Origin of the sequence: Acinetobacter sp. YH12052, from assembly GCF_013419835.1 — a bacterium.
Lineage (GTDB): Bacteria > Pseudomonadota > Gammaproteobacteria > Pseudomonadales > Moraxellaceae > Acinetobacter > Acinetobacter amyesii.
In genome coordinates this window covers 115343-230685 of record NZ_VOZI01000001.1, presented here as the reverse complement: position 1 = coordinate 230685, position 115343 = coordinate 115343, and the positions used below count along the sequence as shown (strand labels likewise).

The 115343-nt window shown below is 41.5% G+C and carries 111 protein-coding genes and 2 pseudogenes (2 of these 113 running past the window's edge); 54 read left to right on the top strand and 59 right to left on the bottom strand.

The window, feature by feature from the left end:
• Nucleotides 1–1198: the 3' portion of an OprD family outer membrane porin gene (locus FTU06_RS01055; protein ID WP_180078117.1), read on the top strand. 71 nt of this gene lie to the left of the window's left edge; 1198 of the gene's 1269 nt are visible here — the last part of the coding sequence; the start codon falls outside the window, past its left edge; the stop codon is at nucleotides 1196–1198.
• Nucleotides 1199–1492: 294 nt separating this feature from the next.
• Nucleotides 1493–2350 (top strand): alpha/beta fold hydrolase, encoded by an 858-nt coding sequence (locus FTU06_RS01050; protein ID WP_078192776.1) that lies wholly within the window; start codon nucleotides 1493–1495, stop codon nucleotides 2348–2350.
• Nucleotides 2351–2756: 406 nt separating this feature from the next.
• Here FTU06_RS01050 and hcaR read toward each other — a convergent pair whose 3' ends face one another.
• Nucleotides 2757–3662, bottom strand: a complete 906-nt coding sequence (gene hcaR, locus FTU06_RS01045) for a DNA-binding transcriptional regulator HcaR (RefSeq protein ID WP_078189744.1) — start codon at nucleotides 3660–3662, stop codon at nucleotides 2757–2759.
• 278 nt (nucleotides 3663–3940) lie between these two features.
• On the opposite strand from hcaR, the gene hcaE reads away from it, so the two are divergent.
• The 9 genes from hcaE (at nucleotide 3941) to FTU06_RS01000 (ending at nucleotide 12861) form a co-directional block, all read left to right on the top strand.
• Nucleotides 3941–5308 (top strand): 3-phenylpropionate/cinnamic acid dioxygenase subunit alpha, encoded by a 1368-nt coding sequence (hcaE, locus tag FTU06_RS01040; protein ID WP_067763943.1) that lies wholly within the window; start codon nucleotides 3941–3943, stop codon nucleotides 5306–5308.
• Nucleotides 5305–5823, top strand: a complete 519-nt coding sequence (gene hcaF / locus FTU06_RS01035) for a 3-phenylpropionate/cinnamic acid dioxygenase subunit beta (protein WP_067763936.1) — start codon at nucleotides 5305–5307, stop codon at nucleotides 5821–5823. Before hcaE ends, hcaF begins: the two co-directional genes overlap by 4 nt.
• Nucleotides 5823–6149, top strand: a complete 327-nt coding sequence (gene hcaC, locus FTU06_RS01030) for a 3-phenylpropionate/cinnamic acid dioxygenase ferredoxin subunit (protein ID WP_067763933.1) — start codon at nucleotides 5823–5825, stop codon at nucleotides 6147–6149. Before hcaF ends, hcaC begins: the two co-directional genes overlap by 1 nt.
• Nucleotides 6150–6151: 2 nt before the next feature.
• On the top strand, nucleotides 6152–6970 hold the full coding sequence (hcaB, locus tag FTU06_RS01025) for a 3-phenylpropionate-dihydrodiol/cinnamic acid-dihydrodiol dehydrogenase (protein WP_180144394.1): 819 nt from the start codon (nucleotides 6152–6154) through the stop codon (nucleotides 6968–6970).
• Nucleotides 6971–7036: 66 nt separating this feature from the next.
• Nucleotides 7037–8002 (top strand): 3-carboxyethylcatechol 2,3-dioxygenase, encoded by a 966-nt coding sequence (locus FTU06_RS01020; RefSeq protein ID WP_180144391.1) that lies wholly within the window; start codon nucleotides 7037–7039, stop codon nucleotides 8000–8002.
• Nucleotides 8003–8006: 4 nt separating this feature from the next.
• Nucleotides 8007–9236: a 3-phenylpropionate/cinnamic acid dioxygenase ferredoxin--NAD(+) reductase subunit gene (hcaD, locus tag FTU06_RS01015; RefSeq protein ID WP_180144388.1), complete on the top strand. Its 1230-nt coding sequence runs from the start codon at nucleotides 8007–8009 to the stop codon at nucleotides 9234–9236.
• A gap of 434 nt (nucleotides 9237–9670) precedes the next feature.
• Complete coding sequence (locus FTU06_RS01010) at nucleotides 9671–10573, top strand: DMT family transporter (protein ID WP_180062905.1); 903 nt, start codon at nucleotides 9671–9673, stop codon at nucleotides 10571–10573.
• A 230-nt stretch (nucleotides 10574–10803) separates the two neighbouring features.
• Nucleotides 10804–11745 (top strand): cation diffusion facilitator family transporter, encoded by a 942-nt coding sequence (locus FTU06_RS01005; RefSeq protein ID WP_180062906.1) that lies wholly within the window; start codon nucleotides 10804–10806, stop codon nucleotides 11743–11745.
• Between the two features lie 60 nt (nucleotides 11746–11805).
• Nucleotides 11806–12861: an MBL fold metallo-hydrolase gene (locus FTU06_RS01000; protein WP_180144385.1), complete on the top strand. Its 1056-nt coding sequence runs from the start codon at nucleotides 11806–11808 to the stop codon at nucleotides 12859–12861.
• Nucleotides 12862–12943: 82 nt separating this feature from the next.
• Here FTU06_RS01000 and FTU06_RS00995 read toward each other — a convergent pair whose 3' ends face one another.
• On the bottom strand, nucleotides 12944–14464 hold the full coding sequence (locus FTU06_RS00995) for a catalase (protein WP_111884100.1): 1521 nt from the start codon (nucleotides 14462–14464) through the stop codon (nucleotides 12944–12946).
• Between the two features lie 1042 nt (nucleotides 14465–15506).
• Between FTU06_RS00995 and FTU06_RS00990 the strand changes: the two genes are divergently transcribed.
• A complete protein-coding gene (locus tag FTU06_RS00990; protein ID WP_180062908.1) occupies nucleotides 15507–15755 on the top strand; it encodes a hypothetical protein in 249 nt (82 codons plus the stop codon).
• Nucleotides 15756–16379: 624 nt separating this feature from the next.
• Here FTU06_RS00990 and FTU06_RS00985 read toward each other — a convergent pair.
• Nucleotides 16380–16988, bottom strand: coding sequence for a TetR/AcrR family transcriptional regulator (locus FTU06_RS00985; RefSeq protein ID WP_180144383.1), 609 nt, complete (start codon nucleotides 16986–16988; stop codon nucleotides 16380–16382).
• A gap of 91 nt (nucleotides 16989–17079) precedes the next feature.
• Between FTU06_RS00985 and FTU06_RS00980 the strand changes: the two genes are divergently transcribed.
• Nucleotides 17080–18741, top strand: coding sequence for an acyl-CoA dehydrogenase family protein (locus FTU06_RS00980; protein WP_180007141.1), 1662 nt, complete (start codon nucleotides 17080–17082; stop codon nucleotides 18739–18741).
• Nucleotides 18742–18936: 195 nt separating this feature from the next.
• Nucleotides 18937–19137 carry a hypothetical protein gene (locus FTU06_RS00975; RefSeq protein WP_067764150.1) on the top strand — a complete coding sequence of 67 codons (201 nt, stop codon included), beginning with the start codon at nucleotides 18937–18939 and terminating at the stop codon, nucleotides 19135–19137.
• Between the two features lie 22 nt (nucleotides 19138–19159).
• Here the strand turns inward: FTU06_RS00975 and FTU06_RS00970 are convergent, their stop codons facing one another.
• From FTU06_RS00970 to FTU06_RS00955, 4 genes are all read right to left on the bottom strand, one after another.
• The gene (locus FTU06_RS00970) at nucleotides 19160–19321 is read right to left on the bottom strand and encodes a hypothetical protein (protein WP_180010167.1); all 162 of its coding nucleotides are present in this window, start codon (nucleotides 19319–19321) and stop codon (nucleotides 19160–19162) included.
• A 67-nt stretch (nucleotides 19322–19388) separates the two neighbouring features.
• Nucleotides 19389–19862, bottom strand: coding sequence for a hypothetical protein (locus tag FTU06_RS00965; RefSeq protein ID WP_180144380.1), 474 nt, complete (start codon nucleotides 19860–19862; stop codon nucleotides 19389–19391).
• A gap of 34 nt (nucleotides 19863–19896) precedes the next feature.
• Entirely contained in the window at nucleotides 19897–22194 is a 2298-nt protein-coding gene (gene ptsP / locus FTU06_RS00960) for a phosphoenolpyruvate--protein phosphotransferase (RefSeq protein WP_180005299.1), read from the bottom strand.
• A gap of 77 nt (nucleotides 22195–22271) precedes the next feature.
• Nucleotides 22272–22751: an RNA pyrophosphohydrolase gene (locus FTU06_RS00955; protein ID WP_180065340.1), complete on the bottom strand. Its 480-nt coding sequence runs from the start codon at nucleotides 22749–22751 to the stop codon at nucleotides 22272–22274.
• A gap of 181 nt (nucleotides 22752–22932) precedes the next feature.
• Between FTU06_RS00955 and FTU06_RS00950 the strand changes: the two genes are divergently transcribed.
• From FTU06_RS00950 to FTU06_RS00940, 3 genes are all read left to right on the top strand, one after another.
• Nucleotides 22933–23589: an HAD family phosphatase gene (locus FTU06_RS00950; RefSeq protein WP_078189728.1), complete on the top strand. Its 657-nt coding sequence runs from the start codon at nucleotides 22933–22935 to the stop codon at nucleotides 23587–23589.
• A 93-nt stretch (nucleotides 23590–23682) separates the two neighbouring features.
• The gene (locus FTU06_RS00945) at nucleotides 23683–24156 is read left to right on the top strand and encodes a DUF2628 domain-containing protein (RefSeq protein WP_180124272.1); all 474 of its coding nucleotides are present in this window, start codon (nucleotides 23683–23685) and stop codon (nucleotides 24154–24156) included.
• Nucleotides 24157–24252: 96 nt separating this feature from the next.
• On the top strand, nucleotides 24253–24495 hold the full coding sequence (locus tag FTU06_RS00940) for a DUF2789 family protein (RefSeq protein WP_078189726.1): 243 nt from the start codon (nucleotides 24253–24255) through the stop codon (nucleotides 24493–24495).
• Between the two features lie 197 nt (nucleotides 24496–24692).
• Here FTU06_RS00940 and FTU06_RS00935 read toward each other — a convergent pair whose 3' ends face one another.
• Entirely contained in the window at nucleotides 24693–25556 is an 864-nt protein-coding gene (locus FTU06_RS00935) for a LysR family transcriptional regulator (RefSeq protein ID WP_078189725.1), read from the bottom strand.
• Between the two features lie 469 nt (nucleotides 25557–26025).
• On the opposite strand from FTU06_RS00935, the gene FTU06_RS00930 reads away from it, so the two are divergent.
• Nucleotides 26026–26235 carry a hypothetical protein gene (locus tag FTU06_RS00930; protein ID WP_180005297.1) on the top strand — a complete coding sequence of 70 codons (210 nt, stop codon included), beginning with the start codon at nucleotides 26026–26028 and terminating at the stop codon, nucleotides 26233–26235.
• A gap of 129 nt (nucleotides 26236–26364) precedes the next feature.
• Here the strand turns inward: FTU06_RS00930 and FTU06_RS00925 are convergent, their stop codons facing one another.
• The gene (locus tag FTU06_RS00925; RefSeq protein WP_078192757.1) at nucleotides 26365–26601 is read right to left on the bottom strand and encodes a DUF2061 domain-containing protein; all 237 of its coding nucleotides are present in this window, start codon (nucleotides 26599–26601) and stop codon (nucleotides 26365–26367) included.
• Nucleotides 26602–26957: 356 nt separating this feature from the next.
• Here FTU06_RS00925 and leuC point away from each other — a divergent pair, with 356 nt between their 5' ends.
• The 4 genes from leuC to leuB all read left to right on the top strand — a co-directional run bounded on the left by leuC (nucleotide 26958) and on the right by leuB (nucleotide 30965).
• On the top strand, nucleotides 26958–28406 hold the full coding sequence (gene leuC, locus FTU06_RS00920) for a 3-isopropylmalate dehydratase large subunit (RefSeq protein ID WP_078189722.1): 1449 nt from the start codon (nucleotides 26958–26960) through the stop codon (nucleotides 28404–28406).
• Between the two features lie 114 nt (nucleotides 28407–28520).
• Nucleotides 28521–29171: a 3-isopropylmalate dehydratase small subunit gene (gene leuD / locus FTU06_RS00915; RefSeq protein ID WP_078189721.1), complete on the top strand. Its 651-nt coding sequence runs from the start codon at nucleotides 28521–28523 to the stop codon at nucleotides 29169–29171.
• A 109-nt stretch (nucleotides 29172–29280) separates the two neighbouring features.
• A complete protein-coding gene (locus tag FTU06_RS00910; RefSeq protein ID WP_078189720.1) occupies nucleotides 29281–29844 on the top strand; it encodes a hypothetical protein in 564 nt (187 codons plus the stop codon).
• A gap of 41 nt (nucleotides 29845–29885) precedes the next feature.
• Nucleotides 29886–30965 (top strand): 3-isopropylmalate dehydrogenase, encoded by a 1080-nt coding sequence (leuB, locus tag FTU06_RS00905; protein WP_078189719.1) that lies wholly within the window; start codon nucleotides 29886–29888, stop codon nucleotides 30963–30965.
• 74 nt (nucleotides 30966–31039) lie between these two features.
• Here leuB and FTU06_RS00900 read toward each other — a convergent pair whose 3' ends face one another.
• The 3 genes from FTU06_RS00900 to infA all read right to left on the bottom strand — a co-directional run bounded on the left by FTU06_RS00900 (nucleotide 31040) and on the right by infA (nucleotide 32350).
• On the bottom strand, nucleotides 31040–31486 hold the full coding sequence (locus FTU06_RS00900) for a hypothetical protein (protein WP_373684677.1): 447 nt from the start codon (nucleotides 31484–31486) through the stop codon (nucleotides 31040–31042).
• A 114-nt stretch (nucleotides 31487–31600) separates the two neighbouring features.
• Nucleotides 31601–31975 carry a hypothetical protein gene (locus FTU06_RS00895; RefSeq protein ID WP_180144377.1) on the bottom strand — a complete coding sequence of 125 codons (375 nt, stop codon included), beginning with the start codon at nucleotides 31973–31975 and terminating at the stop codon, nucleotides 31601–31603.
• 153 nt (nucleotides 31976–32128) lie between these two features.
• Entirely contained in the window at nucleotides 32129–32350 is a 222-nt protein-coding gene (infA, locus tag FTU06_RS00890; protein WP_001284370.1) for a translation initiation factor IF-1, read from the bottom strand.
• Nucleotides 32351–32581: 231 nt separating this feature from the next.
• Here infA and FTU06_RS00885 point away from each other — a divergent pair, with 231 nt between their 5' ends.
• Complete coding sequence (locus FTU06_RS00885; RefSeq protein WP_078189717.1) at nucleotides 32582–33589, top strand: AraC family transcriptional regulator; 1008 nt, start codon at nucleotides 32582–32584, stop codon at nucleotides 33587–33589.
• 131 nt (nucleotides 33590–33720) lie between these two features.
• On the opposite strand, the gene truA is transcribed toward FTU06_RS00885, so the two are convergent.
• The 5 genes from truA to asd form a co-directional block, all read right to left on the bottom strand.
• On the bottom strand, nucleotides 33721–34518 hold the full coding sequence (truA, locus tag FTU06_RS00880; RefSeq protein WP_180084722.1) for a tRNA pseudouridine(38-40) synthase TruA: 798 nt from the start codon (nucleotides 34516–34518) through the stop codon (nucleotides 33721–33723).
• Nucleotides 34519–34534: 16 nt separating this feature from the next.
• Complete coding sequence (locus tag FTU06_RS00875; protein WP_180144447.1) at nucleotides 34535–35497, bottom strand: asparaginase domain-containing protein; 963 nt, start codon at nucleotides 35495–35497, stop codon at nucleotides 34535–34537.
• Between the two features lie 49 nt (nucleotides 35498–35546).
• Entirely contained in the window at nucleotides 35547–36857 is a 1311-nt protein-coding gene (locus FTU06_RS00870; RefSeq protein WP_180144374.1) for a fimbrial protein FimV, read from the bottom strand.
• Nucleotides 36858–36932: 75 nt separating this feature from the next.
• Complete coding sequence (locus FTU06_RS00865) at nucleotides 36933–38366, bottom strand: hypothetical protein (RefSeq protein WP_180007153.1); 1434 nt, start codon at nucleotides 38364–38366, stop codon at nucleotides 36933–36935.
• 143 nt (nucleotides 38367–38509) lie between these two features.
• Nucleotides 38510–39628: an aspartate-semialdehyde dehydrogenase gene (gene asd, locus FTU06_RS00860; protein ID WP_111884081.1), complete on the bottom strand. Its 1119-nt coding sequence runs from the start codon at nucleotides 39626–39628 to the stop codon at nucleotides 38510–38512.
• A gap of 185 nt (nucleotides 39629–39813) precedes the next feature.
• On the opposite strand from asd, the gene FTU06_RS00855 reads away from it, so the two are divergent.
• Together FTU06_RS00855 and FTU06_RS00850 are read left to right on the top strand one after the other, a co-directional pair.
• Nucleotides 39814–40941: an endonuclease/exonuclease/phosphatase family protein gene (locus tag FTU06_RS00855; RefSeq protein WP_180144371.1), complete on the top strand. Its 1128-nt coding sequence runs from the start codon at nucleotides 39814–39816 to the stop codon at nucleotides 40939–40941.
• Nucleotides 40942–41312: 371 nt separating this feature from the next.
• Complete coding sequence (locus FTU06_RS00850) at nucleotides 41313–41618, top strand: hypothetical protein (protein WP_257234201.1); 306 nt, start codon at nucleotides 41313–41315, stop codon at nucleotides 41616–41618.
• 179 nt (nucleotides 41619–41797) lie between these two features.
• Here the strand turns inward: FTU06_RS00850 and FTU06_RS00845 are convergent, their stop codons facing one another.
• The 4 genes from FTU06_RS00845 to FTU06_RS00830 form a co-directional block, all read right to left on the bottom strand.
• Nucleotides 41798–42910 (bottom strand): glycosyltransferase family 4 protein, encoded by a 1113-nt coding sequence (locus FTU06_RS00845; protein WP_180144365.1) that lies wholly within the window; start codon nucleotides 42908–42910, stop codon nucleotides 41798–41800.
• Nucleotides 42911–42942: 32 nt separating this feature from the next.
• A complete protein-coding gene (lpxL, locus tag FTU06_RS00840; RefSeq protein ID WP_111884078.1) occupies nucleotides 42943–43878 on the bottom strand; it encodes an LpxL/LpxP family Kdo(2)-lipid IV(A) lauroyl/palmitoleoyl acyltransferase in 936 nt (311 codons plus the stop codon).
• A gap of 87 nt (nucleotides 43879–43965) precedes the next feature.
• Complete coding sequence (locus FTU06_RS00835) at nucleotides 43966–44727, bottom strand: 3-oxoacyl-ACP reductase (protein ID WP_180144362.1); 762 nt, start codon at nucleotides 44725–44727, stop codon at nucleotides 43966–43968.
• Between the two features lie 186 nt (nucleotides 44728–44913).
• Entirely contained in the window at nucleotides 44914–46818 is a 1905-nt protein-coding gene (locus FTU06_RS00830) for an ATP-binding cassette domain-containing protein (RefSeq protein ID WP_168377902.1), read from the bottom strand.
• A 34-nt stretch (nucleotides 46819–46852) separates the two neighbouring features.
• Between FTU06_RS00830 and FTU06_RS00825 the strand changes: the two genes are divergently transcribed.
• The 7 genes from FTU06_RS00825 to FTU06_RS00795 all read left to right on the top strand — a co-directional run bounded on the left by FTU06_RS00825 (nucleotide 46853) and on the right by FTU06_RS00795 (nucleotide 53787).
• Entirely contained in the window at nucleotides 46853–47098 is a 246-nt protein-coding gene (locus FTU06_RS00825) for a SlyX family protein (protein ID WP_078189840.1), read from the top strand.
• 132 nt (nucleotides 47099–47230) lie between these two features.
• A complete protein-coding gene (locus FTU06_RS00820) occupies nucleotides 47231–48232 on the top strand; it encodes a hypothetical protein (protein WP_180124282.1) in 1002 nt (333 codons plus the stop codon).
• Between the two features lie 70 nt (nucleotides 48233–48302).
• Nucleotides 48303–48752 (top strand): ammonium transporter, encoded by a 450-nt coding sequence (locus FTU06_RS00815; RefSeq protein ID WP_168377899.1) that lies wholly within the window; start codon nucleotides 48303–48305, stop codon nucleotides 48750–48752.
• 38 nt (nucleotides 48753–48790) lie between these two features.
• On the top strand, nucleotides 48791–51433 hold the full coding sequence (gene topA / locus FTU06_RS00810; protein ID WP_180007162.1) for a type I DNA topoisomerase: 2643 nt from the start codon (nucleotides 48791–48793) through the stop codon (nucleotides 51431–51433).
• A 91-nt stretch (nucleotides 51434–51524) separates the two neighbouring features.
• Nucleotides 51525–52328 carry an NYN domain-containing protein gene (locus FTU06_RS00805; RefSeq protein ID WP_180144359.1) on the top strand — a complete coding sequence of 268 codons (804 nt, stop codon included), beginning with the start codon at nucleotides 51525–51527 and terminating at the stop codon, nucleotides 52326–52328.
• Between the two features lies 1 nt (nucleotide 52329).
• Nucleotides 52330–53088 (top strand): hypothetical protein, encoded by a 759-nt coding sequence (locus tag FTU06_RS00800; protein WP_180144356.1) that lies wholly within the window; start codon nucleotides 52330–52332, stop codon nucleotides 53086–53088.
• A gap of 126 nt (nucleotides 53089–53214) precedes the next feature.
• Nucleotides 53215–53787, top strand: a complete 573-nt coding sequence (locus FTU06_RS00795; RefSeq protein ID WP_180007164.1) for an HdeD family acid-resistance protein — start codon at nucleotides 53215–53217, stop codon at nucleotides 53785–53787.
• Nucleotides 53788–53863: 76 nt separating this feature from the next.
• Here the strand turns inward: FTU06_RS00795 and FTU06_RS00790 are convergent, their stop codons facing one another.
• Nucleotides 53864–54313 (bottom strand): carboxymuconolactone decarboxylase family protein, encoded by a 450-nt coding sequence (locus FTU06_RS00790; protein WP_180144354.1) that lies wholly within the window; start codon nucleotides 54311–54313, stop codon nucleotides 53864–53866.
• Between the two features lie 83 nt (nucleotides 54314–54396).
• Here FTU06_RS00790 and FTU06_RS00785 point away from each other — a divergent pair, with 83 nt between their 5' ends.
• On the top strand, nucleotides 54397–55527 hold the full coding sequence (locus tag FTU06_RS00785; RefSeq protein WP_180144352.1) for a glycerate kinase: 1131 nt from the start codon (nucleotides 54397–54399) through the stop codon (nucleotides 55525–55527).
• 65 nt (nucleotides 55528–55592) lie between these two features.
• On the opposite strand, the gene FTU06_RS00780 is transcribed toward FTU06_RS00785, so the two are convergent.
• Nucleotides 55593–55976, bottom strand: coding sequence for a hypothetical protein (locus tag FTU06_RS00780; RefSeq protein WP_180144350.1), 384 nt, complete (start codon nucleotides 55974–55976; stop codon nucleotides 55593–55595).
• A 97-nt stretch (nucleotides 55977–56073) separates the two neighbouring features.
• Here FTU06_RS00780 and FTU06_RS00775 point away from each other — a divergent pair, with 97 nt between their 5' ends.
• The 5 genes from FTU06_RS00775 (at nucleotide 56074) to FTU06_RS00755 (ending at nucleotide 59767) form a co-directional block, all read left to right on the top strand.
• Nucleotides 56074–58062, top strand: coding sequence for an ATP-dependent helicase (locus tag FTU06_RS00775; protein ID WP_168377891.1), 1989 nt, complete (start codon nucleotides 56074–56076; stop codon nucleotides 58060–58062).
• A gap of 86 nt (nucleotides 58063–58148) precedes the next feature.
• Nucleotides 58149–58400: an RNA-binding protein gene (locus FTU06_RS00770; protein ID WP_078189697.1), complete on the top strand. Its 252-nt coding sequence runs from the start codon at nucleotides 58149–58151 to the stop codon at nucleotides 58398–58400.
• Nucleotides 58401–58441: 41 nt separating this feature from the next.
• Complete coding sequence (locus tag FTU06_RS00765) at nucleotides 58442–58804, top strand: ASCH domain-containing protein (protein ID WP_180144347.1); 363 nt, start codon at nucleotides 58442–58444, stop codon at nucleotides 58802–58804.
• A 75-nt stretch (nucleotides 58805–58879) separates the two neighbouring features.
• On the top strand, nucleotides 58880–59383 hold the full coding sequence (locus tag FTU06_RS00760) for a DUF6586 family protein (protein WP_078189695.1): 504 nt from the start codon (nucleotides 58880–58882) through the stop codon (nucleotides 59381–59383).
• A gap of 105 nt (nucleotides 59384–59488) precedes the next feature.
• A complete protein-coding gene (locus FTU06_RS00755) occupies nucleotides 59489–59767 on the top strand; it encodes a hypothetical protein (RefSeq protein ID WP_078192732.1) in 279 nt (92 codons plus the stop codon).
• A gap of 78 nt (nucleotides 59768–59845) precedes the next feature.
• Here the strand turns inward: FTU06_RS00755 and FTU06_RS00750 are convergent, their stop codons facing one another.
• From FTU06_RS00750 to FTU06_RS00730, 5 genes are all read right to left on the bottom strand, one after another.
• Nucleotides 59846–60088, bottom strand: coding sequence for a hypothetical protein (locus tag FTU06_RS00750; RefSeq protein ID WP_078192731.1), 243 nt, complete (start codon nucleotides 60086–60088; stop codon nucleotides 59846–59848).
• Between the two features lie 187 nt (nucleotides 60089–60275).
• Entirely contained in the window at nucleotides 60276–61994 is a 1719-nt protein-coding gene (locus tag FTU06_RS00745) for a cation:proton antiporter (protein ID WP_180073299.1), read from the bottom strand.
• A 143-nt stretch (nucleotides 61995–62137) separates the two neighbouring features.
• On the bottom strand, nucleotides 62138–62293 hold the full coding sequence (rpmG, locus tag FTU06_RS00740; RefSeq protein ID WP_001205031.1) for a 50S ribosomal protein L33: 156 nt from the start codon (nucleotides 62291–62293) through the stop codon (nucleotides 62138–62140).
• Nucleotides 62294–62305: 12 nt separating this feature from the next.
• Nucleotides 62306–62542 carry a 50S ribosomal protein L28 gene (rpmB, locus tag FTU06_RS00735; protein ID WP_000048256.1) on the bottom strand — a complete coding sequence of 79 codons (237 nt, stop codon included), beginning with the start codon at nucleotides 62540–62542 and terminating at the stop codon, nucleotides 62306–62308.
• Between the two features lie 162 nt (nucleotides 62543–62704).
• Nucleotides 62705–64153, bottom strand: a complete 1449-nt coding sequence (locus FTU06_RS00730; protein WP_180144344.1) for a coniferyl aldehyde dehydrogenase — start codon at nucleotides 64151–64153, stop codon at nucleotides 62705–62707.
• A gap of 116 nt (nucleotides 64154–64269) precedes the next feature.
• Between FTU06_RS00730 and FTU06_RS00725 the strand changes: the two genes are divergently transcribed.
• The 5 genes from FTU06_RS00725 to FTU06_RS00705 all read left to right on the top strand — a co-directional run bounded on the left by FTU06_RS00725 (nucleotide 64270) and on the right by FTU06_RS00705 (nucleotide 67950).
• Entirely contained in the window at nucleotides 64270–64971 is a 702-nt protein-coding gene (locus FTU06_RS00725) for a TetR/AcrR family transcriptional regulator (protein ID WP_180055631.1), read from the top strand.
• 79 nt (nucleotides 64972–65050) lie between these two features.
• Nucleotides 65051–65917: a formyltetrahydrofolate deformylase gene (gene purU / locus FTU06_RS00720; protein ID WP_078192727.1), complete on the top strand. Its 867-nt coding sequence runs from the start codon at nucleotides 65051–65053 to the stop codon at nucleotides 65915–65917.
• A 210-nt stretch (nucleotides 65918–66127) separates the two neighbouring features.
• Entirely contained in the window at nucleotides 66128–66892 is a 765-nt protein-coding gene (locus FTU06_RS00715; RefSeq protein ID WP_111884065.1) for a TonB family protein, read from the top strand.
• A 30-nt stretch (nucleotides 66893–66922) separates the two neighbouring features.
• Entirely contained in the window at nucleotides 66923–67546 is a 624-nt protein-coding gene (locus tag FTU06_RS00710; RefSeq protein WP_078192725.1) for a MotA/TolQ/ExbB proton channel family protein, read from the top strand.
• Entirely contained in the window at nucleotides 67546–67950 is a 405-nt protein-coding gene (locus tag FTU06_RS00705) for a biopolymer transporter ExbD (RefSeq protein WP_078189686.1), read from the top strand. The genes FTU06_RS00710 and FTU06_RS00705 overlap by 1 nt, the downstream gene beginning before the upstream one ends.
• An 84-nt stretch (nucleotides 67951–68034) precedes the next feature.
• Here FTU06_RS00705 and msrA read toward each other — a convergent pair whose 3' ends face one another.
• The 5 genes from msrA to thyA form a co-directional block, all read right to left on the bottom strand.
• Nucleotides 68035–68559 carry a peptide-methionine (S)-S-oxide reductase MsrA gene (gene msrA / locus FTU06_RS00700; protein WP_180010195.1) on the bottom strand — a complete coding sequence of 175 codons (525 nt, stop codon included), beginning with the start codon at nucleotides 68557–68559 and terminating at the stop codon, nucleotides 68035–68037.
• A 159-nt stretch (nucleotides 68560–68718) separates the two neighbouring features.
• Nucleotides 68719–69177, bottom strand: coding sequence for an META domain-containing protein (locus tag FTU06_RS00695; RefSeq protein ID WP_168377884.1), 459 nt, complete (start codon nucleotides 69175–69177; stop codon nucleotides 68719–68721).
• A gap of 84 nt (nucleotides 69178–69261) precedes the next feature.
• Nucleotides 69262–70332: a DUF4105 domain-containing protein gene (locus FTU06_RS00690; RefSeq protein WP_180144341.1), complete on the bottom strand. Its 1071-nt coding sequence runs from the start codon at nucleotides 70330–70332 to the stop codon at nucleotides 69262–69264.
• A gap of 27 nt (nucleotides 70333–70359) precedes the next feature.
• Nucleotides 70360–70872 carry a dihydrofolate reductase gene (locus tag FTU06_RS00685; protein WP_168377882.1) on the bottom strand — a complete coding sequence of 171 codons (513 nt, stop codon included), beginning with the start codon at nucleotides 70870–70872 and terminating at the stop codon, nucleotides 70360–70362.
• Between the two features lie 99 nt (nucleotides 70873–70971).
• Entirely contained in the window at nucleotides 70972–71814 is an 843-nt protein-coding gene (gene thyA / locus FTU06_RS00680) for a thymidylate synthase (protein ID WP_078189681.1), read from the bottom strand.
• Nucleotides 71815–72375: 561 nt separating this feature from the next.
• Between thyA and FTU06_RS00675 the strand changes: the two genes are divergently transcribed.
• Complete coding sequence (locus tag FTU06_RS00675) at nucleotides 72376–72888, top strand: peptidoglycan amidohydrolase family protein (RefSeq protein ID WP_168377881.1); 513 nt, start codon at nucleotides 72376–72378, stop codon at nucleotides 72886–72888.
• 21 nt (nucleotides 72889–72909) lie between these two features.
• Here FTU06_RS00675 and FTU06_RS00670 read toward each other — a convergent pair whose 3' ends face one another.
• The 3 genes from FTU06_RS00670 to lgt form a co-directional block, all read right to left on the bottom strand.
• Nucleotides 72910–73278: a hypothetical protein gene (locus FTU06_RS00670; RefSeq protein ID WP_180144338.1), complete on the bottom strand. Its 369-nt coding sequence runs from the start codon at nucleotides 73276–73278 to the stop codon at nucleotides 72910–72912.
• The gene (locus FTU06_RS00665; RefSeq protein WP_111884057.1) at nucleotides 73279–73671 is read right to left on the bottom strand and encodes a hypothetical protein; all 393 of its coding nucleotides are present in this window, start codon (nucleotides 73669–73671) and stop codon (nucleotides 73279–73281) included.
• A gap of 156 nt (nucleotides 73672–73827) precedes the next feature.
• The gene (lgt, locus tag FTU06_RS00660) at nucleotides 73828–74640 is read right to left on the bottom strand and encodes a prolipoprotein diacylglyceryl transferase (RefSeq protein ID WP_078189677.1); all 813 of its coding nucleotides are present in this window, start codon (nucleotides 74638–74640) and stop codon (nucleotides 73828–73830) included.
• Between the two features lie 93 nt (nucleotides 74641–74733).
• Here lgt and FTU06_RS00655 point away from each other — a divergent pair, with 93 nt between their 5' ends.
• Entirely contained in the window at nucleotides 74734–75513 is a 780-nt protein-coding gene (locus tag FTU06_RS00655; RefSeq protein WP_218946139.1) for an NRDE family protein, read from the top strand.
• Nucleotides 75514–75553: 40 nt separating this feature from the next.
• On the opposite strand, the gene FTU06_RS00650 is transcribed toward FTU06_RS00655, so the two are convergent.
• The 4 genes from FTU06_RS00650 to tatA form a co-directional block, all read right to left on the bottom strand.
• Nucleotides 75554–77770, bottom strand: coding sequence for a PhoX family phosphatase (locus FTU06_RS00650; protein ID WP_180144335.1), 2217 nt, complete (start codon nucleotides 77768–77770; stop codon nucleotides 75554–75556).
• 220 nt (nucleotides 77771–77990) lie between these two features.
• The gene (gene tatC / locus FTU06_RS00645; protein WP_180113544.1) at nucleotides 77991–78761 is read right to left on the bottom strand and encodes a twin-arginine translocase subunit TatC; all 771 of its coding nucleotides are present in this window, start codon (nucleotides 78759–78761) and stop codon (nucleotides 77991–77993) included.
• Nucleotides 78758–79234 carry a Sec-independent protein translocase protein TatB gene (gene tatB, locus FTU06_RS00640; protein WP_078189674.1) on the bottom strand — a complete coding sequence of 159 codons (477 nt, stop codon included), beginning with the start codon at nucleotides 79232–79234 and terminating at the stop codon, nucleotides 78758–78760. The genes tatC and tatB overlap by 4 nt, the downstream gene beginning before the upstream one ends.
• Nucleotides 79235–79246: 12 nt before the next feature.
• On the bottom strand, nucleotides 79247–79468 hold the full coding sequence (tatA, locus tag FTU06_RS00635; RefSeq protein WP_078189673.1) for a Sec-independent protein translocase subunit TatA: 222 nt from the start codon (nucleotides 79466–79468) through the stop codon (nucleotides 79247–79249).
• Nucleotides 79469–79609: 141 nt separating this feature from the next.
• On the opposite strand from tatA, the gene FTU06_RS00630 reads away from it, so the two are divergent.
• The gene (locus FTU06_RS00630) at nucleotides 79610–80491 is read left to right on the top strand and encodes a permease (protein WP_180109056.1); all 882 of its coding nucleotides are present in this window, start codon (nucleotides 79610–79612) and stop codon (nucleotides 80489–80491) included.
• Nucleotides 80492–80886: 395 nt separating this feature from the next.
• On the opposite strand, the gene rdgB is transcribed toward FTU06_RS00630, so the two are convergent.
• The 10 genes from rdgB to FTU06_RS00580 form a co-directional block, all read right to left on the bottom strand.
• Nucleotides 80887–81510, bottom strand: coding sequence for an RdgB/HAM1 family non-canonical purine NTP pyrophosphatase (gene rdgB / locus FTU06_RS00625; protein ID WP_180065187.1), 624 nt, complete (start codon nucleotides 81508–81510; stop codon nucleotides 80887–80889).
• Between the two features lie 76 nt (nucleotides 81511–81586).
• Nucleotides 81587–82027 carry a hypothetical protein gene (locus FTU06_RS00620; protein ID WP_180144333.1) on the bottom strand — a complete coding sequence of 147 codons (441 nt, stop codon included), beginning with the start codon at nucleotides 82025–82027 and terminating at the stop codon, nucleotides 81587–81589.
• Between the two features lie 92 nt (nucleotides 82028–82119).
• Nucleotides 82120–82710, bottom strand: coding sequence for a tetratricopeptide repeat protein (locus FTU06_RS00615; protein ID WP_111884052.1), 591 nt, complete (start codon nucleotides 82708–82710; stop codon nucleotides 82120–82122).
• Nucleotides 82707–83300, bottom strand: a complete 594-nt coding sequence (gene metW, locus FTU06_RS00610) for a methionine biosynthesis protein MetW (protein WP_067763682.1) — start codon at nucleotides 83298–83300, stop codon at nucleotides 82707–82709. The genes FTU06_RS00615 and metW overlap by 4 nt, the downstream gene beginning before the upstream one ends.
• On the bottom strand, nucleotides 83300–84460 hold the full coding sequence (locus FTU06_RS00605) for a homoserine O-acetyltransferase (RefSeq protein WP_168377871.1): 1161 nt from the start codon (nucleotides 84458–84460) through the stop codon (nucleotides 83300–83302). Before FTU06_RS00605 ends, metW begins: the two co-directional genes overlap by 1 nt.
• 104 nt (nucleotides 84461–84564) lie before the next feature.
• The gene (leuA, locus tag FTU06_RS00600) at nucleotides 84565–86262 is read right to left on the bottom strand and encodes a 2-isopropylmalate synthase (protein WP_111884051.1); all 1698 of its coding nucleotides are present in this window, start codon (nucleotides 86260–86262) and stop codon (nucleotides 84565–84567) included.
• A 263-nt stretch (nucleotides 86263–86525) separates the two neighbouring features.
• On the bottom strand, nucleotides 86526–87632 hold the full coding sequence (locus tag FTU06_RS00595) for an alpha-hydroxy acid oxidase (RefSeq protein ID WP_180065192.1): 1107 nt from the start codon (nucleotides 87630–87632) through the stop codon (nucleotides 86526–86528).
• Between the two features lie 33 nt (nucleotides 87633–87665).
• The gene (locus tag FTU06_RS00590; protein WP_078192711.1) at nucleotides 87666–88349 is read right to left on the bottom strand and encodes a Fe2+-dependent dioxygenase; all 684 of its coding nucleotides are present in this window, start codon (nucleotides 88347–88349) and stop codon (nucleotides 87666–87668) included.
• Nucleotides 88350–88459: 110 nt separating this feature from the next.
• Complete coding sequence (locus FTU06_RS00585; RefSeq protein ID WP_180062936.1) at nucleotides 88460–90712, bottom strand: TonB-dependent siderophore receptor; 2253 nt, start codon at nucleotides 90710–90712, stop codon at nucleotides 88460–88462.
• Nucleotides 90713–91025: 313 nt separating this feature from the next.
• On the bottom strand, nucleotides 91026–93200 hold the full coding sequence (locus FTU06_RS00580; RefSeq protein ID WP_180144330.1) for a TonB-dependent receptor domain-containing protein: 2175 nt from the start codon (nucleotides 93198–93200) through the stop codon (nucleotides 91026–91028).
• A gap of 272 nt (nucleotides 93201–93472) precedes the next feature.
• Between FTU06_RS00580 and tig the strand changes: the two genes are divergently transcribed.
• The 4 genes from tig (at nucleotide 93473) to FTU06_RS00560 (ending at nucleotide 97820) form a co-directional block, all read left to right on the top strand.
• Nucleotides 93473–94804: a trigger factor gene (tig, locus tag FTU06_RS00575; protein WP_078192708.1), complete on the top strand. Its 1332-nt coding sequence runs from the start codon at nucleotides 93473–93475 to the stop codon at nucleotides 94802–94804.
• A 194-nt stretch (nucleotides 94805–94998) separates the two neighbouring features.
• On the top strand, nucleotides 94999–95604 hold the full coding sequence (clpP, locus tag FTU06_RS00570) for an ATP-dependent Clp endopeptidase proteolytic subunit ClpP (protein ID WP_078192707.1): 606 nt from the start codon (nucleotides 94999–95001) through the stop codon (nucleotides 95602–95604).
• A 29-nt stretch (nucleotides 95605–95633) separates the two neighbouring features.
• Nucleotides 95634–96944: an ATP-dependent protease ATP-binding subunit ClpX gene (gene clpX, locus FTU06_RS00565; RefSeq protein WP_078189661.1), complete on the top strand. Its 1311-nt coding sequence runs from the start codon at nucleotides 95634–95636 to the stop codon at nucleotides 96942–96944.
• A gap of 162 nt (nucleotides 96945–97106) precedes the next feature.
• Nucleotides 97107–97820, top strand: a complete 714-nt coding sequence (locus tag FTU06_RS00560) for a DUF2846 domain-containing protein (RefSeq protein WP_180111322.1) — start codon at nucleotides 97107–97109, stop codon at nucleotides 97818–97820.
• A gap of 127 nt (nucleotides 97821–97947) precedes the next feature.
• Here FTU06_RS00560 and FTU06_RS00555 read toward each other — a convergent pair whose 3' ends face one another.
• The 4 genes and pseudogenes from FTU06_RS00555 to FTU06_RS16960 form a co-directional block, all read right to left on the bottom strand.
• Nucleotides 97948–99474, bottom strand: coding sequence for a fumarate hydratase (locus FTU06_RS00555; protein WP_078189659.1), 1527 nt, complete (start codon nucleotides 99472–99474; stop codon nucleotides 97948–97950).
• A gap of 659 nt (nucleotides 99475–100133) precedes the next feature.
• A complete protein-coding gene (locus FTU06_RS00550) occupies nucleotides 100134–101036 on the bottom strand; it encodes a hypothetical protein (protein ID WP_180144327.1) in 903 nt (300 codons plus the stop codon).
• A pseudogene (locus tag FTU06_RS00545) lies at nucleotides 101020–101741 on the bottom strand (DUF2515 family protein). Before FTU06_RS00545 ends, FTU06_RS00550 begins: the two are co-directional and overlap by 17 nt.
• Nucleotides 101742–101926: 185 nt before the next feature.
• A pseudogene (locus tag FTU06_RS16960) lies at nucleotides 101927–102282 on the bottom strand (hypothetical protein).
• Nucleotides 102283–102370: 88 nt separating this feature from the next.
• Between FTU06_RS16960 and FTU06_RS00535 the strand changes: the two are divergent.
• On the top strand, nucleotides 102371–103054 hold the full coding sequence (locus tag FTU06_RS00535) for a hypothetical protein (RefSeq protein ID WP_180007187.1): 684 nt from the start codon (nucleotides 102371–102373) through the stop codon (nucleotides 103052–103054).
• A gap of 88 nt (nucleotides 103055–103142) precedes the next feature.
• On the opposite strand, the gene pta is transcribed toward FTU06_RS00535, so the two are convergent.
• The 3 genes from pta to FTU06_RS00520 form a co-directional block, all read right to left on the bottom strand.
• Entirely contained in the window at nucleotides 103143–105284 is a 2142-nt protein-coding gene (pta, locus tag FTU06_RS00530) for a phosphate acetyltransferase (protein ID WP_180004548.1), read from the bottom strand.
• A gap of 59 nt (nucleotides 105285–105343) precedes the next feature.
• Nucleotides 105344–106561 carry an acetate/propionate family kinase gene (locus FTU06_RS00525; RefSeq protein ID WP_078189653.1) on the bottom strand — a complete coding sequence of 406 codons (1218 nt, stop codon included), beginning with the start codon at nucleotides 106559–106561 and terminating at the stop codon, nucleotides 105344–105346.
• Between the two features lie 493 nt (nucleotides 106562–107054).
• Nucleotides 107055–108320 carry a glutamate-5-semialdehyde dehydrogenase gene (locus tag FTU06_RS00520; RefSeq protein WP_180144324.1) on the bottom strand — a complete coding sequence of 422 codons (1266 nt, stop codon included), beginning with the start codon at nucleotides 108318–108320 and terminating at the stop codon, nucleotides 107055–107057.
• A gap of 303 nt (nucleotides 108321–108623) precedes the next feature.
• Between FTU06_RS00520 and FTU06_RS00515 the strand changes: the two genes are divergently transcribed.
• Nucleotides 108624–109952, top strand: a complete 1329-nt coding sequence (locus FTU06_RS00515; protein WP_180144320.1) for an alpha/beta fold hydrolase — start codon at nucleotides 108624–108626, stop codon at nucleotides 109950–109952.
• 28 nt (nucleotides 109953–109980) lie between these two features.
• On the opposite strand, the gene FTU06_RS00510 is transcribed toward FTU06_RS00515, so the two are convergent.
• Together FTU06_RS00510 and nagZ are read right to left on the bottom strand one after the other, a co-directional pair.
• Nucleotides 109981–110850, bottom strand: a complete 870-nt coding sequence (locus FTU06_RS00510; RefSeq protein ID WP_180144316.1) for a class I SAM-dependent methyltransferase — start codon at nucleotides 110848–110850, stop codon at nucleotides 109981–109983.
• 130 nt (nucleotides 110851–110980) lie between these two features.
• Nucleotides 110981–112003: a beta-N-acetylhexosaminidase gene (gene nagZ, locus FTU06_RS00505; protein ID WP_180144313.1), complete on the bottom strand. Its 1023-nt coding sequence runs from the start codon at nucleotides 112001–112003 to the stop codon at nucleotides 110981–110983.
• Between the two features lie 200 nt (nucleotides 112004–112203).
• Between nagZ and FTU06_RS00500 the strand changes: the two genes are divergently transcribed.
• Both FTU06_RS00500 and FTU06_RS00495 read left to right on the top strand, forming a co-directional pair.
• Nucleotides 112204–114414, top strand: a complete 2211-nt coding sequence (locus FTU06_RS00500) for a carboxy terminal-processing peptidase (protein WP_180144310.1) — start codon at nucleotides 112204–112206, stop codon at nucleotides 114412–114414.
• Between the two features lie 431 nt (nucleotides 114415–114845).
• Nucleotides 114846–115343, top strand: the beginning of a protein-coding gene (locus tag FTU06_RS00495) for a bifunctional diguanylate cyclase/phosphodiesterase (protein WP_180026003.1). Its footprint extends 1569 nt past the window's final position; 498 of the gene's 2067 nt are visible here — the first part of the coding sequence; its start codon is at nucleotides 114846–114848; its stop codon lies beyond the right edge, outside the window.

Below are 115343 nucleotides of genomic sequence, written 5' to 3'. Positions count from 1 at the left end.
GGACTTTGTTGACGACAGCCAAGTACAATTGAAATTTAAAAACTTCTACTTAGACCGTCAAATTAAAGAAAATCCGGCGGGTAACTGGGGTTCATGGTCACAGGGTGTGACTTTGGATGCCAAGTCAGGGTATCAAGATATTGGTGCAGGTATTCAAGTGGGTGCTGACCTTTTGGTTCAACATGCATTTAAACTTAATGCACGTGATAAAAACCCAGACTGGATCTTGCCGCACGATGGTAAAGAATCAAAAGATAACTTTGGTAAAGTGGGCGTGACCCTTAAAGCCAAAGTATCTGAAACTGAGTTGAAAGTGGGTGAGTTATTACCAGTGTCTCCAGTGTTGGTTTTCGATCCATCACGTCAGTTAATGACGACTTATAGCGGTGCATGGTTAGAATCGAAAGAGATTAAAGATACTAAGTTAACTTTGGCATACATTGACGGGATCAATAACCGTTATGACAACCAATTCCGTGATTTATCAATGTTCGCTCCAGGTAAAAGATTACCAGATGGCACCGTGGGCCATTATGATCTTGGGCCAACTTCTGATGGTATGTATATTGCGGGTATTGACCATCAATTTACACCTGAGATTGGTGGTAGCTATTGGTACGCTGATGTTCAAGACATTTACACACAGCAATATGTCGGCGCGAACTATAAAACCAAGTTAGGTGACAAAGCCAAACTGGATAGCCATATCCGTTACTTCGATAACTCGGATTCGGGTGACAAACTGTATGGCGAAATTGATAACCAAGCCTTATCGGTTGGTGCGAAAGTGAATTACGGTTCGCATACCTTTGGTTTGGGTTATCAACAAATGTTTGGTGATAATGCATTCCCAACACTGGGTGGATGGGTGCCGCAGCCGTACTTAGTCAACTGGGGTATAGCAACATTTACTGCAAAAAATGAAAAATCATGGGGCTTTACTTATGGCTATGATTTCTCAGAAATGGGTGTGAAAGGCTTAAATACAACTGCTGTGTATTTCACAGGTTCAGATGCAGAAATTGCTGGTCTTAAAGATCAGAAGTCAGATGAATTGAACTTAATTGTGAACTACACCGTGCCTGAAGGTAAGTTGAAGGGCTTAGGCTTCCAGGCAATGTATATCGATGCCGATTTCGATTACAAATCTGACTTGCAAGAGTACCGTGTCGCGACAACTTATACCTATAAGTTCTAATTTCTCAGGATAAAAAAGAGGGAAGTGGATTCATTGCTTCCCTTTTTATTTGCTGGGTTATTTAAAAAAGAAATACCTCAAAGATTTTATGGATATATTTTTGAGTTATATATTTAAAAAACAATAACTTAAATTATAGTCTATTTGTTGTTTATGATCGTAAATATGTATCAGTTAGCAGTGGCTGAACAGGTAATATGAGACTGTAAAAACCACAAAATCCAAAAGAGTCCCCCTTGTGTTTAAATCCGTTATGGATTGAAACATAAGCTCTACGCAATACGAGGAGCATGTATGAGCACTGTTCAGATTCCTGACTATACAACTGATTCATTCTTTGGTTTAGAAGATAAATGGATTGAAACTGCTGAAGGCGAATTAACGCATTACCACGAAGTGGGTGAAGGCACACCAATTCTATTTTTACACGGTTCAGGTACAGGTGTATCTGCTGCTGCTAACTGGTGGTTGAACCTACCTCAAATTGGTGAACAAGCACGTTGTATCGCTATCGATACGATTGGCTATGGTCAAACTGTTGTTGCACCGAATACTGCTTATGGTATCCGTGCTTGGGTTGATCACGCTGTACGTACGTTAGATGCCCTAGGTATTGAAAAAACTTGGTTAGTGGGTAACTCACTCGGTGGCTGGTTAGCATTCCAAATGGCTTTGGACTATCCAGAACGTGTATTGGGTATCGTGTCTATGGGTACAGGCGGTGCTAAACAAACTGCAGCACTTAAAGCACATGCAAACCCTGTATTAACCGAAGAAGGCATCAAGAAAACCTTGTCTATGTTTGTTGTAAACAAAGACTTGATCACAGACGAATTGGTAAAAGTACGTTTCGCTTCTGCTGCAAATGACTATGCATCAAATCGTTTGATGGATGTTGTTGGCGCACGCGACCGTGACCGTTTCGAATTCCCACTCGACTTTGAAAAAATGAAAGACATTACTGTGCCAGTATTGTTGATTCACGGTGTACAAGACGTGGTGATTCCTGTATCTCGTACGTGGGATATTTTGAATACCGTTCCTCATGCTGATGCGCATATTTTCAGCCAATGTGGCCACTGGTCTCAAGTTGAAAAAGCAGAAGAATTCAACACCGTGATTAAAGATTATTTAAAAGCGCGTGGTGTGTAATTTCTTGTCACTGACATGAAATTCAAAAAAAGGATGGTTTTGCCATCCTTTTTTTTATATAAATCTTTTGAAAAAAATACTTTAAATGAGTATTATTCTCATTAATAGGTCGACAGTGTACGGTCTAAATCAGTAAAAAGGCATAAAATCAGCCCATCTAAATGGTTGGGGAAGGGGAATTATTTATTAGACTTAAGTTGTAAATCGGCAATTTTTAGCAATTTTTATCAATGTCTAAACTAAAATTTATAAGTTATTTTCCATCAAGTCGATATGCATGATAGATAAAATGCGTCGATTAAAACATTTAAACGATTAAAAAAGCGACTTTTTAGCCATAAAAAAAGCACCATTATTCATTTTAAAAATAATGGTGCTATATCTATAAATTATGACTTGGCGAAAATTAACGCTGTTCGCGATTAATATCGAGATAAAAAACTTTGGTTAGCAGTTCAAGGAATTTATCTACAGCCACAGAACTCGCCGTTTTTCGGTAACTTACATACAAGTCTAGATACGGTAATTCGACATCTAAAGGACGGATCACCGTATTGTTCATGGTCAATGGCGCAATGTATCCCGGTAGGATCGTGCAGCCTAAGCCCATGCCGATGGAGTTAATGTTAAACAGGATATTGTCGGCTTTTTGCACGATATTAAATTGAATACCATGGGTCGAAGCAAAGTCCAAAATAGCTTCATGCAACGTGCCAGATTGTTCACGTGCAGGAATGATAAAATCAATCCCATTCAATGCTTTAACAGGAATACGTTCGTACTTCGCTAAAGGGTGATCTTTGGGTAAAATAAAGATTAGCGGTTCACGCAGTACAAACTGACTTTCAATTTCGTCGCTGTGGAAGTTATTGCGGGTAAAAGTGATATCTAGTTCACCTTTTTGCAGCAATTTCATCTGATCGCGGTTATTTAAACTGAGTAATTCAATCTTGAGTTCTGGGTTCTGAACACGTAAATTTGGCAGTACATAAGGGAAGATTTTCATCTCTGCGACAGGGACAAAACCAATACGCAGCATCTGCTGTTTGGCTTGTGAAACCTGACGTGCCATAGCGACAGCTTTGTCTGCTTGTGCCAAGGTTAAACGTGCTTGTTCTAGAAATACGGCACCTTCTTCTGTGAGCTCAACTTTACGTTTAGTACGGTGCAACAGTTTTACGCCGACATCTTCTTCAAGATCTTTAATTTGTTGGCTTAAAGAAGGTTGAGCAGTATAAAGTTTTAACGCAGCTTTACTGAAATTGAGTTCTTCAGCGACAGTAATAAAGTAGCGTAAGTGTCGTAATTCCATATAATCAACCCGTGGAGTAATCCAAAAAATGTCTTACTTAGAAGTCCGTTCAGTATAATCTATAAACAACTATTGCGTGAGGATTATTTTACCATTCACGAAATAAATGGTGTTCTCGGCAATTTAAAAAAAATGCCATAAAAAAAATCTACCGTAATAATCTATAAAATCTCTTAATTAAAACAAAATAAATATTTCCCGAATATCGCTCTAAAATCCATCATCGTTGAAAAGTTGAGTCTATTACTTTGTGCCTTATGGTCACAGGAGAGCTTTTCATGAGTGGAAAAATTGATGTGCGCGAAATCGATGCTTTAGTCGATGCACAAAATGGACGTATCACGCCATCTATCTATACCGATCCAGACATTTACGAACTTGAATTAGAACGTGTGTTCGGTCGTACATGGTTATTCCTATGCCATGAGAGCCAAATTCCTAAAGCCGGCGATTTCTTCAATACCTATATGGGTGAAGATCCAATCATCGTGGCACGTCAAAAAGATGGCTCAATCAAAGCATTCTTAAACCAATGTCGTCATCGCTCTATGCGTGTGAGCTTCGCGGACTGTGGTAATACACGTGCATTTACTTGCCCGTACCACGGCTGGTCTTACGGCATTGATGGTTCTTTAAAAGATATTCCACTTGAAGACCGCGCGTTCCCGCACGGTGCTTGTAAAGAGAAATGGGGTCTTGTTGAAGTTAACCGTGTTAAATCATACAAAGGCTTAGTATTCGCTTGTTGGGATGAAACTACACCTGACCTAGAAGAATACATGGGCGATATCGCTTGGTACTTAGATGGTGTTCTTGACCGTCGTCCAGGTGGTACAGAAATTATCGGTGGTGTACACAAGTGGGAAATCGAGTGTAACTGGAAATTTGCAGCTGAACAGTTTGCATCTGACCAATACCACGCATTGTTCTCTCACGCATCTGCGATCCAAGTATTGGGTGCAAAACCAGATGACGAATCATCTAAGAAATTAGGTGCTGCACAAACAGCTCGTCCTGTTTGGGAAACTGCGAAAGATGCGATCCAATACGGTTCACGTGGTCACGGTTCAGGCTTCTTCTTCACAGAAAAACCAGATGCAAACGTTTGGGTAGATGGTGAAGTTGCAAACTACTTCCGTGAAACATTTGATGAAGTTAAAGAGCGTTTAGGCGAAGTACGTGCTTTACGTCTTGCTGGTCACAACACCATGTTCCCAACATTGTCTTGGTTGAACGGTACAGCAACACTTCGTGTATGGCACCCACGTGGTCCAAACAAAACTGAAGTGTGGGCATTCTGTATTGCAGACGCTGAAGCATCTCAAGAAGTGAAAGAAGCATTTGAGCGTTCTGCGACTCGCGCATTCGGTCCTGCTGGTTTCCTTGAGCAAGATGACTCTGAGAACTGGATTGAAATTCAAAAAGTTTTACGTGGTTATAAAGCCCGTCAAAACAAATTAATTATGGAAATGGGTAAAGGTAACGAGAAAGTACGTGAAGATGGTATCCCTGGTATCACCAACTACATTTTCTCAGAAACAGCTGCACGTGGTATGTACCGTCGTTGGGCTGACCTATTGATTCATGAAAAATGGGAAGACGTTGAAGCTGCGGCTGACGAATATGAGAAGGAGCTTATGAAATGAGTCAAATTAGTTTAGAACTCCATCACCAAATTAGTCAGTTTCTTTATCGTGAAGCAAAATTGCTTGACGATTGGAAGTTCCGCGATTGGTTAGCTGTATTAGCTGAAGATATTTCTTATACGTTACGCACAACACCAAACGCGCAAACACGTGACCGTCGTCGTTCGATTGAGCCGCCAACAACTTGGGTATTTAACGATACAAAAGATTTGTTGGAACGCCGTGTAGCTCGTTTAGAGACAGGTATGGCTTGGGCTGAAGAACCTCCTTCACGTACAACACACATGGTTTCAAATGTGATTGTTGAAGCGACTGAAGTTGAAGGCGAATACGACGTTTACGTAACGTACTTGTTGTACCGTACCCAGAAAGAGAAAGATGTAACAATCTACTGTGGTAAGCGTCATGACAAGATCCGCAAAGTCGACACTGAGCAAGGTTTCGAAATCTTCAACCGTAAGATTACCCTTGATCAGGTGACTTACAACTCACATAACCTGAGCGTGTTCTTCTAATGAATAAGATTTTTGTTTGCCAAGTTGACGAATTAGACGAAGGCGAAGCATTGAAAGTAGATTGCGGCGTTAACGGTATCGATGCGCTTGCAGTATTCAACAACAATGGCGAATTTTTCGCGATGAACGACCGTTGTTCACATGGTAATGCTTCAATGTCTGAAGGTTACCTTGAAGATGATGGCACTGTTGAATGTCCACTTCATTCGGCTCGATTCTGTTTGAAAACTGGTCAAGCATTATGCTTACCAGCAACAGATCCTATCAAGACATTCCCTGTGATTGTTGAAGATGGTGCTTTATACGTAGAGATGGCAGGAGAGTAATCATGGGTTGGCTACAAGGCGAAGTTGCACTTATTACCGGTGGTGGTTCAGGCTTAGGCTGGGCATTGGTTGAACGTTTCTTGGAAGAGGGTGCAAAAGTTGCTGTTCTTCAACGTTCACAGTCCAAAGTTGATGCATTGAAAGAACATTTTGGTGACCGCGTGCTAGCGATCGCAGGAGATGTAGCCAGCTATGAGGATAATGTTCGCGCAGTTCAAGCGACTGTTGAGCATTATGGCAAACTTGACTGTTTCGTCGGAAACGCAGGTATTTGGGATCATTATGCAGATATCGTCAATACATCGGGTGAACAGCTAGAAAAAGCTTTTGATGAGATTATGGGTATTAATACCAAATCACTCATCTTAGGTGCGAAAGCTGCACTCGAGGCATTGATAGCTTCTGAAGGTTCTATCATATTTACTTTGTCTAACTCTGCACTGTATTCAGCAGGCGGAGGCCCTGTATACACAGCATCTAAGCATGCAGGTGTGGGCATTATGAAAGAATTGGCTTATGAGCTTGCGCCTAAAGTACGAGTGAATGCTGTTGCACCGTCGGGTATGAATGTCAACATCAAAGGTGCTGCTTCTTTAGGCCAAGAAAACCTTGGTCTACTCGATGCACGTGATCCTGAGAAGATTGCCCGCGGTATGCCGCTCAACTTCTTACCAGAACCCGAAGATATGACTGGTTCTTATGTGTTATTGGCTTCTCGTCAAAACAACCGTCCATTGACAGGCGTTTTAATCAACGCGGAATGTGGTCTAGGTATCCGTGGTTTACGTCAACCACGTGCTGGCTTCTTTGACGAGATCTAAATCGCCAAAACCGTAAAGGACTTACTCGGCAGCCGTTTTTGGCTGCCTTCCGTTTAGGAGTCACCCATGGCCGTTAAACTCATTTGTGCATCGCACAGTCCCCTGATGGAATTTGCTTCTCCGCAAGAGAAATATAAAGAGGAAAAAGTTCGTGAAACTTTTGCCAAACTTGCGAAAGAAGTTGAAGACTATAATCCAACATTGATCATTACTTTTGGTCCAGACCATTTCAATGGTTTCTTCTATGATCTGATGCCAAGTTTCTGCGTGGGTATTCGTGCCAAAGCCGCAGGTGACTGGGATTATGGTAAAGACAATGATCACATTAACGTACCTGAAGAAACTGCAGTGAATTTAGTACGTCGTGTGTTGGATGAAGGTGTTGATGTTGCGTACTCATACCGTATGCAAGCAGATCATGGCGTGACTCAACCATTACATTTCCTATGTGGTGGCAAGCTTGATCGTTATCCAACGATTCCAATTTTTATCAATGGTGCTGCTGCACCGATGCCGACAACTAAGCGTACAGTCGCTTTGGGTCGTGCAGTCGGTCAGTTTATTCAATCATTGAACTTAGAAAATGAACGTGTACTTGTTTTGGGTACAGGTGGTTTGTCTCATGATCCACCAACGCCGCAAATGGGTTCAGTTCCACCTGAAGTGGAAGAGTTCTTGATTGCAGGTCGTAACCCAACTGAAGAGGCACGTAATACACGTCAAGGCAAAATCATTGCTGTCGGCCAAAAACTCGCGGCGGGTGATACCTCTGTGGCTGTGCCTTTAAATCCTGAATGGGACCGCGCACTCCTCGCAACGTTCGCCAAAGCTGACTTTGCTGCCATTGAAGCGATGACTGAAGCTGAAATTCGTGCCGAGGGCGGTCGTGGTGGTCAAGAAGTTCGTTCTTGGATGGCTGCATTTGCTGCACTGCATGAAGTGGGCGAGTACGAAATGACAACGCACTGTTATGAAGAAATCAGTGAATGGATTGCGGGCTTCGGCATCGTATCTGCAGAGTTAAAAGGTTAAAGACATGAGCAACATCGAAACCATCGTAATTGTAGGTGCTGGTCAAGCTGGTGCTAGCGCCATTTTAGAACTCCGTGCGAACAAGTATGAAGGCAAAATCATTTTGGTGGGTGATGAAACACATCTTCCTTATGAACGTCCGCCTTTGTCTAAAGACGTAATTCTAAAACCTGAAGAGACCAAAATCGAAATTCTGTCAGAAGAAAAATTGGCAGAACTCGGTGTTGAACATATTCGTGGCAATGGCGTTGTGAAAATCCATAGCGATGCGAAAACAGTTGAACTGAAAAATGGCGAAATTGTTGCATTTGACAAGTTGCTTCTAGCAACCGGTGGTGCAGCACGCCGTTTACCGAATTTCGATGCTTTGGGTAAACACGTTTATACCTTACGTAACCTTGAAGATTCACAAGCATTGGTGCCTGTATTACAAGCGGGTCGCCGTATTGTATTGATCGGCGGTGGTGTGATTGGTCTTGAGCTTGCTTCTTCAGCACGTTCTAAAGACTGTATCGTGACCGTGATTGAAATGGGTCCGATGGTCATGGGTCGTTCATCTCCACGTGTTTTAAGTGAATTCTTATTGGCACAGCAACGTCTTGCAGGTGTAGATGTTCGTCTTTCGACTTCTATTGCTAACTGTAAGCTTGATGGCGAAGAAGTGTTGATCACGCTTGAAGGCGGTGAAGAACTTCGTGCCGATGCAGTGATCTATGGTATTGGTATTGTGCCAAATGCTCAACTTGCGGTTGATGCAGGTTTAGACGTTGATTTTGCCATTAAAGTGAATGATAACTGCCAAACTTCGCATCCAGATATTTATGCAGCGGGTGACGTTGCGACTCAGCTTCGTGACTGTGGTAACCACCGTCGTGTCGAAACTTGGGAAAATGCGAACTTGCAAGCAGGTATCTTTGCTCGTCATGTAATGGGTGTTGAACATCCAACCCCAAATCCAGCGTGGTTCTGGACAGATCAATTGAATATCAACTATCAATTTGTAGGTGATATGGCTGCAAGCGAATGGATCGTTCGTGGTGAAATTAAACCTGAATTGGCGGCTGAGTCTTCATTTGTATTGTTTGGTGTAACTGACGGTGTCATTGTTGGTGGTATTACGGTGAATGCTGCAAAAGAGATGCGTCATTTGAAAAAATTGATTAGCAAGAATGCAGCGTTTGAAGCGGATAAATATTTAGATTTAAGCCAAGATTTACGTAAACTTGTAAAGTAAGCTGAATGTCTAAGATGAGCAGACTTACGGTAACGTAGGTCTGTTTTTTTATGTCTTTAGTTTTAGCATCGCACTTATAAAGCTATTTTTGTAGTCCATGTATACAGTTTTAGCTTATATAGATCTATTCAACGGTTTTAATCCTCCCAGCCCTCCTTTTTCAAAGGAGGGAGTAGTCTTTGTGAAGAATGGATTTCGTTTGGATGGTTCCCCCTCTTTTTTAAAGAGGGGCTAGGGGAGATTATTGATCGTTTGAAGAGAAGTCCTTATACCCCAAACGATCGGGTGGCATTCATACCGCCTCCAATTTAGTTGATAAAGGGGAGAACAATAATTGGTCTTAAACTTTATTAGTTAATGGTCTTACGAGTAGTTCCAGATCTGAATAGTGGGTTTCAGGTTAAGTCGTTAGAACAATCAAATTTGAGAATGAAATGAAATCTTCACTGCCGCTGACGGCAAGTATATATGCTCTTTTGGTACTGATTTGGGCGACGACGCCGCTCGCGATTGTGTGGAGTGTACAGGAAATACATCCGATGTGGGTGTTGATTATCCGTTACTTCGGTGCATCTATTATTGCGCTGTTTTTGTTGAAATTGATGCGTGATCCTTTGCCGTTTGATGAAACCTCATTAAAAAGTTATGTGGCAGGGAGTTTGAATTTGATTGGCGCACAGTTATTTATTTATCTGGCAGCCAATTATCTCACCTCTGGTTTAATGGCACTGATTTTTGGTTTTTCACCCTTAATTGCCGGTTTGATTGGCCATGTAATTTTAAAAACACATAAATTGGTCGCTTTGCAGTGGTTGGGCATGGCGGTTGCAGTGGGTGGTTTAACTTTTGTCTTTGCAGATTCTGCTGATAGCAAAGTCAATCCAATTGGCGTTGTACTGATGCTAATCAGTATGGTGTCATATATCAGTTCGATTTTTTGGGTGAAGCAGATTAATGCACCGTTAAAGCCGATGTCACAGGCAACCGGTTCCCTGATTGTTTCTGCTTTAGGATCGATGCTCATTATTCCTTTTATCTGGCAGCATTTTCCAACCGAATTGCCAAGCGGCCGTGCAATGATTGGATTTGTCTTTACCATGATCATGTCATCCATTGTGGCAATGCTGTGTTACTTCTGGCTTATAAGACGTTTGGCCGCATCAACGGTGTCACTCAGTAATGTGATGACACCTGTCATAGCATTGGTTTTGGGAGCGACGTTGAACAGTGAATATATTAGCTCCAATGCCTTTGTTGGAATCGTGGTCGTGATGTTTGGTATTGTGATGTACTTTTGGAAAGAGTGGCGCGAGCAATATTTTAATAAAGTACGTTGAACCGTGTACATCTACAGAATTATAAGGAAGCTGCGGCTTCCTTTTTTTTCTATACCTTTGCGCTAAAGAGCGTGTTTCACATGGAACATGATGGCATTGTCGAAACAATCGACAGTTGGTGTAAAAACAACAAAATAACAAACAACAGCTACAGTCAGTTTGAGTACTATGGAATGAGCTATAAAATCAAATAGATCTGTTTGATAAAAATAAATTTAGGACAATTTTAAATGTCTGAATCTAACAAAATCGTGGTATATGCAGCGCTCTTCGGCAATTTAGCGATTGCACTGGTGAAGTTTGCCGCTGCCTATATCACGAATAGTTCGGCCATGTTGAGTGAAGCAATTCACTCTGTGGTTGATACTTTAAATGAAATCTTACTGCTCTACGGTATGAAAAAATCGCAGCAGCCAGCAAATGCACGCCATCCGTTTGGCTATGGGCGAGAGCTGTATTTTTGGGCTTTTATTGTGGCGTTGATGGTCTTTGCTTTGGGTGCGATCGTGTCGATTTATCAAGGGATTAGTCATATTTATCACCCCGAAGAAATGCAAAATCCGATGATTAACTATATCGTATTAGGTATTGCGATTTTGTGTGAAGGGACCTCTTGGTTTGTGGCATTGAAAGCATTTCGTAAAATCAAAGGGAAACAGGGCTATTTTGAAGCATTTCGACGCAGTAAAGATCCGACGACATTTACCGTGTTATTTGAAGATTCAGCAGCGCTGATTGGTCTGTTTATTGCCCTGATCGGTATCTATTTATCACACGCGCTGAATATGCCAATGCTTGATGGTCTGGCATCAATTCTAATTGGGGTTGTACTCGCTATTTCAGCAATTTTACTTGCACGTGAGACTAAAGGATTGCTCATGGGAGAAACTGCTGACCCACAATTGAGGCATAATGTCTTGATGGTTGCAGAGCAAGATCCAGCAGTGCATTCTGCCAATGGGGTGTTAACAGAGCAGATGGGTGCACATCAAGTTTTGGCATCTTTGAGTCTTGAATTTAAAGATAATTTAACATCAGATGATATAGAAGCTTGTGTCAACAGAATTGAAGCACAAATTAAACAGCTTCATCCTGAAATTGTGGCACTCTTTGTCAAGCCTCAATCTCGGAAGGTTTGGCTTGAGCGCATGAAAGGTCGTCTTGATCAATAGGTCTGCGAGGTTAAATACTTTGCAAGGTTTGTCAGCATAGTGAATGAATTTTAAATACACATGAATCAAAAAACTCAATCAGCACAGTTTCAAATCAGTACTAAAAGCTGTATGAAACATACGTGGACGAAGCCTGTATTTGATTATCTGGCAACTGACCATTTTAATGGGGAAAAATTCTTTAATACCCTTCGAAATCCAGATGCGTTTACGCGTAAAGATATGCTGAAATGGATCATGACGCGTAAAAGCGATACATGGAAAGTAGATCGTGAGCAAGAATACCAACAGTTTTTTGCTTCTTCGCGTAGCATTCCGCACAATCGGCCATCGGCTAAAATGGATGATTGGTTGGTTTGGTTTGTCGGACATGCGACGGTTTTGATTCAAATTGGGCCATATAATTTTTTGACCGATCCTGTATGGGGGGAGTATGCAGGCCCACGTCAAGGGACTGGACCACGACGTGCTTGTCCTGCAGGAATTGCCTTAGAAGAATTACCTACAATTCATGGGGTTTTACTGAGCCATAATCATTATGATCATATGGATTTAGCAACCTTGAATTGGTTACATGAACAATTTGCTATGCCGATTTATACTGGTTTAGGCAATGCTTATTATTTACCCACACATTTCAATGTCATTGAACTTGATTGGTGGCAATCGGAAATGTTTGAAGATTTGCGTATCGTTTATACGCCTGCACAGCATGGTTCAGGTCGTGGTTGGCGAGATCAAAATCATGCCTTATGGGGAGGTTTTTCCATCGTGCATAGTACAGGACATTTCTTCTTTGCTGGAGATACGGGCTATGCCGCGCATTTCAAACAAATCCATACACGCTTAGGTGCACCCCGAGTAGCGTTATTACCGATTGGAGCTTATGAGCCACGTCGTTTAATGAAATATTTGCACATGAATCCCGAAGAAGCTTTTCAGGCGCATAAAGATTTACAGTCAAAATGTTCATTGGCAATGCATTATCGGACTTTTCAGTTGACTGATGAAGCTAGAGACCAACCTGAACATGACTTACATCATGCAATGCGAAAAACATCAAAGTTAATGAATCCATTTTTAACCATGCATGAAGGCAAAAAATTGATTGTTTAAGGATTAATTAGAAGGTAATTGGAATATTTAATGCCAAGAAAAAACCACCTTAAAAGGTGGTTTTTTTATTCAAAGATAAAACTTAAAGCAAGCCTGGATTACCTTGAGCTGGATCAGTTGCACGAGCAGCTTGCGCATCCGCTACAGTTAAGCCTAATGCTTTTGCAACACCTTCACCATAAGCTGGATCACATGCGTAACAGTTACGGATATGACGATATTTGATGAAGTCGAGTGCATCGCCCATTGCGCCAGCAGTGTTATTAAACAATGCTTGTTTTTGTTCATCATTCATTAAGTTGAATAATGCACGTGGTTGACTGAAATAGTCGCTGTCATCTTCACGATAATCCCACAAGTCAGCATCACCAGTAATTTTCAATGGTGGTTCTTTGTATTGTGGTTGCTCTTGCCATTGGCTGAAGCTGTTTGGTTCATAATGCGGTGTTGCACCATAGTTACCATCCATACGGCCTTGTCCATCACGACGGTTGGAATGAACAGGGCAACGTGGTGCATTTACAGGAATTTGGTAATGGTTTACACCCACGCGATAACGTGCAGCATCAGCATAGTTGAATAAACGCGCTTGCAGCATACGGTCAGGTGAGAAGCTAATACCCGGCACCAAGTTACTTGGTGCGAAAGCGGCTTGTTCAACATCTTGGAAATAGTTTTCAGGGTTACGATTGAGTTCGAATTCACCCACTTCAATCAACGGATAGTCGCCTTTAGGCCATACTTTGGTTAAATCAAATGGGTGATAAGGTACTTTTTCTGCATCAAGTTCAGGCATGATTTGAACGTACATTTTCCATTTTGGAAAATCGCCGCGTTCAATTGCATTGAACAGATCGGTTTGTGAGCTTTCACGGTCTTTGGCAATAATCGCTTCAGCTTCAGCATCGGTTAAGTTTTTAATGCCTTGTTGAGTGCGCATGTGGAATTTAACCCAGAAGCGTTCATTATTGGCATTAATAAAACTGAAAGTATGACTGCCAAAACCATGCATATGACGGTAACCATCTGGAATACCGCGGTCAGACATCACAATCGTAACTTGGTGTAGAGCTTCAGGTAGTAAAGTCCAAAAATCCCAGTTATTAGTTGCACTACGCTTATTGGTTTTAGGATCGCGTTTTACTGCTTTGTTTAAGTCAGGGAATTTACGAGCATCACGTAGGAAGAAGACAGGGGTGTTATTACCAACTAAATCCCAGTTACCTTCTTCAGTATAGAATTTAAGGGCAAAACCACGAATATCGCGTTCTGCATCTGCAGCACCACGCTCACCCGCTACGGTAGAGAAACGAGCAAAAAGTTCAGTTTTTTTACCAACTTCTGAGAAAATTTTAGCGCGGGTATATTGGGTAATATCGTTAGTCACGGTAAACGTACCGAAAGCACCAGAACCTTTGGCATGCATACGACGCTCTGGAATTACTTCACGAACGAAATTACCGAGTTTTTCATTAAGCCATAGGTCTTGGGCAAGCAAAGGACCACGTGCACCTGCCGTCATACTGTTCTGGTTGTCTACAACAGGAGCACCAGCATCAGTTGTTAGGTGGGTGACAGGACATTTTTTAACGTCGTCGCTCATTGAGTATCTCCATTATTATAATCATGTATTAAAGTTGGGAGTTATAACCCTTCAATTGATAACACGCTCAACAGCACATGACATTAACCGTTTTGTTAATTCATTTTAAAGTGACAATGTGACAACAGTTTTTCTCTCATTCTAAAATTTTTCAAGCAGCAATCAATCGAAGAGAAGTCATAAAACTGTAGCCGTTAAAAGCTTAAAAATCTTTATATACTTATTGACTCTAAAGCTTTCTGTGGCTTTTGACAAATGGAAAAATAGTTTTGAATAAATGGTTAATTCGATGAATCAAGTTATTGAATTTATATTATTTATTTATATATTTTGTTTTAATATTTTATCGATGAATTAAACTCAAATATATCGCTATGATAGGTAGAATAGGACGAAATATCTAAATCCATATTTCTATTATGGATTTTGGCCTTAATATAGGTTTTTTAGCTGATTCTAGTTAATGAAAGACATTTTTATGTTGTTAATATTGGAGAGCTTTTTTAACATTAAAGACATTATTTAATACTTAAAATAAGCTAAAAATACAGCTGAAGAAATATTGGCAAGTGGTCTAAGTTGTTTTAGAAAATTGTAAATAAATTTTTTATGGGGTGATGCTAGTTGGCACACCTATCTTTATTGTTGTCAGGTCAGGTGTTGTCACTCCAGCTTGAATCGATTCCTACATCATATCAACATACTAGGCAACCTTACGTGATCGCATATCGTAGTTGAGGGGGTTAATGGCGAACCCATTTTGACCTCGGGATATATTTTACGCCTAAAAGGATAAGCACTTAAACAAGACTGGACCGTATTGGCATGAGCACATGGCACGACTGTGTGGCTGATACAAGTGCTCCTTCAAGTGATTATACAATGGGCCTGTATATAGTTTGCAACTAGTCATAGATAGTGCAATCGACAGTTGTTTGAGGCATGGCTATGTAGTGGTTGCAACAGATTATAAGGACTGGGTAAGCCAAAACTGCGCCCTCATATGAATGTAGTCAGTTAAGTTTATAACTTGGTGGATTCTGTGCGTGCATTGCATTCTTGGAAGCCGAGGCAATTTAGTAAAGACTGGATGGTGATGGGGCGTAGTCAAGGTGGTGCAGCTGCTATTGCGGTTGCAGCTCAGGGGCAAAAAGATGCGCTTGAATTAAATTTTAAAGCTGCAATACCCTTGGCACCGGGTGGTTATCAATATGAATGTATTGCTGAATACGTAGAAACCAATCCAAATCCAGATACCAATGTAGCGGCATTTTTCCCCAGCGTGTTGTAGGGAGCAGCCGCAGCAGATCGATCAATGTAGATCAACAGGTTAGTCCAGATATGCAGTCTTTACTAAATCAGGCCCGTAAACGCTGTTTATCAGAACTAAAAAATTAGTTAAAACAAGCACCTCAGCCAATCTTTTAAAAAATTCAGACTTAAGGCCATCCCTAAGCTATTTAAAACGGTAGTCGATTGAATATATGACCCTAACCGTAACACTGATGTTTGTTTAAGGCGCCGCAGACCATTTGTAGATCACCTTGGTACTCAAAGTTATTACCAGCAAGTGTGCAAACAAAAATTGCCAGCGGTCTATCATGCGATCCCAAATGGCGATCATCGAGATGCATTACGCCATAGCCCGAAATATACGGCTGAGTTTTTAAAGAGCTTACAACTGGCCAGCATTGCAAAGGCGTATAAATGAGATAAGTAAGCTAGCAATATAAGCTTAACTTCTAAAACACTTTTATTGAAGGATGAACCAAGTGATGAATGATTTTCTTCTACCGTAAAAATGAATTTCCTAAATATTTAAAATAACTGGTTTAAGAGCCGTTTTTTTGTAAATAACATGACTTTATTTTATTCACCAATGCATTTGAAACGTCATTAGACTTGTCCGCGAAGTCTAATCGCGCAACATATGAATTATATCTCGCTTTAATTCATCCCATTCAGTAAAGTTTGGTACGATCAACAAGCTTTGCGAAACAAAGCCATAACACACTCTTTGTATATTTAAAGCCATTGGCTTGAGCTTTTCCTCGTTATTTATAAAAGGCTTAAGCATGTGTTGCCACATTTGCACCATCATGACATAACTTTTACGGTAATTTTCAATATCTGAAATCTGCCGTTCCAACAAAAATACCTGCGACCATAAAAACTGCTGTGCTTGAATTTGCTCAATTTGAAAGTGAATAATGCGCTCCAAATACGTCTGAAACTCCAAATCTGTGGATAACTTGATCAAGCTTTGTGCATAACTTTTTAAGCTTTCCGCATTGTGTTTCACATGCAAATGAATGGTCAACGCAATCAAATCTTCCTTCTTCGAAAAATATTCATAAAAGGTTCCCAAGCCCACGCCTGCAAGGTCGGTAATTTCCCGAATGGTAATTTGGCTGGCAGGGCGCTCATGCAAAAGCCGAACAAAACTGTCCTGTAAGGCTTCTTGCGTCAGTTTTGCACGTGATTGACGTGGCTTACGCCGTATTTTAATGGCTAAATTCTTCATATTTTTAAGCGCGGAAAACCGAACGTCTATGCTTTAAATTTTCTCTATACTGAAATGAAATGCCAACAAGAACAAGCGGAAAATATAGTCGATGAATACATTAGAACAGACATGGATGACGCATCAAATCAGCAACCAATTTGATGAACTGGAAAACTACAATCTATTTTCAAGCGATACAGTTTTACACGAAATATTAAAACGCTACGGCAGCCATGATCAGCCGACTTTATGCGAAATGGGCAAAGTCGCAGGTTCAAGTGAATACTTTCAGCATGGGGCTTTAGCCAACAAACATACCCCAATCTTACATACCTTTGATGCTCGTGGTCGCCGTACTGACTTTATTGAGTTTCATCCCTCATGGCATAAATGGATGGGGCTGAATCGTCAGTTTGATACCCATGCACATCCTTTTAATCAGCCAAATTCCAAGACCAAATGGGTGGAATGGGCAGCACGTTTTTATCTTGCTGGGCAGGTCGAATGCGGCAACTTATGTCCAAACTCCATGACGCTGGGCAGTATTCCGCTCATTCAACGTGAGTCTGAACTGTGGGCGAAAATTGGCGAGAAACTACTATCGACAGAATATGATGAACGCGATGTGCCGATTGCGCAGAAAAAGTCGATTTGGCTGGGCATGGGCATGACTGAAAAGCAGGGAGGTTCGGATGTGCGTGCCAATGAAACCATCGCTGTGCCTGTGGCAGAAACAGGACGAGGCAAGGCTTATTTGCTCACAGGGCATAAATGGTTTTTCTCTGCGCCGTTGTGTGATGCGCATTTGGTGGTGGCAAAAACCGAGCAAGATGGCTTGGCGTGTTTCTTTGTACCGCGTTGGCTGGAAGACGGCACAAAGAACCAAATTCAGGTACAGCGCCTAAAAGAAAAAGTCGGTAACCGCTCGAATTCAAGTTCGGAAGTCGAATTCAAAAATGCGTGGGGCATTATGATTGGTGAGGCAGGGCGTGGCATTCCAACCATTATTGAAATGGCGAATTACACTCGTCTGACCTGTTCTGTCGGTTCGAGCGCCATGCTGCGTCAAGCTTTGGTGCAATGTATTGCTTATACCCGTCAGCGTCAGGCCTTTGGTAAACATCTGATTGAACAACCCTTAATGCGTGCAGTTTTGGCAGATTTAGCTTTAGAGAGTGAAGCAGCGACGCAGCTCAGTTTCCATTTGGCGCAGTGCTATGAATCGGATGATGCTTTGTCTTTGGCATGGAAACGCATCATGACCCCAGCAGCCAAATTTTGGATTTGTAAGCGTGCGGTAGAGCTGACTGGAGAGATGATGGAAGTCTTTGGCGGCAATGGTTATGTCGATAACGGCATCATGGCGCGTATCTTTAAAGAAGCGCCTGTAAATACCATTTGGGAAGGTTCAGGCAATGTCATGTGCTTGGATGTGCTGCGCGCGATTGGGCGCGAGCCTGAATCCATTGAAGTGCTGTTTAAAGATTTGGCGAGTACAGTAAGTACAGATGAAAGCTTGCAAACTGAATTGCAGGACTTGTTCAGATTGTTCCATCAATCGCCTGAAGATTTACAATTTATGGGGCGCAGTTTAGTGAGTCGTTTAACCGTATTGGCACAAGCGGTTTTACTAAAACGCTATGCGCCTGACTATGTAGCAAATGGCTTTATTCAAAGCCGCTATAGTGCGAAACATGGGCAAGTGGTGGGCATGCTGGATGCTAAAAAGGTCGATGTAGAGCGAGTATTAGAACGAGCTTTTGCTAGCTAAATACAACGTATTTCCCTCTCTCAATGGGAGAGGGTTAGGGAGAGGGAAATAATGTGGCAAAGCAATTTTTTTATGGCCTTGGGGCTAACTACGCTGTATCAAAAAGCCATAGGAAAGTGCTTGAAAAAATCTAAAAATAGATCAATATATGCACTACAGTACGAGGGTGCTGTATAGGCAAAAAGGTGAATGCAAATGGCAAAGAAAAAAGTCCTGCCTGAAGTTGAAGTTCGCAACTTTGTGGCAAAACACATGAACGATTTTAACAAAAGCCAAACTTTTGTAGATCGAAAGAAAAATGCAAAACGCGGCTATGCAAAGCACAAAAAAGGGGGATATTCGAATGATTATCTCCCTTTTTATTTCAGTGTATTTTCTCAGTTTTTAGTCTACTAAATGATTCGGCTTCAACATCTGCTTAAACAAATTCCACATCATATTCCATACGTTTTGCTGTTTGCTTCGCAATCTCTAAGCCATGCAATTTGGCCACAATATAAAGCGATGCATGGATCCCCGAAGAAATCCCCGCGGCATCTAAGACTTCAACTTCGTTGAATAATAAGATACCAACGTTCATTTAGGTGGTTCCATGCAGGATTTAAAGCATTGGTTTTGAGTTGAAATATTGAACATTAAAACACCGCTTATTTTGAAAATAAGTCTTCAAACATTTTGTTGAATGTGGATTTTTGTTGTGGTCTAGACGCTGTGCTTTGATGTTTTACGGCGTTATTAGGTTGCTGAAGTACGTGTTCCACCTGACTGGTCAATTGCTCAAACCATGTTGCGTCGCTGTGCTGCGTCTGATTTAGCTGTTTGGCGCGCTGTGCAGCCAGCACCGATGGATCATTTTTACCTAAGCGGCGCTGCTGTGACGCAGTAATTTCTATATCGAGTAAGGGGGGAATACGAGAGCGGCTGACCGGAGCTTTGGATTTTGTTGGCTTGGTTGGGCGTATATTGACTTGTTGTGCTTGGGGCGGTCTAGGTCGAGTTGAGGATACTTTTTCAATCGGTGTATCGTGTTGCAGCTCTAACATTTTTTGTTTGAGTTGCGGATGGATCTTTGTCATATAAAAGGCAATTGCGACAAAAGCCAGAAAAAATAAAAAATCCATCATCACCTCATTTTATTATTTTACATGAGTGTTCTTAAGCACTCACGATTCGGGTTGCCGATTTCACCATATCACCAAGACCATGAGTCTTGAAGTAGTACTCCATCATGCTTTTCACCATCAGTGGATTATTCATGCTCAAAGCACGATCCAAGAGCTCTTTTGCATCTGGCATCGGCACATGGCAGATGGCTTTACGGACTTTGAGGATATTACTCGAACTCATCGATAGGGTATTAAAGCCCATCGCCATCAGTAAAATAGCTGTGAGTGGATCACCGGCCATTTCTCCACAAATACTAATCGGCTTGTCGTATTTATGACATTCTTGCACCAAGCGAGTCAGCGCACGAAGTACGGCTGGGTGTGAGTGTGAATAGACATTGGCAACCCGTGGGTTATTACGGTCAACCGCAAGTAAGTATTGGGTTAAATCGTTAGATCCGACCGAGAAGAAGTCAACCAATTCAGCAAACTCATCGATCTGTAACAGCACACTCGGCACTTCGACCATGATGCCGATTTTGGGTTTGGTAATTTTCACCTGTTCTTCTTCTTGCACCGCTTGCCAGTCACGATCGAGCAAATACAACGCTTCTTCGACTTCGCTGACACTGGTCACCATCGGCAGCAATATATGCAAGTTGTTCAGGCCAATACTGGCTTTGAGCATGGCACGAATTTGGGCTGAAAAAATCTCAGGATGATCGAGGGTAAAGCGAATTCCACGCCAACCCAGTGCTGAGTTTTCTTCTTCAATCGAGAAATAAGGAAGGTCTTTATCTGCACCAATATCGAGGGTACGCATCACCACTGGTTTATTGGCAAAATGACTGAGCTGTTGACGATAAATAGCGCGCTGTTCTTCTTCACCAGGGAAGCGATCACGCAGCATAAACGGAATTTCAGAACGGTATAGACCGACACCTTTGGCGCCACGTTGTACACCGCGAACCACATCGATCATCAAGCCAGTATTTACAAACAATCGAACTGCAACACCGTCAGGGGTGATGGCATCTTTGGTTTCGTATTGCTTCAGATCTTTAGCAATTTGCTCTTCTTCTTTTTGAATCTCTTTATAACGTGTGCGTAAACGACGAGGTGGATTGATGAATACACGACCTTGATGTGCATCGACAATCATTTCGACATCATCGAGGGTATTAATTGGTAGTTCAGTCACACCGACTACGGTTGGAATACCGAGGGCACGTGCCACAATCACCATGTGTGAGTTCATGGCACCTTCAGTGGTTACAATCGCCGCTATTTTATCGACAGGGAGTTCAACCAAGGCAGCCGTAGAAATTTCCTCACCAATTAAAATGCTTTCATCGGTGATTTCACGGTGACTGGCATCTGCTTCTTGCAAAAAGGCCAAGATACGACGCCCTAGATCTTTTAAGTCTGAAACACGTTCGCGGAGATAGTCATCTTCCATCTGTGCAAAGAGCGCAATATGTTTATCAATAACAATGCGTACCGAACCTTGTGCCCAGTTACCGTCACGAATTTCACTTTTGATTTCCGCGGGGAGGGCATTGGCATCGAGCATCCGCAAGAACACGCTAAATAATGCCCGCTCTTCGGCCATGAGGGCATCTTGCATCTTTTCATCGAGAGACAAAATTTCTTGACGAACTGCGTCTATGGCATTGTCGAGTAATTCGAGTTCTTCACTGATGTCATCGGCTTCACGATCGGGGACTGAAGCCAAATCAGCAGGTGGATACAGGATGACTGCACGACCTAGCGCAATACCGCCTGAACCTGAAATACCTTGGAAAGTTTTATAGGCAGGGAGGTTGTTTGGTTTACGAAAGACTTCAATATTCCCGACGGCATGTGCATGGGCAATCACCCCTGAAAGTTGAGCGCACAGGGTCACGAGGAAAGATTCGGCAGCTTCGCTAAAGTCTTGAGGCTCTTTGTTTTGAACCACCAAGACGCCCATAACTTTACGGCGATACATCACCGGAACACCGAGGAAGGAATTGTAAATTTCTTCCCCCGTTTCTGGCAGATACATAAAGCGTTCGTGTTTGGGTGCATTGTCTAAGTTGACGATTTCTTCACGTTGTCCAACTAAGCCGACCAAACCCTCACTGGTATGCAAAGAGACATGCCCAACGGCTTCAGGGTTTAAACCCTTAGAAGCCATTAGTAAATAACGATGATTTCGTTCATCAAGCAAGTAGATTGAGCAGACATCCACATGCATGGCTTCGGCCACTTGATTGACCATAATGTCTAAAGATTCATGCAAACTGGCCGACGCATTAATCTCTTGGACTATGCGTCTTAAGGTATCCAGTTGCATGTTCGACATCGTGTCTGCTCCAAAATTTATTCTGCTTTATTTATAACAACACTCATCCTAAAAATCTGCATCCATTCTGCAAATTTTTACGGTTTTTGCGGAAGCTGATTGCACAGCTCCACCATGGCTTTACGATATACATCGCGTTTAAAATTCACCACTTGTCCCAATGGGTACCAATAGCTGACCCATTGCCATTGATCAAACTCAGGTGGATCTGACAAATCAAGCTGAATATGCTGTGCTGAAGCTGTCAGTTTCAATAAAAACCACTTTTGCTTTTGACCAATACAAACGGGGGCTGAATCGGTACGTATATACCGATGTGGCAAACGATAGCGCAACCACCCTTGGGTTTGTGCTATCACCTGGACGTGTTCGGGCAGTAAGCCAACTTCTTCTCTCAGCTCACGGTAAAGTGCCTGTTCGGGGGTTTCTCCATGTTGGATACCTCCTTGTGGAAATTGCCAGGCATTGTGACCAATGCGCTTTGCCCATAAAACTTGTCCAATGTCGTTTGCCAAAATGATCCCGACGTTGGGTCGGAAACCTTCTGAATCGATCATTTGGCTACCTAAATATTGTGTAATTTATGACTTTGCTCACGGGGACGTTTATTTCTGTGTCCATCTCGAAAAAGCAAAGTGTAAAAATGTTAAAATTGTTATGATCTTAACGAATTTCTATCGACTAGCGGAGATAGATTTACAATTTTTTTCTTAAATTTCAGCTTTTACGAGTATTTTCATGAAATTGGCACTGTTTGACCTTGATCACACCTTATTAAATACCGACTCAGACCATTCTTGGGGGGAGTTTTTGGTCAATGAAGGCTTGGTTGATCCAATTCATCATCGTGCCATGAATGATAAATTTTATGATGATTATAAAAAAGGCCAGCTTGACCCGATTGCTTATAATGAATTTGTATTTGAGTTTTTAACTCAACATGACAATGCCTACTTAACTGAGTTACATCAGTTGTTTATGAAAAAAGTTATTCGTGCGCAAATGCGTCCTGAGGGCTTTGCTGCCATTCAGCGCCATCAAGATGCAGGACATCAATTGGTCGGGATCACCGCAACGTCTGATTTTATTACCGCACCGATTTTTCGTGAATTTGGTATTACTGAAATCATTGCAACCAATGCCGAAGTTGTGGATGGTAAATATACGGGTAAAGTGATCAATACTCCGTGCTATCAAAAAGGCAAATTAGTCCGCTTGAATCAATGGTTAGAAGGTCGTGATGTGACAGAATCTTGGGCCTATTCAGATTCGATTAATGACCGCTTCCTATTGGAATATGCCGATCATGCCTTTGCAATTAACCCAGATGACCGTTTAGAAGTCCTTGCAAAAGAACAAGGTTGGGACATTCAAGACTGGTCAATTCAAGCCTAAAAATAGATATGATAAAAAAGCATCATTAGATGCTTTTTTATTTGACGTCCTTTTGATTAAACTTCAGCTCACTAATTTGAACTATCGCTCTATATGCAGACAGAAGCTTCTTTTAAACATTTAATTCAAATCTTTATAGGGCCACGTGCTCAATCTTATTTAAAGTTCATAGAACAACAAGGTGGGCACAACAGTGGCCTGAGTTGGGCGGGGTTAATTTTTGGGCCCTATTGGTTACTCTATCGGAAGATGTATCGCTATTTCTTCTTATTCTTTGCGGTTGGTTTTTTGATTAGTATGTTGGCACTCATCATCGGAGTGCCTGATCAAGTCTTGATGGGGCTAGCATTGATTCCTAACCTCATACTCGCTGGCATCGGAAAGCGGCTTTATAGCGATTTTGCGGTGCAAAAGACCAAAGCCTATATGCAGCAGCCGAAATATAGTGAGCAGGTGTTTGCTGAAGAAGGCGGAGTGAACTGGGGGCTGCCTTTGTTGTTGGTATTTATTCAATCGGTCGTGATGATTATGCTCAGTTTGCCTTTTATTCAATTTTCACCGCTGTAGAATTCTGTAATTGAGTGCGTGTCCATTCCGTGTTATATCCTTAAAACAGAATAATTTTGTATCCATAAACAATAAGTTTTAACACGGAGAATGACAATGAGTGTACGTCCACGCATGACTCATCTATTTGAACAACTGGGTTTAGATTCGAGTGAAGACGCGATTGCTTTATTTATCGTGACGCATCAACTCAGTGCCCAAACTAAAATTACCGAAGCAGACTATTGGACAGATGCTCAGCGTCAGTTCTTGGCCGAAAAAATTAAGTCAGATGGTGAATGGGCGATTATTGTTGATCAATTGAATGAATCATTACATGAAGATTCGTTGACGAAGTAAAACTGACGGGTCTTCCTTGGTTTTTTTAATGGGATCGGCTGAAATAGGCGATCCCATTTTTAATGCAAAATAAATTTAAGCGACCATTCAACATATAGAAAATCATTCGCTTTTTCTAAATGCTCAAACAGATCACTAAAAAAAGCCACCATAGCGGTGGCTTGATTAATAATTGAATTTTGTAGGCAAAAAATGAATTAGATGTGTTTCATCAATTCAACCAGTTTTTGTGCAGCAAGTGATTGAGTACGGCCTGGATGCCATACCATCCCCAATTGACGATTCATGTTTGAAGGTAAATTCAATTGTTTTAAATCTTGGTTCAATAATGTTTTAGGAAGGACTGACCAACCGAGACCAATTGAAACCAACATGCGAATCGACTCAAGTGAGTTATTGCTCATGGTGACTTTTGGCTTCAGGCCATACTTTTCAAACTCAGCCAAGGTAATTTGACTGGTATAGGTTTGCGCCGCAGGCAATAGACTTGGGTATTGGATCAAATCTTCTAAGGTTAAATGCTCAACTTGCGCCAAAGGATGGAAAGGTGCAACCACGAATACCAGTGGATCATTCCATGTCGTGATGTATTTTAAACGGCTGTCACCTTGTGGTGGTAAAGTCAAAAATGCCAACTCTAAGTCGCCAGCCAAAACTTGCTCATGGGCTTGTTCAGAATCAACAAAGTGTACATCTAAGGTCACTTCTGGAAACTGTTGTACATATTGACGCAAATGCGCCGGTAAATGGTGTAAGCCGATATGATGGCTGGTGCCAATTTTCAGTTTACCTTGAACCTGACCTTGCTCATGGCTGAGCGTATGGTGAATATCACCCAATTCATTCAGCCAGCTTTTTACTTTTGGCAAGAGAGAGTTTGCTGCATGCGTCGCTTGAACACCACGACCCGCGGATTCAAAAAGTTTGACACCGAAGTATTCTTCTAAACTGTGAATACGCTTGGTCACAGCAGGTTGCGTAATGAAGAGCTGATCTGCTGCCAAGGAGATCGAACCAGTTTCCATGACTTTTACAAAGGCTTCAAAGGCTGCGAGATTCATCTTCATTCCTATAAAGAATTTTTATGCGTAGTCTCATTGTTATAATATTTTAAGAATAAATCAAAGGAAAAGTTGTATCTTTTGATTTAAAACTAGGCGTTCAAGCCAGATGACCCTTTAAATCTGAGGGGATTTTCAGGGTTCAATAGTGTTATTTGAGTGCTTGATTGTTGCATGATTTAAGATTGGGCTGTGACGTTTTTAGCTCAAATGCGTTGTTACAAAGTTGTTTTTTAAACCGAAACCAGAGTTATGCATAATATAAAAAATACACGGCTGGAAAGTACGTCAACCGTTTAAATTAAAGAGGAGCGATGGCGTTTCTTTTTAATTCAGTATTGAACTAAAACAAAAAAATGAACTCAAGTTTTGATGGCTTGGGGAACATACTTTTCAGTGAATAATTATAGCAACAGGTACAGTCATGGCTGCATCGATTAGCAATGTTGTACCTCACAGGGAGAAGGCGATGGATATTAAACACATTAAAAATTTATTGGATATTTTTGAAGGGACAGTCGAAAAGCGCTGTGCAATATATGAAATCGCAGATGACGAAGACGACGAAAACCGTGCAGCTGCCGAGTGTAATGCGGCAAAAAACAAACTGATTCTTGCGATAGAACAATTGATCGAGGCGCATGATCAGCTGGTCTTACAACAAAAACCCAAGCTTTGATGATCTGTCTACAATTGAATCTATAGGATGAAATGAATAGAAAGTTAAAGTGGATAGAGTAAAAGAACGTTTTAAGGTCATTAAAAAAACCACCGTGATGGTGGTTTTTTTACAAGGAGCAGGATTGGATTAAGCGGGGATATTTTCCTCTACAGCTTTATCTTTCTTTTCCCATGCTTTTTCGTGGAAGAAAAAGGCAACCGCTTGAACAGTTGGTTCAAGTAAACTTAAGGTAATGGCCATTGCAATACTGCCTGTCACGTAATAACCAACCAACATCGCAACCGTGATATGCATAATGTAATAGCTCAAGGTTTTTTTGAACATGCGCTGATTATTTTCGACGAACTTGTTAATGTGTGCCATGAGAATGCTCCTTGTTAAATTGATAAATCTTGGCAATGAGTTAATAATAATGATTCTTATTTGCAATGTAAAAGAGAAAATTCAATTTATGATCATTGAATTTCTAAATCACCATTTAAAAATGGCAGAAAGTGATCAAAAACTCGGAGAAAAATCTAAAGTTTCATCTGCTGAAAGTATTGAAGTGAGTGTGTTTTGAACGCATCAATGGTGATTAAAATGCAACGGAAATCAGCAGTTAAATATCATTCCTATAAGTTTTTAAACTAATAAAAATGATAAATTAGATTTATGTGAATACGTGGTTATAATCGATTTAACGAAAGAATTTACCCAGTCCAGTGGAGCAAATCGACATGGCAGGCGAAACCCAAAAAGCGGAAACCCAAACAAAAAAAACCTTGTATGACAAATTGTGGGATGACCATCTAGTAAAACAACGAGATGATGGCTCTTCATTATTGTATATCGACCGTCATTTATTGCATGAAGTGACTTCTCCACAAGCTTTTGAAGGTCTACAACTTGCAGGTCGTAAACCATGGCGTTTAAGCGCTAACGTTGCAACGCCAGACCATAACGTACCTACTTCTACTAAGGAGCGTGCTGAAGGTATTGCGGGTATTGAAGATGATACCTCACGTATCCAAGTGCAAACTTTAGATGACAACTGTAAAACCTTTAATGTTGCCCAGTTTGACATCAACGATGTACGCCAAGGGATCGCGCATGTAGTTGGGCCTGAACAAGGTTTAACGTTGCCGGGTATGACCGTGGTGTGTGGTGATTCACATACTGCAACGCATGGTGCATTTGGCTGCTTGGCACATGGTATCGGCACATCTGAAGTTGAACATGTGTTGGCGACTCAATGCTTAGTTCAAAAGAAAATGAAGAACATGTTGGTGCGTGTTGACGGTCAATTGGGTCAAGGCGTAACTCCTAAAGACGTGGTTTTAGCAATTATCGGTAAAATCGGTACGGCAGGTGGTACAGGTCACGCAATTGAGTTTGGTGGTCAAGTATTCCGTGATATGTCGATCGAAGGTCGTATGACGGTGTGTAACATGGCGATCGAAGGTGGCGCGCGCGTGGGTATGGTGGCTGTCGATGACAAAACCATTGCCTATGTAAAAGACCGTCCATATGCACCGAAGGGCGAACAGTGGGATGCTGCAGTAGAGTATTGGAATACTTTAGTGTCTGATGAAGGTGCGCATTTTGATACTGTTGTGGTGTTGCAAGGTGAAGAAATTGAGCCACAAGTGTCTTGGGGAACTTCTCCTGAGATGGTGATTCCTGTATCTCAAGCAGTGCCAACTTTAGAACAAGCCAAAGATGACGTACAGCGTAATGACTGGACACGTGCATATAACTATATGGGCTTAGAAGCGGGTCAGGCATTGGCTGATATTCAATTAGACCGCGTATTCATTGGTTCATGTACCAACTCACGCATCGAAGATATCCGTGCAGCGGCTGAAGTGGCCAAAGGCAAAAAAGTGGCGGCATCGATTAAGCAAGCCATGGTGGTGCCGGGTTCAGGTTTAGTCAAAGCACAAGCAGAAGCAGAAGGCTTAGATAAAATCTTAATCGAAGCGGGCTTTGAATGGCGTGAGCCGGGTTGCTCAATGTGTTTGGCAATGAATGCTGACAAGTTGCAACCGGGTGAGCACTGTGCATCGACGTCAAACCGTAACTTCGAAGGTCGTCAAGGTAATGGTGGTCGTACGCATTTGGTGAGTCCAGCAATGGCAGCAGCTGCGGCAATTGCAGGTCACTTCGTTGACGTTCGTACATTCTAGTTTAAGCCCTCATCCCAACCTTCTCCCTGAGCCATATCATGGCGCAAGAGAAGGAGTTCCCTCTCCTTTTAGGAGAGGGTTAGGGAGAGGTCACGGATTCAGTGAGAAATAAACATGAAAAAATATACCGTTGAACAAGGTATCGTTGCACCATTAGACCGTGCCAATGTTGATACAGATTTAATTATTCCAAAACAGTTTTTGAAATCTATTAAGCGTACAGGCTTTGGTGCCAACTTATTTGATGAGTTGCGCTATTTGGATGAAGGCTATTTAGGTCAAGACATTTCAAAACGTCCAATTAACCCAGATTTCGAATTGAATAAACCGCGTTATCAAGGTGCGTCGATTTTGATCTCTCGTGCAAACTTTGGTTGTGGTTCGAGCCGTGAGCATGCGCCTTGGGCATTAGAAGAATATGGTTTCCGTACCGTCATTGCACCAAGCTATGCGGACATTTTCTTTAATAACAGCTTTAAAAATGGCATGTTGCCAGTGATCTTGTCTGAAGAGATCGTCGATCAGTTATTTAAAGAATGTGCTGCATCTGAAGGCTATCAATTAACCATTGATTTGGCTGCGCAAGAAGTACGTACACCGAGTGGTGAAGCATTTACATTTGAAGTCGATCCATTCCGTAAACACTGCTTATTGAATGGCTTGGATGATATCGGTTTAACCTTACAAGCAGCCGATGATATCCGTGCTTATGAAGAAAAAACCAAAGCATCTCGCCCTTGGGTATTTGCAGAAATTAAAGCTTAAGTCAGTGTCACTGTAGAACTTCTTAGTAGTCAGTCGGCTTAAGTCTTGTTAATATCAGGCGAAACAAAATTTATACGTTAGCCAGAATTTATCAGGTTGGGTTCGAAAAATGAAAAAGTTCTTCGGTCAGCTGGTTGTAACGGGAGCGCTGTTTGCAACGCTCTCTGCCTGTCAAAGCTTTGATACGGCACGCATTAAAAATGTGAAGGAAACTGAAAGTACAAAAAATAATGCTTTGATTTACTGTGCAGGTACAGCGCACTGTGAATTTGAGCGTTTTGATCAAATACAGGTGGTTGATCCAAATAATCAACATGTACAACGTGCTGCGATTAAAGCAGGTATTGTACGGTTAAATGGTCGTTCATTGTCTGAGCCTAATCCTTTGTATTTGTCTGTACCTTCAGGTCAGCATGAAGTCGTGATTCGCTATTATCCAATTTCTCAGGAAAAAGCAGAGCGCTTGCATGTCATTCACAACTTTAGGTCTAAACACGAGTACACCTTTAAAATGTACCGTGAGCGTTCAAAAAACAGAGGCAGTTTACTAGATAAATCTGCGCCTGATCCGCTCTGTGTAGACTTAAAGCAAGGTGCAAAAACGATTCGACGTTTCTGCCGACCGTACAATGTCCTCACAGGACTTGGTGAGTTTGTAGAAAAGAAACTTTAAATCTGACTGGTAATCAAGCCAGCGTATAAATGGAACGACTCATGTCAAAACATATTTTGATTTTACCAGGTGATGGTATTGGTCCTGAAATCGTGAAAGCGGCTGAACAAGTGCTGACACGTGTAAACGAGAAATTCAACTTAGGTTTGACTTGGGAACAAGGTCTTTTAGGTGGTGCAGCGATCGACGCGCACGGTTCACCTTATCCAGATGTAACAGCAGCACAAGCGAAGACTGCGGATGCGATTTTATTGGGTGCAGTGGGTGGTCCTAAGTGGGATACTATTGAGCGTTCAATTCGTCCAGAACGTGGCCTATTAAAAATTCGTTCAGAATTAAATTTATTTGCCAATTTACGTCCAGCAATTCTTTATCCGCAGCTTGCAGATGCGTCGAGCTTAAAACCTGAAATCGTAGCAGGATTGGATATCTTGATCGTACGTGAGTTAACTGGCGGGATCTATTTCGGTCAACCACGTGGTATTCGTGAACTCGAAAACGGCGAAAAACAAGGTTTCAATACTGACGTATATGCAGAATCTGAAATCAAGCGTATTGCCAAAGTTGCTTTTGAAATGGCGAACTTACGTGGTGGTAAAGTGTGTTCAGTGGATAAAGCCAACGTACTAGAAGTGACTGAGCTTTGGAAACAAACTGTAACTGCGTTAAAAGAAGAGCAGTATCCTGAAATTAACTTGTCTCATATGTATGTTGACAATGCTGCAATGCAATTGGTTCGTGCGCCAAAACAATTTGATGTGATCGTGACTGGTAACTTGTTCGGCGATATCTTGTCTGATGAAGCAGCGATGTTAACCGGTTCTATCGGCATGTTGCCATCGGCTTCTTTAGATGAAAATGGTAAAGGCATGTATGAACCTTGCCACGGTTCAGCGCCAGATATCGCAGGTCAAAACATTGCGAACCCATTAGCTACAATTCTGTCTGTTGCTATGATGCTACGTTATACCTTCCGTGAAGAAGCGGCGGCAAAAGCAATTGAAGATGCAGTAGGTAACGTCCTAGATCAAGGCTTACGTACAGGTGACATCATGTCAGAAGGCAGTACTCAAGTCGGTACTGTTGAAATGGGTCAAGCTGTAGTTTCTGCATTGAACTAATGGCGAATCAAAAAACGCAGCGTTTATGCTGCGTTTTTTTGTGCCTAGAAATTATCAATCCTAGAATTGATGCGCTAACAGGTGCGACCAGTTAATCGGACATCAGTTGCAATATTATGCTTTAAGCGAAATTGAATAAGGCAGTTTAACTCAACCTCATAGCGTGTATTTCCACTGGGAATCGGCACAGCAGCGCCGCTGCCCATGCCCATCGTAGGATTTTCCGCCATCGGTAAAGGAATACTGATCGGGCGTGCGACACGATAACGAAGGTAGTCTGAACTGACCTCCACGGGAGAGGTTCTTTGATAGCCGAGTTTGCTGAGGTCGAGTTCTGCTTGAATCGTTTGGCTCGATTGACCAATAAATGAGGTTAAATAGCGTTCACGTTCAACGGAGGATATCGTTGATGTCGTGCTACAGCCAGCCAAGCATACAATGCTTAGAACGCATCCCATGCTCAATATCGGACGAATAAAACGCTGATCTTTGTAAACCTGATGTTCTAAAATAAATTCCATGGGTCAGTTTCTCACGAAATAAATTCAGTTTAGTCAGATCGGTCTGTATAACACTGTAGTCATTTGATACACGGTCATCTGAGCAAGATTAGCCTCTAGTATTCTCATGCAGGATCAACAAGCTCTGCCAACATAGTCAATGGATTCAACTATTTGATTGCGTAATTTGAACTCGATTTTACATTGCATATCGACAGTGACACCACCTTTAGACGGCGTTGGGATAGGGGCGCCCATGGCTATACTGGTGCCGATATTTGGTGTACCAATCGGGATTGGCATCGAGCGTAAAATGGTATAGCTAAGTTTTTCATTGCTTTGTACGGGTGCTCCCATCACTTTATAGCCCAATTGACTCAAGTTGAGCTCTTTATGAACTTGATTAGCTGGCTGTCCAATATAGTGTTGTAGGGATTGATTGAGTTGTTTTTGGCCTGTCGTGGCGCAAGCCACACAAAAGATAGCACCGACTAATCCTAGATGTTTCATATGATTTTATGTCCTTATATTTTGAATTTTATAATCGAATTTTTATGTTTTTAGACTGTAAAGGAAAGCAAATTTGCAGTCAATTTTTATCATTGTATTGAAATAAATACAAAAAAAGCCACTTATAAAGTGGCTTTTTCGCTTCGCTAAAACTTAGCGCGCACGGTAAGTGATACGACCCTTAGTCAAATCATAAGGTGTCATTTCTACTTTAACACTGTCGCCAGTCAAAATACGGATATAGTGTTTACGCATTTTGCCAGAGATGTGAGCAATCACTTCATGACCGTTTTCTAAACGTACACGGAACATAGTATTAGGAAGCGTCTCGGTGACAACGCCTTCGAACTCGATGAGTTCCTCTTTATTGGCCATAGCCTACCTGAATGAATAAATTAGCAAGGCGCAAATTATAGTCAATTTTTTTTCAGAATACAAGCCGTAAAAGGCTTTGAACTGATCGACTGTCAGTAAAATAAGCGAACAATTTAGTTAAATATTTTCAACAAAAAATGTGCAGTAACTGTTGTCAGTTTGGTCAATCGCAGTTAATCTAAAATCAATCTTTTTAGGTATAAATGAAGTACATACAAGGAAGGTTCTGGAGTGGGTCAGCTAACTGATGCATCTGTTGTGTTGCGTTTAGGGTATCAAGCGATTCGTCGTGCCGGATTGCCAACAGAAGAAATTTTAACAAAAGCGGGTGTGGCATTAAATCAGGTTGAAACCAATGACCGTACCCCATTGAATGCACAATTTGCATTCTGGGTGGCTGCAGAAGAAGTCAGTAAGGATCCTGATATTGGTTTGCATCTGGGAGAGCATTTGCCTTTATATCGAGGGCAGGTGATTGAACACTTATTTATTTCATCTGAGAATTTCGGTGAAGGTTTAAAGCGGGCTTTGGCCTATCAACGCCTAATTAGCGATGCCTTTCATGCGCAATTGGTGATTGAAGATGACCGCTGCTATTTGACCAATGGTCATCAGCCTTGGGCAGAAAATATCGTGAATCGTCATTTTTCTGAATGCGCGATGTCCGGTGTTTTGCGTTTCTTTAAGTTTATTACTGAAGGGCGTTTTCAGCCGATTTATATCGACTTTAACTTTAGTCAGGGCGCGCCAGATGATGAGTATTTCCGTGTTTATGAATGCCCTGTGAGCTTAGGGCAGAAAGAAACCCGATTGTATTTTGATCCGGCTATTTTAGAGTATCAATTGTGGCAGGCAGAACCTGAGTTATTACAATTGCATGAGCAGTTGGCGATTGAAAAACTTCAGGAGTTGGCGCGTTATGATTTGGTCGGTGAAGTTCGCCGTGCTATTGGTTCAACGCTAGAAAGTGGTGAAACCACGCTTGAAACGGTCGCTGCGCAGCTCAACATTACCCCGCGTCGTTTACGGACTCAGTTGTCAGAAGCCAATACCAGTTTTCAGCAAATTTTGTCAGACTATCGCTGTCGTTTGGCTAAAAAATTATTGGCCAATACCAATGAAAGTGTGGAGCGCATTGTGTACTTAACGGGTTTTTCTGAACCAAGTACGTTCTATCGTGCATTTAAACGCTGGACCAATGAAACGCCTGTGGAATATCGTAAACGAAAGCAGCGTTAACGTTGAACATTTAAAAGTATTCCCTAAACAGAATCCCCCCTTTTTCAAAGGGGGACTTTCATTTTAAAGCTTAGCAATAATGGAGAAAATGACACTCCTCCCACTGTGAAAGTGAGGTTGGGAGGGATTGTTTATTCAGGCATATTTAGCCAATGTGGTCCTAACGGAACTTGAGGAAGTTCAAACTGAGCTGGATAGTCTGCATGGATAAAATATAGTCCATCGGGTGGTGCGGTGACACCTGCTGCTTTACGATCTTCAGCCGCAAAAATGTCGTCAATATGGTCAACGTCATACATACCTTGCCCAATTTCCAACAAACAGCCCATGATGTTACGCACCATGTGATGTAAAAAACCATCGGCCTGAATATCTAGGACTAAGTAACATCCGTGTTGGATCAAGCGACAATGGCTGACATGACGAACGGGCTGATTGGACTGACACGCTGCGGCACGGAAGCTTTCGAAATTATGAGTGCCTTCAAATTTGGCCGCGGCACGTTGCATTTTCAGCACATCTAGCTTGGCATAAACATGAGTCACTTGTTTGTGCAGTAAAGCTGGGCGCTGTGGATTGTTATAGACCACATAGCGATATCGACGCGCTTGTGCCTTAAAGCGGGCATGGAAGTCCTGATCCATTTCCTTAATCCATTGGATGGAGATATCACGAGGTAATTGGCTATTACTGCCCATTAACCATCCACGAATGGGACGAATCGCATGAGTATCGAAATGTGCCACCATATTGGTTGCATGGACGCCCGCATCTGTTCGGCCAGCGCCGTGCAACATGATTGGCTCATTGGCCACTTTACTGAGGACCGTTTCAATGGTTTCTTGCACGCTTGGTACGCCCGGTTGCTGAGTTTGCCAGCCCTTGTATTGCATGCCACAAAACTCAATCCCAATCGCAAAACGTTGCATAGTTACCTCAAATGACTTAATCGTTCCAATGCGCAGTCCAGTCTGCGGCACTGCCGTATTGTAAATACATTTTCAAACATTTGGCATAAAGATCTGCATGACCCAAACAATTGCTCAGTAATATTCCACTATCTTTGACCCAGTCACTGACAGCATAGCGCTGATCTATACCGCCATGAACAACCTGTGTACTTAAAATAATTTTGCAATTTTTTTGTTGTATAGCCTTTAATACATTGAGTAATTCAGCATCAACGGCAATGTTGCCTGTGCCAAAACCTTGCAGAATTAAAACGTCTGGCGTGTGTGTAAGTAGAGCCGCTAAATTTTGACTGTGTAGCTTGGTTGCAATCGGTTGCAACATCCAATTCAGGCAATTGAAATGAGCCGCTTTGTCTAAATCATTGGCTTGAACAATATATGGCGATGTAAGCGTTGGAAGTGGCTGTGTGGCTGGCAGCCCATCAAAGGCTTTCAGATCGGTTGTATGTACTTTTAGTGCGGATTGAGCATGCATTAATTGATGATGAAAGGCCAAATAAACCCCAACACTCGATTGGTGTACCGATTCCAATGCAAAATTTAAATTGTCGATGGCATCGGTAAATTCACGGGTGTTGTCACCAGCCACATTAAACAGCGGATATTGGCTGCCTGTTAGCACGATATGAGCAGACTGTCCCATAAAGTGTGCAAGCACTGCGCTGGCATAGCTAAGCGTGTCTGTGCCATGAATAATTACGAAATGCTGAAATTGTTGTAATTGTAAGCTTTGAATTTGTTGGAGAAGTGCCAGCCAGTCGGGTGCGGTACAGGCACTACTGTCACGAATGACAGGTGCGACAAAACATTCAATGTTAAGGTGCAGTGGCAGGACATGCTGTAATTTAGGTAAAAACGCATTCGCTGGCATGGGGCTTAAAGGTTCACCGATACAACCAAAGGTACCACCCATATAAATAAGAGCAATTTTTTTCATCATAAAAAAAGCAGCCTTGAAAGACTGCTTTAGTTTAAATCGCTTTTGCTTAAGATGCGATTTGATTCAGTAACTGATCTGCTTGTTGACGTTGAGCTGAAGAAAACTCAGCTTCTTTTTCAGTCAAAATTTCACGTGCAGCGTCATAAGCACCTAGTTTGATGTATTGCGCTGCCAATTCAAGATTCAATTCAATTTCATTGACTTCAACCAGTTCAGGGAAAGATTGAACCAATGGATCGTTTTGGTCTGTAGCAGATGGGGTTGAAGGTGTGCCCAAACCGCTAATGTCAAAACTCACACCACTTGAAGCAGGTGCGGCAGGTTTATCTTCAGGCGTAGACTCTAGGTTAAACTCTGTTGCAGGAGCGACAACTGCTTCTTCTGTTTTTGCTGTTTCAAAAGCACCTAAGTCAAAGTTTAAGGTTGGAGCTTCAACTTTGTTTTCTTCTACAACTGGTGTTTCTGTTGTAAATGAAAAATCTAAAGGCTCGATTTTATCTTCTACAGTTTCTGTTTTGGTTTCAGCCACTGCTTCAGTGCTTGGGGCAAAGTCCATTGCAAAATCAATCGGTTTGATTTCTTCAACGGCAGGAGATGGCTGAGCAATCTCATCGGTTTTCGGTGTTGCTTCAAGTGCAGGTTCTGGTGAAATTGAAAGCGTATCAAATTCAAGCGGCTGTATTTTTTCAGCAGGAGCACTTTCAACTGAGGTAGAAATGTCTACTTTTGCAGGCGTTTCAGTGGTGAAATTAAAATCTAGTGGTTTAATTTCGGCTGCTTTGGGCTCAACAGGTGCAGCAGTTGAACTTTGCATTAAAGCATCAAAATCAGAGGTATTTTGAGCTTTTGATGGAGCCTCTTCAGTGATCGGTGATACAAAGTTAATGGCATCATCTTTCACATTTTGAGAATTTTCAAACTCTACTTTTTTTGCTTCAGCTTGTTCTAAAATTTCATCGAGTTCAAGTGAACGAATATGGCTCAGCAATTGGCTGATGGCAAATTCGTCTTTTTGTAAGATGTGAATATCTAATAGATATAGGTATAACTCATGTTGTGAGTTATCACGTTTTAATGATTGATTGATTTGCGCTTCAGCAGAAAAGAAATTACGTTCCGCAATTAATTTTTCAATTTTGCCACGAGCATCGGTCGTTAATGGTGTCATTGATTTTTTTTCAATGACACTGCTTTCAACCACTTGAGTTTTCTTCGGAGTCGCTTTGGCCGAAACACCCGTTTTCTTGGTTTTAGTGGATGTTGGTTTGGCTTTATCTGATTCTTGACCTTTTTGGCGTTTGTTTAAAAAAACCAATACGATCACTAAGATCACTAATGGAATCACATAAATCAGCATGTTTTAACCCCTTGGAGATAGAGCGATATACAGTTGCACTCATCCCTATAAAATCTTGATTGGTAACGTTTTAGTTTATTGGCTTCTTTTATCTGCTTGTTGAGCTTTCAACTGTTGTTGCAGTTGAGCAAGACGAGCATTTAATAATTGAATTCTGTGATCCTTTTGATTTAGCGCCAATTCTAATTGAGTTACGTTTCTCTGTAATTTAACGGTTTTTTCACGAGATGTCATAACTTTTAATGACAACTCTTTCGAAGTTTTATTCTTTTCTGCCGCACTGTTGGCAGAAGATTGTGCCGAATCTTGCGCTTTCTCTGCAACCAGACTCATTTCAGCTTGATTCAAGCGGTATTTGGTTTTACCTGACTGCTTCGAAGGTACTTTGGCAAGTTCTGCAGCAGAGACTTTGACAGGCTGTTTTGCTTGCTGCATACCATGCAGATTTAAGGCAGCACCACGGCGCAGACGGTTTACATCGCCTTGAATGAATGCATGTTCGTTGCTGTTTTTAATTTGTTGCATGACTTCAGAAACAGGGCGGTTTTGTTCTGTCGCAATACGTGAGGCAATTCCCCAAAGGCTTTCATTCGAGCGAACCACATATTTTGCCACTGGTGTTGCTGTCGATGCAGCTGCAGTACTTGTTGGTTTTGGTGTAGATGCTGTTTGAGTTGTCGTTGTTGGATTTTCACGTTTTTGTGCTGCCTGCTCCGCAGCAAATTTTTGTGCCAATGGGTCTTGAGATCTTGCAGTTGATGCTGTTGCAGTTTGTGTGGCTTGCATTTCTGAACTGACAGAGCCGGTCGAATTGGTTTTTGTAACTTGCGAAATTGATGTTTCAGAACCTGATGAAGTACTTGCGCTATTTTGCTCCGCAGGTGCAACGCTATAATTTTGCACATGCGTGACAGGTTCAATCGCAACAGGCGTTGACGTTGCTAATTGTGCTAACTTCGGCGGTGTTTTGGTGCTGAGTAGTAAGGGTTGTTCTACAGCTACGGGTGCTTTTGCGGTGTAGAGGGTGCTGACAGGTAAATTTAAGGCAATTTCTTTTTCATTTACAATCACGACAGGTGTTAAAGCACGCTCATTGGCACGGGTTTGAGTCGCATTTGACGGCGCTGGATTGCGTTTTAAAGGGGTACGAATTTGTTGCAGACGTGAAGCATTACCTTCTTTAATATTAACAATAAAATTAAGTTCTGCATCGGTTACTGGACGCGAAGAGGTAATGGTAATCACCCCGTTGCCTGCACCATCACGACGCGTAAAGAAGTTTAAATGTCCCGGCGGTTGATGCCCTGTACCCATACTCAATAAATCCTCTGCCGTGGCCAAACTTGCATTGAGCGGCACAGATGTGTTTGAGTGGCGAAAATGAATCTCAGCGTACAGCAATTCCCCGGGTGCTGACTGGACTTGTACAGGATCAATGCTGATCGCTTGAATGTTTTGAGATGCAATAACGGCTAAAATGGCGATCTTTAATTTGTTATATACGGTCATCTTAATCTTTAGCTCGAATATATGTCGCATGGCGAAAATTATAGATTAGCGAGTTGTCGAAGAATTGTAAAATATTTACACGACAGTTACATAAAAAAGCCGATCAATTGTGATCGGCTTCTTGTTCAGAGACTTAAAAATGCTTAAGCAGTTTTATAATCAATGAGAATTCTTAGCATACGACGTAAAGGTTCAGCAGCACCCCAAAGCAATTGGTCACCCACAGTGAATGCACCTAGGTATTCTTTACCCATGTTGAGCTTACGTAGACGACCAACTGGAACAGACAAGGTGCCAGTTACAGCAACAGGAGTCAGATCAGTCATTGAAGCTTCACGCGTATTTGGCACCACTTTAGACCAATCGTTGGCACTAGCGATGATATCTTCGATTTCATCTAGTGGCACATCTTTACGAAGTTTTAAAGTCAATGCTTGTGAGTGACAACGCATCGCACCAATACGGACACAGTGTCCATCGATTGGAACGATTTGCTGGTTGCCTAAGATCTTGTTGGTTTCAACTTGACCTTTCCATTCTTCTTTCGACTGACCGCTTTCAAGCTGTTTGTCGATATAAGGAATGAGAGAACCCGCTAAAGGCACACCGAAGTTTGCAGATGGGAAACCTTCGCCACGTTGTAATTGTGCAATTTTAGAATCGATATCTAAAATTGGTGAGCGTGGGTCATCCAGCAAATCTTTAGTATTGTTATACAAGTAGCCCATACCTGAAATCAATTCACGCATGTTTTGCGCGCCTGCACCAGAAGCCGCTTGATACGTCATTGAGGTTGCCCATTCCACTAAATTATTTTGGAATAGACCGCCTAAACCCATCAACATCAATGAAACGGTACAGTTACCGCCCACGAATGTTTTTGTGCCTTTCACTAAGCCGTCTTTGATTACGTTCATGTTTACTGGGTCAAGTACGATGATCGCTTCATCATCCATACGTAAAGTCGATGCAGCATCGATCCAGTAACCATTCCAGTTTTCTGCTTTAAGCTTAGGGAAAACTTCAGTCGTATAATCGCCACCTTGGCAGGTGATAATGACATCCATTTGCTTCAGACTATCAATGTCCGTTGCATCCATAAGTGCTGGGGCAGTCTTACCACCAAACGCAGGGGCTTCACCACCTGCATTACTGGTAGAAAAGTAAAACGGTTCGAAATGAGCGAAATCGTTTTCTTCAACCATACGTTGCATAAGGACGGAACCAACCATCCCGCGCCAACCGACCAGACCTACTTTCATGTCACTTTGCCTCGGTGCGTTAAAAAAATAAAAAGGGGGTTCGAGTGTACCAAAAGGGCGCATAACTGCAAGCGCTACATAATGAAAACACCAATAATATTGTGCAATATATCTTGTTTATGTTACATGCAAAACTGATATAAATTTATGAATCAATAAAAAATAAAGAATATAAGGGAGGTGTAATGATTTGGATTGAAATACTGGCGGGCTTCGTCATTTTGTTGACATTTTGGTCACTCATACCACGAGATGAATGGTGGTTTCGTGGTGCAGATTTTCCGCGTCTGCAAATCTTGGCTTTGGGCATATTTGCCTTCATAGGCTTAATTTTATGGAATGCTGAATGGGACTTGGCGCGTGAAATCATTCTAATTGGGTTGATTGCTGCCTTGGCATATCAATTAAAAATGGTTTTGCCTTATACCTTTATTTGGAAAAAACAAGTCAAAAAAGTTCGATCAGACCAGTTAGATAAACAGAAACAAATTTCAATCATTGTCTCAAATGTACTTACGCCGAACACTCAATATCACTTGTTATTGGCACAAATACAAAAGCATCAACCTGACTTGGTACTCACGCTAGAAACAGATCAAACTTGGCAAAATGAATTGGCAGTGATTGAAGCTGATTATCCTTATCGCGTACCCGTACCTTTGGATAATTTGTATGGGATGCATTTGTATAGCAAGTTAGAACTTAGTGAAACTGAAGTCAAATTTATTCTCAGTGATGAAATTCCTTCGATCCATACCCGAGTCACCTTAGCATCAGGAAATCAGGTTCAACTGTATTGTTTACATCCCAAACCGCCAAGTCCAACAGAAGCCAAAGATTCAACTTTACGCGATGCAGAATTGCTAATTGTCGGCGATCAGATTAAAGATTTAGATGAAAGTTGCATCGTTATGGGGGACCTGAATGATGTGGCATGGTCACGTACTACACGACTCTTTCAACGAATCAGTGGACTTTTAGACCCACGTGTTGGACGGCATTTCGTAAATACCTTTCATGCCAATTATCCACTGCTGCGTTGGTCGCTCGACCATATTTTTCATAGTACAGATTTTGCCTTGGTACATATGGAACGCTTGCCCAATATCGGTTCAGACCATTTTCCTGTCTATGTAGTGCTGCAAACAGGCAGGGTATTTGAGCAAATCCAAGAAGAATTAGAGCAAACAGATGAAGATGAACAAGAAGCGCAAGAGGCAATTCAGGAGGGTATAGAAAAAGCTGAGAAAGAGGAAAAGATTGTGACCGATGAAATCGCCCGTGATTATAAGGATGGTACGAAGGCACCTTGATTTTGTTTGATTTAAGAGAAAAGTGTAAGAAATAGCTTACACAGCTTTCGGCTTCTGACGAATGGTCAGGTCAAGTGTATTGACTTATTCTTTGTTCATCGGCACATGGAACTGGGAACGGAACATCCCACTAAGGAAGACGAAGCCGATGGAAGCATCACGGAACGGATGCAGGAAAGGAAAGCCAATAAAAAATAAAAAGAATACTTGTGAAAGCACAACCTCATAGACCCGAGTTTTGCAGGATGCAGAACTCGGGTTTTGCTTTTGTGATATAGAATTTTTTGCTTTTCTTTTGATTAATTTCTTTATACAGTGTGCCAAGAAAAAAACGATGAATTTCTAATAAAAATATAGGTATGAGACGTTCTATGCTGTCCGAATGGCACCAAAAAATATTGCAGATTACACACTTATCCACCGATGCACTTTCCATTTATCTTGGCTTAACCCTGTTCTTTTTTGTGGCCTTTTGCCACCACCGCCAATTGAAATCACATTATGCGATTTGGACCGTTGTGGTCGTCGCAGTGGGATTTGAATTGTTTAATGCACGGCATGACATTTTAGATAGAGGTTATTGGCGTATAGGGCAAAGTTTGAAATATATTCTGAATGTCATGTTGTTGCCGCTAATCCTTTGGTTGATGTCCAGATACCGTGTATGGAAGGGCTAAGTGGAAGCCCGAAATTGAAGGGCTAAATGGAAGGATTAAATCGCCAGTTAAAAAATCCTAATAGAAAAAAAGATATTGTGAAATTCACAATATCCTTTCTAGATGCTGATCTAGGTGCTTAATTAAAAAAATTTTCCGAGCGCTATCCTGCACAGCAAATATCTATGGTGTGTAGTCAATCAAGCTGAATGCTGAGAGACCACTTGCGTATACAACTCCAAAGTCTGATCACACATCTCTTTTAAACTAAACATACTGATAGGCTGTACCTGCTGTGGTTGGTCTAAATGCAACTTTAAGGTTTCGAGTAATTGGGTTTCATCATCGACAGTGACTAAACCTTGCGGATAGACATTCGATAAAATTTCAGCTACGCCACCACGGTTCCAACCGATCACAGTTGTACCTACAGACAGTGCTTCGAGTACAGTCCGTCCAAAGGTTTCCGCTTGGCTCGACAAAGATAAAACCAAATCGCTAAAAGCTAACCATTCACGAATATCCGAACGGTGACCGACAAAACTAATCCGATCACTCAGTCCTTTCGCCGCAATGCTGTCTTGTATTTCTTGTAAATAAGCCGCTTTTTTCGGATCTGCACCACCGACCACCACCGCATGTACGTCGGGATACTGTGTTTGTAGCTGTTCCATTAAATGGATCAGGGTTTCATGACCTTTCAAACGGGTGATACGGCCTGGTAAGCAAATCAGACGCTTATTTTCTAGTTCAGGGAAATCTTTTAGGGTTTGATTGAGCCACTGTGCTGAGGGTTGATAACCATGTGGAAAAGCAGCGGGGTCAATGCCACGATAAATACGCACAATGTCCTTGGTAGGACAGTTTTTGTAGTTGTCCGTGATGTATTTGACAACACTATCCGAGACCGCAATGACTTTTTCAGCCTGCGTCATGATTTGACTATAGCGATTAATCGAATAAAAACCATGTACAGTTGAAATCAGGTGAGGTCGCTTGTTTGCAGGAATCCCTTTGAGGGCAAAATGCGTGAGCCACGCAGGGACACGTGAGCGCACATGCACGATGTCTGGTTGATGTTGCTCAATCAGTTTACGTAGAGGACGAATTTGCCATAAGCTCGATAAGGCTTTTTTATGGATAGCGAGCGTGAGATGTGTTGAGCCTTCAGCTTCCAATTGAGCCACCATGCGGCCACCATTTGAAACCACTAAGGACTCATGGCCGGCGGTCACTAAAGCACGAGCTATTTCTAAGGTTCCTCGCTCGACACCACCACTGTTCAATTCAGGTAAAAGCTGCATCACTTTCATAGCATTTCTCTTTTTTATGTGCTGAGTTGAACTCAATAGATTTTGTCATAGCCTTGTGGGCGGGTTTTAAAGCGGCGATGGAACCACATGTATTGTGTCGGTGCGATTCGTAGCTGATTTTCAATAATTTTATTGGTTCTAACAGCATCCGAAACTTCATCTTCACTCGGAAAATTATCCAAAGCAGGTTCAATCAGCACATGATATTGAGGGTTGCTGATGTCGCCATCTCGATAAAAATACAATGGGATCGCTACGGCTTTAGCAATTTTTAATAAGCGACGATGTGCAGTAACAGTGGCTGCGGGAGTACCAAAAAACGGTGCCATAACCCCTTGTTTTAAACCAAAGTCTTGATCGGGACTGTACCAAATGGCATGGCCATTTTTCAGATTGCGAATCAAGCCACGCATATCATCATGGTCGATTTGGTTGGCATAGATGGTGGCACGGCAACGCACAATCAACATATCCAACAGCGGATTATTTTGCGGACGATAAACCACATCCGGCTCAAAGAACTGTGCGCATAAATAGCCACCAGCATCGAGCAGGGTAGAATGTGTGCCGAGGAGTAAAATACCTTTGCCTTCAGCTTGTGCATTTTGAATATGTTCTAAGCCTTCAATTTGCACCCGATTTTTGAACCACTGCGGACTGTACCATGCATTTAAAGTTTCAAAAATGCCAATCATTTGGTCGATAAAAACCTGTCGTGCATTGGCCTCAACCTGTTCTGCTGTCCATTCAGGAAAGCAAACTTCCAAGTTGCGAATCGTGGTTTTACGACGTGATTTGAGATTGTTAAATGCGACAGAACCGAGGAATTGTCCAAGGCGATACTGAACTGCCCAAGGAAGAATCGCCAAAATCATAAGAAATACAATCCCTATCCATATTCCCCAATACTGAGGAAGTAAGAAAGACCATTGGAATTTTCCGGGTTGATATGTTGGCTTTTGACTCATAGGGCTAAATCAAAGATTAAAAAATAGGGTTCAGTTTAGCATGAAGCTGAATTGAAAGAGAAAGTTCAACCTCATGCTGCATCAGACTTAACCTTTGACTAAACCGCCATCGACAATCAAATTCTGCCCGGTGACTGCACGTGAGTAAGGGGACAAGAACATCATGATGGCCGCAGCAAATTCTTCAGGCGTGGTCACTGTGCGTAAAGGTGTCGATGCCGCGATTAAATCAAACACGGCATCGGGTGTCGCTTTACTGGCATCGGTGCTTTGTAATAAGCCACCAGAAAGCATATTGACGTTAATCCCAAACTCACCCAGTTCATGCGCCGCTGTGCGAGTGAAGGCCAAAAGTGCCGCTTTTGCAGCAGTGTAGTCGTGGTAAGGCACGACAGGGTTTTGTACCAAGTTGGTACCAATATTGACAATGCGACCAAAACCCTGTGCTTTCATCTTGGGAAGCGCCGCTTGCGTGGTGTTGAGTGCAGCGACGACTGCTCCATCAAATTGTTGCTGTAAGTGCTGTGCAGTCAGTTCTTCAATTTTAGGACGGGCATCGCCATTAAATTGAAAATGGATGAGGGCATTATTCACGACAGAGGTGATTGAGGCACCAAAATGTGCTCTTGCTGCGGCAAAAAGCTGTTCTACTTGAGCTTTATCAGTGACATCTGCTTGATAGGCAAACACTTGCTGAGGAAATTCGGTAGTCAATTGTTCTGCTGCAGTTTGACTGGATAGATAGTTCGCGACCACGCGTGCGCCTTCAGCAATTAACGTTTGGCTAATCGCCAAACCGAGGCCACGTGCGCCTCCTGTAACTAAAACAATTTGATCTGAAATTTGCATGCTCGTGACTCAATCTTATGTTGAACGTCACCATATCAAGCTTTTCACATTAGCGGAATCGTCTTTACAGATGCTGGATGCTCCAATTTGAAACTGAGTCATCCGATCTAATAATTTAGCCGAGTCATACGACATAAAAAAAGCCGTATCGAAATACGGCTTTTTCTGTGTGAAATATTTGTGGACTTAGCCTTTAGCTAGCGTTTCTAGCTCATCTAAACGTTCCATTTTTTCCAGCATTTCGTCATCAATTTCAGCAAGACGCTGTGATGCTTTGGTCGCAGCATCGGCGTCAGTCATGAACCAAGAACCGTCAGCTAATTTTTCAGACAATTCAGCTTGCTCTTGTTCCAATGCTTCAATTTCAGTCGGCAGTTGTTCTAGGGCACGTTGGTCTTTATAGCTGAGCTTGACTTTTTTAGGCACGGCAGCGGCAGCCGCTGCTTCGGCTTTAGCCATGGCTTTTTTCACGTCGCTTTTTTGATCCACGACAGTTTGGTCAGGACGCTGTTCCAAATAGTCTTGGTAACCTCCGATGTATTCATCGATTTGACCTTTACCATCAAATACCCAAGTCGAAGTCACCACGTTGTCCATAAAGGCACGGTCATGCGAAATCAGTAACAGTGTGCCTTTGTAAGCGCTGAGCATTTCTTCCAACAGTTCAAGCGTCACCATATCCAAGTCGTTGGTCGGTTCGTCCATCACGATAAGGTTCGATGGTTTTAGTAGCAGTTTAGCCAACAGAATACGGTTACGCTCCCCCCCAGACAGTGCTTTAACTGGTGTACGTGCGCGTTCTGGAGAGAATAAAAAGTCTTGTAAATAACTGTAGATGTGACGACGGCTACCGTTTACATCGACATGGTCTGAGCCTTCAGAGACGTTATCTTTCACTGATTTTTCAAGATCAAGTGCATTTCGAAGCTGATCAAAGTAAGCAACTTCAAGCTGTGTACCTGTTTTTACTGTACCTGTATGTTCTTGCTCACCCAAAATAGCTTTGATAAGGGTGGTTTTACCCACACCGTTGTCACCGACTAAGCCGATACGGTCACCACGTAATACCAGTGCCGAGAAATCTTTGATGATTGGCGCGCTGTTGCCAAATTGCACAGCTAAGTTTTCAATTTCAAAGACCACTTTACCTGAGCGCTGCGCATCTTGCGTTGCCATGCTCACTTTACCTTGTTGGGAACGGCGCGCTTTAGACTCTTCACGCAAGGCTTTTAAGGCACGAACACGACCTTCGTTACGGGTACGACGCGCTTTAATGCCCTGACGAATCCACACTTCTTCTTCAGCAAGTTTTTTATCGAATAGCGCATTTTGCTTTTCTTCCGCTTCCATTTGCTGAGCTTTGAGTTCGAGGTAACGTGAATAGTTACCTTCATAGCTACGCAAAATGCCGCGGTCAAGTTCCACAATACGAGTCGCAATATTGTCGACAAATGAACGGTCATGCGAAATAAACAACAGGGTTAAATTGTTTTGATCGAGTAAGAATTTTTCGAGCCATTCAATACTTTCAACGTCCAAATGGTTAGTCGGTTCGTCGAGTAGCAATACATCGGGCTGCGTTAAGAGAGCACGTGCTAATAAAACACGACGCTTACGACCACCAGACAAATCTGCAAGGTCAGCTTCTGGGTCTAGGCCCATTTTACTGAGGATGGCATTCACCTTGGTTTCAAGTGACCAGCCATCCATTTGATCCATCTGATGTTGTAAGTTACCCATGCGCTCACAGGCGTCCATATCACCGAGTACGCAGGCTTCGCTGGCTTCATGATAAGCACGCAGTACAGTAGCGGCTTCGCCTGCACCATCGGCAACAATATCAGCGACTTTACCGGAATCCATGGGTACATCTTGAGCAAGCATTGAAATCGTAATGCCATTTTGCAATGAAACTTCACCGCCGTCTGGCAATAAAGTTCCCTCAATCAGTTTAAGTAAAGTAGACTTACCTTCACCATTACGACCGATTAAACACACTCGTTCGCCACGCTCTAAACTGAAGTTCGCGCCGTCGAGTAGGGAAGGTCCGCCAAACGCAAGCTGGACGTCCCTTAAGGTAATATAGGCCATAATGTTTCCTGAAATCTTATATGAGGAGTGTAAATTGACTACACAACAAAATCTTGATGAACAGGCGTCATTTTCCGCACCCATTGAAGATTTGCAAGTCCGAATTGCATTTTTAGATGATTTAGTTGATCAATTGAATGATCAAGTTGCCCGTCAAAATGCCGAAATCGCTGATTTAAAGAAACAAATGCAGATGTTGTATCGTCGTATTGAATCGGCAGATTTATCTGAAGGCATCGCAGCATTTGACCCAATGACCAACCGCCCACCGCATTATTAATGTCGATATTGAATGACAGGCAGATGACGAATCAGCGCCAAAGCTGTGGATTGGTGTAAATTTATTTGACCTTTTGCAGCGTGACAGGTCTAATGCACCGCATCTGCTGATCGAAACCCATTATTTCATCTCATGAGTCAAAAAGTTGTCCTGCTAGATTTGGAAAATAACCCGCCCACAGCAAATCTATTGCGCAATATCATTGAACATTACAGTACTTTGTATGTGTTTAGCTGCAATGGAAAATTTGAATATGCACTTGAAGATTTAACTGAAATTGCAGGGTGGATCGCGAGTGGTCAATTGGTGGTTTTGGATATTCCAGAAACGCCGCAAAAAGAATTTGAATATGCGGTGATTGTGGGGCAACTGATGGCCTTGATGGATCCAGATGCGCATATAGAAGTCATTTCAGCGATGCCGGATATTGCATTACTGATGGAACAATTGGATGGCTCTGGACTCAGCGCACATCTCATTCAAATTCAGTCAGAACAAGAAGTTTCACATAAAGTGAAGTATAAAATTCCTGACCTAGAAACCATTCGGAATAAACCTGATTTATTACTGATTAAACACTATTGTGATGGTCTGGAAAAACTCAGTGGCAAACCCAACAGTTTGGATAAACTGAAAAACTCACTGATGAATATTTTGCAAGTCTCTAGCGAAAAAGCTCAGCATTTGGTCGGTATGTTGATCAATCTAAAAATCGTCAAACGCTTTGATGAGCAAATTTCGATTCGAAAAAAAGTACTCAAACAATGGGTGCAGCTAGATTTAAATGCGACTGCTGAAACAGCATTGCCGATAAAAACAGACCTGAATGCATTTAGTGCTTCACTCGAAGATCAAACCTCAAATACTGATGATACGGCATCGATGATTCAGGCTGCACAACAAGGCTTATTTAAAAATTTCAATAAAATTGATCCTGTGCAAATGGAAGTGATCCGAAAATTGCATGAATTAAAGTCAGATAAACCAAAAGATATCTACGCCTTACGTGATTTATTGGAGCAAATGTTCCCACAATCTGACGTTCGATTATTACTTAAAGAGTTGATCGAAAAAGGATATATCTATTGGAATGGTCACGAAGTGCTGTATAGCCACGAGATGTTCCTGAATTAATTTTATCGAGTGAACTTGCGTTTTATATTGCGCTTATGCAACTCTAATAAAGGAATATAAAGGTTGTGCTATGGAAAATATTGGAATCTGGGTTACTGTTTTTATTGTGGTCTTTGTACTTGGGTCGATTTTTGGACTTCGAGTAAATCCTAGAGAAAAAGCCTTGGGCATTATGCGCGAGAAGGCGCGTAAGATGGGGCTGCACCCACGTTTAGTGGCTGCACCTGCTTGGACCAAAATTCCAATGGCTTCTGAAAAACGTGCCAGTATGGTGGCGTATTACAGTGTGCTGATTCCAGATGCGCGTTTGCCTTTAATGCGTGCTTTAGTGGTCGATGACAAACTTGAACTGGTACATGGTGATGACAAGTTCAAGGATTTAGCCATTACATTAAAGGGCATTTATGCTATTGATATGCAGGCAAACTGTGTAGGACTCTATTGGAACGAAGAATCTGACTTAAGAGCCACACAGCTTGATGATATGAAAGCATTTTTACATTCATTGGCTGAACTTTAAATTTTAAAAAACCTATTAAACAGGAATGATGGTTAACTATGGCGAACGCTCCTCGGTCCACATCTAAAAGTACCACAGCAAAATCTGCCGATGCTGGGAAAAAGCGTGCGTTAGTGATTGTGGAATCGCCTGCAAAAGCGAAAACAATCAATAAATATTTGGGCTCTGATTACATCGTGAAATCATCGGTGGGTCATGTCCGTGATTTACCTACAGGCGGCTCGAGTAAAACAGCAGAGAAAAAGCCAGTAACTCGTGCGAAATTAACTGAAGCTGAAAAAGCCAAAAAAGCACAAAAAGCTTTGGTTAATCGTATGGGTGTAGACCCTGAAAATGACTGGAAGGCACAGTACGAAGTCCTACCGGGCAAAGAACATGTTGTTGCAGAACTGAAAAAGCTTGCATCGCAAGTTGACGAGGTCTATCTCGCAACGGATATGGATAGGGAAGGAGAAGCAATTGCTTGGCATTTAAAAGAAGTGATTGGCGGTGACGACTCACGTTATCAACGTGTGGTGTTCAACGAAATTACCAAAAATGCCATCCAAGAAGCGTTTAAACATCCTTCTCGCCTGGATACAGATAAAGTCAATGCTCAGCAAGCCCGTCGTTTCCTCGACCGTATTGTGGGCTTTATGATCTCGCCACTCTTATGGGAAAAAATCGCCCGTGGTCTATCGGCAGGTCGTGTGCAATCTGTGGCTGTTAAACTTGTGGTTGAGCGTGAACGTGAAATTCGTGCCTTCATTCCAGAAGAATTTTGGCAAGTTTTTGCAGATACCAAGTCGAAGAAAGACGATATCCGCTTAGAAGCGGTGAAGCAAAATGGCAAGACTTTAAAACTGCACAATAAAGCTGAAACAGATGCTTTACTGAACTTGATTAAAGATGCCGACTACACAGTTTCAGCACGTGAAGATAAACCAACCAAGGTCAATCCAAGTGCGCCTTACATCACGTCTACACTGCAACAAGCAGCAAGTACACGTTTAGGTTTTTCTGTGAAAAAAACCATGATGTTGGCACAGCGCCTATATGAAGCCGGCTTTATTACTTACATGCGTACAGACTCCACATTCTTGAGTGATGACGCTGTAAATATGGTTCGTGGTCATATTGAAACTGAGTTTGGTCAAAAATATTTACCGGCAAAACCAAACCGTTATGGTAATAAAGCTGGTGCGCAAGAAGCCCATGAAGCGATTCGTCCATCAAATGTAGCGCTAAAAGGCGATAGTTTGGTGGGTGTAGAGCGTGATGCGCAGCGTCTTTATGACCTGATCTGGCGTCAGTTCGTTGCGTGTCAAATGACCCCAGCAGAATATTTATCATCAACGATTTTAGTCAATGCTAATGGTGTCGAACTCAAAGCCAAAGGCCGTACATTGGTCTTTGATGGTTTCACTAAAGTGCGTGGTCAAAATAAATCGGATGATGATGTACTGTTACCTGCTGTAAAAGTCGGTGAAGTACTCAAGCTTGAAAAATTAGATCCATCGCAACACTTTACTAAACCACCTGCGCGCTTCACTGAAGCATCTTTGGTCAAAGAGCTTGAGAAAAAAGGGATTGGTCGTCCATCGACTTATGCGGCAATTATCTCAACCATTCAAGACCGTGGTTATGTGAAGCTCGATAACCGTCGTTTGTTCGCCGAGAAAATGGGTGAAATCGTGACAGACCGTCTCGATGAAAACTTTAATAACTTGATGAACTATGCCTTTACCGCCGATTTAGAAGGTCAGCTAGATAAAGTCGCGGATGGTGATCGTAACTGGAAAGAGTTACTCAATAGCTTCTACGGTGATTTTAAAACACGTTTAACCACAGCTCAGGGTGAAAATGGCATGCGCCGTAATTTACCTGTAGAAGTGGATGCTGTGCACTGTAAAGAATGTGATCGTCCGATGCAGATTCGTACAGGGACTACAGGTGTGTTCTTGGGTTGTTCAGGTTATAACTTACCGCCAAAAGAGCGTTGTAAGGGAACTTTAAACCTGACACCTGTAGAATCATTGGCTGCACTGTCTGACGATGACTCGGCTGAAACAGCAGATTTAATGTCGAAAAAACGCTGTCCAATCTGTGAAACAGCCATGGATAGCTATGTGATTGATGGTGGTCGTAAGTTGCATATCTGTGGTAATAACCCAGACTGTGCTGGTTTTGAGCTTGAAGAAGGTGAGTTCAAAATCAAAGGTTATGATGGCCCAACCATTCCTTGTGACAAATGTGATGGCGAAATGCAATTGAAAACTGGCCGTTTCGGTCCTTACTTTGCATGTAATAGCTGTGACAATACACGTAAAGTGTTGAAGAGCGGTCAGCCTGCACCTCCACGTGTAGATCCAATTAAAATGGAGCACTTACGTTCAACCAAACATGATGACTTCTTTGTCCTTCGTGATGGCGCAGCAGGTTTATTCTTAGCTGCAAGTAAGTTTCCGAAAGTACGTGAAACCCGTGCGCCTAAAGTGGCTGAACTACGTTCTGTCGCAGATCAGTTGGATGCGAAATATCAGTTCATCTTGCAAGCACCGGATGTAGATCCTGAAGGAAACCCAACATTGGTGAAATTCAGCCGTAAGAACCAAGCACAATATATTGGTTCTGAAAATGCTGAAGGCAAACAAACTAAATGGTCTTTGGTGTACCAAGATGGTAAGTGGGTTGAAGCTTAAGCTTTAAAATCAATAAAATGCTGACTTCGGTCGGCATTTTTTATGTCAGAATTAATCAAAATTTAAATGATAAAAATGATTGGGGGGAATAGTGGAAATTCAAACGAAAAAGTTTGCTGTACTCATAGATGCGGATAACTCATCGATCAATGCTATTCCATCTGTGTTGGAAGAAGTTGCAAAATATGGAATCGCAAGTGTTAAACGAGTTTATGGAGATTGGAGCAGCGAAACCTTAAAAAATTGGCGTGAAGTCTTACTTCCACATGCCATCACACCTGTTCAGCAGTTTGCTTACACAAAGGGCAAAGATGCAACGGATATGATTTTGATCATTGATGCGATGGATTTGCTGTATGCAGGTGCATTGGATGGCTTTTGTATTGTTTCAAGCGACAGTGATTTTACCCCTTTAGCATCTAGAATTCGTGAAAATGGGCTAAGTGTTTACGGTTTTGGAAAAAAGTCGACGCCAGAGGCATTTAAAAAAGCATGTGATAAATTTATTTATGTTGAAAACTTACTGCAAGATAATGAGCTAAAAAATACTGAAGAAGATCTTATTAATTCACCAATTAAAGAAGTCATTGAAAATACAAAAGTAAGTGAACCAAAGCCATCTGTGCAGATTAAAGAGAATATAATCACTGAAATCATTGATAAACCCACTTTAAATTTGATTTATAAAGCTGTGAAAGATAATGCGGATGAAAATGGATGGGCCAATTTAAGTATGGTTGGGCAATATATCAGCGCAGTCAAACCTGACTTTGATTCTAGAAACTACGGTCGAGCAAAATTATCTGGACTAATTAAAACGCTAAATTTATTTGAAACAAAAATAGAAATGAGTCAAATGTATTTAAGAAAGATAAAAAAGCAGAGTACGATTTAAAATGTGGAAAAAAATTCGGGTACTGTGTTTATTGCTGATTTTACTAGTGGTCGCAGTCAATGCCTATAAAGACAAAAACCAAGACTGGAGTAAACCGATCTTTGTATTGTTACATCCAATTAATGCAGATGGTCGAGAGAGCACTCAAGCTTATATACAGCAGCTCTCTGTCAATGATTTAAACGATGTTCAACAATATTTACAAGCGACAGCACAGAAATACCGAGGGCAACCGACTTATGTGTATTTTAAGTTAGGTCGTGAGCTGAAAGTTTTACCTCCCAAAGTACCCAATGACGCCGGTATGTTGGACGTTATCCTGTGGAGTTTGAAATTCCGCTACTATGCTTGGCAGCAGCATGAAAATGTAGATGGTGTTTCGAGTGTCACTCTCTTTCTAAATTATTACGATCCGAACCAAACCAAAGAACTTAAACATTCCACAGCCTTGGAAAATGGTCGAATTGGATCGGTGAATTTATTTGCATCGAATAAACAGACAGCGCAGAATAAAATCGTTTTAGCACATGAGTTATTACACGCTTTTGGTGCAACTGATAAGTATGATTTGGCTACAGGTCAGCCGATTTTTCCTGTCGGTTATGCAGAACCTGAGCGGCAGCCTTTGTTTCCACAAAGCAAAGCTGAACTGATGGCTGGGCATATTCCTACCTCACAGACGCAAAGTAAAATGCCTGAAGATTTAGCTGATACTGTGGTGAATGACGTCACAGCGATTGAAGTGGGATGGAAAAAATAATGTGGATAAAACCTATCTTATCCACAGTCTAAGTCAGCAGTGTGGATAAGATTTGGACTTTTCTTTCATTTTTCTTCATCATGAAGTTGCATAATCCATTGAATAACGAATAACTTGAGAAAAAACATGAGAACAGTAGGCAACGATTTAATTCGCAGTCAGCTCCATGAAAACCGTAAGTGGTATCTCGGTTTAGGTGCTTTATTGGTGGTCTTCGGATTGGTCCTTTTGGCAGCTTTGCCATTCGCGACAATCACTGTCATTTATATTTTTGGTGTGCTGATGATGTTAGGTGGTGTAATCCATTTCATCGCGGCATTTAAAATTTTTGAAGGCGGCTACCGCTGGTTCTGGGCACTATTTGGTGTGTTGTATTTGGTCGCAGGCTATTATGCATTTACAACGCCTGTCAAAACGGCCATTGTCCTAACCAATTTATTGGCGATTATTTTGATCATTGCAGGGGTCATTCGTATCTTTAATGCTGTGTTATTTCGAGCATTTCAAGGTTGGGGATGGACACTATTTTCAGGTCTATTGACCTTGATTACGGGTGTGATCATTTTGATGTCACCTGATGCACCATTTTGGGTATTAGGATTATTCTTGGCGGTTGATATTTTATTCCAAGGGGTCAACTACCTTACTTTGGCTTCTTATATTCGACGTGAAGTACCGAAAAGCTCGGCAGAGCAGTAAACTGCTTGCGGATCTGATAAATAAAAAAAGAGTGCTGAGGCACTCTTTTTTATTCAGTTTTAATGTGTACAACCCGTTAAGGTTTCACGCTATAGCGGCTACTAATGGCGATACGATTCCATGTGTTAATGACAATTGCGAGCCATTCAATTGCACTGATTTGATCATCAGTTAAAAATGGTAGAGCATCTTCATAAACTGCATCGGGAACTTGGCCTTCGGCAATCAATGTAATTGCTTCGATCAAGCTTAAAGCCGCACGTTCTTTTTCGTCATAGTACGCAGTTTCACGCCATGCATTGAGTAGGCTAATGCGTTCAATACTTTCACCAGTTTTAAGTGCATCTTGTGCATGTATGCGAATACAGAACGCACATTCGTTGATTTGGGATGCACGTAATTTCAGTAAATGGGCTAAACCTTCATTAAGGCCAGACTCATTTATTTTTTGCATTGCCAGTGCATCAAGTTCTGCGACTTTTTTATATAGCTCAGGTGCAGACTGACCTAGGTTGATTCGTGACATTTCGAACCTTTCTGATGTTTTTAGATATACCTGCTATTTTAAAACCGTTATGGTTGAGGACAAGTTTTATTTTGAGCATTTAGATGACCACTTTTGTTCTTGCGCCCGATTCATTTAAAGAAAGTATGAGTGCTCAACAAGCCTGTGACGCGATGCAGCGTGCAATTTTAAAGCTCATACCTGACGCAAATGTCATCGCTGTGCCAATGGCAGATGGCGGTGAGGGAACTGTAGATGCGTTGCTCAGTGCTTGCGACGGTCAAAAAGTGACGATAGTGCTTACAGGTCCTTTGCCCAATCAACGTGTGACGACGTATTTCGGTTTGATCGACGGTGGAAAAACCGCAGTGATTGAAATGGCAAAAGCTAATGGTATTCATCTTGTCGATATGGCTCAGCGAAATCCATTACTGACGTCAACTTATGGTACGGGCGAAATGATCAAGGCTGCTCTAGACTTCGGAGTAAGTAAAATTATCATTGGCTTAGGCGGGAGTGTGACCAATGATGGCGGTGCAGGTATGGCACAGGCCTTGGGGGCACAATTTTTAGATGAAAATGGCTTGGAAATAGCAGTTTGTGGTGGTTATCTGGATCAAATTAATAGTCTTGATTTGACGCAGCTCGACTCACGTTTAGCGCATACAGAAATTATCATTGCCAGCGACGTCATTAATCCATTATGTGGTGAAAATGGTGCATCCTATATCTTTGGTCCGCAAAAAGGAGCAACGCAGGAGATGGTGCGTCAGTTAGATCAGAACCTCAGTTATTATGCCAATGTGGTTGAAGAGACACTGGGTTGTGCTTTACGTGATGTAGCAGGTGCAGGCGCTGCCGGTGGACTAGGTTTTGGCCTGATGGCTTTTGCAGGTGCATCAATGCGATCAGGTGTAGAGTTGGTTATTGAACAAAGTCAGTTGAAGGAAAAAATAGCACAAGCAGACTATGTGCTGACAGGTGAGGGAAAAATTGATCAACAAACCAAGCTTGGTAAAACGCCTTATGGCGTGGCACAGGTCGCAAAAAGTTTAAATAAGCCCGTGATTGCTTTTGCTGGTGTGGTTGGTGAGGATATCGCGGAACTCTACGATTTAGGTTTCACACAGATTGTTGGGATTAACCCACCAGATTGTAAGTTGGAAGATGCATTAAAATATGCGGAACTAAATTTGGAACATTGCTGTAGAAATGTGATGAGATGTTTGAAATAAAAATCAAGGTAAAATTTATACATGCATCTAGTGAGTTTTAAGATAATCATAGTTAGAAAATATGATTAATTTTGTTGAAAATCTTTGCAATATTTTTCCATTGGTTTTTGATTTTTTGGAATTATATTTTCAATGTTTTTTATATTTTCTATTGCATTTTCTTTTGCCCGTTTCGCTTTTAATAATTCAGAATTCTCTGAAGCAATTTCATATTGTGCTTTACTCATTTTATAAGTTGCACATAAATTATCGGATATAAGCTTATGATTGCCAGAAATTAGAGCTACAGCTAGATCATCATGGAGTTGAATTCCTTTCTGATTATTTTTACTTATCAAGTGATCAAATTCAGTTTGAGTCAATTTTTTTGCGTAAGATGGATGATTTGTAAATATTATGAGTAATAAAACTGGCTGAAGGAAATGGTTAATTAGCTTAAAATTTTTCATAAACTTATCGTTTTCTAGTTTTAATTTTGATCCTACATTAGCATGTATTTTTTTTCAATCTGCTAAACTATACCTATCCATGAAATGATGAGTACATATGAGTTTAGCCAACCTGATTGATGAATTAAATCCTCAACAAAAACAAGCCGCAACAACAGAAGCACAGCATAGCTTGGTTTTGGCAGGAGCAGGTTGTGGTAAAACCAAAACCATCGTGGCGCGTGCAGCTTATTTAATTGATCAAGGCGTGCCTGCTAATCAAATTCAAATTTTGACTTTTACTCGCCGTGCAGCGAGTGAAATTGTCGCTCGTGTGGAGCTGGCTCTGGGTGAGCAAGCCAAAGGGTTACGTGCTTCAACCTTTCACACCTTTTGTATGTACCTATTGCGCCGCATTCCAAAAGCCTTTGGCCTAGAACAGTTTTCGATTATTGATCGTGATGATCAGCTCATGATGTTCCGCCTGATTCGTGGCCGTGATGATAAGAAAAACCCCAATCACTTGCCCAAGCCGAAAGAACTCTGTGATCTGTATTCCTTTGCGCGGAATACGCGTCAAAAACTTAGCATTGCCATGGAAAAGCAAATGCCTGAGTACTTTGCGTTGAAAGATCAAATCGCGGATATCATGAAAGAATACGAAGCCCGTAAACGTGCGCGTAGTTTTTTAGATTATGACGATATCTTGGCGATTGTGGCGAAAGCCTTGGCGGAATCAGATGGACTGGTCGATTATGTCGCTTCAATTTGTCGCCACATGTTGGTTGATGAAATGCAGGATACCAATCCGCTGCAATGGGCGTTACTTGAGCCACTAAAGGAACGTGTCAGTTTGTTCTGTGTCGGCGATGATGCACAGTCAATCTATGGCTTCCGAGGTGCAGACTTTGAAAATATTCATCATTTCAAAGAGCGGGTACCCGACGCACAGATTTTTAAACTTGAAAAAAATTATCGTTCAACCCAAGAAATTTTAGACCTGTCGAATTGGTTGTTGGATGAAAGCGAAATTAAATATGACAAACGCTTAGATGCCTATCGTGGTGAAGGGATTAAGCCGAAAATGCATATTTTCCCGAATGAGTTTGATGAAGCCAAATGGATTGCCATCGACATTAAAGAACGACATTACCTCGAAGGCAGCAAATGGTCGGATCATATGGTGCTTGTGCGTTCAAGCTTTGCTGCTCGTCATATTGAAGCGGCCTGTATTGCCGCAAATGTGCCGTATCGCTTTATCGGCGGCATGAAATTACTTGAAACAGCCCATGTAAAAGACTTGCTCAGTGTGCTGCGTGTAGTGGCCAATCCTTTAGATGATATCGCGTGGATGCGCTTTTTAACCTTGTGGAATGGTGTGGGTGATGTCGGTGCGAGTAAGTTATCGCAGCAGATTTTACTTGAACCAGAAATGCAAGCCATTGCAACCAAGTTGGAAAAGTTTGGCAAAGTACCTGACCAAGCGATTCTGATGATGAAGCAAATGTCGGTGTTGAAAGATCAGGTCAAAGAATGTGTAAGCTTGGCTGTTCAAGCGATTTCTGAGCAGCTGGAAGAAAACTATAAAAAAGATTGGAACCGCCGTGTCGGTGATTTTGATTTGGTGAAACAACTGGCATCAAAGCATACACAGCTCAGTGAATTTCTTGAAGAGTATGTGCTCGATCCTGTGTCCATTTCTGAAATTGAACGGCAATCAGATAGTGATGTGGTCACTTTGATTACCATTCACTCTGCTAAAGGGACAGAACAAAAGGTTTGCTATGTGGCAAATGTGACACCAGGGCAATACCCGCATGCACGTGCTCAGGGTAATTTCGATGAGGTGGAAGAAGAGCGTCGCGTGTTATATGTGGCGCTGACACGTGCGCAAAATGAACTGATTCTGACTAAGCAAAACTTGAACCACTGGGCGCGTGAAACTGTCGATGAGCAAGGGCGTAAAGTAGAAAGTTACTTTATGAATGATTTAACTCGAAATTTATGTAGTTTGGAAACACACTATAAAACCCGTCAGCAAACCGTAAAAAGTGCGTTAATCGAAAGAAAATCGATTAATTTAGATTTTGGTATCGATCTCGATTAAAATAGATTTTTGACGTGATTTACACGCAAGTTAAAAAGCAAAATAGACAAATGCTTTTTGATGATGCTGTCTATTTGGAAGATTGAATGAAAATTTTAGTGCGTAACTTAGAGCGTTCAGTTACTGAAGCAGAATTGGTTGAACTGTTTAAACCATTTGGCGCAGTAGAGTCTGCTGTTGTTGTTATGGATGCAAGCACAGGTAAATCGAAAGGGTTTGGTTTTGTCGAAATGCCAAATGGTCGTGAAGCTGTAAAAGCGATTAAAGGCCTGAATACTTTGAAAGTCAAAGGTGCGGGTATTCGCGTAAAAGCGGCTGAAGATAAGCCTAAAGCATAAATTCAAAAAGGAGCGTAACGCTCCTTTTTTATCGGTGATCTATGAAAAAATGCTACTCGGCCTTGTCGATTGTTGCGCCATCTGGTTCGAACATTGCGTGCGGACGTAAAACGCTTGAAGTCCGCTCATGGCAGCCTGAGCATTTGCCTTTAAAAGATTTAGTGATTGTGGAAAATCAACGCTACTTACATGAAAGTGGAGATGAAGATATTGGACGTGCGGTGGCGATGGTCGATGTATATGATGTTCATGCATGGACTGAAACAGAGGTAGAGCAAGCGCAGGCGACATATTGGGCAGCAGGGTACTGGGCTTGGCGTCTGGAAAATATCAGGATGATTGATTGGGATATGCCTGTTCCCGCAAAGCGTGACATTTATTTAATTGAAATCGATCATCCATAATATTTATTGTGAATTTCCTAAAAATCCGTTTAAGCTTATTCATGTAGAAAAACGCCAAAATTTAGGGAATTGTTCATGTCTCGTGTTGCTCGCTTTCATGCTGATCGTACCAATCAAAAGTTATATTTTACCCGTCTTGCATGTCAGCAAGCCGAGCAGACTGATCATGTTCAACAAGCTCAGGCTTATCGCGAAGCAGCAGTTTTTCATTTGCATGGTGCAGTACTTGCGTTTTTACAAGAGTTGGTGCGTTACTATCGTTTAAATGATCCTGCGCCCACGTTAAAGTCGATTGAAACGCTGATGGCTGAAAAAGGTCAGGTATCACCTGAAGTGACTGTTATGCAGCAATTGGCAAAGCAGGGCTTTATTGCAGAGCTGAAACGCGCACATCGTATGTGTCAATATGCACCTGAACCGTCTGCACCAGAGCCAGAAGATGAAACGTCTTCAAATTTAATTATTAAAGTTACCCAAACACCGCAAGCATGGTTGCCAGATACCGCTATTTTGCGTGAATGGCATCGTGATCTAACTCAATTAATTGATGGATTTCGTAACGAGATGGTGGAGTTCTAATCGGACTATTGCTACTTGAAATAAATTTATTTAACCCGATATAAGATTATCTAAGTAATACAAAGTGCAGATGCCTTTATCACCATGTTGCGCATGGAGGGATATATGTCTATAGAACAGTTGAAAGAACTCTTTGGGAACCAGGAAGCAATTTTAGAGCTGGTTCAATTGGAAGGTGGTGAGTTGGCATTGCGTAATGCAGGCTCAGAAAAAGAGCCTTTGGTGACTATCCAATTCAATGAAGAATTACGCAATATTTTGGGCGATCAAATGAGTGTGATCGCTCAGCAAATGATTCAGGCTGCATTGTTTGGTTTGTTAGAAAAACAAGTGGATGAATGGCATGCCGAAGTGGTTGATGAAAAGCCCAAATATATGAGCTAATCATATAGCTGCTGACTTTGCGGATCATGATAATGAAAACGCACCTTTCGGTGCGTTTTTTTATGCCCAAAATGACACTTAGACTGTGCCCAGTTCAGTAGGTGAGATCAGTATCGAACCTAAAAATACAATAAAGACCCCGATGAGCTGTAAGAAAAAAGGATTTTTGGCATCTTGCCAATACAGAATCAGAAAGACGATGGAAATGGGATAAAACAATAGACAGCCCAGTCCCCATAAAATACTGGTTTTAAATGCAGCGATGAGAAAGCCCAGACCGCCAATTAAAATAATGGCAAGGCCTAAATAGAGGATGTACATGTTTTTCTCGTTTCTTGTTTGAAGTATTTAACATGATGCTTCGTTTGATGCTCATTTTATCAATATGTTTTTTAAATTCAATTATTTGTAATTTTAAAATTACTGAATTATATCAATTAAAAAAAGGCGATGCTTTAATGCATCGCCTTTTGGGTTTTGCTCATAAGAACTTAATTAGGCACTTAGTTTAGTGTGTCGGAGTTTGGTGATGGGCAATTTGGATTTGATTTAAAATATGATTGCTCATATTTTTCGCCATTTCCTCTTTGGCATAATAAACCTCACCGATATTGTCACGACGAATGACTTCAGCTTCTTCTTTACTTTCCGCACACACCAATACTTGGATAGAAGGATTCAGCATTTTGGCAATATCGACAATTTTATGAATATCTAAAATATCCATAGGTGAAATGACCAAAAGGCGTGCGTGTTGAATATGGGCCTGAATTAAAACACCCGGTTCTGTTGCTACACCGGATACCGCAGCGATGCCTTTTTCCCGCAAGTTTTCCACGATTTCACGGTTTTCTTCAGCAATAACCACTTTAATGTTTTCATTCATTAATTCACGGGTAATGCGACGACCGACTTCACCATGACCAATCAGTACCACCTGATCACGTAGATAATCCTGTGAGACCTCATCCGGCAACATGGCTAATGGGTCACTACTACGTTCCAGTAAACGGGCCAAATTCGAGCGCTCACGGATGAGTCGCTGCATAGGCTCGATTGCAGAAAATACAAATGAATTCAGCGTAATCGAGATTAATGCACCTGCCAGTATCAGGTTTTGTCCTTCCATAGAAAGGAGGTTTAGAGATACACCCAAGGTCGCCAAAATAAATGAGAACTCACCAATTTGCGCCAAGCTTGCCCCAACGGTTAATGCGGTATTGATGGGGTAGCGGAAGAACAACACCAATGCCATTGCAGCGATGGTCTTACCAATCATGATAATACCGACCACAGCTAAGACGTGAAGCGGTTGTTCAATCAAGATCCGTGGATCAAACAGCATGCCGACGGAGACGAAAAACAGAATCGAAAAAATTTCACGAAGCGGAAGGGTTTCTTCTTCTGCACGGTGACTAAAGTCAGACTCTTTGACCACCATACCGGCAAAAAATGCGCCCAGTGCCATGGATACACCAAATACCTTGTAGGCACCAAAGGCAATAGACACGGCTGCTGCAACCACAGTGAGCGTGAATAATTCACGTGAGCCTAAGCGTGCAACCACTTGCATAATCATTGGCACTAAACGTTTACCAATGATCAGCATGAAGGCAATAAAGCCAGCAACTTTGAGTAAAGTTAGACCTAAGGTCAGCCAAATATTTTCATCAGCACTGCTTTCTGTGAGCGGTTGGCCGCCAAGCAGTACGGCAGTAGCAGGCAGAAGGACCAGGACCAAAACCATCACCAAGTCTTCAACCAAGAGCCAACCCACGGCAATTTTACCATTGACGGAGTTGAGTAAACCGCGATCACCTAAGGCTTTGAGTAGAACGACAGTACTTGCACACGACAAACTTAAGCCAAACACTAAGGCTGAGCCCATGCTCCAGCCCCAAAGCATGGAAATTCCCATACCTAGTAAGGTCGCCACTGCAATTTGTAAAATGGCACCGGGGAGGGCAATACGACGGACTTGCATCAAATCATTGAGTGAAAAGTGCATACCCACGCCAAACATCAGGAACATGACACCGAGTTCTGCCAGCTGGTTAGCGAGATGGATATCGCCAACTACCCCAGGTGTGTTTGGGCTAATAATGATACCGGCAATCAGATAGCCGATGAGGGGAGGAAGTCGCAGGCGTGCAGCAATATAGCCAAAAATTAAGGCAAAACCAAAGCCAACAGCAAGTAATATTATGAGTTCTACATCATGAGGCACTAAAAACTCCTTAAGCCTAAGTTAAGGGTAAAAAAGACAAGCACAAAAAGTGCCAAAAAGCATTTTGAAAGTTTAGCAATTCGAATAAAAAAAATGCAAAAAAAAAACGACCTAAGCAGGTCGTTTTTTTCAAAAAACTAAAATTATTTGATTTTAGCTTCTTTGAAGATTACGTGTTGACGGATTTTTGGATCAAATTTTTTGATTTCCATTTTTTCCGGCATAGTACGTTTGTTCTTAGTGGTAGTGTAGAAATAACCTGTACCAGCAGAAGAAACTAGGCGAATTTTATCACGCATGTTCGTAGCTCCTTAGATCTTTTGACCTTGAGCACGTAGGTCAGCAACAACCTTTTCGATGCCCAATTTGTCGATAATACGCATACCTTTAGTAGTTAGACGAAGACGTACGAAACGTTTTTCGCTTTCTAACCAAAAACGGTGGTGATGCAGGTTCGGCTCGAACCGGCGTTTAGTTTTGTTGTTGGCGTGTGAGACGTTGTTACCAACGACTGGACGCTTGCCGGTAACTTGGCAAACCTTAGACATGGTGTAACTCCATTGATTTAGCCAACAGCAAATCTGTATGGCCAGTCAAAAAAAACATTGAATTCATTCAAGGGGCGTTTTATATCAAAAATGCGCTTAAAAGACAAGCGATTTTGCATAAAACGAACGATCACCTAGTGTGATCGTTCATGCCTTGATCGTTTATCGAAGAAGTGTCTTCGAAATCAGTTTGTGGATCGGCTTATTGAACGGTGGAAGAATGAATTTCAAACTATAGAGTTTTGGATTCGACATCACCGAGCGTTCATGCGACAAACTGAAGAAACCTTCTGGACCATGATATTTCCCCATACCCGAAGCCCCCACACCGCCAAACGGCAGGTCATCTTGAGCAACATGGGTTAATACCGTGTTTTGTCCGAAATGTCCTGAATGGGTACGTGTTGCGACATAGTCGGCACGTGCCTGATCAAAGTCGAAATAGTATAAAGCAAGTGGACGAGGACGGCTATTAATAAAAGCAATAACCTCGTCAATTTGATCATATTCCATGATCGGAAGGATCGGACCGAAGATTTCATGCTGCATAATTTGCATGTCTGGAGTGACACCAGTTAAAACCGTAGGTGCAATTTTACGTACAGCATCCACATCTTCATTTTGTGGGTTAAAACTGATGATTTGTGCGCCTTGATCACGCGCATCTTCTAAATAACCTTGTAGGCGGTTGTACTGCTTGTCATTAATAATCGAAGTGTAGTCCTGATTATGGGCAATACTTGGGTACATGGCTTCAACGCACACTTTATAGTGATCTAAAAATTCAGCTGTTTTACCACGAGGTAAGAACACATAGTCAGGTGCAACACAAGTTTGACCTGCATTCCAAAGTTTACCAACAGCAAGACGCTGTGCGACATCTGCTAGGTCAATAGACGGATGAACCAATACAGGTGACTTTCCGCCTAATTCTAAAATCACCGGAACTAAGTTTTCAGACGCTGCCGCCATGACGGTTTTACCGACATTGGTCGAGCCAGTAAAAATCATTTTGTCGAAGGCAAGGTGACTAAACGCATCTGAAATTGGGCCACCACCGTTGACGACTGCGACCAATTCTTGAGGAAATGCTTCTGCGAGAGCTTTTTCTAGCACATCACCGAATGCCGCAGAGGCACTCGAAATTTTGATCATGGCATGGTTGCCCGCAGCCAAAGCACAAATCAGTGGGCCTATAGAAAGAAGCAGTGGGTAGTTCCATGGCGTAATAATGCCGACGACACCAAGCGGTTGATATTGCACCCATGCTTTTGCAGGTTGATGAATAATTCCGACATGGCGTTTGGATGGTTTCATCCAGTCTGTCAAATGCTTGCTATAATATTTGATGTGTTCAAGACATGTGAGCAACTCACCAATCTTGGTTTCACCAATAGAACGGTTACCATAGTCTTGATTAATTGCATCAGCAAATTGATCTTGATACTTAACTAAGATACGCTTAAGCCGAGCCAAACGGTCTATACGTTCCTTCGCTGTAGGCGATGGGTAACGTAAATACGCTTGTTTCTGCTGTTCCAACATATTGTTGAGATGCTGGTGATCAAAAGAATGTGGTGTCATTGAAGTTGTTTTTGTTTGACTATTCATGTCGCACGACCATATCCAAATTAGCGATTAATTAATTTTTAGAGCAAATACTCTAAATAGTCAAGTTACTTTATGTGTTAGTGTTCTAATGCTTTGAAATAAATGGTTGTTTTAGGATGTCTCACACCAAAACCTTAAAAACGAAAGAACGTATTTTGCAGCTGAGTTTGCAGTTGTTTAATGAGCGTAGCGAGCGTTCAGTGACAACCAATCATATTGCTGCTGAACTGGGAATGAGCCCAGGTAACTTGTATTACCATTTCCGAAATAAAAGTGAAATTATTAAGGAATTAATGGAGCAATATCAGCATGAAACGCTAGAAATGTTAGCGCTTCCTGATGATCGTCAGCTTGATGCCAATGATAAAATTCGCTATTTCCAAGTGTTAAGTAGCCAATTATGGGCTTATCGCTTTTTACATCGTGATGTTTATCACTTGGTCGAAAATAATGAAGATTTCCGCAAAATGTATCCACGTTTTGCCGGTCAAGTCATGCAACAAGGGCAGAAAATTTATCGTGCCTTTGTTGACGCAGGCTTAATGCAGATGACCGATTCTGAAATTGAGGCCTTAACCATTAACTTGTGGATCGTGCTGACCAACTGGACCAACTTCCTTTATATGTCGGGCCATATTACTGACTCAAACACTTTGGAAGAAAAGTGGGTGTGGCAAGCACTACGACAAATGGTGTTCTTAGAAGGCGCATATCTACGTGGTGAAAGCCGTGAAACCTATGAGCGACTGCTCGATACTTTAGGGCCGTCGGACTTATTTGCAAGTCTTTCAAACGCAAAGCATCAGGTTACTGAATAAGACTATTTAGTCTGGCTTTAAAAAGCGTTAGAATACTCGGCTCTTTTTTCAATTTAACTGATTAGTGATATAAACCAACATGAATATGTCGACCGCTAACACAGCACGCTTACTCATTACCTGTGAAGATAAACCAGGGATTGTGCAAGCTGTATCGAGCTTTTTGTATCATCAGGGAGCAAATATTACCGCACTTGATCAATACGCGACTGAAGCTCAAGGGGGGCGATACTTCATGCGTGTTGAGTTCGAATTGGACAATCTACAAAGCCGTAAAGAAAGTCTAACTCAAACATTTGCGAGCAATGTTGCTGAGCGTTACAACATGCACTGGCGTTTAGCTTTAGTCAGTGATGTGAAGAAAGTCGGTATCTTGGTGTCTAAAGTTGACCATGCTTTGCTTGAACTTTTATGGCGTCATGCACGTGGTGGTTTGCCATGTGAAATCACCAAAGTGGTCTCTAACCACGATGCTTTACGTGAATCTGTAGAAAATTTCGGTATTCCGTTTGAAGTGGTTCCTGTGAACAAAGAAAACAAACGTGAAGCTTATGAGCAAATTGATCAATTGATGCAAGGCAATGATTTATTGGTTCTTGCTCGTTATATGCAAATCTTAGACGAAGAATTTGTTCAAAAATGGGAAATGAAAGTGATCAACATTCACCATTCATTCCTCCCTGCCTTTGTTGGTGCGAACCCATATAAGCAAGCGCATGAAAAAGGTGTGAAGTTGATTGGTGCCACAGCGCATTATGTGACTGCTGATCTTGACCAAGGGCCGATTATTGAGCAAGACGTAGAGCGTGTAAGTCACGACTTTACTGTTGAGCAATTGCGTGAGTTAGGTCAGGACGTAGAGCGTAATGTACTCGCACGTGCAGTCAAATGGCATCTTGAAGATCGTATTATTGTCGATGGTAATAAAACTGTTGTATTTCAATAAAACGAGATAAATTTTTGAATAAAAGGGCATACTTTAGGTATGCCTTTTTTATATTATGATTAAAAAAAGTCATTAAAACTGGCGAATTAATAGTTGCAAATGAAAACACTTCTCATTTATTATTGCCGTACTTTAATTGTGCTAACCGATGAGCATGATTGTATTTTTGACAAAATAAATGCAATCGCTTCTTCAAGGTAACTGAGTTTAATGAGTCAATCTCCCGCTCCAATGATGCAATCACCTAACCCGATGAAAAAGAAAATCATTACTGCGCTTCTCGCTGTTGTGGTAGGGCATATGGGGGTATTGTGGGCGGTCAGCAATATGAAAGCACCAGAACTTAAACCGATTGAAAAAGATCCGATTAAAGTTCGCTTTGTGAAGATTGTTGAAGAGAAAAAACCAGAACCTCCGAAGCCAAAACCAGAACCGAAGAAAGAGCCACCAAAGCCAAAAGAAGTTAAAATTGTAGATAAGCCTTTACCACCTCCACCGAAGAAAGTGGAAAAAGTGGAACAGGTGAAAAAGAAAGATGCGCCGAAACCAACTGTTGAAGCGGTCAAAAACGTACCACCAACACCTGTTGTTTCAACTGTGGTTTCTGAAACGAAAGTCGTTCGTGTTGAACCAACACCTCCGGCACCTGTTGCACCACCACCTGCGCCTCCAGCACCACCTGCGCCACCGACACCTAAAACAGTCAGCATCGGTAATGGTGTCAGTTGGATTAAGAAACCTAATGTTCAATTTGAAGATGGTGAATTAAAAGCGTCGTGTACAGTTGAAGTTGCGATTGCAGCAAGTGCTGAAGGTAAAGTCGAATCAGCAACGATTAAAAACTCGACTTGTGGCGCTGCTGTGAACCGTAAAGTGACTGCAGCAGTGAAGCGTGCGCGTTTATCCAAATATATTGATAATGGTGTCGCAACTCCGACGCGAGTTGATCAACCATTTAACTTTAAACTTAATTAAGATTCCGGCTAACCCATTAGGAGTTCGAATATGAACTTTTCAGTTTATTGGCAACATGCAGATGCAGTCAGCAAAACACTGTATTTCGTGTTACTTGCAATGTCGATTGCGACTTGGACGATCTTCGTTCTTCGTATTATGGGCACACGTCAGCTCAAACAAGTGGCGTATAACCACCTTGCAGATGCACTAAGCAAACTGAAAGCGAAATTTGCTCCTTTGGCTTTTGAACAACGTAAGGCTGTGGCTGAACAAGCATTACTACGTCAAATTTCGGTAGAAAAAGCTAATGCTGAAAAAGGCGTATCTGTATTGGGTACGATTGCTTCAATTGCACCGTTCGTAGGTTTGTTCGGTACAGTGTGGGGTATTTTCCATGCCCTTGTAGCAGTGGGTAAAAGCGGTCAAGCGGGTTTAGCGCAAGTGGCAACTCCAGTCGGTGAAGCTTTGATCATGACCGGTCTTGGTTTGGCTGTGGCGATTCCTGCGGTATTGGCTTATAACATCTGTGTTCGTTTTAACCGTACACTGTCGAATGAATTGCAAGATCAAGCGCATGGTTTATTGATTGATACTATGTTGCAACAAGAATCTGCAGCGAAGAAAGAAGACGTGAAAACTGCACAGCAAAGTTTAGCTGGAGGTCAAGCTTAATGGCTTTTCAATTGGGTGAAGACAACGATGCTGGCATGAATGAGATGAACCTCATTCCGCTCATCGATATTATGTTGGTATTGATGATCATCTTCTTGGTGACTGCGACTGTTGCCAACCCATCAATTCCATTAACCTTGCCACAAACGACTGCAGAAGTGATTGATCTGCCGCCTGAAAGCGTAACCATCAGTATTAACTCAGCGGGTGATATCGCTTGGAATGGTGATATTGTGACGCTCGAAGATTTAGAAAGTCGTCTAAATACAGCTGGTCAGCAAGAGCGTAAACCTGCATTGGTCTTAAAAGCCGATAAAGAATCACGTTATGACACAGTTGCGCAAGTGATGTCGCGTGCGAGTGGAGCCGGACTCAGCGATATCGCCTTTGCCAGTGATAACTAAGCATTGAGCAAAGATAACTAAAAAAAGCGACTGAAATGTCGCTTTTTTTATGTCTCTATTTTGAAAAAATGTCGTACAAATAGATCACTCAGATTTGAGTAGGTCTTGAAATTTGCTACGTAATTTCATGAGTTTAGGTGGTATTGAAAAATTACAGTAGCCTTGGTTTGGGTTACGCGCAAAGAAGTTCTGATGATATTCTTCGGCAGGGTAGAAGGTCGGCATTGGACTCAGTTCAGTCACGATATTGATGCCTTCAGCTTTTAATTCTTCAATACGTTGTTCAGCGATTTGCTTTTGTGATTCGTCTTGATAGAAAATCACTGAGCGATACTGTGTACCGACATCATTGCCTTGACGGTTCAGCGTAGTGGGATCGTGGGTTGCGAAAAATACATCCAGCAATTGGCTAAAACTGATTTGGCTGTCATCAAAATTGATCTGAATGACTTCTGCATGTTGGGTATTTCCCTCACAGATTTGCTCATAGCTTGGATGCTGAGTAATTCCCCCTGCATAACCACTGACAACTGTTTGCACGCCCTGAAGTTGTAGAAAAACTGCTTCTACACACCAAAAGCATCCACCACCAAATACCGCTTGTTGCATAGTGAAATCCTATCTTGTTCCCTGATGTTTAATATGGGGTTATAGCTAAAAACTGCAATGTACGTCTGTATACTAATCACAAGTTTATGTGCATTAAATGTCTCTGGCATGACTGAACAGTGAATAAAAAAGTCTGCCGAAGCAGACTTTTAAAATGATTTAACGCGGTTGAACGGCGCTTTCATATTGAATTAATAAATTGCCATGACGGTCTAGTAATTTCAAAGTTTTTCCAAAAACTTGATAATGCGTTACCTTTTCGAGTGCTGCATGGTACTGTCGGTCTAGCCCATTGTTATTGAGACAAGCCATCTGTGTCGCTGCAATCGGGCCAAACGTTATAGTGTCTTTGCCAGCATTATAGCCGCCCATTATACGATTACAGCCATCTGCACCTGAGACACGTTTTGAAGCCGCATCGAATTGAATGCTTGGAATATTATGCGCATTGGGTGCTGTTTTGATTGGGGTGTTGCCAATCTGAGTGGCAATCCAAGTACGGTTTTGTAATAGGTTTAAATTTTCAGTTATGGTGTTGTCTTGTGCAGGCATGCTTTCACAGCCTGTCACCACTAAAGTTGAAACCAAAGTTGCAGCAACAAATATTTGTTTTAGCATCGGAATTTCCCCGTGGAAGCATTTCAACTATCTAAGCAAATATCGCACAGATAAGCTAGCCATATTTGTATCATTATTTAAGAATTACAATTGATTGGCGCTTGGATTTGAATGTGAATGCGGCAAACCTTGTCGAATTAATTTGGAATATTGTTCACTGCTCAGTTGCTTGATTTGAGAGACACGAGGGTTAACATGGGCTTTTTGATACCATGTTTTCATATCCCAATTTTGGTCTATGGCATGGAGGTCATATAAATAATTCGGCAAATAACCGGATGCAAATAAGCGGTAATCGGTTGGAAGTTGATGTTTGGAAACGGCTTGAATCATGTCAAACACCAGTGTTGTACAATTACTAGTGAGTGTGTTGTACCATTTGGGTTGAGTCTGCAGTTCATCGGCTTTATGGAGATATTCTACAAACAGCGCCTGCATTTCAGATTTTGGCATGTTTACGGGGAAGAAATAGACCTGTTCTCCGCGTGTATTGCTGCGGGTATAGATGATATCTTTTTCATCTGATGCAATGAGGCTCAGTTCATATTTACGGAAAAAACCACCAATCGCAGAGAATTCTTCGTTTTTCTCTTTGCGAATTTCAATCGAAAACGTTAGCGGTGGTCGGTCAGCAAAATCAAAACTGACCAGAGTATGGGCAATTTTCGGCCCCATCCAATACGAGGTAATGATGTTGACGCCATTGATTTGACTCAGGTCATATTGGCGAGTTTCCCAACGCGGGGTAAAGCTACCATCGGCATGCCAGTCGAAATTACGCACATTGTGTAAGGTGACCAGATTGCCTTGCTTTTCATAATGCAGAATTTCTGCCACTTCAGGATTCCATTCACGATCTTGACGCGCTTCCATGCCAAAATACCAAAATAGACCGCAAATAAAGCCCACTATATAAATCAAGACATCTTTACGACGGCTAAAAAAGTGTTGGGTAATATAGATGCCTAAAATGCTCAGGGCAAAAGCAATCCAGATTCCAATGATAATGCGGCTGCCTAACCAGCCTGCCGGTTGCTGTATCCACAGGGCAGCACAAAGCCAAATCGAAGAACAGAGGACAAACACACTAAATAGAGCATGAAGAATACTTCGCCCTATTTTTTTGAACATTGCTTGTTGGTCACTCTGTTGCATATTTTTCTTTTAGCTTAAGATTTTTCTTTATTTTCGGTAAGTTGCGAACTCAAAAGCAATCCCAGTTTTGTCGTCGATATGTTGTTCTGACGCCACTTTTTGAAAGTCCGCAGGAATTTCAGGATAATGCGCATCACCTTGAACATCCAGTTCAACATGCGTGAGTTCTAAACGGTCTGCGATGCCGATGGTTTGCTTAAAAATTTCACCACCACCAATAATAAAAAGACTCGTTGGTTTTTCTGAACTTGCGACATCAGCAACAGCTTGCGTTAACGCCTCGTCGATACTATATGCGACTTTGGTGCCTTCAAATGACCAATTGCTATCTCGTGTAATGACCCAATTGACACGCTTCGGAAGGGTACGTCCCATAGACTCTAAGGTTTTGCGTCCCATAACCACTACACCACCTTGGGTGATGGCTTTAAAGTGCTGTAAATCGGCAGAAATATGCCACGGCAAATCATTACCTTTACCAATGCAGCGCTGCTGATCCATAGCGACAACGTGCACGATTTCTAAATTTTGAAATGCCATAGTTTGAACTCAAATAGCCGAATTATTTGTCGTCTATTAGAATGCAAAATCCCGCTTGAGGTAAAGCGGGATTTTGCTTTTCACTTGGGATTTCTGAAATTAAACCGCAACAGGGGCTTTAATCGCAGGATGTGATTCATAACCTACGATTTCAATATCTTCAAATTTAAAATCGAAAAGATCGGTAATTTCAGGATTGAGTTTTAATTGGCACAGACCCATTGGTTCACGTGTCAATTGCAACTGCGCTTGTTCGAAATGGTTGGCATATAAATGTGTATCCCCACCGGTCCAAACGAAGTCGCCTACACCTAGACCACAAACTTGCGCAATCATGTGTGTTAACAGGGCATAGCTGGCAATGTTAAACGGCACACCCAAAAAAACGTCAGCACTGCGTTGATATAATTGGCAGGATAATTTTCCGTTTTGGACAAAAAATTGGAACAAGGTATGGCATGGTGGCAATGCAACATTACCTGCCTCATTTGGGTTCCAACCCGACACGATTAGACGACGAGAGTTAGGATTGGTTTTGATTTCATTGACCAACCATTTAATTTGGTCAAAACCATCTTGTTCATATAGGCCATCGGCTTTTTTGGTTGCACCGAAATTACGCCATTGATGACCGTAAACAGGACCTAATTCGCCAGCAGGACGACCAAAACGCGCAGTTTGTTCTGCTGTAGACCATTCATCCCAAATGGAAACTTTATTGTCTTGCAAATATTGAACATTGGTATCGCCTTTAAGGAACCACAGTAGTTCAATCACGATAGAGCGGAAATGAACTTTTTTGGTGGTGAGTAAAGGGAAACCTTGAGAAAGATCGAAGCGCATTTGATGACCAAATACAGAACGTGTTCCCGTACCCGTACGGTCGCCCTTGTCGCCGCCGTTGTCGAGAATGTGTTGTAAAAGGTCTAAATACTGGCGCATGTCTCTCTCATAATTTGCTAAATTTCTTGTGGCACATATTAGCTTGTTTTGCGTGAGGAAGGAACTGCGATGGGCGCTTGAATATGGTCGGGTTTAAAAAATCAAAAACATACGGTGTTTATTGGGTGATGACCAAATTTTGCAGGCAACAAGCGCTGAATTGTCTGAGTTGAAGACGTCTATTTATAACAATTACATCAAGTGTTAACGAGACAATATGTCTGTTCAATCAAGCACGAGCTTAGAAGACTTAAGCTCTATTGTTTATATATTGAGCGATGTTACATTCGCAGCGTTGAAAAAAATACAGATAAGTTTGATTAAAAAAATATACGTGATTTTTCTCATTTTAAAGAGGTGGTTTTGGGCTGCTATTTCCGAATAAGAGTTTGATATCAAAAATAAATCCAATTGAATTAAAAATAGACGATCGTATTTAAATGTGAAGATTTGTTTAAGAAATCTTACATTTTTTACATGAAAAAACATGATTTACGCGGTACTATCACCCTCGTTAAAATTTTTGAATGCCTAAATATAGGCGGGAGTGTGGGTTAAAGAATGGCTTATGATCACAATGTAAACTTGAGTGAAGTGCATGCTCCAGTTCAGGCAAATATCATAATTCGTTCTCAGGCGAGTAAAAATACGGGCAAGTCCAATACCACTCAAAAAGCAGCGACTAAAAATGTGGTATCCCGAAATGGTCAGCGTATCGATATCGATCGTTTGACTGGATTTTTACAAGGCATTACCCGCCAAAGAAGTACTCAGAAATGTGCCCGCAGTGTTCGTTTAGCACTTGAGTCCGCAGGGGCACGTTTTAACGGTCACCCCGTTGCCGCAGCAGACTGGGGCAGCACATTACAAAAAATTGGTTATCAAAAAATTAATTTAGCGTTTGATCGACCAAAGAAAGGCGATATTTATATTATCGACCGCAATCAAAGTAGCCGTTATGGTCATATCGCAGCATATTCAGGTAAGGATTGGGTGTCTGATTATCGTCAAGCGGGTTATGCGGTCTATCGAACTCCAAATGTGAAATATAGCTATTATCGCTTAGCGGATTGATAATCCTTCAGTGAAAAAAGGTTAGTCTTCAAACCTTTTTGCACGCTGACTGTAGATCGAGACGATAAATAATCCAATTGCCGCAAAGCCCATACATTGCAGCGCTAAAATCCAGCGTTGCTCATTGGGTAGAAAATAAATTAAGCACACTAAACATAAAATTGGCAAAGTAGCCAAACCGCATTTTAATGACGGAGACAGTGTTTTTAGTTTGTCTTGTCTGAGCTTATAAAGCAGATCAATCATCAAACCAATCGCTAAACTTATGCCCGCAAAGCGGGGATCTAGTTGTTTTTGTTCAGCGCATAGAAAAATAAGCACACAGGTACTGATACAAATGATGAGCTTGATTTGTCGGTTACAGCGCTCAGAGTACCAAAACGTCAGCATTTAAATTTTACCTTGGGGTGAAGTTTTCTCGTTTTTATTCAGTAGAGAAATCGGGGAGAGTAGGCAGATTGCCAAAGCCATGAAGCCAATGCCTTGAGCACCCGGGATCAGAATTTCACCCCTATTCATGTTGATAAAAACCAATGCCAACAGCAGTGCAATCGGTATCCACGTCAATAAACGATAGAGCAAACCTGTTGGGTTTTTTGCTGCAAAATGAATCTTGCAATAACGACAAATCAGGAAAATGACGCCTGTACCCATGAACATTAGAATGGCTTGAAGTGTTAGGGGTTCCATCCAATACAGAACACCGGTCAGTACGACCATCGCAATAAAAAACAGGATTTTTTTAAGTACAGAAACGCTGGGGTTAAACCAAAATTCAAGCATGGATCGATAGTTTTAAAATAAGCTGAATAAACTTTAGCACAGATCAGTTGTCTAATTCAGTCACTTCATGTGGAGTAAATGCGTATGAAGGAATAAATTTCAGCGCATAAAAAAGCGAGGCTTAGACCTCGCTTGCTTAAAGACAATTATAAAATATTAATGATTTTTTTGTGGACCCCAGTCATAGATTTTTTTCTGGTAGGCATACCACATCATCCATAGGCCAATCAGAATCATCGGAACCGTCAGGAACTGACCTTTACTCATCCATCCAATGAACAGTTGACCATTGTCCGGCTCACGGAAGAATTCAACGGTGAAGCGTGCGATACCATATCCGATAAGGAACAAGGCTGAAACGGCATAACGTGGACGAGGTTTTGAACTAAACCACCACAGCACGATAAACAGAATTAAACCTTCACAGAGTGCTTGATAAAGCTGCGACGGATGGCGCACCAACTGAAGTGGATCGGTTGGGAAGATCATACCGAAAGCAAAATTTGGGTCAGTCACTGCACGACCATATAGTTCGCCACCAATAAAGTTGCCAATACGACCAAACATTAAGCCTGTCGGAACGCAGGGTGCAATAAAGTCGAGGGTCTGGAACCAAGTCATTTTATATTTCTTGCACCACAGTAACATGGCAATCATGACACCAAGGAAACCCCCATGGAAGCTCATGCCGCCTGTCCAAACTTGGAATAGCCACAATGGGTTGGCAAGGAACTGATCGAAACCATAAAAGAAGACATAGCCAAAGCGTCCACCAATCACGACACCCAATGCACCGTAGAAAATCAGGTCTGAGACCATTTCTGCGTTCCAGCCGTCACGTTGTTTTGCACGGTAGGTTGCCAAGCCCCATGCAAATAAAAAGGCCAATAAATACATCAGACCATACCAGTGAACTTGTAGTGGCCCCAGTGATATCGCCACAGGGTCGATATTTGGATATGTCAGCATTGCTGTTCCTTGTCATTATGTTTTGCACAGATTTTAGCTGAATGTGCTGAAAAATGTTGTACATTCAATGTGTAAAGATATTGAGAGTTGAATATGTGCATTGTGGCTTTTGCTTGGCAGGTCTTGGATGACATGCCACTCTGCCTGATTTCGAATCGTGATGAGTTTTATCATCGACCGACGGCAGGCCTAAAGCAATGGGTAGATAGTCCGATTATTGCAGGGCAGGACTTACAGTCTGGTGGAACATGGATGGGGATAACCGCTCAAGGGCGTTGGGCGATTGTGACCAATTTTCGTGATGGTCGTGATCAGACCACATATCCCACTTCACGTGGCGCTTTGATTCAGCAATTTTTAGAATCTGAGCAAACGCCCATTCGGTTTGCGCAAGCACTGGAACAAATCCAATGTAATTATGCTGGCTTTAATTTATTCGTTGGCGATGCCACTCAAGCCGTTTATATGAGTAATCGCGGTGAAGCACCACAAGTCTTAGCCAAAGGGGTGTATGTCACATCCAATGGTTTAATGACTGAACATTGGGAAAAGACCCGACATTTACGCAAACGTTTCACTCAAGAATTTTTGCCGATGCTACAAAGCCAGCAACCACAGGCGGATATAGACGCTGCTGCGTGGGATATTTTGGAAGATGAACGTAAAATCATTCCATCATTGTTACCCAATACTGGGATTCAGGCGGAAATGGAACATTTGCTGTCTTCAACCTTTATTCAAAGTCCGGTGTATGGCACCCGCTGTTCAAATTTATTGTGTATGCGGGATTCACAGTGGCATTGGCAGGAAAAACAGCAGCAGGGTGAGCAACAAGGACAGATCACCCAGATACAAGTGCATTTAAAGGTATAAAAAAAGCCGACGATTCGTCGGCTTATTTTTTAAAGGTGTTTTATGCGGTTTTTTGTGTTGGCTGAGCTTGTTCTACCGCTTCGCCAGCAATCACTCGACCATCTTTACGGGTGATGACAACGGTCGCTGAGCGAGGACGTGAGGTCGCTGCAGCATTGGTTTGTGATGCCGGCCAGTGGCTGGTCGGTTCAGAATAGGATGCTGAATCTTCACCGGGATGTTGCACATTGATAAAAATCGCTTTGTAGTCAGGTGTCATTGTTACACCTGTGATTTCACACTCTTTTGGTCCGGTCAGGAAGCGACGTAAGTTTTCATCATTCAGTTTTGCCCCCACAATGGTTTCTTGACCCGATGAGGTCGTGGCTTTCGAGCCGTCACCGACTTGACCCGGAAGTGCAGCAAGCATCATACAGTTGGTGGTATCGGTATAAGCACCGTCATCAGTTTGAATCCATAACACACCACGTGGGTCGAACCACATCCCATCAGGTGATGACAAGTCATTATTGTCATTTAGACCAGATAAGTTAATGTTGCTCGCCATTTTTGCTTCAGCACCAAACAGGTAAATATCCCAAGTAAAGCTGAGTGCTGTGGTTGTATCACCATCTTCACGGAAACGGATAATATGACCGTTGACATTGCCTTTACCACCTTCAGGGTCGGTGTAGTTACGAGGGTTGGCAGCATCTAGTGCATGCGTCGTACCACGGTTCGAGTTATTGGTGAGGGTCACATAGACTTCACCATTGTCTGGATGCACAGCGACCCATTCAGGACGGTCCATTTTGGTAGCACCGACAGCATCTGCGGCAAGACGTGCGAAGGTCAGCACATCTGCTTGTGAACTAAACGGATACACGCTGTTGCTTTGGTTTAAACCATTGACGTTATAGCTCAATTCAATCCATTGACCTTTGCCGTCATTGTTAAATTTGGCAACGTATAACTTACCGTTGTTCATGTATTTGTCACCTGCAGCATAGCCACCGTTGACATCTTTTTTATTCCATTTTTGGTCGGATACAAATTTATAGATGTATTCACCGCGTGAGTCATCACCCATGTAAAACGCAAGGTTGTCATCTTCACGTAAGCGACTTGCACGGCAGTCTTCATGTGCAAAGCGACCCAGTGCTGTACGTTTTACGGGGTTTTCACGACGGTCAAATGGGTCGATTTCGACAATCCAACCAAAGGTGTTTGGACCATTACGATAATCTTCTGCTGCCTGAGTACCGGTAACATTCGCTGACCAACGGTCATATAAATCTTGTGACTCATTACTTCCAATCGCCGTTTCCCAACCATAGCGTGAGTTCGCACCCGCTTTTAGGCCATAACGGTTGAGTGCCACAATTTCAGCCGGACTACGTTTGGCATCATCGTCTTTTGCACGAGCGAAGTAACCAATGAAGTTTTCTTCTGTTGTCAGGTAAGTGCCCCAAGGGGTATAGCCATTACCGCAGTTGTTGTGTGTACCACGGGTTTGCTGGCTATTGGTTGAAAATTTCGTGCAAACTAAGCTTGAGCCTGCAACAGGGCCTTTAAAGTCCATTACGGTCGATGCGGTAATACGACGGTTAAATGGAGAGTTTTGTACCAGTTTAACGGCTTGAGTCTTGCTGTCTTTTTCAATTTGAATCACAGAAACACCGTGTGCATTGACTTCACGGATAACTTCATCTTCAGGGCGACGACCTTCCACTTTGGTTGGGCCTTGCGGGTGTAAGAAGATCGGATTGATGTATTCATGGTTCATCACCAACAAACCTTGGTCTGACTGCTTGGCATCATAACGTCCAGAGGTGGTATTTAAACCAAAGAAGCTCATACCGTCATGGCAGTCACCAGAGCGGAATTGGAAGCTCGGGCCAGAAGGAACATTGTTATCATCCCACGCTGGGTATGCAGGGTTAATCGAGTCACCCATCGCATATAGTACATGCGCTTGATAGCCTTCAGGAACAGTCACAATATCGTCTAAATTCTTTTTCACTGGTGTGAAATTGAACTTGGTCGGTTTTTGATTTGGATCGGTAACTGGTGGTTTGGTATTGCTATTTGAATCTGAGTCATTGTCATCATTACACCCCGTTAATGAAGATGCCAATGCAAGTGCGACTGCACCACTCGCAGTCTTGGTAATCAAGCTACGACGGCTGATGCGCTGTTCTAAAATGTCACGAAAATGAAGGTTATCCGAAGTGTTGTTATCAAGTTCTTGATCTTCGTTATATGGCATGTTTGTCATGAATTTAAATCCTGGCAAAGGTGTGCTGGGTAAAAGTTGATCACATAAAACTATCGATAAAATATGACAATGCTTTGAAGCTAATGTTGCAAACTGATGAAATAGGCGTTTAGATTTCGCTGCATGAAAATTGCAAAACATTAAATGGGCGCATAAAAAAAGAGGCTGAGATAGCCTCTTAGGTGTAAAACTCACCAAAATTGTCGAAAAATAAGTTTGTTTAAGGTGCAGATGCACGTCGTTTTTCAATCAGCTTGCCAAAGAATAAACCCAGCTCAAACAGCATCCACATGGGAATGGCCAACATGATCATCGAAAGCGCATCGGGTGGCGTGGCAAACATGGCGACAAAAAAACAGCCGACGATAATAAAACGACGCTTCTCCACCAAGGTTTGAGTAGACACCACCCCGATCAAAATCAAAATTAGCGTGATGATGGGAATTTCAAAGGTCAGCCCAAACACCAAAAAAAGCTTTAAGCAGAAACTTAAATAACTATTGATGTCCGTCATTGGGGCGACTGTTTCAGGGGAAACACTCATAAAAAAATGTAGGATGGAGGGCAGGGCAACCCAATAGGCAAATGCAATTCCGGCATAGAAGAGGACGATACTGCCGAATAATAAGGGCATCGCCAAATGCCGCTCTTTTTCATACAGTGCAGGTTTGATGAAGGCCCAAAGTTGATAAATCACGAAGGGCATCGCGAGCATTAGCGCGACAAAGAAATTCAGCTTAAACGGCGCCATAAAGGTGGCGGTTACATCCGTTGCAATCATGGATGAGGTCATTGGCAGTTGAGCACGCAGTGGCTCTGACATCAATTGATAGCTTTGATTGGCAAAGGGCAATAAACAAAAGAACAGAATCAAAATGAGTCCTGTAATTTTGATCAAATGCCGACGCAAAATCACCAAATGTTTGGTGATTGGCATTTCTTCCAAATCAGGCACAGTGTTCTGTGAATTATTCAGTGAAAGATCTGTCATACGGCCACCTGATATTCTGCTAATGCATCGGTCGAACTTAATGTAGGAGCTTGGTCTGTTTTAATCTCGTGCTTTTTTTTCATTTGGGGTGTAGCCACGGCAAAGATCGTGCTCTGACCACGTTCGATGTACTGATAACGTGGGGATAAATTTTTATTGTCAGGTAGGACGGCTTCTTGTTGTTTTTGCGCAGTCTGTTCTATGGGGTGTTGCGTTTGTTGCAATTCATTCATCTGCGCCTGCATACGCGCTTCGAGCTGTTGAATACGTTGCATTTCTTTTTGCATTTCTTCACGAAGTTCGGACATGCGAAGTTCACGGTCAATATCTGTTTGCACGTTACTGATCAGTCGTTTAACTTTCCCGTACCATTTACCTGCAAAGCGGATACCTTCAGGCAGTTTTTCTGGGCCGAGTACGATCAGCGCAATAATGCTGAACACCAGTAATTCGCTAATACCAATATTAAGCATTATGACAACCCCTTAGCTTTGAACTGAGGAATTGGTTTTATTTTGAGCTTCATGCTCTAGCGTGCGAGGCTCATTAAGCTGCGTATTTGCTGCGTCTTCATCACGCATCGATTTTTTGAAATCTTTGACCGCGCCGCCGACATCTTTACCCAAGTTTTTTAGCTTAGAGGTACCAAAGAGTAAAATCACCACAATTGCAAAAATCAGTACATGCCAAATCGATAGTCCAGCCATCTTGTTATCCTCTTGTTGGTTTGCACAACATTTCAGCAGTTGTAGATGACAGTGAAGTGACCAAGATGTTGCAGTTTAAAGACAGCCGCGAAGCTTATGTTCAGTGTTACTATGCATGGATTGAGCAGTGAGGGTGGTGTAGTGGCGTTTCTTCTTCCGATATTGGGTTTTTTAAGTGGCCTCGGATTGGCATCATTATCAGGAACCGCATCGCTCAAATCGATTTTTTCTAGCTTACTTGCACGCTGTTTTATTCCAGCCGTAATCATCTACAACATGGTGTTCTATCAAGCAGGCAGTTTAGCGCTGATGCTCTTTAGCTTTAGTGTTGCCGTGCTGATGTTTTATTTATTTCGCTGGCTGTTAAAAGATAGTTTACGTGCCTTGTGTGTCAGTTATTTGAACTTGGCTTGGCTGGGTTTTCCTTTTGCATTAGCATTGTTCGGCCCTGAAATTAGTGCAGCGATGGTGGCTTTGTATGTCGGTGGTTCTATCTTTGGCAATATGTGGGCTGTTACAGCCGTCAGTTCAGCCCAACTACCATGGTCGAGCGTGATTCAAAAAGTGGCGATGTCACCGCCTGTATTTGCCTTGATGATTGCAGGTGTCTGTCGAATAGTTGGATTACAACATTTAGAAGAACATCAGATCTTAGATTGGCTGTATCAGGCTGCAAAAATTGGAATGAGTTTCACAGGAATGTGTGTCTTAGGCATGTGGCTGCGTCAAACCAAGGTACAATGGCGTGATCTGATTAACAGTAGTCGTATTTATGCGATGAAACTCACCGTTGGCGCGGTGATCTGTAGTTTGAGTTATGCCTTTCTTCCAATTCCCCAGATCGAGAAATATATTGGGGTGATGTTCATGCTGTTCTGCTTACCCCCTGCAGCCAATATTGTTGCTTTAGAAACACATTATCAAGGAACAGGCACTTCGGCACGTTATATTGCTTCAGGTACGATTATGAGCTGCATCGTCGTTAGTTTTTATGGGTTAATTTTGCATCTTTTTTCGCTTTAAAATGAAAAGTGAATTATAGATGCCCGCAAAGGGCGACTACTTGAGCTGTTTTCGAATCTGCCAATCACGCACGAGGGCATATATCATCGCGATACCTATCAGGCCTGGAAATCCAACCTGACCTTGCGACAGATTAAGCATGATCGACAGTACGATCAACACTGCAAAAATAACGTAAGTGGTACGAAAGCCTGAGGTGAGCGGGTAGGTTAGTTGCGCATGGCAATGAGGGCAGCTTAGTTTTTGAAAACCAAGAAATGAGCGTGTTGGGATTTCAGTTGAAGTGTGATGGCAAGCGTTGCATATGATCTGTATCGGTTGAAGTGCCATAATTATTCTATTTTTATTCAGGGATTGGAGTTAATCTTTGGCATTAAGATTAACTCCAATTCGAATTATTTCAAACTTGCTTTAAATAATTTCATCGCCTGACCACGATGGCTGATTTTATTTTTTTCTTCTTTTGATAATTCAGCGCTAGAAACGTTTAGTTCAGGCAGCCAAAACAGTGGGTCATAGCCAAAGCCATTTTCACCACGTGCTGCTTCCATCACTTCACCGCGCCAAATCCCTTGGAAAATTTGTGGGAGTGGGTCTTCTGCATGTTGGACCAAAGCCAAGACACATACAAACATCCCTTCGATGGCTTCACCCTCTTTACGGAGTGGTTTGAGGTCAGCAAGCAACTTGGCATTGTTAGCGGCATCATTGCCATGTTCACCTGCATAGCGCGCAGAGTAAATCCCTGGTGCGCCACCGAGTACAGGAACGCAAATGCCAGAATCATCTGCAATGGCTGGCTTGCCTGAAATTTTCGACGCATGACGCGCTTTAATAATGGCATTTTCAACAAAGCTTAGGCCGTCTTCGATGGCATCTTCAATGTTCAACTGACCTTGAGGAATCACTTCAACAGGAAGATTAAGCTCGGCAAACATTTTTTCAAATTCTGCAATTTTACCTTTGTTGTTGCTCGCCAGAACCAAAGTGCCTTGAGATAACCAATTAGATGAAGCCATGCAGAATCGCTCTTTATGTTGAATATTGAAAAGTATTTTAACGGATTTAACGTATCTGGTTGAAGTTAAATGCGCTTTAGACTCCTATTACTGTAATACCATCAATTTTGTTGATTTGAATGTTTTTTAAAAATCCAATGACTTGGTTAATCATAGTGATTACTTTAGTTTTATATTTAGGGAATTTCTTCCTAAAATTTTTTGTTTCTTTTTTAAAGAGAAGCTGAACATTATCTTTATAAGTTAAAAATTTTTTTTCATTTAGATAGTTTTTATAATGATTCAGCCTTTCAATAATTGTAGTGATTTTTTCAGGATAAACATAAGTTGGTCCCCAGTGTGACCAAGGGCTTTCATGTTCAAAGAAGAATTTTTCGATAAGTGAAAAAGCGAGTTCATCAATAACGATAGAGTTTTGCAAGTTTGGATTTTGATCAAGGTTAAAAGGAATAATCTGTATGTTTAATCCAGAATAATATCCACTTGAATATTGAATGACTTCAAAATTTATTTTCATGTATTGCCCTTATAATTTTAAAAATATGGGTTGTTTTAGAAGTATATATTTAATAAAAAAGCACCCGAAGGTGCTTTTTAAGATTCAAAAACTTATTGTGCTTGAATCCATTTGTCCGCACGGTCACGTGCTTGACGGATTTGGTCTTGGCTTAAGTTCGCTGCTAAAGCGGTTTTTTTGCCTTCAGACAAGCTAATCACTTTGTTGTCGAGCATGCCATCACGGGTAGAAAGCTCATACCATTGGTATGCACCCATGTAGTTTTTCTTTTGCTCTTCCATCATGGCTAAGTTAAAGCTTGCGCGGTTATCACCACGGCTGGCTGCTTTTTCGAAATATTGACGAGCAAGCGCTTCATCTTTTTTAGTCCCAATGCCATCTGCAAGCATACGACCTACATTAAGCTGTGCTGCAGATAAACCTTGATCAGCAGCAGCCTTATACCATGCAAAAGCTTGACGTTCATCTTTTGCAACGTCTTTACCTTGTTGATATTTAGTGCCTAAGTAAAACTGAGCACCGGGCTGACCTGCTTTAGCAGCTTTACTTAAGCTGTGAATATCCATAATTGAATATTGAGCAGCTTGGCTAGAAACTGAAGATGATGGAGCAACATAATCCGCATGGGCTTGTATGCTATAAAGTCCAATCAGTAGCGTCGTGCTTAATAATAATTTTTTCATAGAGCGCTCACTCGATAAATTGCGACTTCACCAAATAGATTTGGGAGACGTTTACTGAGTAAACTGTCTTGTTGATCCCCATTCACGGCAAGTCGGTTAATAATCCGGATGTTATTTTCAGCACACAGCGCTTCAAAATCACGGAAAGTACATAAATGAATATTGGGCGTGTTATACCACATATAGGGTAACGCGTCTGAAACGGGCATCATTCCTTTTAATGCAAGGAAAGAACGAGTCTTCCAATGTGCAAAGTTTGGAAAGGTAATAATAGCCTGTTTCCCCACACGCACCATGTCTCTTAAGAGAACGTCTGGTGCATCTACAGCTTGCAAGGCTTGTGCCATAACCACATAGTCAAAAGACTGGTCGGCAAAGCGACTTAAACCTAAGTTCAAGTCCTGTTGGATGATATTTAACCCGCGACTGACTGCAATTGCAATCTTTTCTTGATCAATTTCTAAGCCATATGCACGAATATTGTGCTTTTTGCTCATATGTGCAAGCAGTTCACCGTCACCACACCCTAAATCGAGTACGCTTGAATCTGGTTTAATCCAACGTTCAGCAAGTTGATGATCAATACGCATTAGTTGGTCTCCTTCGGTGTTTCTTGCAGGTGTTTTACACCGCCTAGGAATGCACGTAAGCTTTTCACATATAACGGAATCGGGAACAAGAAAGAGTCATGGCCTTGTTCAGCATCAATATCGACATAGCTCACAGGCTTATGATTGCTAATTAATGCATCTACAATTTCTTGCGAACGAGCAGGGGTAAAACGCCAGTCCGTTGTAAATGAAACAACTAAAAATTGACACTTGGTTTTAGACATCGCGGTTTTTAATGATTGCTCATATTCACGTGATGGATCGAAATAATCTAAAGCCTTGGTCATGATCAAATAGGTATTGGCATCAAAGTTACGGCTAAATTGCTCACCTTGATAACGCAAATAACTTTCGACTTGGAATTCGACGTCAAAGCCATACATAAATTTACCTGACTTTAAGTCACGGCCAAATTTTTGTTTCATGGCCTCTTCAGAGAGGTAAGTGATATGACCGACCATACGGGCCAAGATCAAACCTCGCTTAGGATAACTGTCATTTTCTAAATAGCGACCATCATGGAAATCTGGGTCAGACAAAATCGACTGACGTGCCACTTCGTTAAAGGCAATGTTTTGCGCAGACAGTTTAGGTGTGCTGGCAATAATCACGCACTTTTGTAAACGATCTGGATAGTCCACAGACCATTGTAGAGCTTGCATGCCCCCTAAAGAGCCGCCAATCACCGCATACCACTGCTGAATTTCTAAACGATCAGACAACATGGCTTGGGTTTTGACCCAGTCACGGACAGTCACTAATGGGAAATCAGGACCATAAGGACGATTGTCATTTTCAGGATTTGGAGAGGTCGGTCCAGTAGAACCGCTACAGCCGCCAATATTATTTAGTGCTACGACAAAGAATTTTGACGTATCAATGGCTTTGCCTGGTCCAATACATGCGTCCCACCAACCCGGCTTACGGTCATCTTCATGATGATAACCTGCTGCATGGTGATGGCCTGACAGAGCATGACAAATCAAAATGGCATTGGATTTGTCCGCATTCAGTTCGCCATAAGTTTCAACCATGAGCTCAAAACGTGGGAGTATGCGATCGCATTCGAGCTCTAACGGCTCTTCAAAAATAAACTTTTGTGGGGTAACTAAGCCCACTGAGTCAGCTGGAAAAGACACAGGAATAATTCGCCTTAAATCTTTAGTATGAATAATAAAAGGATACCACTTGAGGGTATCCTTCTAAAGTCATTTTATTGCTATTTGATATTTAAAGCATTGAATTAGACTGCAGCAGCAATCACTTGTTCAGTACTTAAAACACCTTGTTCAATTAAACGGTTAGTGCTGGCAATAATCGCTTCGATGGATGCAGTCACGATGTTGTCATGTACACCTGCGCCGAATGCAGACTTGCCTGTGCCTTTCACTTGAAGCTCAATCAACGCCAAGGCTTTGGCATGCGCGCCTGAACTGATGCTGCGTTCTTCATAGTTCAAGACATCAATCGGTAACTGCAAGGCATTTAAGATAGCAGAGATTGGGCCGTTGCCTTCACCACGTAATTGCTGGATCTCACCGTTCACTTCGACATCAAGCTCAATGACTTGTTTGCCATTTTCATCATGTAAGCGGTAGTTTTTCGCCGCATAATGCGTGTCTTTGGCAGCCACATACGTGTCTTTAAATAAAGACCAGATTGCTTGCGCAGAAATCTCGGTACCGTCTTCATCTGTTTTTTGCTGTACGATTTGCGAGAACTCAATTTGAATACGACGAGGCAACACCACGTTGTAATTTGATTCTAACAAGTACGCAATACCGCCTTTACCAGACTGTGAGTTGACACGAATCACGGCATCATAGTCGCGGCCCAAGTCTTTCGGGTCGATTGGCAAATAAGGCATATCCCACATTTCTTCGTTCTTTTGGAACTCGAAACCTTTTTTAATGGCATCTTGGTGTGAGCCAGAGAACGCGGTGAAGACCAAATCACCAGCATACGGATGACGAGGGTGTACCGGCAAGCCTGTGCATTCTTCAATGATTGAAATGATTTCGTTAATGTTTGAGAAATCTAAGTTTGGCGCAACACCTTGGGTATACATGTTCAATGCAATCGCTGCAACGTCCACGTTACCTGTACGTTCACCGTTACCAAACACACAGCCTTCGACGCGGTCAGCACCAGCCATAATGGCCAACTCAGAAGCGGCAATACCGCAGCCGCGGTCGTTATGACAGTGCACAGAAATAATCACACCGTCACGGCGCTGAATGTTGCGGTGCATCCATTCCACTTGGTCTGCATAGACGTTTGGACCAGAAACTTCAACCGTTGCAGGCAAGTTTAAAATCACTTTGTTCTCTGGAGATGCTTCCCAAATTTCAGTGACCGCATCACAGACATCTTTAGCCACTTCTAATTCTGTTGCAGTAAAACACTCTGGACTGTATTGGAATACAAATTCAGTTTCAGGCTGTTTTGCAGCGTATTCTTTGACTTTCGTTGCAGCGTTAATCGCTAATTGTTTTGCACCAGCAACATCAACATTCAACACTTTATTGCGGAAGGTTGGAGAATTTGAGTTGTAGATATGCACGATGGCACGTTTTGCACCTTGTAATGATTCAAATGTACGTTGAATCAAATGATCACGTGCTTGAACCAAAACTTCGATGTACACATCATCAGGAATATGACCGCCTTCGATCAACAAACGAGTGAAATCAAAGTCGATTTGTGATGCAGAAGGGAAGCCGATTTCAATGTGTTTGAAACCAATTTTCACAAGCATTTGGAACATTTTAAACTTTTGTTCAATGTTCATTGGCTCGAAGATCGCTTGGTTACCGTCACGAAGGTCGGTACTCATCCAGATCGGCGCTTTATTGATTTCGTTATTTGGCCATTGACGGTCTGGTAAGTCTACACGTTGGTACATGCGACGGTATTTTTTGCTTGGATCTGCCAACATCATGTGAAAACTCCTTATAGCACCGTGGATAAATGTCGTGGATAAACGGCAAGGTACTACTTATATAGATTGTGTCTATTCTAGCAATTTACAAGTTTAATTTCGGAGTCTTTAGTCGAAAGTCGAAATAAATCCGTAAAGATTCACATGACTTAGCTTTACCGTAAGCTCGTAAATGTATAACTAAATATTAGTCCATATATTCCGGAAATAATTTCCTATTTTTGCGTCAAGATGCCATTACTGGAAAATATTTTTCTATAAAATTAGCTTTTTTGAAAAATATAATCTTTATTGATCTCATCGACGGTGGCTGTTCCCATCAATGCCATCGTAATCTCAAATTCTTCTTTCAGTATTTTGAGTACATGGGCAACACCTAAAGCGCCCGCTGTAGCTAAACCATAAATGCAAGGACGTCCAACTAATACGGCAGATGCACCCAAGGCTATCGCTTTAAACACATCTGAACCACGACGAATACCACCATCATATAAAACTGGAAAATCCGTAGGCACAACTTTTTTAATCAGTTCTAAGGCGGTGATAGGGGAGATGCAACCGTCCAGTACGCGCCCACCATGATTCGACACAATAATGCCTTGTACACCGTGTTGCAGGGCAAGTTCAGCATCATGTGGACTGACAATGCCCTTTAAAATAATCGGTAATGAGGTGTTTTGACTGAGCCAAAGGATATCCGCCCATGTTGGTGCGATTTTCATCAGACCGTTAAATACGGGATGGTCGCCATCATTGAGCTCAGGCAATGGGATATGTGCAGGGGTATGCGGATGTTGCATGCCTTCAGGCAAATGAAAAAACACTCGACGTTCACGGTCACGAATCCCTGTATGCGGGGAATCAATGGTTACTACAATTGCTGTATAAGCATGTTCTTCTGCCATCTTGACCAGTGATAATGACTTTTCGCGCTCACCTTGCCAATACAATTGGAACCATTTGTACGGATTGTCCTGCTTTAACTCACGCATATCTGTATTGGTAAATGTACTGAGGATCATATTGCTGCCAAGGACTTCGGCAGCGAGGGCTGTTGCAGCTTCAGCATCAGGATGAAATTGTTGTTGGTGACCAATGGGTGCTACAAAAATCGGATGCGGGAAACGTTGCCCTAAGATTTCGATTTGGGTATGACCTTGGGTTAGATCTTTCAGCATACGTGGTAGCAGTTGTATCTGTTCAAACTGAGACAAATTGCCACGGACACTGTGTTCATCCATCGAGCCGCCTTGCAAGTACTGCCACACCATTTGAGAAAGGTGCAATTCAGCCTGTTTTTCGTAATCTGCAATGGTTTGCAAATGAGCTGGAATCTGAGTCAGTGGCGCTAAAATGTTGTGATCAGTCATTGGTAGTTTGTCCATGTCTATTGACCTTGAGCTTTAAATTTCGGCCCATTTGCGGATAAGGTTGTGATACAGACTCGTCAACTTGACGACTTCACTATGTGCATCACCCAATTGCATACGCAAATTTTGAATGCTTTGATCGAGATTAAATAACATGTGACGCTCAGCATCTTCACGGATCATACTTTGCAACCAAAAAAATGACGCAATACGACAGCCTGCAGTCACAGGAGTAACTTCATGCACACTGGTAGATGGATACAAAATCAAATCTCCGGCAGGCAATTTCACTTCGTGGTAGCCATAGGTGTCTTCTACCACAAGTTCACCACCTTCATATTCTTCAGGTTCACTTAGAAAAATCGTGCAGGACAAATCGGTACGAATTTTTTGATTGCTGTCAGGCATCCAGCGAATGGCATTGTCGACATGGAAACCAAACGTTTCACCATTTTCATAGCGATTAAAATAGGGCGGCAAAATATTGAGGGGTAGGGCTGCCGATGTAAAAAGCGCGTGTTGTGACAATTCATGCAGAATAATGTCACCTAAATGCTGTGTTAATGGATGGTCTATATCTAGCTGTTGGTTGTTTTTTACATTTTTAGACAGTGAGCCCGTAGTTTTTTGACCATTAATCCATTCTACTTTTTGCATTTCTGTGCGGAAGTAGTTGACCTGTTCTTTACTCAATACATTTGGAATATGGTGAATCACGGTCTGACCTTTTGAAATGTAATGTTTGTGTTTCGATCATATACAAAAATAGCCTCGAAGCGAGGCTATTTGAGTCAATACCATAAATTATTTATGGTATTTATTTTTTCTTAGTATTTGAAGTTTACAGACAGAACTGCGCTGCGACCTTCTGCTTCAGTTGCATAGTGTGAGGCATACGCTTTAGTGAAGTAGCGTTTGTCAGAAAGGTTGTTTACGTTAAGTTGTAAATCAACATTTTTGTTGACATTATAACGCGCCATAGCATCGTAGCGTACATAAGATGGAGCCCATTTGATGTTTGCAACATCACCATAAACTTTGTCTGAATATACTGCACCACCACCCAAAGTTAATTGCGGCAATATCTTATAGGTAGTCCATAATGTTGCTGCTTGTTTAGGTACATTAGGCATTTGGTTGCCATTATAAATGGCATTATCTGTACAAGTTGCTGTTGAACCTGAACCACGGCATGATTTACCATTTTTTGTTAATTCACTATTAAGATAAGTATAACCTGCCGAAATATCCCATTTATCGGTAATTTGACCATTTAATCCTAATTCAACACCATCAACTTTACTTTCACCTACATTCGCATAAGTTGTTGGGTCAAGTTGTACACGAGTATTTTGTTTTTCAGTACGGAAGATCGCTGCTGTTAAATTCAAACGATCATTTAACAAGTCCCATTTAGTACCCAACTCGTAAGTTTGTGCTTCTTCAGGATCGATCATTTGGTTATTAGCATTTATGGTTTCGCTGTTATCTCCCCAACCAGCATTTAAGCCAACAGGACTGGCAGAGGTAGCATAACTTGCATAAATTGAACCATTTTCAACAGGTTTAAAGGTTATACCTGATTGATATGTAAAGAAGTCTGAATCATTGTTAGCTGTATATGCAGCAGCTGAAGATGTAGCACGAAAGTTTTGTGCAGCTTCAAACTTGTCCCAGCGCACACCAAGATCAAGTAACCATTGTGGTGTGATTTCAATACTATCTAATAAATATACAGAAGTGCTTTCAACCGTGGCATCAAAGTCTTGGCGGGCTTCTAGACGATCTAAAAATGGTTTTTGAGTTGGATTGTTTAGAGAAGTACACCAATTGCTTGAAAGGTCTTTACAGTCGCTGTAAAACCCAGTTGAGGAAACTTTGCCATCTTTACTGTTAATGATGTTATAACCACCTTTGTCAGTTTCTTGCTTGCTGTATTCAGCACCAACATTAAAGCTATGATTAATGGCACCTGTAGCAAATTTACCTATCAATGCTAATTGATTTGTAAAGGTATCGCTATCTGTGATGGCAGAGTTTTGACGATGCCATACTTGGCCATTAGCTACATTGCCTTTAGAATCATCAGGGTTTGTCCAGACATAATCATTTTTAGATTTGCTGTACATTGCAGTGTTTGTAACGGTTAAATTGTCAGTTAAATCATGTTCTAACTTGATTGTCCCTGCTTGGTTCTCTTGTTTTTGGAAGTCACGATCTTTCCAACCATAATAAACGCCTTGTTTTACTTCCGCTGGTTTACCTTGTGGTTTACCTAAACCAGCATCCCAATATGGAACACCTGAATCGGGAGTGTCATCCGATTTTAAATAGTAATAACTTAAAGTTGCACGAGTAGGGGTGTCTAAGCCAAAAGTAATACTAGGGGCAATACCTGCACGTTTATATTCAGCACCGTCAGATTGACCTGCTTTCTCATTCATGTGGCCCATTATTGCAACACGTGCAGCAATCCCATTGCCAAAATCTTTATTGCCATCTAGTGTTACACGTGCATAAGCATCTGTACCGCCAGCAACTGAACCTTCTAAAAAGTCACCTTTTTTAGCCACTTTAGAAATCATGTTGATGCTACCGCCAACAGTACCTGCACCACCCATAGCAGAAGCAGAACCTTTGGTGACTTCAACTTGTTCTATGGCAAACATTTCACGGTTTTGTGAGGTTGAATTACGAATACCATCTATATACATTGAGCTTTCAGAGCTGTAGCCACGGATAAATGGACGGTCGCCATTTGGATTGCCACCTTCACCAGCACCGAGGGTAATTCCAGGTACTGTACGTAAAGCATCACTTAAAGTTGTGACTTGCGTGTCTTCAATCAGTTGCTTAGAAATCACTGATACTGATTTTGGTGTATCAAGAAGGGGAGCAACAAATTTAGCATTCGCAGATTTATCAACTTTTAAGCTTGGTGCTTTTTCAGCAGCAACTTCTTGGTTAATCGTTGGAAGTTGAGTAACTTGCTCTTGTGCGATTGCATTAACAGCAATAACAGAAAGTGAAGAAGCAATTGCTGAAGAAACAATTTTCTTACGTGTTTTAATGAAGGCCATTTCGAACCCGATTTGGAATAGTGAATTTGTATGCGAATAATAATGATTCTTATTTTTTCTTACATCTTTATGTAATTGTAAATCACGATAAATAATCATATTGTGATAGTCCTATTTAATGTAATGATATAACAAGTATTAATTAAGACTATGTTTTATTTAAATATTGATAAAATATATTGTTTTTTTATGTTTAATTGAGATTATAAATATAGACATGATTGTGAATTAAATAAGAAGTAATCGTAAATTATTTATGCAAAAAACCTGCCGAAGCAGGTTTTTTAGTTTTGTCTTTTATAAGTACTAAAAGTTAGAAATCATAAGAAATGGATAACCAGTAGTTACGACCAGCTAAGTAAGTTCCAGCCATTGAAGAACCTATAGTCATGTAGTCATAGTACGATGCCTCTACATTTTGGCTATTGATATAAGTTCCATTGCTTGTGAAGTCTTTATCTAATAAGTTATTTACAGAACCATTAATACGAATATTTTCGTTAAGGTTATAACTTGTACCGAGGTTAAATAAATTATACCCCTTCAACTTATTACCTGTTGCAGCATAAATGATGCCAGCATCACCAGCAGTTTGGACTGTACTATAACGTTTACGATCAGATTTATACTCATGCTGTAACCAAACATCGAGTGAAGGATTAATATGCCAAGTAGATGTCATATTAAAAGCATTTTTGGGTACGTTATTTAGGTACGAGCCTTTATTTTCACCTTTTGTGATCTCACTTTCCATATAGGTATATGCAGCTTTAATATCCCATTCAGGGATAATGCTGTATTTCAAGCTAACTTCAACGCCCTTAGTTTCTGCTTCATTGGCATTAATACTTTGTGAAAAACTATCTTGAGTAATATGGGAACCATAGCTCACACAACCTGCTTGGTTTGGATTTGTTTCAGAGTAACAGTTCCAAAGGTCAGCTCCATCAGTTATCAGATCTTCAATTTTATTAAAGAATGCCGTTGTGGTTAAGTCAAAGCTACCTTTGTTATAATTAAAGCCTAATTCATAGTTGGTGGATTCTTCAGGTTTAAGATTAGGAGAGCCGACACCAAAAGTTGCACCTTGACCACTAACACTAATCACGCCATTGTGTAATGCTTTTGCAGAAGGTGCTTTGTAACCCGTACTTACACCACCTTTCAGTGTTAGATTTTCATTAGTATTCCAAACTAAATATGCTCGTGGGCTGAAGTGACCACCAAAACCTGAATGATCTTCATAACGTCCACCTAAAGTTAAAGCAACTGAATCTAAAAGGCGCCATTCATCTTCAGCGTAGAAAGATAATGAGTCTTTTTTGAATTTTGAACCCACGCCCGCAATATCGTCAGCAATTTCTGCTTCTTTATATTCGGCACCTACTGTGATTTTATGATCTGCAATAGGCATGACGATATGTGTATCAGCAACAAAGTCAGTGTTTTCTAATGTACGATCTGTACCTGCAAATGCATTTAATGGGAATGTGTTTCGTGGAATAGTACGGCCTACGGTTTCAGTAGTTGTATGGCTTACGTAAGATGACCATTTACCAAAATCATAGTTACCCTCATGTCCAGCAGAAATTTGATCACGGTTAAATTCTAGTTCGTCTTTATAACCATTAGCACGGCTCGGTGTGTCTTGAGTGCCCAGTCGATTATCATCATTTTTATAGTTTTGACTTGAATGGAAGCCATCTAACCAGAAACTATTTTTATCATCTAAGTTAAAGGATAATTTACCACCAAAATCAAAATTATCTGCTTCACTTGGGCGTGGGTCACGGCCAGATGTACCTGGAATACGTTCAGATTTTTGACGGTCTAAATAAGAACCGCGTAGCTGCATCCCTAATCGTTCGCTTATAAGAGGGCCATTTAAAACAAAACTGGTTTTTGCTGAGTCGGCTTCCCCATTATGTTCCATGAGGTTACCACTCACAGTAACATTACCAGTCCATGTATCAGACACTTTTTTAGTAATAATGTTGATTACACCACCCATTGCTTCTGAGCCATAGCGAGTAGCCATAGGACCACGAATGACCTCAATACGCTCAATTGCAGCAAGGGGTGGTAAGTAACCATTTGATGATTCACCGAAACCATTTGGAGTTACGTCAGAAGATGTTGTTTGGCGACGTCCATCAATTAAAACCAAACTATAGTCATTACCTAGACCACGCATTTTTACGTTTAAGCCGGATGTTTTACCAATACCGTCACGAATATCAATGCCCGGAATGTCAGCTAGTAAATCTGCAATGCTAGAAGCATTTTTCTTTTCTATGTCTGCTTTTGTAACAACACTGATTGAAGCAGGAGCATTCTTGATCTTTTGTTCAAAGCCCGCTGCAGAAACAACAATGGTTTCCATCTGTTGAGCTTGAGATTCAGTCGTTTCAGCATGTGCGAAACTCGTGGTGGTTACAATTGCCCCAAATAAAGCAGCGGAAAGTGGGTTGAGATTAAATTTACTCATAAAAGAATTCCAAATATGGACGAGATAAATATATGAAAATAAATTAAAAAAATATCATTAAGAATAATAGTGAGAAAGTTTCTCATTTTCAACAGTGAATTAAAAAATAATCAATATTTCTTCGAAAAAAGCTGAAAAATTCTAAAGATAAGAAGGGCATCCATGCTTGAATTTATAGTGTTATAATCCATTTTTGTATATCTTTAATTGTTGTCATATAATGTGGCACTTTTTTTTAAAACTGTTTTAACTAACAAATTATCGAGGAAGCCATGCAAGTAACTTCTGAAGCGGTTTCGGGCGTTGCCCGTCGTTTAAATGTATCTGTACCGACGAGCCGTATTAACGAGCAGTTTGAAGCTCGCTTGAAACGCACTGCCAAAACTGTGAAGATCAACGGCTTCCGTCCAGGTAAAGTACCTGTAAACGTTGTTCGTCGTGAATACGGTGCTGGTATCTATCAAGAAGTTGTAAACGACATCATTCGTGACACAGTATTCGAAGCGATCCAACAAGAAAAAATCAATGCTGTTGGTATGCCAAACATTGAAAAAACTGAAATGAAAGATGATGCTTTAGTTTATGAAGCAACTGTAGAAGTTTATCCAGAAGTTGAAGTTAAGTTCGAAGGTCTAGAAGTTGAACGTAAAACAACTTCAGTTGACGACAAAGACGTTGAGAAGATGATTGAAAATCTTCAAAAACAACGCGCTTCATGGGTTGAAACTAAAGGCATGGCTAAAAAAGACATGCAAGTAACTTTCGACTTTGAAGGTACTGTTGATGGCGAGAAGTTTGAAGGCGGCGCTGCTGAAGACTTTAAACTCGTTCTTGGTTCTGGTCGTATGATCCCTGGCTTCGAAGACGGTATCGTTGGTATGAAGAAAGGCGAAGAGAAAGTTATCGATGTAACTTTCCCTGAAGACTACCAAGCTGAAAACCTTGCTGGTAAAGCTGCTCAATTCAAAATCACTGTTAAGCTTGTTGAAAAACAAAAACTTCCAGAAGTTGATGCTGAATTCTTAAAAATCTTCGGTCTAACTGAAGAAGAAGGCGTTGAAAAGCTGAAAGCTGACGTGCGTAAAAACATGGAACGTGAAGTGAAAAACGGTCTTCGTAACCAAGTGAAAGGTGCAACTTTTGATGCGCTTGTAGCTGCAAACGAAGTAGAACTTCCAGAAGCAATGGTTGCTCAAGAAATTGACCGTCAACGTCAACAAATGATCCAACAATTCACTCAACAGTTTGGTGCTCAAGGCGCTAAAGCGTTTGATTCAAGCATGCTTCCAGATGACCTATTCAAAGAGCAAGCTGAAAAATCAGTTAAACTTGGCGTATTGGTCAGCAAAGTATTAGCTGATGCTAAAATTGAAGTTGATGCTGCACGTGTTGATGCTTACATCGAAGACATGGCTTCTTCTTACGAAGATCCTAAAGAAGTAATTGAATACTTCAACAACGATAAACAGCAACGTGCTCAAATCGAAGCTGTTATTCTAGAAGACCAAGTTGTAGATCACATCTTAGCTTCTGCTAAAGTAACTGATACAACTGTGAGCTATGAAGACTTATTGAAAGAGCAACAAGCTCGTCAACAAGGCTAATTTCTAGCTTTCAAAAAAAGGCGCATTAAGCGCCTTTTTTTATCGAAATTTGCCCCCAAATAAGTTGTCCTGATTTCACAATGCTTATGAAAAAAATATCTGTTATTTAATTGGGAATCTTTTGCAATTTCGACAAATATCCCTCATATTGTGAATTATGGGTTGAGTCAGAAAAATTTAGGAATAAATAACGTATGTATGTTCCAACAATTGAAAACGCACTAGTACCAATGGTGGTAGAACAGTCATCTCGTGGCGAGCGTTCTTTTGATATTTATTCACGCCTTTTGCGTGAACGTGTGATTTTTTTAACCGGTGAAGTTGAAGACAACATGGCAAATTTGATTGTTGCCCAAATGTTGTTCTTAGAAGCAGAAAACCCAGATAAAGATATTCATTTATATATCAACTCACCAGGCGGTTCGGTTACTGCAGGTATGGCGATTTACGATACCATGCAATTTATTAAACCTGATGTTGTGACTTACTGCATGGGGCAAGCAGCATCGATGGGTGCATTCCTGCTTAATGCCGGTGCTAAAGGCAAACGTTACTGTCTTGAAAATGCCCGTGTCATGATTCACCAACCACTCGGTGGTTTCCGTGGTCAGGCATCTGACATTGAAATTCATGCACGTGAAATTCTATTCATCAAAGAACGTTTAAATCGTTTAATGGCAGAGCATAGTGGTCAAGACTACGAAACTGTTGCTCGAGATACTGACCGTGACAACTTTATGACAGCGCAAGCTGCGAAAGAATACGGTCTTGTGGACGAAGTTTTATCTAAACGCCCATAAGTTTTAAAGAATTAATTATTGGAGTGAATATGTCCGAACATCCTCAAGGACAAAAGCATTGTTCATTTTGCGGTAAAACGCAGTCTGAAGTCGGGAAACTGATTGCAGGTGAGGACGCGTACATCTGTAATGAGTGTGTGGACGTATGTCTTGACCTAGTTCAGACCAGTCAGCAAGTTGAATCAAATGACTGGGCAACTCGTCCTTTACCAAAACCGCATGAAATCCGTGCTGCGCTTGACCAATATGTGATTGGGCAAGATGTTGCGAAAAAGACCCTCTCTGTTGCGGTATACAACCATTATAAACGCCTAAAAGTTGGCACTAGTGGTAAAAAACCAGAAGACGGTGTAGAGATTTCGAAAAGTAACATTATGTTGGTTGGACCAACAGGTTCAGGTAAAACGCTGCTTGCTCAGACACTTGCGCGTCTTTTAGATGTGCCATTTGCGATGGCAGATGCAACGACTTTAACTGAAGCAGGTTATGTGGGTGAAGACGTTGAGAACATTGTTCAAAAACTCCTTCAAAAAGCCGATTACGATGTAGAAAAAGCACAAAAAGGCATTATCTATATCGATGAAATCGACAAAATTACCCGCAAGTCTGAAAATCCATCAATCACTCGTGATGTATCGGGTGAGGGTGTTCAGCAAGCGTTATTGAAAATGATCGAAGGTACGGTTGCGTCGATTCCGCCTCAAGGTGGTCGTAAGCATCCGCAGCAAGAATTTATTCAAATTGATACTTCAAATATTCTGTTTATCTGTGGTGGCGCATTCTCTGGTCTAGAGAAAATCGTACAGCAGCGTCAGGAAAAAGGTGGTATTGGCTTTACGGCTGAAGTGCGTAAGAAAGATGAAACTAAAAAATTATCTGATTTATTCCGCCAAGTTGAAGCGACAGATTTGGTTAAATTCGGTCTGATTCCTGAATTTATTGGTCGTTTGCCAGTCATTGCAACCTTGGAAGAACTCGACGAAGAAGCATTGATGCAGATTCTGACTGAACCAAAAAATGCATTGACACGTCAGTACCAATATTTATTTGAAATGGAAAATGTTGACCTCGTATTTGAAGACTCAGCATTGCGTGCCGTGGCTAAAAAAGCCCTTGACCGTAATACGGGTGCGCGTGGTCTACGTTCGATTTTAGAAAATTCATTGCTTGAAACGATGTATGACTTACCAAGTCGTTCAGATGTGGGTACGGTTGTCGTCAATGAAGCGGTGATTAATGGTGAAGCGGAACCTGAATTTAAATCAGAACGTCAACCAAAGAAAACTGAAGAAGCTGCACCGAAGTCAGATTTAAAAGTTGTAAACTCTAAATCTGCTTAAGCGCTATTCGTCTGAAACGTGTGTAAATCCAAGATTTGCACACGTTTTTTATTTCCAAAAATAAAAGCAGAATGTTAATCTCAGCAGGATGGCGTGGATGCCTGAATGTAAAAAACTGAAAACAAAAGTGTAAAATAAAAAAAGACGCAGTGAGGGATAATCATGCGTGGAGTTGCAATTCTACTTTTAAGCAGTGTAGCGCTGCTGGGTTGTCATGGAAAATCAGCCGTTGAGCAAACGTCATTGGCTTCAACATTAAAGCCCGTGGATCCTGAAAGTACACCGGGCCATATTGAACAATATCGATTGGGTATGTTTACCATTGGTGGTTGGGTCAATCAGAAACAAGGCCGACATTTTCAAGAAGTGAAAGCTCAACATGATCAAGCAGCGATCGTGTATTTATATCGTCCAGACAGTAAATGGAACCGCCAAGAAATTGTGGCCAGCAGCTTATTTCTGAACAGTGAGCGTATTCCAAGTTTATTGAATAATCATTATTACTGGGTGGAGTTACCGGCAGGGAATTACCGCTTATCATCGAGTCGCCCTTTGGGGGTGAATCATTTTCAAAAGCCTAAATATTTAGACTTTGATGTTGAAGCAGGTCAATCCTATTTCATCAAATATGATGAAGAGAATTTATCCAGTAAAAGAACGGTTTCAGGGCCATTGCTGCTCATGCCTGAAAAAATTGGTCGAAATGAAATCGCATTTACAGAGTTGAAATCCAACAGTTTTAACTTTGTGGCAGAAGATCAAAACACTGGAAAAGTGCGGAAAAGTGCGCAGAAGTTGAAGGCACCTCATTATGATCCTGCGGAAGATGTGCAGTTGACCAAGCCTTTTAAACTGTGGAATCCATTAACTTGGTAATGTAATTAGCCGTTGTTTTTAGTGTGTGAAAGCATTAAATAGCGAATGTCATTCGACAGACAGTCTAAATATTGACAATAAAAAAGCACCCGATGGGGTGCTTTTTTAGATCTTGAATGTGGCGAAATTAGTTCGCAGCAGCATCAACTACTGGGATTTTACCAATTTTTGCTTGCCAGATTTTTGGTGCAGTTGCGTGAACAGAAGTACCATTTACGTCAACAGCTACAGATACAGGCATGTCTTTTACAACAAATTTGTAGATCGCTTCCATACCTAAGTCAGCAAATGCTACAACTTCAGCTTCACGAATCGCTTTCGATACTAAGTACGCAGCACCACCGACAGCCATGAGGTAAGTTGCTTTGTTGTCTTTGATTGCTTCAACAGCAGCAGGACCACGATCCGCTTTACCAATCATACCGAACATGCCAGTTGCTTCAAGCACTTGACGTGTGAACTTATCCATACGTGTTGCAGTTGTTGGGCCAGCTGGACCAACAACTTCGTCACCGACTGGATCAACAGGGCCAACGTAGTAAATAAATTTACCTTTTAGGTCAACTGGAAGTTCTTCACCTTTGTTTAACATGTCAACCATACGTTTGTGCGCAGCGTCACGACCTGTATAGATTGTACCGTTAAGAAGTAGTGTGTCACCAGGTTGCCAAGAGTTCATTTCTTCTTGAGTGATGTTATCTAAGTCAACACGTTTAGATGTTGATGAATCCCAAGTTACCGCAGGGTAGTCTTCAAGGCTAGGCGCTTGAATATGCGCTACACCTGAACCGTCTAATTGGAAATGCGCATGACGAGTTGCAGCACAGTTAGGAATCATACCTACTGGTTTACCCGCAGCGTGACATGGGTAGTCTTTGATTTTGATATCAAGAACAGTCGTTAAACCGCCAAGACCTTGAGCACCAATACCTAAAGCATTTACTTTTTCGAAGATTTCGATACGAAGTTCTTCGATTTGGTTTTGTGGGCCACGACGAAGGAGTTCGTCCATGTTGATTTCTTCCATCAATGCTTCTTTTGCAAGCATCATGGCTTTTTCAGCAGTACCACCAATACCGATACCGAGCATACCAGGAGGACACCAACCTGCACCCATTGTTGGAACAGTTTTAAGTACCCAATCTACGATAGAGTCAGAAGGGTTAAGCATTGCAAGTTTAGATTTGTTTTCTGAACCACCACCTTTAGCAGCAACAGTAATATCAACTTTATTACCCGGAACGAGTTTGTAGTGAATTACAGCAGGGGTGTTGTCTTTGGTATTTTTACGACCAAAAGCAGGATCAGCTAATACTGATGCACGAAGAATGTTTGAGTTTTCAAGATAACCTTGACGTACACCTTCGTTAATTGCATCGTCTAGGCTCATGGTTAAATCAAATTTAACGTCTAAGCCCACTTCAAGAAATACGTTCACAATACCCGTATCTTGACAGATAGGACGATGGCCTTCTGCACACATACGAGAGTTAATTAAAATTTGTGCAATCGCGTCTTTTGCGGCTTTGTTTTCTTCACGGTCATACGCACGGCTCATCGCTTGGATGAAGTCCTGTGGGTGATAGTAAGAAATGAACTGAAGCGCATCTTTTACCGATGTGATCAAGTCATCTTGCTTGATAATAGTTGTCATACAAATATCTCTTGAGCGGGCTGATAGCTAGCGGGCTAAATTATAAGACAAAAATACAGTTGTGTGGGTATTTCGCTTAATCTTTGGCCGAAAGTTTAATAGGCTTAAACAGCGCCATATTTAACTGTCATAAATGGCCTGAAAATGACATTTTAACTGTCATATTTCATGAAATATTTGTCACATAACTAGAGGAGGAGATATGTTTTAATTTTTAAGATATTGAAAATAAACAATATTTATTTTTTTTGAAAATTTTATATTTGTCATATAACTGTCATATAACTTTTACATAATGACGTCATCAAAGTTAGAGTGTGAATTATATGGTTACTCCAGTGTTGTCAGTTATTGGTTTTTCTCTATTTATCGCAGCAACTTGGTTCTACGGTCAACAAGAAGATCAAGCCTAAAGCTTTATCTTCTTTTTTTTTGCTTTAAATTTTATAAAAATAATATTCTTCTTCAAATCTTCAAATCTTCAAATCTTCAAATCTTCAAATCTTCAAATCTTCAAATCTTCAAATCTTCAAATCTTCAAATCTTCAAATCTTCAAATCTTCAAATCTTCAAATCTTCAAATCTTCAAATCTTTAGTTTCAATGATCAATTTTGTGTAAAAGTGCTTTAAAATTGAGTCTAAACGCGACAACATTTGATTATTTAACATATTGCCAAACATCAGGATCTTCATAATTTTCATCGATATGGTAGCCTTGTACTATAACTTCTTTTTCATCAATTTCTCTTGATTTTTTATTTCTTATCAGCGCATTTGCAAATGCTTGTTCTAACTCTTTTGAGGTCATTTTGTAAGTATCAATATTATTCTCTGAATCATCCATTGAATTTCTTTCATCATAACGAATCGTATTGAAAGCATAACGAACCATATATTGTTCTTTACCATCTTCAGTTTTTTGAGTTTGTTTTATACTCAGATCCAAAAGAATACCATTGGCATATAATCGGTAGCCTATAGTGTTCCCTCCAACTGTATTTATTATCTTTTTCCATTCTTCATAATTAAAGATATAAGTCGGGTCAATGACATCACCTGATTTCATTAGATATCGAATATTATCTTCCTTTGCTATTCGTGCAGAAAAACGATAGAAATAATTTTTCCATTCGGCCTGATTTATACGTCTCATTAAGTCAACATAAGCTTGGTGGGCTTGTTCAGGACGTACAAATTCCTCTTTGTTTAGCCCTGCATTAATATCAAGCCCTTGTATTCCATCCTCATTATTAAACGATGTTCCTAGAACTGAAAATACATGATCTATCACTAAGCTATTCTCACCATTTTCAACTTTAATCTGACCTAAGTTGGGTGGTGTAAAATCTAACTCTCTAAAACCTGCTCTAGATGGATGACTATCGGGACGCCCAAGATTATGTTGAGAAAAATCTTTAAACCCTTGTTGGCCTAAATGTAAACTAAAACGCTGTTGATTCATGACATTATTATTCTCTGTATTTTTTGCACTAGGTTGACAAGCTGAAAGGAGATAACCCACCATAAAAATAACAATGCAGTAATTAAATTTTTCCATCATTACTATCCTTTCCAACTGTAAAATTAGCTTTGCTATCGCCCCATTTCGCAATAATTTTTAGTTCTTCTTCTAAAAAGTATCTTCCTTTATCACTTTGCATTAAACGATGATATTTTTCTGCTGCTTTTTTAATCCATTCCATACGGCTATCATAATTGGCGACTTTAGTGTTTGATAATGGTTCGCTGTATACTGTTTCTGGTACCTTATCGAGTACACCGGCGTGTCGCCCCTGATATTCTCTTTCCATGTTTTTGATATTATAAGAACTCGGCAGAATACTTTTCAATTTTGGTAGATATTCAAAAGCACTTTTAATTTCTAAAGTGCTTTTAAGTTTTTAATTATGGGTAAACAATTTGACCAAGGAACGTTTATAACTTCTTCTTTAATATGAGTAAATTTGGAAACATCACGTTGAGTTCGGCATTGATTAAAAGAGGATGAAGACATGCTCAAAGCATAATGCCAAGGTGCAATATCCATAAATAGCCATAAGTTACCTTTTGCAAAAGTATGTACAGGATCACGAATTACCCCTAGTGGAATCCATTTATATTCCCATGCAGTTAAACCATGTTTAAAATGGCAGCTAAGATTTTTTGAAACAAATGCACCTAAGCCCATCCAATAGTAACGGCCAACTAAATCTTTGTTTCGATGTTTTTCTTTTTCTAGATAAATATTGGCATAAACTGAAGCAATACGTCACGCCCTAGTTTCATATCCAGGCTCTAATTTATGTAAATTTTTCCTTTTATTTTTTAAATTAGATATGTGTATCAGAGTTTCTTGTTGTTGTATTTCCCAAAAAGTTAAGCAATCACACTGTGCGGTTTTACAGCTGTTTTCTGTTGTATTTGTATTACCTTCCCAATCTAAACTTCCCACTATTCATCCCCATCATTCGGTTCAGCTTCTAACTTCATCCAATTCAAATCCAGCTTTAAGCTTTCTTCTTGTAAGGAGTTCACTCGTTTAGAGCGCCCTTTATTATCAGCTATAGCTGTCAACTCATCAGACCCGTTTGAGATTTTATAATCAGCATTTTTCAAGGGCTCACCAGAGGGTAATAACATCTGAAATTTTTCGTTATAAGCTTCGTAAGCTGGTAACCCTTTAAGATTTACACCTACTTTCAGCCCCCACTTTTAAAGATGTGTTGCCCTGCTTTAGCCTCAAATTTTGCAGGTGTAATCAATGTAATCCCATTCTTATTTAGTATGATTTGAGAACCACCAGCCATATATTACCTGTTTTTATTAAATTCAAAAATTAAGCTCGAAATTGACTTAATATATAAAACGAATATTTCAAAATTTTTTAATTTAGATATGACTTTCATCATTGCCCTTCAACTGAAGGATAGCATCGTTGTTACAGCAGATAAAAAAGTGGTTGTCATAAGTGAGGAAAAAATAGACAGCTTTAACGAATGTCATACATTAAAACTTCATACTTGGGATAATGGAATTATTATTGGAACAGGAGAGAGCTATGTAATACATCGGTCCATAGTTCTTTTCAAACAACTAGCGTATTCAAATATTCATAAACTACCTCAATGCTTAGAAATATCAAAACAAATCAGAGAATTAGAAATAGGGAAAAATCACTATCAGGTCGAGAATACCAAACTTCTTTGTAGTAGCTATAGTGAAAATGGAGCTCAACTTTATAAGATAGAGCGTTTTGATAGTGCACAACCTCTTACATTCACAGAGATTGAACCAATGGATATCACAGTATGGATGTTTGACCCCAATATTGAATTAATTTCCACAGATCTACAGAATCTATATACAGATTTAAAAGACTATGCAGCGTTTTCTAATCAAGCAGAATGGATCAATTACTATCTTAACCGTATCGCTCCGATTTACAAAAAGCAAAGCCAGCAAGATTCACTGATGAGTCAGAGCTTTGATTTCTTTTTTCAAGCGAAGAATGAATACATTATTGGTCATGTACCAAATACTCAAAATTCAGCCATAGAATTTAAAAGAAATTTCTACTAATTCTGAGTCTTTTCAACATAATGGCAGTTATACAAAACAAAAAACCACCCAGTCTTTCGAAAGGGTGGTTAAGAACTCGAAACTAAAATTAAGCTTCTTGTTGTTCGGATTGAATCGCCGTTAATGCAATGGTAAACACGATGTCATCGACCAATGCGCCACGAGACAAGTCATTTACAGGCTTGTTTAAACCTTGCAGCATTGGGCCAACACTGACTACATTTGCAGAACGTTGAACTGCTTTATAGGTTGTATTACCTGTATTTAAGTCAGGGAAAATAAACACATTGGCACGACCAGCCACTTTAGAGTCAGGTGCTTTAGAGCGTCCCACACTTTCCACCGATGCAGCATCGTATTGAAGCGGGCCATCAATCAGTAAGTCTGGGCGGCGTTCTTTGGCAATACGTGTTGCTTCAGCCACTTTTTCGACATCTGCACCTGCACCAGAAGTACCTGTTGAATACGAAATCATTGCGATACGTGGGTCAATACCAAAAGCTTTTGCTGAATCTGCAGATTGAATCGCAATCTCTGCAAGCTGTTCTGCATTCGGATCTGGATTAATGGCACAGTCACCGTACACATAGACTTCATCTGGTAGCAGCATAAAGAACACAGAAGAAACCAATGAATAATCAGGTGCAGTCTTAATCAATTGGAATGCTGGACGCACTGTATTCGCCGTAGTATGTACTGCACCAGATACAAGGCCATCCACTTGATCGAGTGCAAGCATCATGGTGCCTAAAACCACGGTGTCTTGTAGCTGTTCGCGTGCTTGTAGATCATTGAGTTTGCCTTTACGCAGCTCAACCATTTTCGGCACATAGTTTTCACGAATCAGATCAGGATCAATGATTTCCAAATCATGTGGAAGTTCGATATTACGTGCTTTTGCAACTTCAATCACGGCTTCAGGTTTTGCCAATAAAATACAGTGTGCAATGCCACGTGATTGACAAATGGCAGCCGCTTGAATGGTCCGTGGTTCATCACCTTCAGGTAGAACAATCCGTTTTTTCGCAGCAATGGATTTTTGTACCAATTCATGACGGAATGCAGAAGGGGACAAGCGTGGTTGATACGAACCATTCAATACTTCAGTAATCCACTCAGCATTAATGTGGCTTGAAACAAAGCGAGTCACTTGCTCTGCACGTTCTACGTCATCGACAGGAATTTCATTGCCTAAATTTGAAAGTTGTTGTGCCGTTTCAAAAGTGCTTAAAGGCGTATGTAAAATCGGTAAGCCTTGCTTAATCGCGGTTTGGCAGAAATCCAAAACTTGCGGGTTCGGTTGATGATGTTCAGTCAAAACCAAACCGGCAAGTGGAATACCATTGCTACTTGCAAGGCTAGAAGCCAACAACACATCAATACGGTCAGAGGCGCTGATAATCAGTTCACCTGCCACAAATTTGTGAAGTTCATGTTCAATATTAGAGGCAACTAAGCTGCTATGTAGTACACGGCGATGAGCAGCATCGCCTTGGTTGATCCATTCCGCTTGAATATGCGTCGCCAAGTCAGACATGCGCGGTACGCTGAGCGTATTACTAAATGGAACGAGGCCAATAACAGGTAGCTGTGTAGAACCAATTTGCGGATTACTTTGTTGTAATTCGAGTACAAATTTATTGGTGTCACTAATTAAACGCAGATTTGGATCAAGTGTGACAGGAATTTGCGCAGACTCTTCTGGCAAGCCACGTGTGCGCATAAACAAAACACCCGCAGTACGTTCAGATGCAGCACCACCAAATTGGCGTAGTGAACTGTCAATTTTCTCAGCCGTTTTCGTGGCATTTTGAATATCTGCTGTGCTGACAATAATCACTTTGGCATCGAGTGCTTTTGCTAAAGTCGCATTCAGTTCTGAGGCAAAGTTATCTCGGCTGTTTGGAACCAAGCCTTCAACAATAATTAGGTCATGCTTTTTTGCAATTTCACGGTGCAAACGAACCGCTTCTTCGAGCAGTTCATCACTTTCATCATGACTGAGTTGTTTCACGATGGTGGCATGGTGAATGGGTTCTACCGTTTCATTATTAAATAAATGACGATAAAGAGCCGTTGTACGGTCTACAGTATCTGCGACATTTTCCTGTGAAAATGGTTTCAGAAAACCTGCTTTGACCCCTTGGCATTCCAAAGCATAAATTAAACCTAAGCATGCAGATGTTAAACCTACACCTTCCCCAGTTGGCACGAGTAAAATTGTTTTCATACGGTGTCTAAATTAAAGCTAAAAATTAATATTGAAGGCGAAGGGGCTGATGCGATTGCTTATGCAATCGCAGCTTCAGCATCAGGCTTTTTTGTAGCAGACGCTGTCACCTCGTCTACAACATGCTCAGTTTCTTTGGCAATACGGCCTTCTTCATCGGTAGGAACAACCCAAATTTGTGGGCCAGTACCGTGGTCAATACGACCTTCCGTACCGCGTTTTAAGTTGTCATTTAATTCTTTACTAAGGTTGAAACCAAAGTGTGGTAAGTATGAAACCGTTTTTTCACGAATGTAGGCAGAGTTTTCACCAATACCACCGGTAAAGAATAAACCGTCAATACGTGGTAGACCACAGCTGAGACCTGCTAAAGATTTTGCTAAACGGTAGCAGAATACTTCAATGGCAAGCGCGGCATCTTCGTTACCTTGTTCTGATGCTTCGATCAATGTACGCATGTCATTTGATAGATCAGACAAACCGAGTAGGCCTGATTGGCTGTTCAGCATTTTGTCGATTTTGTAGATATCCCAACCTAAGTTGCTCGCAAGGAAGCTGTGAATACTTGGGTCAACATCACCACTACGTGTGCCCATCACCACACCTTCAAGTGGTGTTAGACCCATTGACGTATCTACAGATTGACCATTCCAAATCGCACAAGTCGAGCTACCATTGCCTAAGTGAGCAGTTAACCAGCCACCTTGTTTAAAGCTGCCTGCCAACATTGAGCCACGCTCAGATACGTAGGCATGGCTAGTACCGTGGAAGCCATAACGACGTACGTTATGCTGTGTGTACAAGAATTTTGGTAATGCATAGCGGTATGCATGAGACGGCATTGTTTGGTGGAATGCTGTATCGAATACGGCTACTTGCGGAAGTTCAGGGAACAAACGCATGGTTGCTTCGATACCCACCAAGTGAGCAGGGTTATGCAATGGCGCAAGCGGTGTAGCTTCACGAATACGTTCAATAATTTCTGGTGTTAATAGCTCAGCTTTGGTTAATGTACCGCCGTGTACCACGCGGTGACCAATCGCTTGAGGATTATGGTGAGCCAAACGCTCTAAAATAGTTTCGAGGGCTTTTTCATGGTCAGCATGTGGAATAGACAGCTCAAGCGCAGCACCACCCGTAGTGACCCCTTTAATACGTGCATCAGCAGAACCTAGGTTCTCGGCCAGACCAAAAATACGATCTTCACGGCGCTCAGAAACTAACGCATATTTGATAGAAGAAGATCCGCAGTTAATTACTAATACTGATGTAGACACGTTTAAATACCCGAATTCTAATTGAAATACTTATCCATAATGTTGATCTGATTGCAGTTGTATTGATTGATGCAATTTAGATCTGTGATGATGTTTTATCATGGGTTTTTTTATCGTCCTAGATAGACTTTAGGAGATTAGACTTAAGCACTATCGACCCTGAGCACAATAATAATTAAAATTTATCAGTTCATAGTTTTCATTTATTAATAAAATAATCCTCAAAATTTATACGATTTAAGAGATATACATAGAACATAACATGCGGTTGCTGCGCTGTAATCCTAAAATTGTTGCAAAAAAGCAGGTAAATTGAACTTTTCTTATTCTTCTTAAGCATTTAATTGTCAAAAAATCTGTTTTCGATTCTAAATCCTGTGTGTTTGCAGGATTATATTTCAATATGTGAACCCTGGGTCTAGTTTTTTAAATCGCCATAAAAAAAGCTGTGCCTTTACTTAGAAAAGCACAGCTTTCATTGTCTTATTGGGTGTTATTGGCGAATTTGACCATCACCAAATACAATCCATTTTTGAGAAGTCAGACCTTCTAGGCCGACTGGTCCGCGTGCATGGATTTTATCGGTTGAAATGCCGATCTCAGCACCAAGACCATATTCAAACCCATCTGCAAAACGCGTCGAGGCATTGATCATCACTGAACTCGAATCTACATGCGCCAAGAACTGACGAGCCAGACTAAAGTTTTCGGTAATGATCGAGTCGGTATGGTGTGAGCCATATTTGTTGATGTGCTCAATCGCTTCATCTAAGCCAGTAACGACTTTCACTGCCAAAATCGGGCCTAAGTATTCGGTATACCAATCTTCTTCAGTTGCAGGAACAATCGATTCACCCAAAATGCGCTGCGTTTCAGCACAGCCACGAAGTTCAACTTTTTTCTCCGCATAAAGTTCAGCAATGCGTGGTAAAAACTCTTCAGCGACATTTTCATCGACAAGTAAGGTTTCCATGGCATTACATACGCCATAACGGTGTGTTTTGGCATTGAGCGCAATAGGTAATGCTTTTTGCAAATCAGCCTGAGCTTCCACAAAAACATGGCAGTTACCATCAAGATGTTTGATGACCGGCACACGTGCTTCATTGGTAATACGCTCAATTAAGCCTTTACCACCACGAGGTACGATCACATCGACATATTCAGGCATAGTAATTAATTGGCCAACCGCAGCACGGTCTGGGGTATTAAGCACTTGAACGGCATGCTCAGGTACACCTGCAGCAGTTAAGCCATGTTGAATCGCTGCTGCAATTGCTTGGTTAGATTCCAAAGCTTCAGAACCACCACGTAAAATAATCGCGTTACCTGATTTAAGCGCTAAAGATGCGGCTTCAAGGGTGACATTGGGGCGAGATTCGTAAATCATGCCGACAACACCTAGCGGCACGCGCATTTTGCCCAGCTGAATACCTGTCGGACGAAAGGCCATATCGGTAATTTCGCCAATCGGGTCAGTGAGTGCGATCACATCTTTTAGACCTTGGAGCATGCCTTTAAAGCGTGTGGGGGTAAGTTCTAAGCGATCAAGGAGAGCACTATCCAAGTTGTTGTTATGCGCTTTGGTCATATCCACTTGGTTAGCTGCCAAAATTGCAGTTTCACTGTTTTGTAAAGCAGTATAAATTGCTGATAAGGCATTATTTTTAGTCTGGGTAGAAGCCCCTGCGAGCACACGTGATGCTGTGCGTGCTTGCTGTCCTACCGTTTGCATGTATTGTTCAATAGACTCTTGCATAGCGGTTTGATCACTTAGAAATTTCAACTCGATATTAACAGCCTGTGACTGAACAATGAAGCACTTAAGTGCATATTCGACTGTACTTGCTGACCAGAATTAACATTTTGAAATTGTTTTTAGAACAAAAGTAGATAAGCGGCGGGGATATCAGTTGCTTGTAAAATGAACCTCTGTATAGAATGAAACAATAGCGACATTGAAGTCGTACAAATAACGATTAAAGAGCAGGACGCTAAGTCGAGCAGAGTCTCTAAATGAATTCCTGACAATAAAAATAAGGCAGGAATGGAGGAAAGGAATATGAATTCCATTATCCAAATGGATCCCACCGTACAGGAAAGTACGCATTACAGTTTTTTCGATCTGTATGACAAGCAAAGCTTTAAACAGCCTGCCAGAACGACATGGATTGATGGCTGGAAGGTCGAATATATGGCTATTGCACAACCTGAAACCATTCATCGCACCCCGATTGTTATTATTGGTGGGGCATTTCAAAACTTTAATTCCTACAAATATTGTGTCGAACAACTATTTGCGGCAGGACCTATTATTTTAATTGATTTACCCTCTATGGGCTCAAATCAGCAAATTACCAATGTCGATACTTCGGTGTCGGCAGGGACTTTAGAGTTGGGTGATCTGGCGCAGATGTTGGGCGTTTGGTTGGATATCGTCGGGCTAGAAAAAGTATCCGTGATGGGGATGTCACTAGGTTCAGTGGTGGCTGCAGGACTGGCGGATCAACGTCCTGAATTGATTGACCGCATGATATTGATGGGCGTAATGCAAAAAACGCGCAAGAGCTGGCGCATGTTGCTTGAAGAATCCTTGCATTTGATGAAAGAACAGCGCATGGATGAATTTGGTCAAGCGGTGATTTTATATTTGGTCAATCATGCCAAACTGGATGTGACGCGGATGTCACCGACAGCGAAGCGTTTGTTCTTTAGACAAATGGCTGAATTCACCAATACCGAACAAGAGCGTTATGACATTAACTGTAATCGTTTGCTGCGTTTGCAAGACGTGCCGATTCCACAGTGTGATGTTTTGGTGTCATGCGGGCAGTACGACAGTTTTACTTTGCCGCATGAAAATGCAGGCTTTGCCTTGCAATGTCCGAATATGCAATTTGCCATGATTGCCAATGCGGATCATTTACCGCAGTTGCAACGCCGTAAGGAAACCATGAATTTGTTTGCAACTTATCTACGCGGTGAGTCTATTCAGCAGTTGGACGGGATCATTCCAATGAGCCGTGAGCAAATGCAAAATATTGAACGCCGTGGCGAAGCGCGTGTAAGTGTACAACAGCCATTCACGCATTTATCTCATCGCCATTCAGATCTCGTGGTTGACACTCAAATTACGGATTTAAATTATTTCGGCGTGTTGCTGAATGTACAGGCTGAAATGTTGGACTGCATGCACGCATATCCACGGGATTTGGCATTACATCTAGAAGATGAAGAAGGTGAGTTTAAAATTGAATGTCTCATCTTTGACGTTGTGGATACGCAGGTTCGAGCTTTGTTTAAGCATGGTAGTTTTGAGTTGGCAGAGCGTCTATTGCGCTTTGTACAACGCCAAAAAGAAGATGTGTTGTTATTAGAAGACGTAAGTTAAAACATGAACAATTAAAAAAAACAGCGCGTTAGCGCTGTTTTTTTGTTTTGGCATGCACCATCCAAACCAAATCTCCACAGTGCTGCTCTGCATCGTGAAATGGAATCACTTGATCTTGTTGCTGTTGTGGAAAGTATAAGGCCGGCTGAACGACGTCTACTTCTTCAAATCCTGTATGACTGAAAAACTGCTGTAATTCAGCAGAGGATTGAAAATGAAAAGTAAAAGCGCTGCGAGACATGACTTTGAGTAATTTACTACTGGCCCAAATAAAACGTGCTAAACGGTTCTTGACGGGTTCAGGATAGATGTCGGTCAGATAATGTAATTCCTGAAATGAGGCGCCATATTCGGTGATCCCTTGCAATAACTTATTCAGTAGCGTTTGATCAAAATAATTAATCAGCCCCTCGCTAATCACCACCAATGGACGTTCAGCGTCAAAACTCTGAAAAATACGTTCAAAATCTTGTGTGAAAATGTCGCCAGTTAAGACCTCGGGGGCATGCGGGTCAATCTGTTTGAGTGCCTGTGTTTTGATTTTTGCCATATCCGGCAAGTCGAGTTCACGATAGTTAATTTCAGGATGCTTGGTGCGAAAATTCCAACCGCGCGGGGAGAGGCCACAAGCAATTTCGAGGACTTGTAGCTGAGGGTGTTGGGCAATGAGTTGATCTAAATGTTGATCGATCATGGCATGGCGCTGTTTAAGCGTCGAACGCATGCTACCGCCCACATTTTTTTCTGCCCAGCTTTCTAAAGGATGGACTAAACGTGCTAAAAATTTGCCTTTACGTGTGGCAAAAACGGGATGCGAAATCCCCATGCTGTACCAAATATAGCCAGTGTAATGTGCAGTAAAAGAAATATGTCGATGTTCCGATAAACTTTGTGTCATGTCGTCCTGACCTAATGTTGTTTTTATTGGCAATTTTTGTATAGCGCCGAAGCACTTATTTTGTCTTCATCATAAATCAAAAAGGAGCACCTTGTCGTGCTCCATTTTCTAGAATTTTGAAAGTCTTGGATTAGCAATATTGATTTTTAAAATCCACAATACGGTTACGCACGTTTTGCCAGTCCGCCCCGAGTTCAATGCTTTGTCCAATCTCAATCTGTGGGATTTTACCGCGCATACGTTCTAGGCGTTCTTGATTTGGAAGAGCCAAGTTTTGAATGCCATCCAGCGCAATGCATGCAGATTCACGGTTATTACACACGAGGCCCATATCACAACCTGCATTTAATGCTGCTTGGATACGAGCATCTGCGCCGCCAGCGACACAAGCGGCTTGCATGCTTAAATCATCGGAGAATAAAATGCCATCAAATTGGAGCTCTTGACGTAAGACTTTCTGAATCCAATACGGTGAAAATCCAGCAGGATTAGGATCAATATTTTCATAAATCACATGCGCAGGCATTAAGGCATCAAGCTGTGGTTGCAGTTGAATAAAGCTTTGCATGTCTTTTTGATAGATTTCTTCATAACTACGATGGTCAATGGCAGCAGCGACATGTGAATCTGCTTTCACCGAGCCATGGCCTGGGAAATGCTTACCTGTAGATGCCATTCCTGCACGTTTCATACCTTTTAAGAAAGCACTTGCCAGTGGAATGATATCTTGCATATTTTTGGCAAAACCACGGTCACCAATCACATCACTAACATCATTTAAATCCAGCACAGGTGCAAAACTGAAATCGATGCCGACCGCCAGGACTTCAGCTGCCATCAACCAGCCACATTGTTCAGCCAGTTCAACTGCTTTTTCAGGTTCAGTTAAGTAAAGTTCACCAAACTTACCCATAGCTGGTAGGAGTGTGAAGCCTTGCTTTAAGCGTTGTACACGACCACCTTCCTGATCGACCGCAATTAAAATATCAGGACGAATTTGACGCATATGGTCGGTCAGGGCACGAACTTGTTCAGGAGATTCAATGTTACGACCAAATAAAATCATGCCGCCAACTTGTGGTGCTTGTAATAGTTCAATATCTTCTTGGGTAAGTTCTGTGCCAGCAATGTCGAGCATTAATGCGCCAATCATATTCGGTGTCCGTGTTGGAATTTTTAAGGAAAAACAATACCTGAATTCTGCAATGATTTGCTACACTTTGTCAGCAGAGAATATGATAAAACTACACGACATAAACATATTAAGTTGTTTAAGATTTTGAATCTATTCAATTCAGGTCGAAAACCAACACGGTAATATTGGTCTTAATACCAAGGAAGTACAAATTATTTATGAAACTTCAAACATTAGCTTGTGCCGTTGCGATTGCGACAGGTGGATTCTTTTTCACTCATGTGGTGAATGACGCAATTGCTGCCAATAATACAGAAGCAGTGAGCGCGGGTACCATTCAGCCCACACAAGAGCAAGCCTTGGTCTCACGTCAGCTTGCAACATTGGTAGACCGTCAACACTATTTAAATCAGCGTTTAGATGCCAATACATCTAACCGTATTTTAGATTTTTATATTGATAGTTTAGACGCTGAACATACGTTGTTCTTGGCATCGGATATTGAAAATTATAAAAAACGTTATGGCTCAACTTTTGGCGCAAATCTCAAAGCGGGCAATTTAACAGGGCCGTATGCCATTCATGCGCAATATCGTGAGCGCTTAAAACAGTTCTACACCTATATGTTGGAAGAGCTGAAAAAGCCACAGAATTTAAATCAACCGAATAACTACATCGAAACCGATCGTGAAAAAGCGCCATTCTTTAAATCGACAGAAGAACAGCGTGCGCATTGGAATAAAATGTTGGTCTCTCAGCTGATCAACTTAACCATCAGCAAAGAAGAAGAGAAAGCCAAACAAAAAGCGTTGAAAGATGACCCAACACTGGCAAATGGTCAAGACTTAACAGGTCCTGAAGACTTAACACCTGTACAGACTTTAACCAAGCGTTATACACGTCAGTTAGAGCGGATTAGTCGTTTAAAAAGCGATGATGTGCTTGATAAAACTCTGAATGCCATGATGCTGACGTATGATCCGCACAGTAATTACTTTCCACCTGTAGATGCGATGGAATTGAACCGTCAAACCACGCTGCAATTGGAAGGGATTGGGGTATCGATCCGTCCTGAACGTGGTAATGAAGACTACACCAAAATCGAGACGATTGTGGAAGGTGGGCCAGCCAGCAAATCAGGACAAGTGAAGTCAGGCGATCGCATCGTTGGTGTTGCCCAAGATGGCGACAAAATGGTCGATGTGATTGGTTGGCCGAGCAATGAAATTGTCGGACTGATTCGTGGTAAACGTGGCACCAAAGTGACTTTACGTTTATTGGGTGCTGGTGCGTCCATGAATCAAGCGCGAAATGTCACTATTGTACGTGATGTAATTCAAGAAGAAGATGCAGGCGTGCGTTCACGTACCGTTGAAATTGAACGTGATGGCAAAAAACATAAGTTTGGTGTGATTGAAATTCCATCGTTTTACTTAAACTATCGTGCACGTCGTGCGGGTACAGATTACCGTTCTGTGTCGGAAGATACCAATAAAGCTTTAAAAACTTTAGATGCGCAAAATGTTGAAGGCATCATCATTGACTTGCGTAACAACCCTGGTGGCTCACTTGAAGAAGTAGCACGTATGCTTGGACAAGTGATTAAATCAGGTCCAGTGGTGCAAATCCGTGATGGTAATGGCAATGTCAGCGTGTTTGAAGATGATGATGGTGGCGCGCAAACTTATGCAGGCCCATTGGCGGTATTGATTAATTTGGCTTCGGCTTCTGCGAGTGAAATTTATTCTGCTGCGATTCAAGACTATGAGCGTGGTGTGGTGATTGGTAGTACCACAACGGGTAAAGGAACAGCGCAGGTACAACTTGACTCTTTAGCCTATGGTCAAGCAACCTTAACGCAACGTAAATTTTACCGAGTGACGGGCGGCAGTACCCAAAATAAAGGGGTCGTACCGGATATTAAGCTGGTCGATATTTACAATGAAGAGTTTGGTGAGCGTAAATCGAAAAATGCTTTACAGTGGGATACTATTCCAACTGCACCGTTTAAACGTGAAGGCTCGATCCAAGCCTATGTTCCAGATTTGATTAAGTCATCTCAGCAACGCGTCACGATTGATCCTCAATTTAAGTATTTAGAGCAACGTACAGCGATTGCAAAAAAGACGGATGAGCAAAAGCGTGTGGTACTCGACTTAACGAAGCGTAAAGCTGAATTGTTGGCACTTGAGCAAAAGTCTTTGGATGCTGAAAATCAACGTCGTAAAGTGGTGGGTCAAAAGCCTTATGCCAACTGGGAGAGCTACCAAGCGTCTATGGATGCATTGGTGGAAGCACGTGCGAAAATGAAGGCGAACCAACGTCCAGCACTGCCTGAAGAAGAAGTCTTTGTGATGGAAGCAGCGAATGTGCTAATGGACTATGCCAAATTACAAGGTACGAATCCAACAACAGCAGCCAAAAAGTAAGCCATTCATCCATAAAAATATTGAGCTGATTGCTTAAGTTTTTGACGGAAAAGATGAATTTACCTATTGAGAAATAGCGAGCTACGGCTCGCTATTTTTTTGTGTAGAGAGGCATGATTTAAATCTAGAAAACAATATAGAAATCAATCTAATTTATTCATTTTATTATGGTTAGAAACTGTTCTAAAATAAAAACCACCTGATGCATTTTTTATCAAAAGTTTAAGTTTTAGTGAACTTGATCAAGCTTTCTTTTTTTAAATTAATCAGTTGCTTAAAATCTTGAAAGAAAGACTTGACCATTATCGTAGACTAATAGATTCTAAGGGAAAATAAGTAAGTAATTGAAAACGTAACAAGTTAAAGGGAAGAGATAGATTGGGTAATTCGGTTAAAGAAAGTGCCACGATAACCTAAGCGGAACGCTTGATATGACTCATATTCATTATGATTACAGTCTGGTCGCTGGTTCAATCGTAGTTGCATTATTAAGTTGTTACTTTGCTGTTTCACTCGAACAAATGTTGTTTCGTGGAACACGACCAAGATATGAAAATGTCATTTTATTCTTCAGCGGTGCAATTTTAGGTGCTGCGATCTGGTGCATGCATTTTGTAAGCATGATAGCCAGCCATTTGCCTTCAAGCCATAGTTTCGATACCAGTCTGACCCTGATATCCTATTTTATTGCTTTCGTTGCTTCCACTTTTGCTGTGTGGTTAACCACACGACAGACATTACCTTTTCCTCGTTTAATTTTAGGTTCAGTGTTAATGGGCCTTGGCATTTCCGGCATGCATTATACCGGTATGCTGAGTTTAGCCGTTCAGGGCTATGAACAACGGTATGAACCTTTAATTGTTATCTGTTCAATTTTAGTTGCGATCTGTGGTTCGGGTTTGGCCTTTTGGATGACGTTTAAAAATAAA

Excerpts from the sequence above, each read along its gene's own strand:
- FTU06_RS01050 (WP_078192776.1), top strand. The coding sequence starts at position 1,493 with ATGAGCACTGTTCAGATTCCTGACTATACAACTGATTCATTCTTTGGT.
- hcaR (WP_078189744.1), bottom strand. The coding sequence starts at position 3,662 with ATGGAATTACGACACTTACGCTACTTTATTACTGTCGCTGAAGAACTC.
- hcaE (WP_067763943.1), top strand. The coding sequence starts at position 3,941 with ATGAGTGGAAAAATTGATGTGCGCGAAATCGATGCTTTAGTCGATGCA.
- hcaF (WP_067763936.1), top strand. The coding sequence starts at position 5,305 with ATGAGTCAAATTAGTTTAGAACTCCATCACCAAATTAGTCAGTTTCTT.
- hcaC (WP_067763933.1), top strand. The coding sequence starts at position 5,823 with ATGAATAAGATTTTTGTTTGCCAAGTTGACGAATTAGACGAAGGCGAA.
- hcaB (WP_180144394.1), top strand. The coding sequence starts at position 6,152 with ATGGGTTGGCTACAAGGCGAAGTTGCACTTATTACCGGTGGTGGTTCA.
- FTU06_RS01020 (WP_180144391.1), top strand. The coding sequence starts at position 7,037 with ATGGCCGTTAAACTCATTTGTGCATCGCACAGTCCCCTGATGGAATTT.
- hcaD (WP_180144388.1), top strand. The coding sequence starts at position 8,007 with ATGAGCAACATCGAAACCATCGTAATTGTAGGTGCTGGTCAAGCTGGT.
- FTU06_RS01010 (WP_180062905.1), top strand. The coding sequence starts at position 9,671 with ATGAAATCTTCACTGCCGCTGACGGCAAGTATATATGCTCTTTTGGTA.
- FTU06_RS01005 (WP_180062906.1), top strand. The coding sequence starts at position 10,804 with ATGTCTGAATCTAACAAAATCGTGGTATATGCAGCGCTCTTCGGCAAT.
- FTU06_RS01000 (WP_180144385.1), top strand. The coding sequence starts at position 11,806 with ATGAATCAAAAAACTCAATCAGCACAGTTTCAAATCAGTACTAAAAGC.
- FTU06_RS00995 (WP_111884100.1), bottom strand. The coding sequence starts at position 14,464 with ATGAGCGACGACGTTAAAAAATGTCCTGTCACCCACCTAACAACTGAT.
- FTU06_RS00985 (WP_180144383.1), bottom strand. The coding sequence starts at position 16,988 with ATGAAGAATTTAGCCATTAAAATACGGCGTAAGCCACGTCAATCACGT.
- FTU06_RS00980 (WP_180007141.1), top strand. The coding sequence starts at position 17,080 with ATGAATACATTAGAACAGACATGGATGACGCATCAAATCAGCAACCAA.
- FTU06_RS00975 (WP_067764150.1), top strand. The coding sequence starts at position 18,937 with ATGGCAAAGAAAAAAGTCCTGCCTGAAGTTGAAGTTCGCAACTTTGTG.
- FTU06_RS00970 (WP_180010167.1), bottom strand. The coding sequence starts at position 19,321 with ATGAACGTTGGTATCTTATTATTCAACGAAGTTGAAGTCTTAGATGCC.
- FTU06_RS00965 (WP_180144380.1), bottom strand. The coding sequence starts at position 19,862 with ATGGATTTTTTATTTTTTCTGGCTTTTGTCGCAATTGCCTTTTATATG.
- ptsP (WP_180005299.1), bottom strand. The coding sequence starts at position 22,194 with ATGTCGAACATGCAACTGGATACCTTAAGACGCATAGTCCAAGAGATT.
- FTU06_RS00955 (WP_180065340.1), bottom strand. The coding sequence starts at position 22,751 with ATGATCGATTCAGAAGGTTTCCGACCCAACGTCGGGATCATTTTGGCA.
- FTU06_RS00950 (WP_078189728.1), top strand. The coding sequence starts at position 22,933 with ATGAAATTGGCACTGTTTGACCTTGATCACACCTTATTAAATACCGAC.
- FTU06_RS00945 (WP_180124272.1), top strand. The coding sequence starts at position 23,683 with ATGCAGACAGAAGCTTCTTTTAAACATTTAATTCAAATCTTTATAGGG.
- FTU06_RS00940 (WP_078189726.1), top strand. The coding sequence starts at position 24,253 with ATGAGTGTACGTCCACGCATGACTCATCTATTTGAACAACTGGGTTTA.
- FTU06_RS00935 (WP_078189725.1), bottom strand. The coding sequence starts at position 25,556 with ATGAATCTCGCAGCCTTTGAAGCCTTTGTAAAAGTCATGGAAACTGGT.
- FTU06_RS00930 (WP_180005297.1), top strand. The coding sequence starts at position 26,026 with ATGGATATTAAACACATTAAAAATTTATTGGATATTTTTGAAGGGACA.
- FTU06_RS00925 (WP_078192757.1), bottom strand. The coding sequence starts at position 26,601 with ATGGCACACATTAACAAGTTCGTCGAAAATAATCAGCGCATGTTCAAA.
- leuC (WP_078189722.1), top strand. The coding sequence starts at position 26,958 with ATGGCAGGCGAAACCCAAAAAGCGGAAACCCAAACAAAAAAAACCTTG.
- leuD (WP_078189721.1), top strand. The coding sequence starts at position 28,521 with ATGAAAAAATATACCGTTGAACAAGGTATCGTTGCACCATTAGACCGT.
- FTU06_RS00910 (WP_078189720.1), top strand. The coding sequence starts at position 29,281 with ATGAAAAAGTTCTTCGGTCAGCTGGTTGTAACGGGAGCGCTGTTTGCA.
- leuB (WP_078189719.1), top strand. The coding sequence starts at position 29,886 with ATGTCAAAACATATTTTGATTTTACCAGGTGATGGTATTGGTCCTGAA.
- FTU06_RS00900 (WP_373684677.1), bottom strand. The coding sequence starts at position 31,486 with ATGGAATTTATTTTAGAACATCAGGTTTACAAAGATCAGCGTTTTATT.
- FTU06_RS00895 (WP_180144377.1), bottom strand. The coding sequence starts at position 31,975 with ATGAAACATCTAGGATTAGTCGGTGCTATCTTTTGTGTGGCTTGCGCC.
- infA (WP_001284370.1), bottom strand. The coding sequence starts at position 32,350 with ATGGCCAATAAAGAGGAACTCATCGAGTTCGAAGGCGTTGTCACCGAG.
- truA (WP_180084722.1), bottom strand. The coding sequence starts at position 34,518 with ATGCAACGTTTTGCGATTGGGATTGAGTTTTGTGGCATGCAATACAAG.
- FTU06_RS00875 (WP_180144447.1), bottom strand. The coding sequence starts at position 35,497 with ATGAAAAAAATTGCTCTTATTTATATGGGTGGTACCTTTGGTTGTATC.
- FTU06_RS00870 (WP_180144374.1), bottom strand. The coding sequence starts at position 36,857 with ATGCTGATTTATGTGATTCCATTAGTGATCTTAGTGATCGTATTGGTT.
- FTU06_RS00865 (WP_180007153.1), bottom strand. The coding sequence starts at position 38,366 with ATGACCGTATATAACAAATTAAAGATCGCCATTTTAGCCGTTATTGCA.
- asd (WP_111884081.1), bottom strand. The coding sequence starts at position 39,628 with ATGAAAGTAGGTCTGGTCGGTTGGCGCGGGATGGTTGGTTCCGTCCTT.
- FTU06_RS00855 (WP_180144371.1), top strand. The coding sequence starts at position 39,814 with ATGATTTGGATTGAAATACTGGCGGGCTTCGTCATTTTGTTGACATTT.
- FTU06_RS00850 (WP_257234201.1), top strand. The coding sequence starts at position 41,313 with ATGCTGTCCGAATGGCACCAAAAAATATTGCAGATTACACACTTATCC.
- FTU06_RS00845 (WP_180144365.1), bottom strand. The coding sequence starts at position 42,910 with ATGAAAGTGATGCAGCTTTTACCTGAATTGAACAGTGGTGGTGTCGAG.
- lpxL (WP_111884078.1), bottom strand. The coding sequence starts at position 43,878 with ATGAGTCAAAAGCCAACATATCAACCCGGAAAATTCCAATGGTCTTTC.
- FTU06_RS00835 (WP_180144362.1), bottom strand. The coding sequence starts at position 44,727 with ATGCAAATTTCAGATCAAATTGTTTTAGTTACAGGAGGCGCACGTGGC.
- FTU06_RS00830 (WP_168377902.1), bottom strand. The coding sequence starts at position 46,818 with ATGGCCTATATTACCTTAAGGGACGTCCAGCTTGCGTTTGGCGGACCT.
- FTU06_RS00820 (WP_180124282.1), top strand. The coding sequence starts at position 47,231 with ATGAGTCAAAAAGTTGTCCTGCTAGATTTGGAAAATAACCCGCCCACA.
- FTU06_RS00815 (WP_168377899.1), top strand. The coding sequence starts at position 48,303 with ATGGAAAATATTGGAATCTGGGTTACTGTTTTTATTGTGGTCTTTGTA.
- topA (WP_180007162.1), top strand. The coding sequence starts at position 48,791 with ATGGCGAACGCTCCTCGGTCCACATCTAAAAGTACCACAGCAAAATCT.
- FTU06_RS00800 (WP_180144356.1), top strand. The coding sequence starts at position 52,330 with ATGTGGAAAAAAATTCGGGTACTGTGTTTATTGCTGATTTTACTAGTG.
- FTU06_RS00795 (WP_180007164.1), top strand. The coding sequence starts at position 53,215 with ATGAGAACAGTAGGCAACGATTTAATTCGCAGTCAGCTCCATGAAAAC.
- FTU06_RS00790 (WP_180144354.1), bottom strand. The coding sequence starts at position 54,313 with ATGTCACGAATCAACCTAGGTCAGTCTGCACCTGAGCTATATAAAAAA.
- FTU06_RS00785 (WP_180144352.1), top strand. The coding sequence starts at position 54,397 with ATGACCACTTTTGTTCTTGCGCCCGATTCATTTAAAGAAAGTATGAGT.
- FTU06_RS00780 (WP_180144350.1), bottom strand. The coding sequence starts at position 55,976 with ATGAAAAATTTTAAGCTAATTAACCATTTCCTTCAGCCAGTTTTATTA.
- FTU06_RS00775 (WP_168377891.1), top strand. The coding sequence starts at position 56,074 with ATGAGTTTAGCCAACCTGATTGATGAATTAAATCCTCAACAAAAACAA.
- FTU06_RS00770 (WP_078189697.1), top strand. The coding sequence starts at position 58,149 with ATGAAAATTTTAGTGCGTAACTTAGAGCGTTCAGTTACTGAAGCAGAA.
- FTU06_RS00765 (WP_180144347.1), top strand. The coding sequence starts at position 58,442 with ATGAAAAAATGCTACTCGGCCTTGTCGATTGTTGCGCCATCTGGTTCG.
- FTU06_RS00760 (WP_078189695.1), top strand. The coding sequence starts at position 58,880 with ATGTCTCGTGTTGCTCGCTTTCATGCTGATCGTACCAATCAAAAGTTA.
- FTU06_RS00755 (WP_078192732.1), top strand. The coding sequence starts at position 59,489 with ATGTCTATAGAACAGTTGAAAGAACTCTTTGGGAACCAGGAAGCAATT.
- FTU06_RS00750 (WP_078192731.1), bottom strand. The coding sequence starts at position 60,088 with ATGTACATCCTCTATTTAGGCCTTGCCATTATTTTAATTGGCGGTCTG.
- rpmG (WP_001205031.1), bottom strand. The coding sequence starts at position 62,293 with ATGCGTGATAAAATTCGCCTAGTTTCTTCTGCTGGTACAGGTTATTTC.
- rpmB (WP_000048256.1), bottom strand. The coding sequence starts at position 62,542 with ATGTCTAAGGTTTGCCAAGTTACCGGCAAGCGTCCAGTCGTTGGTAAC.
- FTU06_RS00730 (WP_180144344.1), bottom strand. The coding sequence starts at position 64,153 with ATGAATAGTCAAACAAAAACAACTTCAATGACACCACATTCTTTTGAT.
- FTU06_RS00725 (WP_180055631.1), top strand. The coding sequence starts at position 64,270 with ATGTCTCACACCAAAACCTTAAAAACGAAAGAACGTATTTTGCAGCTG.
- purU (WP_078192727.1), top strand. The coding sequence starts at position 65,051 with ATGAATATGTCGACCGCTAACACAGCACGCTTACTCATTACCTGTGAA.
- FTU06_RS00715 (WP_111884065.1), top strand. The coding sequence starts at position 66,128 with ATGAGTCAATCTCCCGCTCCAATGATGCAATCACCTAACCCGATGAAA.
- FTU06_RS00710 (WP_078192725.1), top strand. The coding sequence starts at position 66,923 with ATGAACTTTTCAGTTTATTGGCAACATGCAGATGCAGTCAGCAAAACA.
- FTU06_RS00705 (WP_078189686.1), top strand. The coding sequence starts at position 67,546 with ATGGCTTTTCAATTGGGTGAAGACAACGATGCTGGCATGAATGAGATG.
- msrA (WP_180010195.1), bottom strand. The coding sequence starts at position 68,559 with ATGCAACAAGCGGTATTTGGTGGTGGATGCTTTTGGTGTGTAGAAGCA.
- FTU06_RS00695 (WP_168377884.1), bottom strand. The coding sequence starts at position 69,177 with ATGCTAAAACAAATATTTGTTGCTGCAACTTTGGTTTCAACTTTAGTG.
- FTU06_RS00690 (WP_180144341.1), bottom strand. The coding sequence starts at position 70,332 with ATGCAACAGAGTGACCAACAAGCAATGTTCAAAAAAATAGGGCGAAGT.
- FTU06_RS00685 (WP_168377882.1), bottom strand. The coding sequence starts at position 70,872 with ATGGCATTTCAAAATTTAGAAATCGTGCACGTTGTCGCTATGGATCAG.
- thyA (WP_078189681.1), bottom strand. The coding sequence starts at position 71,814 with ATGCGCCAGTATTTAGACCTTTTACAACACATTCTCGACAACGGCGGC.
- FTU06_RS00675 (WP_168377881.1), top strand. The coding sequence starts at position 72,376 with ATGGCTTATGATCACAATGTAAACTTGAGTGAAGTGCATGCTCCAGTT.
- FTU06_RS00670 (WP_180144338.1), bottom strand. The coding sequence starts at position 73,278 with ATGCTGACGTTTTGGTACTCTGAGCGCTGTAACCGACAAATCAAGCTC.
- FTU06_RS00665 (WP_111884057.1), bottom strand. The coding sequence starts at position 73,671 with ATGCTTGAATTTTGGTTTAACCCCAGCGTTTCTGTACTTAAAAAAATC.
- lgt (WP_078189677.1), bottom strand. The coding sequence starts at position 74,640 with ATGCTGACATATCCAAATATCGACCCTGTGGCGATATCACTGGGGCCA.
- FTU06_RS00655 (WP_218946139.1), top strand. The coding sequence starts at position 74,734 with ATGTGCATTGTGGCTTTTGCTTGGCAGGTCTTGGATGACATGCCACTC.
- FTU06_RS00650 (WP_180144335.1), bottom strand. The coding sequence starts at position 77,770 with ATGACAAACATGCCATATAACGAAGATCAAGAACTTGATAACAACACT.
- tatC (WP_180113544.1), bottom strand. The coding sequence starts at position 78,761 with ATGACAGATCTTTCACTGAATAATTCACAGAACACTGTGCCTGATTTG.
- tatB (WP_078189674.1), bottom strand. The coding sequence starts at position 79,234 with ATGCTTAATATTGGTATTAGCGAATTACTGGTGTTCAGCATTATTGCG.
- tatA (WP_078189673.1), bottom strand. The coding sequence starts at position 79,468 with ATGGCTGGACTATCGATTTGGCATGTACTGATTTTTGCAATTGTGGTG.
- rdgB (WP_180065187.1), bottom strand. The coding sequence starts at position 81,510 with ATGGCTTCATCTAATTGGTTATCTCAAGGCACTTTGGTTCTGGCGAGC.
- FTU06_RS00620 (WP_180144333.1), bottom strand. The coding sequence starts at position 82,027 with ATGAAAATAAATTTTGAAGTCATTCAATATTCAAGTGGATATTATTCT.
- FTU06_RS00615 (WP_111884052.1), bottom strand. The coding sequence starts at position 82,710 with ATGAAAAAATTATTATTAAGCACGACGCTACTGATTGGACTTTATAGC.
- metW (WP_067763682.1), bottom strand. The coding sequence starts at position 83,300 with ATGCGTATTGATCATCAACTTGCTGAACGTTGGATTAAACCAGATTCA.
- leuA (WP_111884051.1), bottom strand. The coding sequence starts at position 86,262 with ATGATGTTGGCAGATCCAAGCAAAAAATACCGTCGCATGTACCAACGT.
- FTU06_RS00595 (WP_180065192.1), bottom strand. The coding sequence starts at position 87,632 with ATGACTGATCACAACATTTTAGCGCCACTGACTCAGATTCCAGCTCAT.
- FTU06_RS00585 (WP_180062936.1), bottom strand. The coding sequence starts at position 90,712 with ATGGCCTTCATTAAAACACGTAAGAAAATTGTTTCTTCAGCAATTGCT.
- FTU06_RS00580 (WP_180144330.1), bottom strand. The coding sequence starts at position 93,200 with ATGAGTAAATTTAATCTCAACCCACTTTCCGCTGCTTTATTTGGGGCA.
- tig (WP_078192708.1), top strand. The coding sequence starts at position 93,473 with ATGCAAGTAACTTCTGAAGCGGTTTCGGGCGTTGCCCGTCGTTTAAAT.
- clpP (WP_078192707.1), top strand. The coding sequence starts at position 94,999 with ATGTATGTTCCAACAATTGAAAACGCACTAGTACCAATGGTGGTAGAA.
- clpX (WP_078189661.1), top strand. The coding sequence starts at position 95,634 with ATGTCCGAACATCCTCAAGGACAAAAGCATTGTTCATTTTGCGGTAAA.
- FTU06_RS00560 (WP_180111322.1), top strand. The coding sequence starts at position 97,107 with ATGCGTGGAGTTGCAATTCTACTTTTAAGCAGTGTAGCGCTGCTGGGT.
- FTU06_RS00555 (WP_078189659.1), bottom strand. The coding sequence starts at position 99,474 with ATGACAACTATTATCAAGCAAGATGACTTGATCACATCGGTAAAAGAT.
- FTU06_RS00550 (WP_180144327.1), bottom strand. The coding sequence starts at position 101,036 with ATGATGGAAAAATTTAATTACTGCATTGTTATTTTTATGGTGGGTTAT.
- FTU06_RS00535 (WP_180007187.1), top strand. The coding sequence starts at position 102,371 with ATGACTTTCATCATTGCCCTTCAACTGAAGGATAGCATCGTTGTTACA.
- pta (WP_180004548.1), bottom strand. The coding sequence starts at position 105,284 with ATGAAAACAATTTTACTCGTGCCAACTGGGGAAGGTGTAGGTTTAACA.
- FTU06_RS00520 (WP_180144324.1), bottom strand. The coding sequence starts at position 108,320 with ATGCAAGAGTCTATTGAACAATACATGCAAACGGTAGGACAGCAAGCA.
- FTU06_RS00515 (WP_180144320.1), top strand. The coding sequence starts at position 108,624 with ATGAATTCCATTATCCAAATGGATCCCACCGTACAGGAAAGTACGCAT.
- FTU06_RS00510 (WP_180144316.1), bottom strand. The coding sequence starts at position 110,850 with ATGACACAAAGTTTATCGGAACATCGACATATTTCTTTTACTGCACAT.
- nagZ (WP_180144313.1), bottom strand. The coding sequence starts at position 112,003 with ATGATTGGCGCATTAATGCTCGACATTGCTGGCACAGAACTTACCCAA.
- FTU06_RS00500 (WP_180144310.1), top strand. The coding sequence starts at position 112,204 with ATGAAACTTCAAACATTAGCTTGTGCCGTTGCGATTGCGACAGGTGGA.